We start from the raw sequence: 115,343 nt of genomic DNA on the forward strand, positions 1-115,343 counted from the left end.
CGCCACTCGCCACCCAAAGAGCAAGCTCTTCTGTGCTGCCGTTCGACTTGCATGTGTTAGGCCTGCCGCCAGCGTTCAATCTGAGCCATGATCAAACTCTTCAATTTAAAGTTTGATTTGCTGCAACAAGTGCAGCGATGCCCTGTGAATTAAACTTCGTAATGAATTACGTGTTCACTCAGCAAAGACTTGATATTTTTTAAAGCCCGTAGGCTTGTGATATCAATCCTGCGAGTGCCCACACAGATTGTCTGATAAATTGTTAAAGAGCGGTGCGACGCGGCGTTCGGCCTGCTGTCGCGAGGTGGCGTATATTACGCTTTCCTCCTTCAGAGTCAAACACTTTTTTTCAGCGTTTTTCTCCGGCGGGGTGAATCGCTTCACGCCCTGCTGAGCCGTCTGCGTTGCCGCTTTGCCGTCTCAGTGGTGGCGCATTATAGGGCGTTAATTCTGGCTGACAAGGGTTTATTGCAAAAAAATGATCGTTCGGCCTAAATTTCACCACTACGCGTTATTTTGCGGCAATTTGCCTGGTAACTGTGCGAAATCCTGGGCAAAACGCGTGACTTTCTCCCAGTCGGTGTATTCAACTTCCTTCGATGTATCCGTTTCGCCGCCGGTCATACGCATAATGAACTGAATCATGATGCGATCGAACCAGCGATAGCGTGGATAACGCAGCGCACCGGCAAATACCGCACAGCGATCCGGCTGCCACGGTGACTGCGCCAGGAACTTACGCGTATAGGCATTGGTTTCCGGCGTGCACTTATCGGCTTTGCGCGCAGTAAGATTGACGCTGAAAAAGCCGCTGACGCGCTGCTGCAGTGCCGCCTTATGTTGCGTGACGAATTTCATCAGCTCGGGCTGGAAATGACCATAGCGGATCGAGGCGCCAATCAGCACGCGATCATACTGTGCCCACTCCACCTGCGGCGCCTGTGCCAGATCCAGCACATCGCACAGCTGCTGCGGTGTCAGCGTGCGGGCAATACGCGCCGCGATTTCACGGGTTTGCCCGTCACGGCTGGAATAAAGAATTAACGCTTTCATCACTCATTCCTGTTTTATTATTCGCGCCAGAAGGTGGGCGTGAACAGCACCAGCAGCGTGAACACTTCAAGGCGTCCAAACAGCATGGTGGAGATTAAAATCCACTTGGCGACATCATTCATCGACGTGAAGTTATCTGCCACCACACCCAGACCCGGGCCAAGGTTATTCAGCGTCGCCGCCACTGCGGCGAAGGCCGAGAAGTCATCCACGCCGGTGGCGATAATCGCCAGCATGCTGACCAGAAACACCAGCGCGTAAGCCGAGAAAAAGCCCCACACCGCTTCGAGAATACGTTCCGGCAGCGCACGGTTCCCCAGCTTAATGGTATAGACCGCATTGGGATGCACCAGGCGTTTCAGTTCGCGCGACCCCTGCTTGCACAGCAGCAGAATGCGAATCACCTTCAGGCCACCGCCGGTCGAACCCGCCATACCGCCGATAAAGGCTGAACACAGCAGCAGCACCGGCAGGAACAGCGGCCAGCGCGCAATACTGTCGGTGGTAAAGCCCGCCGTCGTCGCCATCGATACCACCTGGAAAAACGCCTGATTGAGGGTTTGCCAGCCGCTGGAATAGACATTATGGAACCACAGCACCAGGGTACAAATCAGCACCAGCGTCAGCTGCACGCCAATGAACATGCGGAATTCCGGGTCGCGCCAGTAGACTTTCAGGTTTCGCCCGCTGAGCAATGAGAAGTGCAGGCCGTAGTTACAGCCGGAGATCAGCAGGAAAATCGCCACGATGGTATTAATGGTCGGGCTATTGAAGTAGCCGATGCTGGCATCATGGGTAGAAAAACCGCCGATGGCGATGGTCGAGAAGCTGTGGCCGATAGCATCAAACATCGGCATGCCCGCCAGCCACAGCGCCAGCGCACAGGCCACCGTCAGCAGCACATAAATCAGCCACAGGGTTTTAGCCGTTTCGGCAATGCGCGGGCGCATTTTGTTATCTTTCAGCGGTCCCGGCATCTCGGCGCGGTACAGCTGCATGCCGCCGACGCCAAGAATCGGCAGAATGGCCACCGCCAGCACGATGATCCCCATGCCGCCAAGCCACTGCAGCATCTGGCGATAGAACAGAATCGCTTTGGGCAGCGAGTCGAGCCCTACTAACGTAGTGGCACCGGTGGTGGTTAAGCCAGAGAACGATTCGAAGAAGGCGTCGGTCACCGACAGATGTGGCTGCTCGGCGAAGATAAACGGCATTGCCCCCACGCTGCCCAGCACGGTCCAGAACAGCACCACAATCAGAAAGCCTTCACGCGGTTTCAGCTCACTTTTTTGTTTGCGGTTGGGCCACCACAGCAGCGAACCGATGACGATCGCCATCATAAACGTCTGACTGAACGCGCGCCCGGCACCGTCGCGATAAATCAGGGCCACTAAGCCAGGCAGGATCATGGTTACCGAGAACAGAATCACCAGCAGGCCCACGATGCGGGTAATGGCGCGAAAATGCATTCAGCCGTTTCCTTTAAACAGATGCGGTTAGTTGTCCAGCGGGATCAGCGCCAAAGCGCCCCGGCTGTAATCAGAAAGGTTTTGCCTGAAGCCATCAATCTGCGGATGGGGCAACGCCAGACGTAGCGCAATGCGATCCTGATAATGGCTCTGTTCAATGCTGCCGTCAAAACGCTGCAGCAGACGCTCTATATCGCTCAGCTGCGCATAGTCACACTGCAGGGTGAAACATTGCATCGGCACTTTACGCTGGCGCGCCAGCAGCTTCAGCCCCTGCTGCACGCCGCCACCGTAGGCTTTCACCAGCCCGCCGGTGCCCAGCATGATACCGCCATAATAGCGCACCACCACGGCGGTGATCTCGCCCACGCCGCTGCCCATCAGCTGCGCCAGCATCGGCTTACCGGCCGTGCCGGAGGGTTCGCCATCGTCAGAAAACCCCAGCTGTTGTGAATCATCGGGCGCGCCCGCCACCCAGGCCCAGCAGTGATGCCGCGCGGTCGGGTGTTCGTGCTTTACCTGCTGCACAAAGGCGCGCGCAGCGGCCACCCCATCGGTATGCGCCAGCAGGGTAATAAAGCGGCTCTTTTTGATGGTCTCCTCGCTGAGACTGACGGCCTCAGCGGGAATGTCGTAAGCGTCCATCAGGCCAGATGCAAGTCACGCGTCATGTTTTCGATGCGGCTGGCGTGAATCACCACATTATCCTCAATACGAATGCCCCCGTACGGCTTCAGGGCATCAATCGCCTGCCAGTCAAAGTGCTGACTGAACTTACCGCTGCGCAGCGGCGCCAGCAGTGAATCGATAATATAGAAGCCCGGTTCAATGGTCAGCACCATGCCCGGCTGCAGCACCCGCGTACAGCGCAGATAAGGATACTGCGATGGCGCCGCCAGATGCGTGCCGCTGTCGTCCTGCATAAACCCGGCAACGTCGTGCACCTGCAGGCCCAGCGGATGGCCGAGGCCGTGCGGCATAAACGGCCCGGTGAGGTTTTCCGCCACCAGCGTCTCTTCGCTTAGCCCCTGCACCAGTTCAAACTTCAGCAGCAGACGCGCGATACGCTGATGCATTTGCAGATGGTAATCGGTATAGCGCACGCCGGCTTTCAGCGTAGCGATCAGCGCCAGCTCCTCTTTATTCATCGCGGCAACCATTTCCGCGTAGCGCGTTTTGCTCTGCGCCGCGTAGCTGCGCGTCAGGTCTGCCGCATAGCCAAGATACTCTGCGCCGGCATCAATCAGGAAGCTGTGACGTTTCGCCGGCGGCTGATGGTCAAGCCGGGTGTAGTGCAGCACCGCAGCATGTTCATTCAGCGCGATGATATTGCCATACGGTACATCAATGTCACGGTGGCCGGTGGCGGTCAGATAGGCAAGATTGATATCAAACTCGCTCATGCCGGAGAAGAACGCCTCTTTCGCTGCGCGATGGCCTGCCACCGCCAGCTTCTGCGCTTCGCGCATACAGGCCAGCTCGTAATCGGTTTTGATGCTGCGATGATAATGCAGGAAGTCGATGACGCCCTGAGGGTTGATCCCCTCGCTGCGGATGCCCAGCTGGGTGGCGCGGGACGGTACCGGCCCGATATAGGCCACATTGTCGCGCTGTGCCGGCAACAGCTGAGCGATATCGTCAGCGTTTTTCAGGCCGATGACCTCGACATCCTGGGTCCAGAAGCTGTCAGGCAGTGGCTCGACGTTGTGCCAGTAATCGACTGGCGAGTAGAACCACAGTTTGGGTTTATTCACGCCATCGATCCACAGCCAGCAGTTGGGCACCTGGGTCACTGGCACCCAGGCTTTAAACTGGGGATTCACCTTAAACGGATAGTCATGATCGTCAAGAAATACGGTCAGCAACTCGCCTGAATGAATCAGCATGGCGTCCAGCTTAAAGCGCGCCAGCACCTGTTGCGCACGCTGCTGCAGCGTTGAGATATGCGCATGATACAGGGTTTTCAGTGAATCCATGGACTTGTCTCCGATGTCGCGAAAGTGGCGGCAGTGTAGCACAGCCGCGCGGGGGATGCCGTGCTGCGCGCGCTGTGATCGCCGTATCAAATAAGCAAACTCTCGTTTGCAAAAAATTAACATGACACCCACACTCCTGATCATCTGGTATGACCAGATCACCTTTCGCGTTTCAGGAGACGGACATGCTCTACCAAGGCGATACCCTTTCAGTGCACTGGCTTGACGATGGCATCGCCGAGCTGGTTTTTGATGCGCCCGGTTCGGTGAACAAACTTGATACCAAAACCGTCGCCGCCTTAGGCGAGGCGCTGAGCGTACTGGAGCAGCAAAGCACGCTGCGCGGCCTGCTGCTCTCTTCCGCCAAACCGGCGTTTATTGTCGGGGCGGATATCACAGAATTCCTGTCGCTGTTTGATGCGCCCGCTGAGCAGCTCAGCCAGTGGCTGACATTTGCCAACAGCATCTTTAATCGTCTGGAAGATTTGCCGGTGCCAACCATCGCCGCCATTGACGGCTACGCACTGGGCGGAGGCTGCGAGTGTGTGCTGGCGACCGACTTCCGCGTGGCCACGCCCACCGCGCGCATTGGCCTGCCGGAAACCAAACTCGGCATTATGCCGGGCTTCGGCGGCAGCGTGCGTCTGCCGCGCCTGCTCGGTGCCGACAGCGCGCTGGAGATCATCGCCGCCGGTAAAGATATTGATGGCCCGGGCGCGCTGAAGCTCGGTCTGGTGGATGCGGTGGTCAGCAGCGAGAAGCTGCGCAGCGCGGCGCTGACCATGCTGCAGGATGCCATAGCCCAGGGCAGCTGGCAGGCGCGTCGCGCGCCGAAGCTGGCACCGCTTAAGCTCAGCCCGATTGAAGCTGCGATGAGTTTTACCCTCGCCAAAAGCATGGTGCAGCAAACCGCCGGTAAACACTATCCAGCGCCGATCGCCGCGGTGCGAACCATCGAAGCGGCAGCGGGCTTAGGTCGTGATGATGCGCTGAAGCTGGAAACCGCTGCCTTTGTGCCGCTGGCGCAGAGCGATGTGGCACGTGCGCTGGTCGGCATCTTCCTCAATGACCAGTACGTAAAAGGCCTGGCGAAGAAACACAGCAGCGCGGCCGGCACGCCAGAGCAGGCGGCGGTACTGGGCGCAGGGATCATGGGCGGCGGCATCGCCTGGCAGTCGGCCTGGAAAGGCGTGCCGGTGAAGATGAAAGATATTAATCCGCAGGCGCTGACGCTGGGCATGAATGAAGCCAGCAAGCTGCTTAATAAACAGCTGGAGCGCGGCAAAATCGACGGTACCAGGCTGGCGCGCGTGCTGGCGAGCATTCAGCCGACGCTGGATTACAGCGGCTTTGATCGCGCCGATGTGGTGGTCGAAGCGGTGGTCGAGAACCCGCAAATTAAAGCCAAAGTGCTGGCTGAAACCGAGCAGCAGCTGCGGGATGATGCCGTGCTGGCCTCGAATACCTCCACCATTCCAATCAGCCAGCTGGCGCAGGCGCTGCAGCGTCCGCAAAATTTCTGCGGCATGCACTTCTTCAATCCGGTGCCGCGTATGCCGCTGGTCGAAGTGATTCGCGGTACGCAAACCTCTGAAGCCACCATCAGCAAAGTGGTGGCGTGGGCCAGCAAGATGGGCAAAACACCGATTGTGGTGAATGACTGTCCCGGCTTCTTTGTGAACCGCGTGCTGTTCCCCTACTTTGCCGCCTTCAGCCTGCTACTGCGCGACGGCGCGGACTTCCGCCAGATCGATAAAGTGATGGAGAAGCAGTTTGGCTGGCCGATGGGGCCGGCGTGGCTGCTGGACGTGGTGGGCATAGATACCGCGCATCATGCGCAACAGGTGATGGCGCAGGGCTTCCCGTCGCGGATGCAGAAAGATTACCGCGATGCCATTGATGTGCTGTTTGAAGCCAAACGCTACGGCCAGAAAAATGGCCAGGGCTTTTACCGCTGGGAACAGGACAAAAAAGGCAAAGCGCAGAAGCGCGCCGATGCAGATGTCGATGCGCTGCTGGAGCCGGTATGTGAACCGAAGCGGGTATTCAGCGATGAAGAGATCGCCAACCGCATGATGCTGCCGATGCTCAACGAAGTGGTGCGCTGCCTCGAAGAAAACATCATCGCTTCCCCCGCCGAGGCGGATATGGCGCTGGTGTATGGCTTAGGCTTCCCGCCGTTCCGCGGTGGCGCGTTCCGCTATATGGACACGCTGGGCATCAGCAATGTCGTCGATCAGGCTAAACGCTACCTCGCGCTCGGCCCGCTGTACGCGCTGCCTGAGCTGCTGGTTCAGAAAGCCCACCAGCATCAGAGCTGGTATCCCGTCGCTCAACCGATTGACGCAGCGGCGCTGCAAACTGCCTGAGGTAATGAACATGGAAAACGTAGTGATTGTTGATGCCGTGCGCACGCCGATGGGCCGTTCCAAAGGCGGCGCCTTTCGCCAGGTGCGCGCCGAGGATCTCTCCGCCCATCTGATGCGCGAACTCCTCAGCCGCAATCCGGCCGTCGATGCCGCCGCGCTGGATGACATTATCTGGGGCTGCGTGCAGCAGACGCTGGAACAGGGCTTTAATATCGCCCGCAACGCCGCGCTGCTGGCGGAGATCCCGCATCGCGTGCCGGCCAGCACCGTCAATCGCCTGTGCGGCTCGTCCATGCAGGCGCTGCACGATGCGGCGCGCGCGATTATGGTCGGCGATGCCCACAGCTGTATTATTGGCGGCGTGGAACATATGGGCCACGTACCGATGAACCACGGCGTGGATTTTCATCCCGGCCTGGGGCGCACCGTGGCGAAAGCGGCGGGCATGATGGGGCTGACCGCCGAGATGCTGGCGCGCATGCACCACATCAGCCGTGAACAGCAGGATGCCTTCGCGCTGCGTTCACACCAGCGCGCTGCGGCCGCCACTCAGCGCGGTGATTTCAAACGCGAAATCGTCCCGACCTACGGCCACGATGCCGATGGCGTGCTGAAACGCTATGACAGTGATGAAGTGATTCGCGAGGACACCAGTCTTGAAGGCTTAGCCGCGCTGCGTCCGGCGTTCGATCCGGTCAACGGCACGGTTACCGCCGGCAGTTCGTCGGCGCTGTCCGACGGCGCGGCCGCCATGCTGATCATGAGCGAAAGCCGGGCGCGCGAACTGGGGCTGTCGCCGCGCGCACGCATCCGCAGCATGGCGGTGGTTGGCTGCGATCCGTCGATCATGGGTTACGGCCCGGTACCGGCCAGTAAGCTGGCGCTGAAGCGCGCCGGGCTGAGCGTGCAGGATATTGATCTGTTCGAACTCAACGAAGCCTTCGCCGCGCAGACGCTGCCGTGCCTGAAAGATTTAGGGCTGCTGGAGCAGCTGGATGAGAAAGTGAACCTTAACGGCGGCGCAATCGCACTCGGGCATCCGCTGGGATGTTCCGGCGCTCGTATCAGCACCACGTTGCTGAATCTGATGGAGCGTCGCGATGCACAGTTTGGTCTGGCAACCATGTGCATTGGCTTAGGCCAGGGCATCGCGACGGTATTTGAACGGGTTTAATACGTTGACCACTACACTTGCACGTGTTCCCGCCCAACCGGGCGGGCTTTTTTTTGCAGCGGCACGTGCATGAGCACCGTGTCACGCATCAGATAAAGGCAAACGCATCGCCATACATCTGCGCTTCTAACGCACCACGTTCGGCACAGAAGCGCTCGCGGGCAATTTTTGCCATCTCAAACCGGCCAGCAATGTAGATATCGTGTCCGCTCAGGCTGGCATAATCCTGCATCACCGCGGTCAGCACCGTGCCGCTGCGCCCCTGCCAGTCCTCCGCCGGCTGCTCCACCACCGGAATCACTTTCAGGTTCGGATGCTTCACCGCCAGCGCATTGAGTTCATCCAGATCGTACAGATGTCTCAGCTCGCGGCCGCCCCAGTAGATAGCGATATCGCGATCCGGCTGCTGCGCCAGCGCGGTCAGCAGAATCGAACGCGCATAGGAGAAGCCAGTGCCGCCGGCAATCAGCACAATCGGCCGCGCGCTGTCCTCACGCAGCCAGGCGTCGCCGTGCGGCATATCCACGGTGATCTGCCGATCGTTTTTGATGCGATCCATCACCGCCATGGCGTACAGGTTCAGTTCTGAGGCACCAATGTGCAGCTCAATGATGTCCTTTTCCATTGGCGTCGATGCCAGCGAAAACGGGCGCTTGTCGCGCTCATCCATCACCACCATCAGATACTGGCCGGCGCGGAAGCTAAAATCCGCCGCCGGAATTAACCGCACGCGGTAAACCGTGTCCGTAATTGCTTCAACCGAAGTCACTTTGCAGCTTAACGTCGTCATAGGTGCCCTTTTTTATGGTTCTCAGCCGCCATCAGCGCTGCGGCGGCTCGGCAAAGATCGCTAACTCATCCCAGATTGCATCAATACGCGCCGTAACCGCAGGATCTTTCACAATCGGCGTCCCCCATTCACGCTGGGTTTCACCCGGCCACTTGTTGGTGGCATCCAGTCCCATTTTCGAGCCAAGTCCGGAAACCGGCGAAGCGAAGTCGAGATAGTCAATCGGCGTGTTTTCTACCAGTACCGTATCGCGCGCCGGATCCATCCGCGTGGTGATGGCCCAAATCACGTCGTTCCAGTCACGCGCGTTGACGTCATCGTCACACACAATCACAAACTTGGTGTACATAAACTGGCGCAGGAACGACCACACGCCGAACATCACGCGCTTGGCGTGACCGGCATACTGTTTTTTAATCGTCACTACCGCGAGGCGATAAGAGCAGCCTTCCGGCGGCAGATAGAAATCCACAATCTCCGGGAACTGTTTGATCAGAATCGGCACCAGCACTTCGTTCAGCGCCACGCCCAGTACCGCGGGCTCATCCGGCGGACGGCCGGTGTAGGTGGAGTGGTAAATCGGGTTGCGCCGCTGGGTCACGTGCGTCACGGTAAACACCGGGAAGCTGTCTACTTCATTGTAGTAGCCGGTGTGATCGCCGTACGGCCCTTCCGGCGCCATGTCACCCGGTTCGATGTAGCCTTCCAGCACGATTTCTGCGCTGGCCGGCACTTCCAGATCGTTCGAGACGCACTTCACCACCTCGGTTTTGTTGCCGCGCAGCAGACCGGCAAACGCATATTCCGATAGCGTATCCGGCACTGGCGTCACCGCGCCAAGAATGGTGGCCGGATCGGCGCCCAGCGCCACCGCTACCGGGAAGCGTTCACCGGGATGTGCTTTGCACCACTCCTGGAAATCCAGCGCGCCACCGCGATGCGACAGCCAGCGCATAATCACCCGATTTTTACCAATCACCTGCTGACGATAAATGCCGAGATTCTGCCGCTCTTTATGCGGTCCACGCGAGACGGTTAAACCCCAGGTAATCAGCGGCGCCGCATCGCCCGGCCAGCATTTCATGACCGGGATGCGCGCCAGATCGACCTCGTCACCGCTGAAAATCTCTTCCTGACACGGCGCATTACGCAGCCGTTTGGTCGGCATGTTCAGCACCTGTTTGAACTGCGGCATCTTATCGAACAGGTCGCGGAACCCCTTCGGCGGCTCCGGCTCTTTCAGAAACGCCAGCAGCTTACCCACTTCGCGTAGCGCGCTGACCTCTTCCTGGCCCATACCCATGGCCACGCGCTTCGGCGTGCCAAACAGGTTGCACAGCACCGGCATGCTGTAGCCCTTCGGGTTTTCGAACAGCAGCGCCGGGCCACCGGCCCGCAGCGTGCGGTCGGCGATTTCGGTCATCTCGAGGACAGGATCGATCTCCTGAGTGATGCGCTTTAACTCGCCGCGCTGTTCCAGCAGCGCGAGAAAGTCTCGTAAATCCTGATATTTCATGCGGCGTTAGTCTTCCGGCCAGAGTGAAGCGTCATTATAAGTTTGTTCACGCCAGCGTGTTTGAGTTTCTGCGTCAGGCGGGCTGACAGGAAAACGGCACCAGCGACTGCAGGGCCAGCACATCGTGATAAGCGGCAATCGCTTCACCGTGACGGAACACTTTGAAATCTTCACCGCGCGCGCTGTAGTAGCGCAGACGGTTCTCACTGACGTGCAGGAAGCTGGCTTCCCGCAGCGCAATCACCGACTCCTGCGGATTCACCGCGCAGAATTCGGCCAGACGCTCATCACGGGTTTCGCCCATGTGGCCGCTGACGTGCGCATCAAGATAGTGAGGATTGATTTGCACCGGGAACAGCCCCAGCGCAGGCAGCACCACGCTGCTGCGTACCGGCATATCATTGGTGGTGCGAATCGACGGTGCCGCCACGTTGCAGCCCGCGCTCCAGCCAACGTAAGGGACGTCGCGCTCGCGCACTGCGCGCTGAATCGCCACGATCAGCCCCTGCTCGTGCAGCATCTGGTTCAGCAGCCAGGTATTGCCGCCGCTCACCAGAATCAGCTCCGCCTGCTCAATGGCCGCAACCGGTGTCTCGAACTCATGTACCGTGCGCACCGGAATGCCCAGTGACTGAGACAACGCCTGCGCACGCTGGGCGTGATCGTCACGAATAATGGCGTAGGGCACCAGCACCGCCGAGGTGATACCGCGCTGGGCAATCATCGCGTGCAGCTGCGGATGCGCATAGCTCAGCAGCGGCGCATCGTCGGCCACTTTGCCATTGCTCAGTAAAAACAGTTCCATCAGCCCGTCCTTTTTCTTCGTCTAATGGGTTGGCAGTCTGATACAGATGATCGCCAGACGTCAATTTTCTTGCTGAAAAGCGTTAGTTCGCCGCACCAATCGGAAAATTCGTAGAGATTTTTCTTCTGTGACCGGGTTTCCGGCCGCCGATGCGCTATAACTCTGACAACAGGTTTGTTATTCTTAGCGTCCATTATTTGGGAGCAGTTATGGAATCCTGGTACTTACTCTATTGCAAACGTGGTCAGCTGTTGCGCGCGAAGGAGCATCTTGAGCGGCAGGAGGTGAATTGCCTCAGCCCGATGATCGCTCTGGAGAAGATTGTGCGCGGCAAACGCACCACCGTGAGTGAGCCGCTGTTTCCCAACTATCTGTTTATCGAATTCGATCCGGAAGCGATTCACACCACCACCATCAGCAGCACGCGCGGCGTCAGCCACTTTGTGCGCTTTGGTGCCATGCCCGCGACGGTGCCGTATGAAGTGATCGAAGCGCTGCAAACTGATGCGCCGCAGATCCTGCTGGATCCGGAAACGCCGCAGGTCGGTGATGAAGTGCTGATCACCGACGGCACCTTTGAAGGGCTGCGCGCTATCTTTGCCGAGCCCGATGGTGAAACCCGCTCAATCCTGCTGCTTAACCTGCTGAATAAACAGGTGATGCGCAGCGTGGACAACAAGCAGTTCCGTAAGGTTTAAGCCAGCCTGAATAGCTGACGTGCGTTGTGGTCGACGCGTGCCGCCAGTGCGTCTGGCTGTTCACCACGCCAGTGCGCCACCTGCTGAACGATATGCGGCAGAAAGCAGGGTTCGTTACGGCGCGAGGTCGGACGCGGACGCATATCGCGCGGCAGCAGATAGGGCGCGTCCGTCTCCAGCAGCAGACGATCTGCCGGAATCAGCGGCAGCATGTCACGCAGCGCCATTCCGCGCCGTTCATCGCACACCCAGCCGGTAATGCCCACCGATAACCCCAGCGCCAGGCAGGCTTCCAGCTCGTCACGCGTGCCGGTAAAACAGTGCACCACCGCGCCCACCAATTTCGGCAGCCACGGCTGCAGCACCGCCAGAAAACGTTCATGTGCCTCACGACAGTGTAAAAACACCGGCAGCTGCAGTTCAGCCGCCAGCTGGAGCTGCGCATCAAACGCGTACTCCTGCTGCTCGTGCGCGGAAAGGTTCCGGTTGAAGTCGAGCCCGCATTCACCAATCGCGACCACCTGCTCGCTGTCAGCCAGGCGGCGCAGCGTACTGGCGGTTTCCGCCGACCACTCGCTGGCATGATGCGGGTGCACGCCGGCGGTCGACCAGCAGTAGCCCGCGTGCCGGGTCGCCAGCTGACGCGCCTGCTGGCTCTCCAGGGCATTGGTGCCGGTAATTAACAGGCCGGTGACGCCTGCTTCGCGCGCGCGTTTTACCACCTGATCGCGATCTTTTGCGAATTGCGTGCTGGTCAGGTTTACACCGATATCAAACATGTTTGCTCCCCATTCCGTCTTAAAGCGACGGATAGAAAAACCGCCCGGCAGGCGGGCGGTTAAGATTCATCATCACCCCATCAGCGGGATGCCCTGCATAAAAGACATCAGGCGTCGGGGTTCTGTTCCTCATCGTCTGCCGCCTGACGTCCTTTACCCACATAGTAGCGGGAGAAGAATACGCCGACTTCAAACAGGCAGTACATCGGAATAGCGAGCAAAGTTTGCGAGAAAACGTCCGGCGGTGTGAGCAACATCCCAACCACAAACGCGCCGACCAGAATATACGGCCGTTTCTTTTTCAGATCGTCCGGGCTGGTAATGCCGGTCCAGCACAGCAGCACGATGGCAATCGGTACCTCAAACGCCACGCCAAACGCCATGAACAGCGTCATGACAAAGTCGAGGTAGTTAGTGATGTCCGTGGCGATGGTGACGCCCTGCGGCGCGGTTTTGGCGAAGAAGCCAAATGCCAGCGGGAACACAATGAAGTAGGCAAAGGCCACGCCGACGTAAAACAGCAGCGTACTGGAGAACAGCAGCGGCATCACCAGGCGGCGCTCATGGCGATACAGCGCGGGGGCGACAAACGCCCAGACCTGATAAAGAATCACCGGCACCGCAAGAAACACCGACACAATGATGGTCAGTTTGATCGGCGTAAAGAACGGTGAGGACACGTCCGTGGCGATCATGCTGGCACCGGCGGGCATCTGGCTAATCAGCGGCGCTGCCACCGCGTGATAGATGTCGTTGGCGAAGTAAACCAGACACAGGAAGATAACAAACACCGCGATGATGCAGTTCAGCAGACGCTTGCGCAGCTCAATCAGGTGGCTGATGAGCGGTTGGGTATCTTCAACGGCCATGTTTATCGTTCATCTTTTACGGGAGGAGTGGTCGCAGGCGCGACGGAATCGGTGTGGCTGGTGGCTGGTGCAGGCTGCGGCGCCTGCGCCGGGGCGCTGGCCTGATGCGCCGCGCTGGCCGGCGTCACAACGCTGTGCGGCTCAGCGGGCTGCGGTGCGGCAGCGGGTTGTGGCGCAGCAGCGGGCGGCTGATGAATGGTGTTGGCTTCATCTTCCGCTTTTTCGATATCGATGCTCTGCTGCACCGAGCGCTTCATGGAGTCCGCGGTTTTACGCAGCTCTTCCATGGATTGCTTCAGCTCCGGCGACAGCGTGCCGCGTCCTGCCTCTTCGACCTTTTTCAGGCTGTCCTGCAGCTCCTGCAGTTTCAGCTCCTGGGCCAGTTCGTTCTGCACATTAGCAGCCAGCGAGCGAATGGCCCGGATCCAGCCAACAACGGTTTTCACCGCAACCGGTAAGCGCTGCGGGCCCAGTACAATCAGCCCGATCACGAACACCAATACCAGTTCACTAAAACCAATATCGAACACAGTTTTACCTTACTTGTCCCGGGCGTCGTCTTTGCTCGCCGGGGTGTGCTGTTTGTCTGCCAGTTTGGCGTTGAAGTCAGCGTCCTGCTCTTTCGGTTGATCCTTTTTCTCGTCTTCATCGCTCATGGCTTTTTTGAAGCCGCGAATGGAAGAGCCTAAATCCGAACCCAGGTTACGAAGCTTATTGGTACCGAACAGAAGTACAACAATGACGGCAATGATTAACAATTGCCAAATACTGATACCGCCCATGAGATATGCCTCTAATATTCTGTGAAAAACGGTTAACTGTAACGCACAGAAAGTCCGTTTTTACCCGGACTTAAGCCTGCGACATTACGCGATTTGCACCAGGCAGACAATCAGTTTGTCTTGCGCCAGCCGATGAGCCAGGTGACGATGCCGGCGGCCATTAACAGCGCCGGGAAGAAGTCCCAGTCAGGCCGGCTCAGCAGCACTGCGGTGCCACTTAATAACAGTGTAGCCCCGACGCCAAACAGATAACGTGCCTGATGATGACGGGTGCGCTGCGCGTTCAAATCGGTGACGAGTTTATCGACACTGTGCTGCAATAACTTGTGCTGGCGCATACTGTCGTAAAAAAGCTCCGGCAGCTCCGGCAGTTTCTCCGCCCAGAACGGCGCCTTCTCTTTCACCGCCCGCAGGATGGCCGGAATGCCGATCTGATCCTTAATCCAGTCCTCCAGGAACGGCTTGGCGGTTTTCCACAGATCGAGCTGCGGATAGAGCTGACGACCAATGCCCTCGATGTACAGCAGGGTTTTCTGCAACAGCACCAGCTGCGGCTGCACTTCCATATTGAAACGGCGCGCGGTGTTGAACAGATTAAGCAGCACGTGACCAAAGGAGATTTCCGCCAGCGGCTTTTCGAAAATCGGCTCGCACACGGTACGGATCGCGAACTCAAAATCTTCCACGTTGGTATCCGGCGGTACCCAGCCCGAGTCGACGTGCAGCTCGGCCACTTTGCGGTAGTCGCGGTTGAAGAAGGCGATGAAGTTTTCCGCCAGGTAGCGCTTATCTTCTTTGTTCAGCGAGCCAACAATGCCGCAGTCGATGCCAATATACTGCGGATCTTCCGGATGCTCGTAGCTGACGAAGATGTTGCCGGGATGCATATCGGCGTGGAAGAAGCTGTCGCGGAACACCTGGGTGAAGAACACCTGCACGCCGCGTTCGGCCAGCAGCTTCATGTTGACGCCGTGCTGCTCCAGCGTGGCAACGTCGGAGATAGGAATGCCGTAAATACGCTCCATCACCAGCATGGTTTCGCTGCAGTAGTCGGAGAACACTTCCGGCACGTACAGCATGCGGCTCTGGTCAAAGTTGCGGCGCAGCTGAATCGCATTGGCAGCTTCACGCAGCAGATTGAGTTCATCAATCAGCGTTTTTTCGTAGTCGCGCACCACTTCCATCGGGCGCAGACGGCGACCATCCGGCAGCAGCCGTGGCACCCAGCGCGCCAGGCGGTAAATCAGCTTCATGTCAGCTTTGATCACCGGCAGGATATCCGGGCGAATCACTTTGATCACCACTTCGCGGCCGTTGGATTTCAGCGTCGCGGTATGCACCTGGGCAATCGAAGCCGATGCCAGCGGTTTGATATCGAAGTCGTCGAACCAGGTTTCTACCGGGCCGCCAATCGAACGCTCAATCTGCGCTTTGGCTTTCACGCCGTCGAACGGCGCCACCCGGTCCTGCAGAATCGCCAGCTCATCGGCAATTTTCGGCGGGAACAGGTCGCGGCGCGTCGAGAGCATCTGACCGAACTTGATCCAAACCGGACCGAGCTGCTCCATGGCCAGACGCAGACGGATGCCCATCTCGGCTTCTTTGTGCCGGTTGGGGATCCAGAAAACACAGCGCCGCCACAGCCGCAGCGGCAGCGTAATGCGCATATGCGGAATCAGTTCATCCAGCCCGTAGGTCAGAAAAACTTTGATAATGAAGTATAAGCGCCGAATTTCTCCCAGCGTCATTTCGCCTCCAGCTGTGCCAAACGCGCCTCAAACGCATTAAGCGCACGTTCCATCGCTTCTACCTCCTCACAAAACCACGCCTGCTCCAGCGCCCCAGGCGCCACGCGCCACTCTTCGGTCAGCACCTGCCCCAGATAATCCTGACGGCGGGTGACCTGCTGTCTGAGCTGGGCCAGCGCACGCTGAGCGGCCTGGCTGATGCCCTGTGCCGCAATGTCGCCCACCCACGGCGCGAGATATTCGGCCGGGTCGAGTTCAGCCAGATCCATCAGCGCGGAGAATTGCTGTACCACCTGCAGATCGCCTTCCACGTCCAGCTCACCGCTGCGAATCAGGCTGGTCAGCTGCTGACGATCGCGCAGCTTAGGCAGCGTGCTGAAACGCAGGCTGACGTTACAGTCGCTGCGGTCCTGCCAGTCACTCAGCACATCCAGCTGGTTTTCACTGAACACCAGCACCAGCGGAAAATCCAGCTCCTGCAGGCGCAGTAGCAGGACTTTGCCGGCCAGACGCTGGCGTGCGGTTTTCAGACTGCGATCGCGGTACAACACACGGTTCAGGGCGGTCTCAAGACCGCCGGTGATGAGAGGGGTAAAAGTCATGATTAATCAGAACTTAAAGCCACGATGCAGCGCCACAATGCCGCCGGTCATGTTGTAGTAGCTGATATTTTCAAAGCCCGCGTCGTTCATCATCGCCTTCAGGGTTTCCTGATCCGGATGCATACGAATCGACTCCGCCAGGTAGCGATAGCTTTCCGCGTCTTTTGCCACCAGCTGGCCGATGCGCGGCAGAATGTGGAAAGAGTAAGTGTCGTAGGCTTTGCTGAGCGGATCGAAAACCGGTTTAGAGAACTCCAGCACCAGCAGACGGCCGCCCGGCTTGAGCACGCGGAACATCGACGCCAGCGCCTTTTCTTTTTCGGTCACGTTACGCAGGCCGAAGGAGATGGTGATGCAGTCGAAATAGTTATCCGGGAATGGCAGCGCTTCTGCGTTAGCCTGCACGTAGCTGACGTTGCCGGTTACGCCGAGATTGCGCAGCTTTTCGCGTCCCATCTTCAGCATTGAGCTGTTGATGTCCGCCAGCACCACCTGACCGGTTTCACCAACCAGGCGCGAGAATTTTGCCGTCAGATCGCCGGTACCGCCGGCCAGATCCAGGACGCGCTGACCGCGGCGCACGCCGCTGCTGTCGATGGTAAAACGCTTCCAGACGCGATGGATGCCGAACGACATCAGATCGTTCATCAGGTCATATTTCGCCGCGACGGAGTGAAACACGTCCGCGACTTTATCGGCCTTTTCACTTTTGGCGACGGTCTGAAAGCCAAAATGGGTAGTTTCCTGCTGTGATTCATCTGCCATCGGTTTTACCTGTTCCACAAACAATACTTCCCGAAGTGTATCAGAGTCGGGCGATCCGAGCACGCCACCGGCGTGTTATTCGTTGATGCGGCGCAGGGAAGCGGCGGAAGAATCTGCCGCATTTTCAGCGGGCTCGCTGTCATCGGCCCATGTATCATCCGCCGCGTCGGGCTGCGCCTGCTCTGCCAGTTGCGGGTTGATGGGCCGTTTGATCTCCACGCCAAGCGCACGAAACGACTCGCTCTGGGCGATCAGGTTGCCACGCCCATGCGCCAGCTTTTTCATCGCCAGCTGATAACTCTGCTGCGCTTTGTCGAGGCTATGCCCGATGCCGCTCATGTCATCAACAAACAGCCGCATCTTGTCGTACAAGCGCGCAGCGCGGTCGGCGATGCGCTGCGCGTTGCGGCTCTGATGCTCATAGCGCCACAGATTATTGATGGTGCGCAGCGCCACCAGCAGCGTGGTCGGGCTGACCAGCATAATGTTTTGCTGCAGCGCTTCGCTGATCAGCTCCGGCTGACGATCGATCGCCAGCAGAAACGCCGGTTCGACCGGAATAAACATCAGCACATAATCCAGCGAGCGTAAACCGGGCAATTGTTGATAATCTTTACGCCCCAGCAGCCGGATATGGCCGCGCACCGCGTTGATGTGCTCCTGAATCGCCTGCTCGCGCGTCAGCTCATCGTCGGCGTTGAAGTAGCGCTCATAGGCAATCAGCGTCATTTTGGCGTCAATTACCACATCTTTACCCTGCGGCAGACGCACAATCACATCCGGTTGCATACGGCCCTGCTGCTCCAGCTGCACACTGACCTGGGTCTGGTACTCGTAGCCTTCGCGCAGGCCTGAGGCCTCCAGCACCCGGCTAAGCACCACTTCGCCCCAGTTGCCCTGAATTTTATTGTCGCCCTTCAGCGCTTTGGTGAGGTTGATCGCTTCCTGCGCCATCTGCGCGTTGAGCTGCTGCAGCTGACGAATCTCATGCGCCAGCGTGTGGCGTTCACGCGCTTCCTGGCCGAAGCTATCGTTGACCTGGCGGCGGAAGCCGTCCAGCTGTTCGCGCAGCGGGCCGATCAGGCTGTTGAGGCTCTGCCGGTTCTGCTCGTCGACGCGTTTTCCGCTGTTTTCGAAGATTCGGTTGGCGAGGTTTTCAAACTGCGCACTCAGGCGCTGTTCGCTGTTGGTCAGCAGACGCTGCTTCTCCTCAGCGGCGAAACGCGTCTCTTCTAATCGAATGGTGACTTCCCGCAGTTCGGCTTCCTGCGCACTGTTAACTTCCAGCTGATTACGCAGCTCGCGGCTGAGCTGCTCACTCTCGGCCCGCCAGTAATCCAGCTGCTGCAGGCGCTCCTGCGCGCCGCTTAGCGTGCCGTGTAGCTGGCGCAGCTCCTGTTCGCGCTGCTGCAGTTGCTGTTGCAGCTGTTCCAGCTGCTGCTGCTGACGCTGCTGCGCCTGTTCCAGCAGGCGGCGTTCGGTGGTGAAGCTGGCGTGCTGATGGCCGGCGCGCAGCTGGGCAATAATCCAGCCAATGCCCAAACCGGCCAGCGCCAGCGCGCCGCTGATGATAAGTTGCTGATCCATAATCCCCCCGCGGATCGTCTCGCTGAGGAGAAGGTAGAGCGCCACTGTATGAATGTCCAGAACATTCATGGCAACCCGCGGATTTTATCGCGGACGCAATAGGCACCGTCCGGGTAACTACAGGGCGCGTACGGTCAGGTCGCCGGCTTTCCAGGCGTCGATCAGGAAAAACGGCATCGGCAGCACCCATTCGCTGTCGCTTTTCACCTTCGCCGGATAGCACCAGCTGTTGCCGCCGTAGGTCAGCTCCACCTGCTGCTGGCCATTTTCGGCGTTGGCCACTTTGCCGGCCATGCTGGCGAAACCGGCGTTGCTGCCGACGTGGAAGCTGTCGGTCTGCCAGCGAATCGGCGCATGCGCCGGCCACGGCTGCGCGTGGTGGAAGTGAAAAATATCGTCGTGATTGAGGATGCTGTCACGCACCGTCGGCCACAGCGCTACCTTGAGGAAGTACTGGTCGGTAAAGCGCTCGCTGCCGTCATACTGCGCGATAAAGTCGCGCATCTGCTGCTCCACGTTGTGAAACACGCCGTGACAGCCGCCCCACATGCCGGCCAGTAACAGCTCGGTGTGCGAATAATAATCGCGCATGTGGTGGAACCAGAATGGCGAAGCCAGCCAGGCGTCGACGGCCGCCACTTCGCGCTCTGACAGCAGCGAATCCGCATCGCGCACGATGTAGCGTTTTACGCTGGCATCGTCCATCACCAGAAAGCGCCACAGCGTAGGGAAAATGGTTTTCTCCTGCGACATATCCACCAGCTGGGTGTTTGGCTGGGTCAGGCGCTGCCACACGTGCTGCGGCACACTATCGTCGAGATAGATGCGGCACATCCAGTCCGGATAGAGCTCGCGCGCCACTTCAACGTTTTTAATCAGGGTTTCGCAGTAGCGCGGCTGACCGCCGTACAGGCTGAAGGAGATGATATTTTCTGCCGGATTGCTGCGGTTAATCGGCGCAGGAGCTGGTGCGGGAAAAGTCGCTTTCGCGCCCTGACTGAAGCGCACGTCGGATTGGGTGAGCGATTCCAGGCCATAACGCGCCACTTCATCTTTCTTATCCAGCCAGCCACACACTTCCGTCAGGCCATCCAGCCAGGTTTCCGACGCCTGCGCGCGCTGCGCCGCCGGTGCCTGATAGATTTTCTGGTAAATCTTGTAGGATTTTTTATGTTCGCCGACGCGCATCAGCGTCAGCGCGTAGTCGCTGAGCACCTGCATCTGGTTAGGCATGACGCGCAGCACTTCTTCGCAGCACTGGCGCGCCAGAGGATAATCTGACGCGGCCATTGCCTGACGAAAGCGCGCGGCGGCACTCTCAACGCGGGCCTGCATTGCAGCAGGGCGGCTGGTAAAACCCGGACGTGGGACAGAGATCGTTTTGCGCATAGGAAATTTCTCAGAATCGGCTGAAATTGCGCGCATTCTAATCAGGCAATTGCTGAGCTCCCTATAAGCCTGGTCTCGAAATCATTCCCTGACTGGCGCGCTAAAGTAAACGACGCGCGGCATCCACCACAATTTTCACCGCATCGCTTTCTGTCTGCTTCATAGTGGCCGCATCCGGGATCTCTTTTTGCGTGCGATTCACGATGACGCCAGCCACCATGCCGGCACGCAGTCCCTGACTGGCGCACATGGTTAACAGTGTAGCGGATTCCATCTCATAGTTAAGCACGCCCATTTGCTGCCACTCTTTCATCGAGCCCTGGAAGCGGCTCACCACGCGTCCGGAGAAGGTGTCGTAGCGCTCCTGGCCAGGATAGAAGGTGTCTGACGAGGCGGTGACACCAATATGCGTGGTCGCGCCGCAGGCTTCTGCCGCGGCCACCAGCGCGGTGGTGCAGGCGAAGTCAGCCACCGCCGGGAATTCCATCGGCGCAAAGTGCAGGCTGGCACCGTCCAGACGGACCGAGGCGGTGGTCACCAGCACATCACCCACGTTGATGTGTGGCTGAATCGCGCCGGTGGTACCCACACGCAGGAAGGTACGCACGCCCAGCTGCGCCAGCTCTTCAACGGCGATAGAGGTAGACGGACCGCCAATACCGGTGGAACAGACAACCACCGGTTTGCCGTCGATCTCCGCCAGCCAGGTGGTGAATTCACGGTGCGACGCGAGGTGCTGTGGATTCTCCATCAGCGCTGCGATTTTCTTCACGCGCTCCGGATCGCCAGGAACAATCGCCAGCGTGGCTCCTTTCAAATCGGCTTTGGTGATGCCAAGGTGGAAAACGTCAGACTGGGCCATATCAGACTCCTGGAAGATAAGGGGAATAAGCGCGCCACTTTACGTCAGCGGCCCGGATAAATATGTGACTGAATTCACTATCAATAATGAAAGTTACATTGAACTAAAGATATTGTGTGACTCCAATCACATATTAGCGGTCTGCTGCGCTGAATTGCTACAAGCGGTGCTGTGTAACCGTAAAAGGCAGTGTTAATAGAGAAGCAGATCAGGTTAACCATCCCCCGTACCCTACGCCAGCCTTGCCGTAAGGCCAGGCTATAGTTACGTGATTGCGCACTTGCTAGCACGGAGAGAACCATGAAAACCGAAGACAATATGGCACAAAAATCCGCCACCGACGGCTTTGCGCCAGCGGTGCAGCCCACCGCAGCCAGCACCATCATTACCGCCAGCGACGCCATTCACGCGGGCGAGACGTCCGTGCCGAGCCAGGGTGAGAACCTGCCGGCTTATTATGCTCGTCCGCAACAGTTTAGCGGCACGCTGCCGGTCGTGCTGGTGGTGCAGGAAATTTTCGGCGTGCACGAGCACATCCGCGATCTGTGCCGCCGTCTGGCACTGGAAGGCTATCTCGCCGTGGCGCCGGAGCTCTATTTCCGCGAAGGCGATCCCAACGATTACAACGATATCCCCACCCTGTTCAAAGAGCTGGTGAGCAAAGTGCCGGATTCGCAGGTACTGTCGGATCTCGACCACGTGGCCAACTGGGCGGCGCGCCACGGCGGCGATATCCGTCGTCTGGCGATCACCGGTTTCTGCTGGGGCGGTCGCATCAGCTGGCTGTTTGCCGCCCATAATCCGCAGGTGCGCGCCGCCGCCGCCTGGTACGGTCGCCTGGAGGGCGAGAAAACGCTGAAGCAGCAGAAACATCCAATTGATATTGCAGTGGATTTGAATGCACCGGTGCTGGGCCTGTATGGCGGCCAGGATGAAAGCATTCCTCTGGAAAGTATCGATAAGATGCGCCAGGCCCTGCACGCGGCTAATGCCAAAGCCGAGATTGTGGTGTATCCGGAAGCTGGCCACGCCTTCAACGCCGACTATCGTCCGAGCTACCACGCCGATTCCGCGCAGGATGGCTGGCAGCGCATGCTGGCGTGGTTTAAGCAGTATGGCGTCGCGCCGAACGCGGAATAAAAAAGGGGCGCCAGCGCGCCCCAACTCAACAACACAACGTATTATCCTGTCATCCAACGATTTCGGCGCGCAGCTTCTGCGCCGCTTTTACCATGTTGGCCAGCGCCTGACGCGTTTCACTCCAGCCGCGCGTTTTCAGGCCACAGTCCGGGTTCACCCACAGGCGCTGCTGCGGAATACTCTGCGCCGCTTTGCGCAGCAGATCTTCCATCCACTCCACGCTCGGTACGTTGGGTGAGTGGATGTCATATACGCCCGGCCCGATTTCATTGGGATATTCGAACGCTTTAAACGCATCAAGCAGATCCATATCAGAACGTGAGGTTTCGATAGTGATCACGTCGGCGTCCAGCGCGGCGATCGAATCCATGATGTCGTTGAACTCGCAATAACACATGTGGGTGTGAATCTGCGTCTCGTCCTGCGCCACCGCAGCGTTGAGGCGGAACGCGTCCACCGCCCAGCGCAGGTAGGCTGCCCAGTCAGACTGATGCAGCGGCAAGCCTTCACGCAGCGCCGGTTCGTCAATCTGAATGATGCCGATACCGGCTTTTTCCAGGTCCTGCACTTCGTCGCGCAGCGCCAGCGCAATCTGTTTTGCGATGGTTTCGCGCGTCACGTCTTCCCGCGGGAACGACCAGCACAGGATGGTGACCGGTCCGGTCAGCATGCCCTTCACCGGTTTGTCGGTCAGCGACTGCGCATACTTTGCCCACTCGACGGTGATCGGCTGCGGGCGGCTGACATCCCCGATGATCACCGGCGGCTTAACACAGCGCGAGCCGTAGCTTTGTACCCAGCCGTTCTGCGTGAAAACAAAGCCGTCGAGGTTTTCGCCGAAGTACTCCACCATGTCGTTACGCTCGGCTTCGCCATGCACCAGCACGTCGAGCCCCAGACGCTCCTGCTCCGCAATCGCCTGCCGGATGTGTTCCGCGATACCGGTGCGGTAGTGGCCGCCGTCAATGTTGCCTTTTTTGAAGTCAAGGCGCAGACCGCGGATCTCGGTGGTCTGCGGGAAAGAACCGATGGTGGTGGTAGGCCACGCCGGCAGGTTAAAGCGCTGACGCTGCGCCTGAGCACGCACGGTGTAGCTGCTGTTGCGCTCAGTGTCTCTGGCCTGGATTTGCGCCAGACGCTGCGCCACGGCGGGGTTATGCACGCGAGCAGAGTTTGCCCGGGCACGAATCGGCGCGCTCCAGGCGTGCAGCGCAGCGGCATCGTGCTGGTTCAGCGCCTGACTCAGCAGCGACAGCTCCGTACACTTCTGTAACGCAAAGGCGAACCAGCTTTTTACCTCGTCGTCGAGACGGGTTTCCACGCTCAGGTCAATGGGGCTGTGCAGTAGTGAACAGGAAGATCCAATCCACAGTTGCTGACGCTGGCCGATCAGCGGCTGCAGGCGCTCAAACCAGCGGGTGAGATCGGCGCGCCAGACGTTACGGCCATTGATCACCCCCAGCGACAGCAGCCAGTCCGCCGGGATCTGCTGGTTGAGTTGCTCAAGGTCATCTTTGCCGTGCACCAGGTCCACGTGCAGGCCCTGCACCGGCAGCGTTTTGATGACATCAAGATTCTGACCAATGCTGTCAAAGTAGGTGGTCAGCAGCAGTTTCACTTCGCCCTGTAGCGCGTCGTACGCCGGTTTAAACGCCTCGCGCCACGCCTGCGGCAGTTCCAGCGCCAGCGCCGGCTCATCAATCTGCACCCATTCGATGCCGCGTTGATGCAGTTCAGCCAGCACCTGACGGTACACCGGCAGAATGGCCTGCAGCAGCGACAGGCGGTCAAAGGCGTCACCTTTCACCTTACCCAGCCACAAATAGGTCACCGGCCCCAGCAGCACCGGTTTGATGGCGTGGCCGAGCGCCAGCGCTTCATCCACCTCGTCCAGCAGCTGCGTCCAGCTGAGACGGAACTGCTGACCCTGGGTAAATTCCGGCACGATATAGTGATAGTTGGTGTTAAACCATTTGGTCATCTCTGCCGCCGCCGCAGGCTCACCGCTGGGCGCCCGACCGCGGCCGATGCGGAACAGGGTGTCGAGGTCAATTGAGCCGTCTTTATTCTGGTGCCGTGCCGGTACGTTACCGAGCAGCAGGCTGGTAGTCAGTACGTGATCGTACCAGGCAAAATCGCCGACCGGCAGCAGATCAACACCGGCGTCTTTCTGCTGCTGCCAGTGACGGGCGCGCAGTTCACGACCCACCGCCAGCAGTTCGTCCTGTGAGCTGTTCCCGGCCCAGTAGCTTTCCTGCGCTTTTTTTAGTTCGCGGCGCAGTCCGACGCGAGGGAAACCGAGAGTATGGTTCAGAATGGTCATGTGAGATTCTCCAGAAGTTATTCGCTGTGCGACAGTCGCAGCAACCGATTTACGTTCATCCAGCGGGCAATCCTGCCGTGCGCTGAGCGTATTAGCTGGACAAAGGTAAAGTGGCCGTCGCGTCTGACTGAGATGTTTAGCCGTCCAGATGTTTACACCGCTATAATCTGCGGGTACTGTATGTGTCTCAAGCGCAATTTGTTCAATCTCGATGTGAAGGACTCTCATGATCGAACTCAAACACCTGCGGACGCTGCAGGCGTTACGGCACACCGGCTCGCTGGCTGCCGCCGCCGCCCAGCTTCATCAGACGCAATCGGCGTTGTCTCACCAGTTCAGCGACCTGGAACAGCGGCTGGGCTTCCGGCTGTTCGTGCGTAAGAGCCAGCCGCTCCGTTTTACGCCGCAGGGAGAGATTCTGTTACAGCTGGCGGAGCAGATTCTGCCGCAGATCCAGCAGGCGCTGCAGGCCTGTCATGAGCCGCATCAGACCACGTTGCGCATCGCTATCGAATGCCACAGCTGCATCCAGTGGCTGACGCCGGCCCTGAACAATTTCCGTCAGAGCTGGCCGCAGGTAGTGATGGACTTCAAATCCGGCGTGACCTTTGATCCGCAGCCGGCGCTTCAGCAGGGCGAACTGGACGTGGTGCTGACGTCCGATATTCTGCCGCGCAGCGGTTTGTTCTATGCGCCGATGTTTGATTTTGAGGTGCGGCTGGTGCTGGCGCCGGATCACCGCCTGGCGCAGCTGGCCCACATCACGCCGGAAGATTTGGCCGATGAGGTGCTGATGATCTATCCGGTACAGCGTCAGCGGCTGGACGTGTGGCGTAACTTCTTACAGCCAGCCGGCGTCAGCCCGGCGCTGAAGAGCGTGGATAATACACTGCTGCTGATCCAGATGGTGTCGGCCGGCATGGGCATTGCCGCGCTGCCGCACTGGGTGGTAGAGAGCTTTGAGCACCAGGGGCTGGTGGTGACGCGCACGCTGGGCGACGGATTGTGGAGCCGTTTATACGCGGCGATGCGCGACGGCGAGCAGCGGCAGCCGGTGCTGGAAGCCTTTGTGCGCTTTGCCCGTCAGCACGCCTGCGAGCACCTGCCTTACGTACGCGATGCCTCGCGCCCCGGCTCCCTGCAGCCGGTCTCGTCCTGATGCCGCGGGCGGCCAATGTCGCCCGTGCTGTTATCCCCGCCCTGCCTGCTCTATAATGCGCCGCCTTAACCGCTACCGGAGAGTTTCACCATGACCAATAACGATGTGCTGCGCAGCGTGCGCTATATGCTGGATTTGAGCGACAGCAAAGTGGTGGAGATTTTTGCGCTGGCGGGCAGTGAAGTACCGCGTGAAGATGTGCAGGCGTGGCTGAAGAAAGATGACGATGAGGCGTTTCGTAAACTGCCGGATGTGCTGATGGGTTACTTCCTCAACGGTCTGATTTTCTACCGTCGCGGCAAAAGCGAAGACGCACCGGCCCCGTCGGTTGAGCGCCGCATGAACAATAATATCTTTCTCAAGAAGTTACGCATCGCCTTCGCGCTGAAAACCACCGATATCCCGGATATCTTATTGAAGGCTAACTTCAAGGTGTCACAGGCCGAGATCGGCGCGATTTTCCGCAACCCGGATCATAAAAATTATCGCGAGTGCGGTGACCAGATTCTGCGTAACTTCCTGAAAGGTTTAACGCTGATTCAGCGGCCATCGACACCCGCGAAAAAAAGCTAAGCGCCTGAGCTGCTGCTTTTGGCCGTGTGTCCCAGTACCCAGCGTTTATGCACGTACAGGGACGCAAAAATCACTATCGCCCCGGCGATAAAGCTCGGCCAGTGCGGCTTCTCCTGCCAGATCGCCAAATTCACCAGTAATCCTGCCGGCACGTGCATGTTGTTCATAATGCCCAGCGTCCCGGCATCGACCTGGGTCGCGCCGTAGTTCCACATGAAGTAACCCAGTCCGGATGCGGCCACGCCCAGCCACACCAGCACGCCCCACTGCAGCGTGGTGGTCGGCAGCTTGTGCGGATTGCCCCAGATGCACCAGGCGATTACCGCGATCAGCACCGCGCCGAGATAGAACCACGAGAACGCGGTGTGCTGCGGCATTGGACGGACTTCCTGCAGGCGCTTATAGCCCACCATGCCAATCGCAAAGCAGATGTTAGCCGCCTGCACCAGCAGCAGTCCGAACCAGAAATCATCGCTGACTTTGTCGTAGCGGATAATGGCCGCACCGAGCACCGCCAGCAGCGCGCTAAAGGCATAGCCAATGCGCAGCGGGCGCTTGCTGAGCAGGTCATAAATCAGCGTGACATACAGCGGCGTCATCACCGTAAACAGCAGGAATTCCGGCACGCTGAGATAGAGATAAGCCTCAAAGCTGATCAGATACATGATGCCTAATTGCAGCATGCCCACCAGCATATAGAGCAGCAACGTTGAGGCGCGGTAACCGCGCCAGCGCAGAAACGGCAGAAAGACCAGCGCCGCCAGGCCTAAACGCATCAGCACCGAGAACCAGGTATCCACCTGCCCCGCCAGATACTCCCCGATTAAACTAAAAGAAAAAGCCCACAGAATGGTGGTAACGATCAGCAACAGCACGGTTATGCATCCTAAAGTTCAACACTGGCGCTAGTGTAAACAAACTACAGCGCGCTGGCGGGATAATCTGGTTGACATGTGATGAAATTAAACACGATCGCATCTTCACTGCCCGGTCAACAGGCACGCGTCCGCATGGCGGGTTGACCGGCGGACGGCAATTTTTATGAGGCAGCGCGCCGTTATTCTGGCACAAATGCGCGAAATCCAACATTTACTGGTTTATATCGCTCTTTATTGTCATAAAACTGTAACATATGTGTCACACGTCACAGTAACTGCGCGTAACCATCTCTATTCTGTGCGCGAAATGGAAAGGTTGCTTTCTGTTCGCTGTCGTACTTTTTTTACCCCAACCTGCTGGGAATCGATAACTATATTGCGCCCTGGAGGGCCATCCTGATGTTGAGTATTTTTAAACCTGCACCACACCAGCCCCAGGTGGCGGACGATCGCGTCGATCCGCTCTATCGTCGTCTGCGCTGGCAGATCTTCTTCGGCATTTTCTTTGGCTACGCCGCCTATTATCTGGTGCGCAAAAACTTTGCGCTGGCGATGCCTTACCTGGTCGAACAGGGCTTTTCCCGCGGCGACCTTGGCTTTGCCCTCTCCGGCATCTCCATCGCCTACGGTTTTTCCAAATTCATCATGGGATCGGTCTCGGATCGCTCCAACCCGCGGGTCTTTTTGCCCGCCGGCCTGATTCTCGCCGCCGCCGTGATGCTGGTGATGGGCTTCGTGCCGTGGGCAACCTCGAGCATCATGGTGATGTTTGTGCTGCTGTTTCTGTGTGGCTGGTTCCAGGGCATGGGCTGGCCACCGTGCGGACGCACCATGGTGCACTGGTGGTCGCAGAAAGAGCGCGGCGGCATTGTGTCGGTATGGAACTGCGCGCACAACGTGGGTGGCGGCATTCCTCCGCTGCTGTTCCTGCTCGGCATGGCGTGGTTTAACGACTGGAAAGCCGCGCTCTATATGCCGGCGTTTGGTGCCATCCTCGTCGCCATCATCGCTTTTGCGCTGATGCGCGATACGCCGCAGTCGTGCGGGCTACCGCCGATTGAGGCATGGAAGAATGACTATCCGCCGGATTACAGCGAGAACCACGAACAGGAGCTGACGGCGAAGCAGATTTTCATGCAGTACGTGCTGCCGAATAAGCTGCTGTGGTACATCGCGCTGGCCAACGTGTTCGTTTATCTGCTGCGCTACGGCATCCTCGACTGGTCACCAACCTATCTGAAAGAGGTGAAGCACTTCACGCTGGATAAATCCTCGTGGGCCTATTTCCTGTACGAATACGCCGGGATTCCGGGCACGCTGCTGTGCGGCTGGATGTCGGACAAGGTATTCCGCGGCAATCGCGGTGCCACCGGAGTGTTTTTCATGACGCTGGTGACCATCGCCACCATCATTTACTGGCTGAACCCGCCGGGCAATCCGGGCGTGGATATGATCTGCATGATCGTCATTGGCTTCCTGATCTACGGTCCGGTGATGCTGATTGGTCTGCACGCGCTGGAGCTGGCCCCGAAAAAAGCGGCCGGCACTGCGGCAGGCTTTACCGGTCTGTTCGGCTATCTCGGCGGATCGGTGGCAGCCAGTGCGATTGTCGGTTATACCGTGGATTTCTTCGGCTGGGACGGCGGTTTCTTAGTGATGATTGTCGGATCGGTGCTGGCGGTGGTGTTACTGCTGCTGACCATGGTCAGCGAGCATCGCCACAAGCAGCAGCAGGCATAATCTGAGCGGGCCGGTGAATACCGGCCCGTTTTATTCAGGCGAGGAACAATTTGCGCAGCGTCTGCGGCACCGCGTCATCGGCGTTGCTGCCAATCACTTCCAGCGTCGGCAGGGTATCTTTCAGGCGCTGATGGGCGTTACGCATGATGCATCCTTTGCCCGCCATACTCAGCATCTCGACATCATTCATGCCGTCGCCAAACGCGATGCACTCTTTCAGCGAATAGCCAAGCTGTTTCGCCACCGCTTCCAGCGCGTGCCCTTTCGAGACGCCGCCAGCCATCACTTCCAGACAGGTGGGCAGCGAGAAACTGACGTTAACCCGGTCACCCCAGCGCGCTTCAATCGCCTGTTCCAGCGGAACCAGATGATCCGGATCGTCGCAGGTGAAGAACACTTTGCTGATGCCGTCGGTGGCCAGCATGCCGGGCTGATACACCTGATAGGTGAACACCGATTCCTGGAAAAACTCCGCTTCCTGCGGATTATGGCGGCTGATGTGCCACTCATCGTCGCGGTAAACGTGCGTCAGGATTTTCTCATCGTGATACTTCAGGCCAAACAGCTCGCTGGCGATATCGCTGTCCAGATTGTGGCTGAACACCAGTTCGCCGTCGGCGTTATGCACGCGCGCGCCGTTTGAGGTGATCATATACGCCGGAATGCCGAGCTTATCGCGCATCTGACCGACGTCGATGTAGTGGCGTCCGGTGGCAAAGATAAAATGCACATCGCGCGCCACCAGTTCCTGCAGCGTGGTGCGGGCAAACGGCGTCAGACGATGTTGCGGAGAAAGCAGCGTGCCATCCAGGTCGGATGCAACGATGTGGTACATGTAGGCCTCTGGTATTGATGTCTAAGAATACATTAGTCACGGTGGCGCTGATAAAAGTCGACCACCGCATTGAGCGCTTCGGCGCGCATGGCGTCTGTTTCAAACAGGATCTCGTGACGCGCGCCCTGAATGATGTAAGGCGTGGTGCCTTCCACCGCATGTCCCGCTGCCGCCATGGCCTCACAGAACAGATCCTGCGCGCGGTTATCCACCACGTCGTCTTCACTGGCCTGCAGCAGCAGAATCGGTGTCGTAATCTGCGCCACCTGATTAAGGATATGGCGTCCGGCCTGAATCCCTTCCCGCACCCAGTGATAGGTAGGGCCGCCGACGCGAATCGCCGGATCGTCGGCGTAAAAGCGCAGATTGCGACGATAACGTTCGCGACTGTGCGTCAGCCGGTTAATGCCAAACGGGCTGGCGCGCCAGCGTCCGGTGCCCAGCGCGTAGCCGTCGCGCAGCGCGGGCAGCTTTTCCGCCCAGTCGAGAATGCGGTGCGCCAGAAACGGCGGCAGCGGCAGCACGATACCAAACATCGGCGCGCAAAACACCGCCGCGTGGAAGGCCTGCGGCTGACGCGCCAGAAACAGCGCCACAATTGCGCCGCCCATCGAGTGCGCCAGCACGTAGCGCTGCTGATAGTGATGGCTGACGATCTCTTTCAGATACAGCGTTTCCAGATCGTCGACATAATCGCTGAACTCCACCACGTGACCGCGATGCGAATCGGCCAGCAGCCGGTCTGAACGCCCCTGACCGCGATGGTCGATAATCACCACATCGTAGCCGCAGTGGAACAGGTCATAGGCCAGCTCGGGGTATTTGATGTAGCTTTCGATGCGTCCGGGCACAATCAGGATGACACGGCGGTGTTGCGGTGAGGTGAAGCGCACATAGCGAATGGTCAGATTGCCCACGCCGCTGAATTCACACTCTTCACGCTGACGCCAGAAGTCGAGCAGCGGACCGGTAGCAAAGGCTGAAAAAGCGTGCTCACGTCCGAGCCAACTCTGTTTATGCTGCTGCATCCGTCCCCCTGAAAAAACGTCAAACGCGGCTCTGCACTTAATAGCGCAGCGCGATTTTCTGGCGTATTGTGTCACACTTCACTCTCTTCAGGGAATGTCACCCATGACCATTGAATGGTGGTTAACCTACCTGTTAACCACGACCATCCTCAGCCTCTCGCCCGGTTCCGGCGCGATCAACACCATGAGCACCGGCATCAGCCACGGCTATCGCGGTGCGGCAGCCTCAATTACCGGATTACAGCTGGGTCTCGCCGTGCATATTGTGCTGGTGGGCGCCGGTCTGGGCGCGCTGTTTTCGCAGTCGGTGCTGGCGTTTGAGGTACTGAAATGGGCGGGCGCGGCCTATCTGGTGTGGCTTGGCATTCAGCAGTGGCGCTCAGCGGGCGGAATCGATCTCAATGCGGTGGCCAAAGCGATGCCGCGTCGTCGTCTGTTTCAGCGCGCGCTGCTGGTGAATCTCACCAATCCGAAGAGCATTGTGTTTCTCGCCGCGCTGTTTCCGCAGTTTATCGTGCCGCACCAGCCGCAGCTGATGCAGTATCTGGTGCTCGGCGTGACTACCATCGTGGTCGACATCATTGTGATGATTGGTTACGCCACGCTGGCGACGCGCATTGCCGGCTGGATCAAAGGTCCGAAGCAGATGAAGCTGCTGAACCGGGTGTTTGGTGGCTTGTTTATGGCGGTCGGCGCACTGCTGGCCAGCGCACGTAAAATGGCGTAACGATTGGCACTGATCGTAGCGGCACGCTTTATCGCGCCCAGTTGAAACGCGCAATAAATTGCGCCGCTACGGTTCGGGATCTTATCGGGAGATGATGAGGTGAATACCAAACCCGGCAAACAGCACGCCCGCCATACCGTCCACCCACTTCGCCATCCGCTGATACTTATCGCGCATCCACGGCAGGGCAAAAATCGCCGCCACCAGGGTAAACCAGGCAAAGGTTTCACCGACGATCAACAGGAACAGGCCCCAGCGCTCAATCGCGCCCACATCGTTACCCACGAACAGTGAAAACACACTGCCGAAGTAGATGATGGCTTTCGGGTTAGACAGGTTGGTGAGAAACCCTTTGAGGAAGCTCATGCCACGCTTTGGCAGCTCAACCACCGGCGCTTCCGTATGAGGTTGCTTGTGACGCTGACGCGCCGAGCGCAGCAGCTGCCAGCCCATCCACAGCAGATACAGCCCGCCACCGACCATGATGATTTCATGCAGCCACGCCATTTTCTCCAGAATCAGATGCAGGCCCATCAGCGCGACACCGGCCCAAATCACAATCCCCAGCGTAATGCCGAGCACGCCCATCATCGCCTCTTTGCGCGAGCGGCTGGCGGCGGTCTGTGAGACAAAAAAGAAGTCCGGTCCCGGACTCATCAGCGCAACCAGATGCACCAGCGCGACGGTGGCAAATAACATCAGCATGGTTTATTTCCCTTATTCTTCATCAAGATGTTCTTTGATCATCAGCAGGAACGGCTTACCGAAGCGCTCCAGTTTGCGATGACCGACCCCGTTCACGCTCAGCATCTCTGAAGCGCTGACCGGCATTTGTTCTGCCATTTCAATCAGCGTGGCGTCGTTAAACACCACGTAAGGCGGAATATTCTCTTCGTCGGCGATGGCTTTACGCAGCTTACGCAGCTTGGCGAACAGCTTGCGATCGTAATTGCCGCCGTAGACTTTTGGCGCGCTGCTGCGGCTTTTCACCGTCACGGTGCGCGGTACCGCCAGCATCAGCGGCACTTCAGCACGCAGCACCGGGCGCGCGGCCTCGGTGAGCTGCAGCGCCGAGTGCATGGCGATGTTTTGCGTCACCATGCCCAGATGGATCAGCTGGCGCAGCACGCTGACCCAGTGCTCCTGACTCTGCTCGCGCCCGAGGCCGTACACCGGCAGTTTGTCGTGGCCGTTATCACGGATGCGCTGGTTGGTTGAGCCGCGCAAAACTTCAACAATATAGCTCATCCCAAAACGCTGCCCGGTACGATAAATGCCCGACAGCGCTTTTTGCGCTTCGACCAGGCCGTCATAGCGACGCGGCGGATCGAGGCAGATATCGCAGTTGCCGCACGGCTGCTGGCGACCTTCACCAAAGTAGTTAAGCAGCACCAGACGACGGCAGGTTTGCGCCTCGGCAAACGCGCCCATGGCGTTGAGTTTGTGGCGTTCAATATCCTGCAGCGGCCCGGGCGCTTTCTCTTCCAGACACTTACGGAGCCACGCCATGTCGGCCGGGTCGTACAGCATCATCGCTTCCGCCGGCAGGCCATCACGCCCGGCGCGGCCGGTCTCCTGATAGTAGGATTCGATATTGCGCGGAATGTCGAAGTGCACCACAAAACGCACGTTGGGCTTGTTGATGCCCATGCCGAACGCCACGGTCGCGACCACGATTTGCAAATCGTCACGCTGAAACGCTTCCTGCACGCGTGCGCGCTGCTCGCTGTCGATGCCAGCATGATAAGCGCCAACGCTGATGCCGCGACTCTGCAGACGCGCAGCGGTGTCTTCCACTTTGGCGCGGCTGTTACAATAGATGATGCCGCTTTTGCCGCGCTGATCCTGCACATAGCGCAGCAGCTGCTCGGTAGGCTTGAACTTCTCCACCAGCGTGTAGCGAATGTTGGGACGGTCAAAACTGCTGATCTGAATCAGCGGATCGTGCATCTGCAGCAGATGCACGATGTCGTTACGCGTGGCTTCATCGGCGGTGGCGGTCAGCGCCATCACCGGCAGCTGCGGAATGCGCTGGCGCAGCTGACCGAGCGCGCCATATTCCGGACGAAAATCGTGGCCCCACTGCGAAATACAGTGCGCTTCATCGACGGCCAGCATCACCGGATTCCAGTGCTGCAGGGTGTCGAGGAAGTTATCCATCATCAGACGTTCCGGCGCGATGTACAGCAGCCGCAGTTTGCCGCTGCGGCAGTCCGCAAACACCTGCTGCTGCTGCTCACGCGTCTGCGTCGAGTTAAGGCACGCCGCCGCCACGCCGTTCGCCAGCAGCTGATCGACCTGATCTTTCATCAGTGAAATCAGCGGCGAAACCACCAGCGTCAACCCGTCGCGCACCAGCGCCGGGATTTGATAGCACAGCGATTTGCCGCCGCCGGTCGGCATCACCACGAGGCAGTCGCGCCCTGACAGCGCGGTTTCGATGATGGTTTGCTGACCCGGACGGAACTGCTGATAGCCGAAGGTATCCTGTAATACCTGCTGCGCCAGCATTTCCTGATTAAGCACTGCCGATGTTGCCACGGTAATCCTGTTTTGACTGGTTAGAACAGATCGTTAAGCGTTACGCCGACGCCAAGACGCGTCTGGCGATGGTTATAGTCAATAAGGGATTCACCATAACCGCTGAACAGCTGCGTGTAAAAGCGCACGTGTTCAGAAATCGGATAGCTCCAAGCGAAGGTTGCACCGCCGTAGCCGCTATTCCAGTTGTAGTTGCCTTCCACGCTGAAAATACTGTCGCCGAGCATATAGCCCAGCTTCGCGCGGTAGTAGCCCATGTATTTGGTGATGTCCGGGTTATCGTCGTTGCTGGCACTTTCCGGCAGACGATACCAGGGTTTGATTTCCGCCAGGAAGTTGCCGTTCTCCGCCATCAGACGGGCGTAAGCGCGGTTCCAGCTGCGTGACGTGGGATCGCTGCGGCCATTTGACTGATGATTCAGACCCAGCTCGACGTCGCGTAATGTCCAGCCGCCCAGCGAATAGTCGGTGGCCCAGCCGAGAAAAATCTGCGGCTCATAGTTGGTTTCACGAAACGGTGATGAAGCCCCCCGGTTCGACAACTGCCACCAGGAGCGCTGAGTATACGACGCGGCCAGCACCGAGTTGTCACCCAAAATGCCGCGCCACAGCGGAAACGCCAGGCTGAGCTGGAATTTTACTTCATCCTTTTTCGCTTTGTCTGCCCAGTTGTAAGAGGAAATCGCCTCTTTATTCATGTCGCTGGTGTAGGTGTAAAGCAGATAGTTATTTTCATAGGGATAAAGCACGAATGGGTTATCGTGTTTTTCCAGCAGGTTAGCGATAATACTGCCCTTCACTGCTGGTGCGTCATGAACCTCTTTCACGGTGGCTTCATCGGCCTGCGCCAGCGCAGGAACCATAAATGCCGCGGCCAGCAAGGCGTACTGCTTACGCATAGAATTCTCCAGAGCGCTGCAAAAGTTATCGTCGGGCGACGGTTCAAAAAGCACGCCATTCTACACGCAAACCCGGTGGTTGATTAGCGCGGATTTCTGAAACTGGAAAGCGGCGCGAACGCGGCATAATATACACAATTCTTTAACATCTTAAGGCAGGAAAAATGTCATCCCTGATGCTGACACAGCAGGAAGCGCGCCGGCTGATTGGCGAAATTTTTGTCTATCACATGCCGTTTAATCAGGCACTGGGCCTTGAGCTGGATCGCCTTGAAGCCGATTACGCCGAACTCGGCTTTGCCAATAAAACCATGCTGGTGGGCAATGCCGCGCAGCAGATTCTGCACGGTGGCGTGATTGCCTCAGTGCTGGATGTTGCCGCCGGGCTGGTGTGCGTCAGCCATGCGCTGTCGCGCCAGCAGAGCATCAGCGAAGAGGAGCTGCGTCAGCGCCTGTCACGCATGGGCACCATTGATATGCGCGTCGACTACCTGCGCCCGGGCCGCGGCGAGCGCTTTGTCGCCACCAGCAGCCTGCTGCGCGCCGGGAATAAAGTCGCGGTTGCGCGCGTCGAATTGCACAATCAGCAGGGCGATTACATCGCCACCGCGACTGCGACCTATCTTATTGGTTAACTTCGTGCGGCCTGCCACACTCGCCGCTTTTCTGGAATAGATGATGGATACGCAACAAACGCGTCAGGGCATTTTTTATGCGCTGGGCGCTTACTTTATCTGGGGCATCGCACCGGCCTATTTCAAGCTGGTCAAAGAAGTGCCACCGACGGAAATTATGACCCACCGCGTAATTTGGTCGGCCCTGTTTATGCTGGGGCTGATTACCCTGAGCCGCAGCTGGCGTCAGGTGCGCAGCGTGCTGGCGCAGCCGAAAAAAGTGCTGCTGCTGGCGCTGACCGCACTGACCATCGGCGGCAACTGGCTGCTGTTTATCTGGGCGGTGAATAATCAGCATATGCTGGAGGCCAGCCTCGGCTACTTTATCAACCCGCTGATTAACGTGGTGTTTGGCATGCTGTTTCTGCGCGAGCGTTTCCGCCGTCTGCAGTGGCTGGCGGTGCTGCTGGCGGCCACCGGCGTGCTGGTGCAGCTGTGGCAGTTCGGTTCGCTGCCGATCATCGGCCTCGGCCTGGCGCTGAGCTTCGCGCTGTACGGGCTGGTGCGCAAGAAGATTCAGGTTGATGCACAGAGCGGTATGCTGATTGAAACCGCGTGGCTGTTCCCGCTGGCGGCCATCTATCTGTTTGGCTTTGCTGACAGCGCCACCAGCCACCTCAGCGCTAATCCGCTCAGCCTGAACCTCAAGCTGATCGCCGCCGGCATCATTACCACCATTCCGCTGATGCTGTTTGCCGCCGCCTGCGCGCGCCTGCGCCTGTCGACGGTCGGTTTCTTTCAGTATCTGGGGCCGACGCTGATGTTCCTGCTGGCGGTGCTGTTTTACGGTGAGAGCCTGACGCCGGATAAAATGGTGACCTTCGGCTTCATCTGGCTGGCGCTGGCGATCTTCATTCTGGACGCGCTGCTGTTTTCAGCCCGCACGCGCGTGCGCATAGCGTGAGATAAAACGGGCCATCGCAGGGCCGGTAAGCAGAATGGTAAACAGACGCAGCGTCTGCAGCGCCATAACAAACGCAATATCGACCCGGCTGCCAGCAGCAATAATCGCCACCGTATCCAGCCCGCCCGGGCTGGTTGCCAGATAAGCGGTCATCAGATCGACGTGCAGCACGCGCGTCAGCATCCACGCCAGCCCCCCGCACAGCAGCATCAGACCGATAATCGAGGCGATCATTTGCGGCAGCGTGCGCAGCGCCAGCAAAAAGATCGGCCGGGTAAAGCGCAGGCCAACGCTCCAGCCGATCAGCGCATAGGCCAGTGCCAGCAGCCACTCCGGCACCTGCAGCGTCGCGACCCCCGTTCCGTGCAGCGTGGCACCCATCAGCGCCGGCAGCAGCAGCGCGCCGGATGGGATACGCAGTTTCTGCCCCAGCCACGCGCCCGCCACCATCACCAGCAGCGTCAGCACGAAGCCACTGTGCAGCGGCGGCAGCCAGACAATGTGGGCGGCAGCCCCGCTGCTGCCGAGGCCGATGCGGGCCACCACGGCCGCGGCGGTAGCAACAAACAGTACGCGCAGATATTGCATAAACGCCACCAGCCGCACGTCGGCACCGAAATCGCCCGCCATCGCCACCATTGCGGACGCGCCGCCCGGCGACGATCCCCACGCGCCGGTCGGTCCCGGCAGCGAGCTAAAGCGCACCAGCAGAAAACCGGACAGCCCGCTGGCCGCCAGCGTCAGCAGCAGCACCGCCAGCACCACCGGCCAGTCATCGAGCAGCGGCGAGAGGATCGCAGGCGACAGGCTCTGGCCGATCATGCAGCCCAGCACCGCCTGCGCCAGCACGAACAGCCGTTTGTCGATGCGCACGGTTGCGCCGCTCAGCCCCATAATGGTACCGACAATCATCGGACCGAGCAGCAGTGCAGCCGGCAGGTGCAATAGCTGGAGCAGGCAGCCCAGCACCAGCGAAGCCGTCAACAGCAGCGCCCACTGCTGCCGCAAAGAGAAACGCGCCATAAGGTGGAAATCAGAAAGTGAGTTGAGGCAACAGGTTAGCAGATTAGCGCTGGCGCGTCAGGGGTAAGGCGCCAGCAAAAGACCGCACGCTGTTGTAGCGGCGCAATTTATTGCGCTCAGGTTTGCGTATTAATAACGCGAATGCCACGGCGCAATATGCTGAGCATCCGTTAGACAAAGCGCGATGAATCGCGCCGCTACGGTTCTGTGCGATGATGCAATGCTGTGCGATTACAGCCAGTTCTTCCGTTTGAAATAGAGATACGGCGCCAGCCCGGCGAGAATCATCAGGCCAATCGCACCGGGATAACCAAAGCTCCACTTCAGCTCCGGCATAAACTCAAAGTTCATGCCGTAGCTGGAGGCCACCAGCGTCGGCGGCAGGAACACCACGGACACCACCGAGAAGATTTTGATAATGCGGTTCTGCTCGATGTTAATAAAGCCCATCGCCGCCTGCATCAGGAAGTTAACCTTCTGGAACAGCGATTCGTTGTGCGGCAGCAGCGATTCGATGTCGCGCAGGATCTCGCGCGCCTGCTCCAGCTGATTGCCCGGCAGCCGCGCTTTACGCACCAGGAAGTTCAGCGCACGCTGGGTATCCATCAGGCAAAGACGCACTTTCCAGCCGATATCCTCCAGCTCCGCCAGGCGCGACAGCGCGTCGTCGTACTCTTCGCCCTGTTGCCCTTCCATAATCACGCGGCTGAGTTTTTCCAGCGCGCTATAGATGTTCTCGATCTCATCCGCCAGCTGCTCGATTTTGGTTTCGAACAGATCGAGCAGCAGTTCGTAGGCGTTGCCGTCAGTCAGCTGCTGATTGCGCGCGCGCATGCGGTACAGGCGGAACGCCGGCAGCTCACGCTCGCGCAGTGTGTACAGGCGATCTTCGCGGATGGTAAACGCCACGGTGGAGTTGCCAGCGTGGTCTTCAGCATCTTCAAAAAAGAAAAAGGAGTGGATGTGCAGGCCGTCTTCGTCTTCGAAGAAACGCGCCGAGGCCTCAATGTCCTCCAGCTCGGGGCGCGTTGCCAGGCTCTGCCCCAGTTCTGACTGCACGCGCTCACGCTCGCTGTCGTCCGGCTCGATCAGATCGACCCACACCGAGGTGTTGAGTTTGTTGTTGTTGTCTTCCAGCTCGATGCGCGTCAGGCGATCGCGCTCCAGTTTAAATGCGCTCAGCATAGCAATACTCCCCATTGCAGACGACATGGGACAAGGCGGTGAACCGCAGTGCTGCTGGCACCACGGGCACGGCAAAGCCTGAACGCGGAAACTTTCGCTTCAAGGGTAAATCAGTGCTGACTCGTGCGACGGGATCAAAAAGGGAGGTCGCTGATAACCGCTAAGGCTACCCGCGTTAAAGAGGTAGCCTTAGAAATTGTCCCTGTTAACCAGGGTATAGAGCCAGCATCGACTGGGCGCGTCCAAGGCATTGTCCTCTCATGATAATAGTGCGCGCATGTTACGCTGAGACGAAAAAGTCGTCAAGGTAGCGCAACCGCGCTACACGGTTTCCAGCCGGGCGTAAGCCGCCACCAGCCACTTGATGCCCTGGCCCTGGAAGGCCACCTGCAGACGGCTGTGCTCGCCGCTGCCTTCCAGATTGATAATGGTGCCTTCACCGAACTTAGCGTGGCGCACGCGCTGCCCGAGCGCGAAGCCGCTGTCGCTCTTCGCCACCGGTGTGCCCATGCGCTGATGGCTCACCGGCCGGCTCACGCTGGCGCGCAGCCGCACCTCTTCCACGCACGCTTCCGGCAGTTCACCAATGAAACGCGATGGCCGGTGATACACTTCCTTACCATAAAGGCGACGGGTTTCGGCGTAGGTGAGCGTCAGCTTCTCCATCGCGCGCGTCACGCCGACATACGCCAGGCGACGCTCCTCCTCCAGCCGGCCGCCTTCGTCCAGCGACATCTGGCTCGGGAACATGCCCTCTTCCATGCCGACGATAAACACCTGGCTGAACTCCAGCCCTTTCGCCGAGTGCAGCGTCATCAGCTGCACCGCATCCTGCCACTTGTCCGCCTGGCCTTCACCGGCTTCCAGCGCCGCGTGCGACAGAAACGCCTGCAGCGGCATCAGATCTTCGTCTTCGTCCTGATAGCTGAACTGGCGCGTGGCGGTGACCAATTCCTCTAAGTTTTCGATACGCGCCTGGCCTTTTTCGCCCTTTTCCTGCTCGTACATCAGCCACAGGCCGGAGTCTTTAATCACCCGATCGGTCTGTACGTGCAGCGGCAGCTCAGCGGTTTCCGTCGCCAGCGCATCCACCAGCTCGCAGAAGCGCTGCAGCGCCGAGGCGGCACGGCCAGCCAGCGCTTTGGATTGCAGCAGTGCGCGCGTGGCCTGCCACAACGTCAGCTGCTGCTCACGCGCGGTCTGGCGCACCACATCGAGCGTGCGATCGCCAACGCCGCGCACCGGCGTGTTGACCACGCGCTCGAATGCCGCATCGTCATTGCGGTTGGCCAGCAGCCGCAAATAGGCCAGCGCATCTTTGATCTCCTGGCGCTCGAAGAAGCGCATGCCGCCATAAATGCGGTACGGCATGCTGCCCTGCAGCAGCGCCTCTTCCAGCACGCGCGACTGGGCGTTGCTGCGGTAGAGAATGGCGCAATCCTGCAGCGCGTTGCCGTTTTCATGCCAGGTTTTGATGCGATTGACGACAAAGCGCGCTTCATCCAGCTCGTTGAACGCGCAATACAGTGAAATCTTTTCACCGTCGCTGCCGTCGGTCCACAGCTCTTTCCCCAGACGGCCATTGTTATTGGCAATCAGGGCGTTGGCTGCTTTCAGAATGTTATTGGTGGAGCGATAGTTCTGCTCAAGACGGATGGTTTCCGCGCCTGGGAAATCCTGCAGGAAACGCTGGATGTTCTCCACCTGCGCGCCGCGCCAGCCGTAAATGGACTGATCGTCATCGCCAACGATGATGACCCGGCCGCTGTCGCCAGCCAGCATGCGAATCCACGCGTACTGAATGTTGTTGGTGTCCTGGAATTCGTCCACCAGAATATTGCTGAAGCGCTCACGGTAGTGATTGAGAATCTGCGGCTTGTTGAGCCACAGCTCATGCGCCCGCAGCAGCAGTTCGGCGAAGTCGACCAGCCCGGCGCGATCGCAGGCTTCCTGGTACGCCTGATAGATACGCAGCCACGTCTGCTCCACCGGATTGCCGTAGCTTTCGATATGCTTAGGCCGCAGCCCTTCGTCCTTTTTGCCGTTGATGTACCACATGCCCTGACGCGCCGGCCACTGTTTCTCGTCGAGGTTCATGGCTTTGATCAGGCGCTTGAGCAGACGCAGCTGATCTTCGCTGTCGAGGATCTGGAAATCCTGCGGCAGCCCGGCATCCAGGTGGTGCGCGCGCAGTAAACGGTGCGCCAGGCCGTGGAAGGTACCAATCCACATGCCGCCCTGGCTGGTGCCGATCAGCTGGTCGATACGGTGGCGCATCTCCGCCGCCGCCTTGTTGGTGAAGGTCACCGCCATGATTGAGTAAGGCGAGCAGTTCTCTACCGACAACAGCCAGGCGATGCGATGCACCAGCACGCGGGTTTTACCGCTGCCTGCTCCGGCCAGCACCAGCAGATTGTTGCGCGGCGCGGCGACCGCTTCGCGCTGTTTGTCATTCAAGCCGTTAAGCAGATCGGAAACGTCCATAAGCACCGTTTTAAGCAAGTAGGATGCGTATCCTGCACCGTTCGCGTTGCCGCCAGGCGGCAAGGGCAGATATCTGCGAGGGCGTAATCAGCTAAGCGATCAGGCTGGTGACACACAGCCTGCACGGCCGCGCGTTGCAGAATACAGAATACGACTGGATAAATTTACAGCCATTATAGCAGCGAGGTCAGCGATGCCAACTGATGAATTTCCACGTGTGGCAGCAGGCGCGCGTCATCAATCTTCATCAGATTGCCGTCACGCAGGTTGATCCAGCACGCCTGCAGACCGGCGCGCAGCGCACCGGCGACGTCGGTGGTCAGGTCATCGCCGACGTGCAGAATATGCTGCGGCGCAATGCCCAACCGTTCGGCGGCCAGATGGTACATATCCTGCCACGGCTTGGCGCGGCCGTGCGGACCGGCGCGCAGCGCGAACTGGAAGTAGTGATCAATACCGAGCTTTTGCGGGTCGGCATTGCCATTGGTGATCGCCACCAGCGGCACGCGCTCGCCGAGCCAGGCCAGCGTCTGATGCGTCTCTTCTGGCATCTCCACCGCACTGCGCCACTGGTGAAACACGCTCATCACGTCGCGGGCACCTGCGCTGGCTTGCGCGGCCGGCAGTCCGGCGTTGAGCAGCGCCAGCTCTACCGAGCGGCGACGCCACTCAGAGACATCGTGATAAATTTCCGGTTCACGCAGCAGCAGTTCATCGCGCAGCGCCTGATAATCTTCCGGCGTAAACTCGCGCAGCGCCGGGTGATACGCCTGCAGCGCAGCGTGCGATTCCGCCGTGGTTTTGCGGATCACCGGATAGTTGTCATACAGCGTATCGTCGAGATCGAAGGTGATGGCTTTGATCGGGCCCAGCGGGCGATAAAACTTCATTCAGACTTTCCTCGTTTGGCACGCGGGTGTGCCGCATCGTACACCGACGCCAGATGCTGGAAATCCAGGTGGGTATAGATTTGCGTGGTCGAGAGGTTGGCGTGGCCGAGCAGCTCCTGCACCGCGCGCAGATCGCCGCTCGATTCCAGCAGATGGGTAGCAAACGAGTGGCGCAGCTTATGCGGGTGGATATGGCTGGCGACGCCCTGCTTAATGCCCCATTCGGCGAAGCGTTTCTGCACATTGCGCGCCGAAATACGGCTGCCGCGCGTCGACACAAAAACTGCATCATCCTGCGGCGCGAAGCTGTTGCGTAGCGGCAGCCAGTGCTGCAGCCAGGTGACGGCGGTGCCGCCAATCGGCACGCGGCGCTCTTTGCTGCCTTTACCGCGCACCCAGACCTCACCGCTCTCCAGGTCCAGATGACGACAGTCGATGCCCACCAGCTCAGCGAGACGTAAACCGCCGCCGTACATGGTTTCCAGCATGGCGCGGTCGCGCACTGCCAGCGGATCGTCGAGGTCGATCTCCAGCAGCTGGCTGACTTCGTCGACATCCATATTTTTTGGCAGATGCCGTGCGTTGCGCGGCGTGGCGATGCCTTTCGCCGGATTGGCGCTCAGCATGCCCTGGCTGACCTGCCAGTCGAGAAAGCTGCGCAGCGCCGACATGCGCAGGGCCAGGCTACTGGCCCCGAGACCGCCGCGCCGGCTACGCGCCGCCAGACTGCGCACCTGAGCCGGTTCCAGCTGCGACCACGCGGTAATGTGCATGTCATCCGCCATGGCGATAAGCGCCTGCAGCTGGCGCTGGTAATTCTTTTGCGTCAGCGGGCTGAGCTGGCGTTCGACTTTCAGATAGCGCAGAAAGCCCTCAACGGCCGGCAACAGCGGGCTGGCGCTGCTCATGCGCGCTCCACCCAGCGAGACAGCAGGTCGGGCAGCATTTGTGCCAGATGCTGCAGCAGCAGCGTGCCCATACCCGCCTGATAGTGCTGGTTGTCGCGGCTGCTGAAGATCAGTACGCCGAGATCGCCCTGCTCGCCCATCAGCGACATCGCCACCGATCCGACGGCTTTTGCCTGCGGCAGCAGCAGCAGCAGCTCCGGTCCGTTCAGGCTGCCAAGGTAGTGATGCTGCTGACCAAAGCGCTGGATGCGCAGCGGCTCAAACGCCTGGCGTGACAGACCAAGCTGGGTGAAATCGGAGGGTGCGCCGATGCGCCAGCGGTCGCTGAACAGCCGCACATTAGCGCCCGCAAGGCCAAGCTCGCGCGCCCAGCGGTGCAGGCGCGTCAGCATCTCCTGCAGGCTATCGGCCGCCGCGAGATGGCTTTGCAACGCCAGCAGGCGATCGAACAGCTGATGATTGGCGGTTGCCTGCTCCATCAGCAGCGTAATCTCCTCTTCCAGCTGCTGGATGTGGTTGCGCTGACGCGCCATATGCCACTCCACCAGCGATACGCTGCCGCGCACCGGATGCGGCACCATCATTTGCTCAACCTGGCGCGCATTGCGAATAAAGAAATCGGGGTTGTGACGCAGCCAGGCGCTCACCGCCTGATCGTCCAGCAAAACCGCGCTGTCGGTCTGCTCTTCGATATTTTTCATAGATGAATAAACCCATCATAGACGTGTGTGGCTGGCCCGGTCATAAACAGCGGCTGACCGGCCCCTTTCCAGGCGATATGCAGCGTGCCGCCGGGCAGATCGACGCGCACTTTCTCCGCCAGAATGCCCTGCTGAATGCCGCAGGCCACTGCGGCGCAGGCGCCGCTGCCACACGCCTGGGTTTCGCCCGCGCCGCGTTCATACACGCGCAGACGGATGTGTTCCGGATTGACCACTTCCATAAAGCCGACGTTCACGCGCTCGGGAAAGCGCTCATGGCTCTCCAGTGCCGGACCGAGCGTCACCACCGCGGCGGTTTTCACGCTTTCAACCTGGATCACGCAGTGTGGATTGCCCATTGATACCGCGCCAAACATTACGGTCTGCTCGGCCACGCGCTGCAGATAGAGGTTTTCCGCCTTGTTAGCGCGCAGCGGCACCTGCTGCGGGTCAAAGTTGGGCTCGCCCATGTTAACGCGTACCAGCTCATCGCTGGTGACGCTCAGTACCATGCGGCCGGTCTGGGTGCTGACGCGAATGTCGCTTTTATTGGTCAGCCCTTTGAGGCGAACAAAGCGGGCAAAACAGCGCGCGCCGTTGCCGCACTGCGCCACTTCGCTGCCGTCAGCGTTGAAGATGCGGTAGTGGAAATCGAGATCCGGATCGTAAGGTGGCTCGACGATCAGCAACTGATCGAAGCCGATCCCCAGATGCCGATCCGCCAGGCGGCGAATCAGTTCCGGCGAAAAAAAGACGTTTTGCGTCACGGCATCGACGACCATAAAGTCGTTACCGAGACCGTGCATTTTCGAGAACTGCATTTTCTGCTCCGCCGGATGACTCATCGGGTTTAATTCGCCTGCACGCCAGCCGGTTTGCTGGTGACCAGCCCGCTGGTATCCGCATCCTGTGCCGCTTTCTGCTGCTGCTCAGTCACCGGCTGATTTTTCTGTTGCGGCCGATCGTTGGGCGGGAAATACAGCGGTCCTTTCAGGCCACAGCCTACCAGGCTGACCAGTGCCAGCGCCATACCCAGCTGGCTCATCACTCGTATCATTCTGTCTGCTCTTTTTATCCAAATCCCAGCTGCTTATCATCGCAGTTGACGTTGTAAAAGCAACAGGAAATATCCGGCAGAAGGTTCAGAAACGGGGGCAGGCCACTGCGTACAGCGCAGTGGCTTTAGTGCATCTGGTAGCGCGGCTGGAAGTCGCCGTTGTCGTTGTCCGGCTGGGTGGCGCACAGCTGCGTCAGCGTCTGGCTGCGGAACGGAATCACCTGGAAGCGATCGCCGGCGTGCACAATCTGATAGAACTGCGGCAGGTTGAAATTGATAAAGCTTGAGCCGTAGGTAAAGCGATCGTGCGACGACGAATAGAAGCGGCTGACGTCACGTACCAGCTCCTCTTTGCTGCCTTCGCAATGGTGATATACCTCAACCCGGTTGCTTTCATCAAGAATGTAGATATTGAAGCCGCGATCGTCACTGGTGTCTTCAAAGAAGAACTGAATGATGCCTTCGCTGGCGTAGCCGTTGACCACCGGCGGCAGCGGCGTTTGGTTCGATTCAACTTTGATCGACAAACCGTGCAGCTTGTTGTTGGAAATCGCGCCGTAAAACTCGACCGCGTTTTCCAGCTTCTGCACCGAGACGCTCATGCGTTCGAAAAACAGGCCCCAGGTCTGACCGGCCATGCGCAGCGCTTTAAAGCGGCCCGGCTCCTGACGCGTGCTCGACAGACGCAGCTCAATGCATTCCGACACCAGCTGCTGCACCCGGGTACGAATCAGGCCACGCAGATGCTGGCTGTAGCAGAATACTTCTACCGTGTCCGGCGGTGCGGCGTCCTGATGCATTTTGCCCAGAATGGTTTTCAGCGCTTCAATCATCGCCTGCTCGCCGCTGAAGTGCAGCGTACGCACTTCGTTCCACGAGTTGCGGTACAGCAGATCGATGCTGCCGATCAGGCACTGCTGCTGCTGACCAAAGCTAAACACATCCAGCTTACGGAAGTCGAAGTGCACTACCTGATTGCGGAACGCCGAGGTCGGATCGTGTTCGAGGTTAACGATGATCGCAAGATGCCGGATTTCGCACGGGCTGTAGAGCGCTTTCGGCGTCGGCGCCGGCAGACGCAGCGGGAAGTGGCTGGAGACATCGTTGACCAGCTCCTGCAGGCGCGGCAGATCGCAGAACTCATTGCCCTTAATGTGCAGACGGGTTTTGCGCGTCAGCAGTCCGTTAAACCATGCCCATGCCACTAACTTGTTGAGATAGCGGTTATATTCCAGCGGCTGATGGCTGATGATTGAGCTCATGTCCGGCGACTGGTTATACAGATACCAGCCGGCACGGTTGGCGCGCCCGGCCGGCACATGAATAAAGGTCAGGTTCTCTTCCGACAGATCGGGCGAGATTTGCGGGTTCACCAGCGTGACTTTGCCCGGCAGCGCTTCAAACGCGGCGTACAATTTACGCGTCAGCACGCCGATGTCCTGCGGGCTGGCGCTGACGCTTAAATTGTTGCGACGGGCAAAACGGATCAGGTTGCGATAGCTCTGCATCATCGCATCCAGCAGCTCGTTGTGCGCCTCGCGCACCCGTTCGATTTTCCACTGCGCGCGATTATCCAGCACCGCCAGCTTCTCATCGTCCCAGCCCCACTCTTTCACCAGCTGCGACAGGATTTCACGCCGCCAGCCCGCGCGCGGATGCTGCTCCTCGCTGGAGAGTTTTTCGCACACTTTGAGGTAAAAACAGCGGCGCACCAAATCAAGGCGCGCGGTGTCATCGACGCTGGTCAGATAGCGCGTCACGCGCTCCAGCATCATGCAGTAGGGATCGAGACCGAAGCAGACAATTTCGCCGTCGTGCAGCCGCTGTTTGATATCCATCGCCAGCAGCTGCGTGTCTGGGTATTCCCAGCTGTAAGCTTCCAGCAGCAGGGTTTTCAGCACCGCTTTGTACGGCGAATCGATACTTTTATACAGCTGCCACAGGCTGGCACCGAAATACTCTTCCGCCGACAGCGTGCCGAGACCGCCGAGATCCAGCCACTCATTCGGCGTCAGCACGCCCTGTGAATAGAGCGACATCACGTAATCGTCGTAGTGATGTTCTTCTTCGCCAGGCACCATGTTCCACAGAATGCGTTTGCCCGCCATGCGCACGGCGGTACGGTAGAACTCATCCAGCAGTAAAATATGTTGGGTAGAACCGCAGTCTTCACCGCCGAGGCTGCCGCTCTCATTATGGCGGAAACGGTTTTCGTCGATCAGGAAGAAGCTGACTTCCACACCCAGCGACACACACCATTTTTGCAGGAGCGTACACTTGCGCTGCAGATTGAGACGCTCTTCGTTATCCAGCCATGACTGATGGCATACCCAGATGTCGAGGTCGGAGACGCTGTTCTGGCCGACTGACGAGGTGCTGCCCATTGAGTAGATGCCGGTGATAGGCAGTTCGCCCTTCACCGCGCTGCTGAGGTCGAGCGGATGGTCGCCCGCTAACTGTTGCAACAGCTGCTGTTGGTTTTCATCAGGCGCAAAGAAGCTGACGCCATGGGGAACGCTACCTTCAAGGTAACCCGGCATCAGCGGATGATGATAATGCAGTAATGTTGGCAGCAGACTGTAGACGTGCTGGAAAGCAGGTCCCATGGCAGCCAGTGCGCGATCTACACGCAGCTGGTTAATCGCATCCAGTCTCTGTTTCAGTGTCTCAATGTAGAGGTACAAGACGTTTCGCCTGATTGTCCCAGTGTTAAGCACCCTGTTTCCAAAATCTGCCGCTTAATAATAAAGATGTCGGGCAAATTATTGCTGGAAACGTGATCAATCTAACACCTGGAAGATTGACCGTAAAGAAAGTTGCGCTACCTGACAGTTTAGCACGTTCCAAACGTAGCCCTGCATTTTCGGACTCCAGCCTCAGAATCTGACGCCGTAAAAAGCGGGCTCCGGTCTGAGATTGCAGCCTGGTCAATCCGTTGAAACTGACAGCATTCCCCTATCAATGATAGGATAATCGATGAACGATCAAAATGGTTAACAGCATGTTAAACAAAATTTTCAGAATTGCTACCAGGCAAAGCCCGCTTGCCTTGTGGCAGGCACAATTTGTCCAACAGCGCCTGATGGCTGCGCATCCCGGCTTGCAGGTTGAGCTGGTGCCGATGGTCACCAAAGGTGATGTCATCCTTGATACGCCGCTGGCGAAAGTGGGTGGCAAAGGACTGTTTGTCAAAGAGCTTGAACTGGCGATGCTGGAAAACCGTGCCGATATGGCGGTGCATTCCATGAAAGATGTGCCGGTCGATTTTCCCGACGGTCTGGGACTGGTGACCATCTGCGAGCGCGAAGATCCGCGCGACGCGTTCGTCTCTAATCATTATTCCTCGATTGACGCGCTGCCGCAGGGCGCGGTGGTCGGCACGTCCAGCCTGCGTCGCCAGTGCCAGATCAGCGCACGGCGCCCGGATCTGGTGATTCGCTCGCTGCGCGGTAACGTCGGTACGCGTCTCAGCAAACTGGACGCCGGCGAGTATGACGCCATCATTCTTGCTGCCGCCGGGCTGAAACGCCTTGGACTGGAAGATCGCATTCGCCAGGCGCTGCCGGCGGAGTTTTCCCTGCCGGCGGTGGGCCAGGGCGCGGTCGGCATTGAGTGCCGCCTCGACGATCAGCCGTTAATTACGCTGCTGCAGGCGCTGAACCACAGCGACACAGCCGTCTGCGTGCGCGCCGAGCGCGCCATGAATACCCGTCTCGAAGGCGGCTGTCAGGTGCCGATCGGCAGTTTTGCCGTACTGGAAGACGATCAGCTGTGGCTGCGCGGCCTGGTCGGTGCGCCGGATGGCAGCCAGATGGTGGTGGGCGAACGCCGCGGCCCGCGTGAACAGGCCGAACAGATGGGGATCTCACTGGCCGAAGAGCTGCTGGACGGCGGTGCGCGTGACATTCTGCGTGAAGTTTATCAGGGACAGCCGCCCGCATGACTATCCTCGTGACCCGTCCGGAACCCGCCGCCAGTGAACTGGTCGCGCGCCTGCGCAGCCAGGGCAAACTGGCGTGGTCGTTTCCGCTGATTGAATTCACGCCGGGTCGCGATCTCCCCCAACTGCCGCTGAAGCTGGCCGCCCTGCAGCCCGGTGACCTGGTATTTCTGCTGTCGCAGCAGGTGGTGCACTTTGCCCAGCCCGCTTTACAGCACCAACGCAGCGCGTGGCCGGCATTTCTCGACTATTATGCCATTGGTCGCAGCACCGCGCTGGCGCTGCATACCGTCAGTAATCTGAAAGTTGACTATCCGCATGCGCGGGAAACCAGCGAAGAGCTGGTGCGGCTGAATCGCCTGCAGCAGGTCAGCGGCAAGCGTGCGCTGATTCTGCGCGGCAGTCCGGGCCGTGAACTGCTGGCGGAGACGCTGATCGCCCGCGGTGCGGACGTGCAATACTGTGAGTGCTATCAGCGCTGTGAAAAGCAGTACGACGGCGCGATTGAAGGCCGTCGCTGGCGCGATCGCGGTATTACCACGCTGGTGGTGACCAGCGGTGAAATGTTACAACAACTGTTTGCGCTGTTTCCGCCAATCGATCGGCGGGAATGGCTGCTGCACTGTCGACTGCTGGTCGTCAGTGAACGTTTGGCTACCCAGGCCGCCGAATTAGGCTGGCAGGAGATTGAGGTAGCCGATGGTGCGGATAACGACGCGCTGCTGCGTGCGTTACGCTGAACTTAACATTGGGATGAGCCACAATGACGGAACAAAAAGACTCCTCCGCCATGGTTGAAGAAACCACCCCTGCGGACACTTCCCCGACGCCAGCCAGCCAGCCGCCTCGTGCGAAAAAGAGCGACGGCAAGGTGCTGAGCGCGGTGGCAATTGTCATTGCACTGGCGATTGGCGCGGGACTTTACCTGAATGGGAAACACCAGGCCGACTTACAGGCTCAGACTAACCAGAACCTGAGCGAGCAGCTGAGCGCCCTGCAGCAGCAACTGGGCAGCGATAAACAACAGCTCTCACAGCAGCTGGCAGACGCCAACACCGCGCTGCAGGAAGCGCGCAGCCAGCAGGATAACAGCGCCAAAGAGCTGGAAACGCTGCGTGAAAAAGTGGCCACTATTTCCGGCAACGATACCCGCACCTGGCTGCTGGCGCAGGCCGACTACCTCGTCAAACTGGCGGGTCGCAAACTGTGGAGCGATCAGGACGTCACCACTGCGGCAGCGCTGCTGAAAAGCGCGGACACCAGCCTGGCGGAGATGAACGATCCCAGCATCATGAACGTGCGCCGCGCGCTGACCCAGGACATCAGTTCACTGGCGGCGGTCAGCCAGGTGGACTACGACGGCATCATCCTCAAGCTGAACCAGTTGTCGAACGGCGTGGATAATCTGCGTCTGGCCGATAACGACAGCGATGAGTCGCCGATGGATGCCGACAGCGGTGAGCTCTCCAGCTCGCTGCACGAATGGCGCCAGAATCTGGTGAAGAGCTGGCACAACTTCATGGATGATTTCATCACCATCCGCCGCCGCGATAACACCGCGCAGCCGCTGCTGGCACCGAATCAGGATGTTTATCTGCGCGAAAACATCCGTTCACGTCTGCTGATTGCCGCGCAGGCGGTGCCGCGCCATCAGGATGAGATCTACAAACAGTCCATCGATGCGGTATCCACCTGGGTGCGAGCCTGGTACGACACTAACGATGCGGCGACCAAAGCCTTCCTCGCCCAGCTCGACGAGCTGAGTCAGCAAAGTATTTCGATGGACGTGCCGGACACGCTGGAGAGCCAGGCGCTGCTGGAAAAACTGATGCAAACACGCGTGCGCAATCTGCTGGCGCAGCCATCGGCTGCGGCTGATCAACAGGGAGGCTAACCATGCTGAAAGTATTGGTGCTTTTCCTGCTGCTGATTGCCGGCATTGTGCTGGGACCGATGGTTGCCGGCCATCAGGGCTACGTGCTGATCCAGACCGATAACTGGAACATTGAGACCAGCGTCACCGGTCTGGCCATCATCCTGATTCTCAGCCTGCTGGTGATTCTGCTGGTCGAATGGATTCTGCGTCGCCTGTTCCGCACCGGCGCCCGCACCCGCGGCTGGTTCACCGGGCGGAAACGTCGCAGCGCCCAGCGTCACACGCAAAGCGCGCTGATGAAGCTGGCGGAAGGTGATTACCGTCAGGTAGAAAAGCTGCTGTCAAAGAATGCCGATCACGCCGATCAGCCGGTGGCGAACTATCTGCTGGCGGCGGAAGCAGCGCAGCAGCGCGGCGATGAAATCCGTGCTAACCAGCACCTGGAGCGCGCCTCTGAGCTCTCCGAGAACGATACCATTCCGGTTGAGATCACCCGCGTGCGCCTGCAGCTGGCGCGTAACGAAGATCACGCCGCACGTCACGGTATCGATCGCCTGCTGGAAGTGGCGCCGCGCCATCCGGAAGTGCTGCGTCTGGCCGAGCAGGCTTATATCCGCACCGGCGCCTGGGGCGCACTGCTGGATATCCTGCCCTCTATGCAGAAGGCGCAGATTAACGATGAGAACCAGCGTAACGCGCTGCAGCAGCAGGCATGGCTGGGTCTGATGAATCAGGCCATGGCCGATCAGGGCAGCGAAGGCCTGAAAAAATGGTGGCAGAACCAGAGTCGCAAAACCCGCCAGGAGACCGCGCTGCAGGTGGCGATGGCTGAGCATTTGATCGAGTGCGACGATCCGGACACCGCGCAAAGCATCGTGCTGGAAGGGCTGAAGCGTCAGTATGACGATCGGCTGGTGCTGCTGATGCCGCGCATCAAAAGCGGTGACCCGCAGGCACTGGAGAAAGCGCTGCGTCAGCAGATTAAGCAGCACGGTGCCACGCCGCTGCTGCACAGCACGCTCGGCCAGCTGCTGATGCGCCACGGTGAATGGCAGCAGGCCGCAGAAGCCTTCCAGCAGGCGCTGGCACAGCGTCCGGATGGCTTTGACTATGCCTGGCTGGCGGACGTTTACGATCGCCTGCATCGCCCGGAAGACGCGGCTAAAATGCGTCGCGAAGGTCTGTTACTGACGCTGAAGAACAATCCTGGCGCCTGATTTTACAGTTGTTATTTTTGTGCACGCCGGGCCAGTCCCGGCTTTTTTTTGCCTGAAAGAGCGTGCAGGGAATATGGCATCAATCCGTGAACGGCAGATAAAAAAACACCTGCCAGAAGCAGGTGTAAGATCAGGTCGGTAAGACAACTGATGGTATCCGACTCAACGTAATGTCCTTCTTACTGCAGTAGCGCGTGCACGTTACTGCCAGCTGGACAACGGATACCGTAAGGGGCTCTGCATCATTCCCAGGTTTATGTTGCATCCGCAAACATAAGAGGTGGAATGAGCATCTACGCAGAGATTATTGCACAAAGCGTGCCAGAATGGCATGAGTCACGGGAAGTTATTTTATATCATTGATTTAGGCAATCTCTGCCCGCTGACAGCGGTTGCGATGTCGCGAAAACGCGACAGACCGGTTTAAAGCTGTCTCCGCTGAGCGACAGGCTGTGCAAGGAAAGGTAAGGCTGTTTAAAATCAGCAGGTTAGGTGTCGCGTAATAGCGACAATCGCTACGCCCGGCGCAAACCTCCTTCGGAGGTTCTCATCCTCTTTTGCTGCGAACGAAAAAAGCCCGCTTTTTGCAAAGCGGGCTTTTCGAATATGGTCGGCGAGAGAGGATTCGAACCTCCGACCCACTGGTCCCAAACCAGTTGCGCTACCAAGCTGCGCTACTCGCCGATTTTGTACTGCCTGTTACTGCTTACTTGTTTTGCCTGGTGCGAAGAGAGGGACTTGAACCCTCACGTCCGTAAGAACACTAACACCTGAAGCTAGCGCGTCTACCAATTCCGCCACCTTCGCATGTCCCAGCAAAATCTGGGGTGGCTAATGGGACTCGAACCCACGACAACTGGAATCACAATCCAGGGCTCTACCAACTGAGCTATAGCCACCATAATTCTGGTGCGTAAGCGTAACCGCTTACTTAATGCACTGCATAACGCGGTTAAACCAACCACCGAAGCTCTTGCGCACAAACTAAATGGCGCGCCCGACAGGATTCGAACCTGAGACCTCTGCCTCCGGAGGGCAGCGCTCTATCCAGCTGAGCTACGGGCGCGTAGCGCCGTTGCGGATGGGCATACTACGTATTTGACTTCAGGCTGTCCAGTGCTTTTTCATAAAAAAATCGCGTTTGCTTACGCTTTGTGCATTCCGTCGATAAATAACGCAATTTGCCTGCTTAACCTGCCGGAATTACAGCACTATTCCTGCCGCGTTACAGATCGCCGCGCCAGTGATAGCGTAAATATTTCAGCAGTTTTAACTGACGGCGCCAGCGTGATGGCTGGCGTATCAGGCGATAAAGCCACTCCAGCCCTAATTGCTGCCAGATGCGTGGCGCACGCGTGACGTGGCCGGTAAAGACATCATAGGTGCCGCCGACCCCCATATATAGCGCGTGCGGCCAGTGTTCGCGGCAGTCGCGCATCAGCAGCTCCTGGCGCGGCGATCCCTGCGCCACGGTCACAATCTGCGCCCCGCTGGCGGCAATGCGCGCAAATAGCGCCTCGCGTTCGGCTGGAGCGAAGTAGCCGTTCTGGCTGCCCACGATGTTGACGTTCCACTGACGGCGTAATTTATCGCAGGTTTCCTGCAGCACCTGCTCACGCCCGCCGATTAAAAATACCGGAATACCGCTGCGGCCCGCCTGTTCCATCAGCGCTTCCCACAGATCGGCGCCGGCGATGCGGTTCACCGTTAGCTGCGGGTATTTTTTACGCAGCGAACGCACAATGCTGATGCCGTCCGGGTACTTGATCTCCGCGGCGGCGATCAGCGCGCGCAGCTGGGCATCCTCTTCCAGCGTCAGCATCTTTTCAGCGTTGATCGCCACCAGCGTGCCGCTGCGCGGCTTGCCGTCCGGCAGCAGAAAGTGAAGAAAGCTCGCCATATCAGCGAAAGCGTGTAAATCGATGCCGCGCAGGGTATAACGCGGATGATCGGTTTCCATGGTCGGTATTTCCCGTCAGGCCCGGAGGTTAAGCAGAGCGCGATAAAACTGGCTCCGCGCGCGGGCGAATCAGCCCGGCACGCGCTAACAGCCAGAAAAGTAACTTCGCCAGCCCAACACAGGCGGCGAAAATCAGGCAAAAGAACACCACGCGCGAGCCGAAGGCATCCAGCCCTTCGCGCGCCAGCACGATCATATTGAACACCGCGCCAAAGCAGAAGCTTTGCAAAATGGCACCGCTGTAGCGGTTGCCGGCTTCGCGCCCCTGCTGGTAGAGAGAATCAAACCCTTTCATCAACAGCCCGACCGCTATCGCCCCAAGGGGAATAAAGCCTGCGCCGCCCATGATCAGCAGCGAACCGAGCAACGTGGGCGAAATCGCCAGCCCGGAGTGATTATTCAGCACTTCCCAGGTGAAATAGTTGGCGCTGTTGAGCACCATTGAGGGCCGATCCGGCCACAGCCAGCCTGGGATAAACACATAGAAATCACGCCAGATCGGGGCCAGCCCCTGAAAATCGATTTTGTCGTAATTCTGCAGCAGCAGCGCAAGGTTTTCCCACGGCGAAAAGGTGTCGCGCGTCAGATAGAGAAACGTGTAAAACGCTTCATCGCCCACCACATCCAGATTGTAACGACGCAGCGCCAGCCAGAACATGCCGCCAATCGCCATCACGCCGGCCCCCACCAGCATCCACAGCGTAATCCAGCCGCGCGTAATGCCGATGAACAGGAACAGCGCAAAGGCGATGATGATATTGGCGCGCGTCCCGCCCACCAGCGCATAGGTCAGCAGACCAAACGCCACCGTGATCAGCAAAAACAGCAGCCACTGGCGCTGGGTAGGATTAAGGAAATAGCGGATCAGCATCGCCGGAATGAAGAAGTAGAAAAAACGCTTGAGCGCCACGCCGGACACTTCGCTGGAGAAGATCTGGTTATAGGCCGACAGCCGGAACAGCAGCAGGCCGTTATGCATAAAGAACACCGTGACGGTTCCCACCGCCACCAGCGCCAGCAGCAGGCAGGTCAGATGGGTTTCCACCCGGTTCATCGTCAGCCAGGGTTTGTGCGGCGCCGCCTGCGCAGGCCGCAGCCGCACTTTGTAGCTGACGTAATAGATGGCGTAGAAACTGGTGGCGGCCAGCAGCGCCTGCAGCAGATAGTCTGCCGGCACCACGCTGACGTTAAAGCGGAATACCAGCACGCTGGTCAGCGGAAAGCCAAAGTAAAAGGTCAGTAAAAACAGCAGGGTAAAGAACAGGTGGAAATTAAAACGCACCCGTTTAAATTCGCGCCAGGTCAGCGTCAGAATGAAGCCCAGCGAAAACAGATACACCACCAGCAGACCACTAAACTGCAGCAGGCTCATGTCGACTCCCTTTCACTCTCCGCCAGGGCGTGGCGCCATCCCGCCAGATAGCCCGGGGCAAAAAAGGCGATAGCGGAACGATCGCACTGCGCCAGCTGACGCTGCGCCTCCGCCACGCGCGTGCGATCCAGCGCATCAGCGCTAAATAACACCGGCAGCCCCTGCTCGCTCAGGTCACGCCAGAACGGATTCTTACGGTTAACCACAAACGGAATGCCGGCCTGAATCAGCAGGCACAGCGTACCGATGCCCTGCTGACGCTCGAACATAAAATAACCGAGCTGACAGCGACTCAGCAATTGCAGATAGGCAGTGAAGTCGATTTTGTCGCGCAGCAGCGTCACCTGGCCGCGCGGAAACAGGCGCTGCGCGGCAGCATCAATCTCATCGATGTACTCATAGTTGCTGGCCGGATAACCGAGCGGGATCACCACGTTAACCTGCTCACCAAACTGGCGGCGAATCGCCTGCAATCCTTCAATGTGCCGGTTGCTGCGATCGCCCGAGTTGCCGAGCAGAATGGTAAAGCTGTCGCTGGCGGCAGGTGCGGGTATCGCGGCCTCCGGCATACGCGTTGGAAAATAGAGCAGCGAAGTGGGCACGCGCGGATGGCGCTGCTGGAAAAAGTGCAGATCGCCGCGCGTGGCAAACACCTGCGCCATGCGCCCCTGGGCGATACGCCGCAGCAGATAAAACAGGCGGTACTTCAGCCCGGCGCCCTCTTCATAGAGATCGGCGCCCCAGACGTGCCAGAACGCCTGCTGTCGCCGCAGCTTGCCGCTGAGCAGCGACAGCCACAGGCGCGGATTGAACTGGCCATGAAAGAAGAAGCGCTGACGGCGATCGGCGGCGCGTGCGATCACCGCCTGCGCCAGCGCGCGCTTGCTGGGATACACGTCGATCTGCAGCTGAGGATAGGCCAGCAGGGTATCCGGCGCGGCCGACACCACCATAAACTGACGCGGCGCGTCGGCTGGCGCTTCAACGCTCATGACGTCGTTAAAGAAGCGCAGCAGCGTGTGATTGTGATGCGGGATATCGGAGCCCAGCACGTGAAATAGCGTCATTTTTTCCGGCAATAAATCAAGAAAGCGCCACAGCAAAGGGCAAAGTAGAGCACGTAGGTCGCCATATAAGCCTGCGCCGCGCCCGCCGTTCCGTGCAGTGGGATCAGCCAGTGCGCAAAGGCGGTCAGCAGCACAAACTGGCTGATTTCCGTGAGAATATAAAAGCGCAGTGAGGCTTTGGCGATCACCAGGTATCCGAAAACATAGGCGCCTACTTTAAAGACGTCACCGCACAACTGCCAGACAAAAAGATCGCGCATGGCGCTGAACTGCGGGGAAAACAGCAGCCAGATGGCGACATCGCGCAGCAGCCAGACGCAAAAGCTGGCCGCCGCCACCGCCGGCAGCACAAAGCGCAGCGCACGGCCAATTTCGCGCGCGATGTCAGCTTTATGCTCCAGCCGCGCCAGCGTTGGCAGCAGCCAGACGCTGAACGTGGCGGTGATAAATTGCAGATACGCATCGGAGATGCTGGTGACGCCCTGCCACAGCCCGACCTGCGCCCAGCCCTGCTGCTGCGCCAGCAGATTACGCATCATCACCCAGGCTACCGGCAGGGTCACGGCCGTCATCAGCGCCATCAGGGTAAATTTGGCCAGATTACGCGCCAGCGCCGGCTGCCACTGCGGCATCAGCCAGCGCAGCGGCAGTTCCTCGCGGTGGCGTCGCAGCATCCACAGCGCCGGCCCGACCAGCAGCGCCGGCACCAGCGCCAGCCCGACCAGCGCACCGGCATAGCCTCCCAGCCACCAGCACAGCACATAACCCACCACGCCAATCAGGCTGCCGGCGATCAGCGCCAGCGCGTTACCGCGCGCATCGCGAAAACCTTTCAGCAACGCCAGTGTCAGGTTGGCCCAGGCAATGCCCAGCTGCAAAAAGGCGACGATACGCACCACGTTTTGCCAGGCGGCGTGACCAAACAGCGCCCGGCTGATGGGCTCCGCCGCCAGCAGGAACAGCAGCGCCAGCAGCGTGGAAAACCCCAGCACCATTGCTGACGCAGTGCCGGTCACGGCACGCAGCTGCGCCGGCTGCTGGCGGAACTGCGCGACATAGGTGGTTACGCCGTTAAAGATACCCGCGCCGGCCAGCACGCCGAGCACGGTAATCAGCTGGCGAAAGTTACCCGCCTGGCCGACGCCCTCGGGGCCGAAGCTCACCGCCAGCAGTTTCACCACCAGCAGGCCAGCGACAATTTTTACCAGCGTGGACGAGGCGGTCCACACTGAGGCTCTGGCTAACGACATCAGGCAAAGAAGCTCAGCAGCGAACTGATTACCGTACGCTGGTTGTTGTCCGACAGGTTGTAGAACAGCGGCAGCCGCAGCAGGCGCTCGCTCTCGCGCGTAGTGAACGCATCCGTGCCGTGGAAGCGGCCAAAACGCGCGCCGGCCGGTGAGGAGTGCAGCGGGATATAGTGGAACACGGTGAGGATCTCCGCTTCCTTCATCCAGTTAATCAGTGCCTGGCGATCCTCGCTGTCGCGCAATTTGAGATAGAACATGTGGGCGTTGTGACGGCAACTGGCCGGCACCGCCGGTAACGCAATGCGCCCGCTGGCCGCCAGCGGCTGCAGCGCGTCGTAATAGTTCTGCCACAGGCGCAGACGCTGCTGGTTGATGCGTTCCGCCGCTTCCAGCTGCGCCCATAGATAAGCCGCCTGCAAATCCGCCATCAGGTAGCTGGAACCAATGTCGCGCCAGGTATATTTATCCACCTGTCCGCGGAAGAACTGGCTGCGGTTGGTGCCTTTTTCGCGGATGATCTCCGCACGTTCAATCAGTTTCGCCTCGTTGATCAGCGTGGCGCCGCCTTCACCGCCGGCGGTGTAGTTTTTCGTCTCATGGAAGCTAAAGCAGCCAATATGGCCGATGGTGCCCAGCGCGCGCCCTTTGTACTGCGACATCACGCCCTGCGCCGCATCTTCAATCACATACAGCTGATGCTTCGCCGCCAGCGCCATGATGGTATCCATCTCGCACGCCACACCCGCGTAATGTACCGGCACGATGGCGCGCGTTTTCGGCGTGATTGCTGCTTCAATCTGCGTTTCGTCGATATTCAGCGTATCCGGGCGCACGTCGACGAACACAATGGTGGCACCGCGTAGCACGAAGGCGTTGGCGGTGGAGACAAAGGTGTAGCTCGGCATGATCACTTCATCGCCGGGCTGGATATCGATCAGCAGCGCGGCCATCTCCAGCGAAGCGGTGCACGAGGGCGTCAGCAGCACTTTTTTGCTGCCAAAATGCTGCTCCATCCACTGCTGACAGCGCCGGGTAAAGCCGCCGTCGCCGCACAGCTTGCCGCTGGCCATCGCCGACTGCATATAGTCAACTTCGGTGCCCACAACCGGGGGCGCATTAAATGGGATCATCAGGCTTTCCTGTAAAACCAGTAGGCGGTGCTTTCCAGCCGGGCACCGCTGCGTAAATAGAGGCGCATCGCCGTAAGATTGCTGAGCTGGGTTGCGACCCGCAGACGTTCGAGCTGGCGCACCCGGCCCCAGTCGGCTGCCGCCAGCAGCAAACGCTGACCGACGCCGTTGCCCTGCGCCGCCGGCAGCACCGCCAGCAGACCGATACGCGCGTCACCGGCGACTTCGCGCATGGAGACGAACCCCTGCAGCGCGCCCTGCTCGTCGCAGGCGATCAGACACTGGTGATCAAAAGTGCCGCGCACCGCGTTCTCAATCCACTGAGCGTAGAAGCGGCCGCTGTCTTCAGCGTCAAACCAGGGAGCACGAAAACGGCTCTGGCTAAACGCCTGGGCCGCTGCCGCGCGCAACTGCGGGATCTGCGCTTCGCGCGCGATACGCACGCCGGTCTGCCGTTCGGTGCGTTTGATATTGATCGCCAGATCCGCTTCGCCTTCCACCAGCTGAAAACCGTGCTGGCTCAGCGCATCTATCGCCGCGCTGTCCTGCGCTGGGACCTTAACCTGCCACAGCGTGTAAGGCTGCTGCAGCGCCTCGGCCAGCGGCACATCGCCGTCCAGCGTCAGCCGCGCCGTGGCGCAGCGGAAGAAGTCGCTCTCCCACGCAAGGGGATCAATACTGACGCGGACGGGCATGCAGAATATCCAGCAGATACTGGCCGTAGCCGGTTTTGGTCAACGCCTGTGCCGCTGCCAGCAGTTGCTCATCGCTCAGCCAGCCGTTGCGCCAGGCAATCTCTTCGAGGCAGGCAATTTTAAAGCCCTGGCGTTTCTCAACCGTTTGCACGAACACGCTGGCCTCAATCAGGCTGTCGTGGGTGCCGGTGTCCAGCCAGGCAAAGCCACGCCCCAGCAGTTCCACCGCCAGTTCGCCCTGCTCCAGATACATTTCGTTGATGGCGGTAATTTCCAGCTCGCCGCGCGCCGAAGGCTGCACCTGCTTCGCAAACTCCACCACGCGGTTATCGTAAAAGTAGAGGCCGGTGACTGCCCAGCGCGATTTCGGCTGCTGCGGCTTCTCTTCAATCGACAGCGCGTTGAAGTCGTCATCAAACTCCACCACGCCAAAACGTTCCGGATCCATGACCTGATAGGCAAAGACCGTGGCACCGCGGCTGCGCGCGGCCACCTTTTTCAGTTTCGGACTGAAGCCCTGGCCGAAGTAGAGATTGTCGCCCAGCACCAGACAACAGCTGTCGTCGCCAATAAAGGATTCGCCGATGATAAAGGCCTGCGCCAGGCCATCCGGGCTCGGCTGCTCGGCATACTGCAGCTGCAGGCCAAATTCACTGCCGTCACCCAGCAGCCGCTCAAAATGGGCGCGATCGTCCGGCGTGGTAATAATAAGAATGTCGCGAATCCCCGCCAGCATCAGCACCGACAGCGGATAGTAGATCATCGGTTTGTCGTACACCGGCAGCAGCTGCTTGGATATCGCCCGGGTTATCGGGTGCAGGCGCGTGCCCGAGCCACCGGCTAAGATGATACCTTTCATCGTTGCTCCTCCTGCATGCGCGCTTAACGCGGGGTGGCTAAGCCCAGCCGCTCGCCGCGATAACTGCCGTTGAGAATCGCCTGCCACCACTGCGGATTGGCCAGATACCACTGCACGGTTTTGCGGATGCCGCTGTCGAATGTTTCCTGCGGCGTCCAGCCCAGTTCACGGGCGATTTTACTGGCATCAATGGCATAGCGCAGGTCGTGGCCAGGACGATCGTGGACAAAGGTGATCAGTTCCCGGTAGCTGCTCAGCCCGGCAGCGCGCTGTTGCGGTGCCAGCTCATCCAGCAAATCACACAGTGTCTCCACCACCTCAATATTGCGCCGCTCGTTGTGGCCGCCAATGTTGTAGGTCTCGCCCACTTTGCCGCTGCTGACCACGGTGTACAGCGCGCGGGCGTGATCTTCCACATACAGCCAGTCACGAATCTGGCTGCCGTTGCCGTACACCGGCAGCGGCTTACCGGCCAGCGCATTGATAATGGTGAGGGGAATCAGTTTTTCCGGGAAATGGTAAGGGCCATAGTTGTTGGAACAGTTGGTGACCACCACAGGCAGTCCGTAGGTGCGCAGCCACGCGCGCACCAGATGGTCGCTGCTGGCTTTGGTCGCCGAATAAGGGCTGCTCGGGGCGTACGGCGTGGTTTCGGTAAAGAAATCTTCCGTGCCGTGCAGATCGCCAAACACTTCGTCAGTGGAGATGTGGTGCAGGATGAAGCCTTTCTTGCGCTCATCCGTCATGCCGTTCCAGTAATGGCGCGTCGCCTCCAGCAGCTGGTAGGTGCCGACAATGTTGGTTTCGACAAAGGCGATTGGCCCGTCAATCGAGCGGTCCACGTGACTCTCTGCCGCCAGATGCATGATGCAGTCCGGCTGGTACTGCGCCAGCACGCGATCCAGCGCGGCGCGGTCGCAGATATCGACCTGCTCAAAAGCAAAGCGCGCATCCTGCTCGACCGGTGCCAGCGATGCCAGATTGCCGGCATAGCTCAGCTTATCCACCACCACCACCCGGTGGTCGGTATTGGCAATCAGGAAGCGCACCAGCGCGGAGCCAATAAAACCGGCACCGCCGGTGACTAAAAACTGTTTCATCGCCAGACTCCTTTGGTATCCACAATCCACGGCTGCGTCACCTGTTCAGGGGTGACGGCGCGGAACTGCGCATGATCGACCAGCATCACCAGGATGTCGGCGTGTTGCAGGGCATCAGCCAGCGACACCAGCGTAGCGCGTTCGGCGAGCTGCGGCGGAATATCCGCCACATGCGGCTCGACCACCCAGGTGCGGCCGCTGTGCCAGCCCGCAATACGCTGCGCCACCGACATCGCCGGGCTTTCACGCAGGTCATCGATATTAGGTTTGAATGCCAGACCGAAGCAGGCAATGGCCACGTCCGTGGCACGCTTGCCGCTGGCCGTCAGACACTCGGCCAGCGCCCGTTTAACCTGATCCAGCACCCAGCCCGGCTTGGCATCGTTAACCTCACGCGCGGTCCGGATCAGCCGTGCCTGCTGCGGGTTTTGCGCCACGATAAACCACGGGTCGACCGCAATGCAGTGGCCGCCAACGCCCGGTCCCGGCTGCAGGATATTGACGCGCGGATGGCGGTTCGCCAGCGCAATCAGTTCCCACACGTTGATCCCCTGTTCGGCGCAGATCAGCGACAGTTCATTGGCAAAGGCGATGTTCACATCGCGGAAACTGTTTTCCGTCAGCTTGCACATCTCTGCGGTGCGCGCGTTAGTTTCCACACACTCGCCGCGCAGGAAAATGCGATAAAGCTCGCTGGCGCGCGCCGAACAGGCCGGCGTCATGCCGCCAATCACGCGGTCATTTTCCAGCAGCTCGACCATCACTTTCCCCGGCAGCACGCGCTCCGGGCAGTAAGCGATAAACACGTCAGGTTGCTCGCCGTGCTGCGGGAAGCGCAGATCCGGGCGCGCCGCCGCCAGCCATTGCGCCATCTGTTCAGTAGCGCCCACTGGCGAAGTTGATTCGAGGATTACCAGATCGCCGGCCTTCAGCACCGGCGCAATCGACAGCGCAGCCGCCTGCACGTAGCTGAGATCCGGCTGATGATCGCCGACAAACGGCGTCGGCACGGCAATCAGAAAGGCGTCGGCAGCTTCAGGCTGGGTGGTGGCGCGCAGGTTGCCGTTGTGCACCGCTGCACGTACTACGTCGCCCAGTTCAGGCTCGACGATATGAATTTCGCCGCGATTAATGGTTTCCACCGCGCGCGCATTGATATCCACGCCGATGACCTGTTTCCCGTGCGACGCAAAAACGGCTGCCGTCGGCAGCCCAATGTAGCCCAGTCCGATAACGGAAATGGTTGAAAAACGCATAGTTAAACTCTGTGTTGTTTAAGTGCCTGCAGGATGCGCGTGCAGGCATGGCCGTCGCCATACGGATTGTGCGCGCGGCTCATCGCCTGCCACGCCTCGTCGTCCTGCAATAGCAGGCTGACTTCAGCAACAATTTTATTCACGTCGGTGCCGACCAGCTTCACCGTACCGGCCGCGACCGCTTCCGGCCGCTCGGTGGTTTCGCGCATCACCAGCACCGGTTTGCCCAGCGACGGCGCCTCTTCCTGGATGCCACCGGAATCGGTAAGAATCAGCCAGGCGCGATTCATCAGCCAGACAAACGGCAGGTACTCCTGCGGCTCAATCAGAATGATGTTGTTGATACCGCTCAGAATACGGTTCACCGGCTCGCTGACGTTAGGGTTGAGGTGCACCGGATAGACAATTTGCAGCTGCGGATGCTGACGCGCCAGCTGCGCCAGCGCGCTGCAGATGCGTTCAAAGCCTTCGCCAAAGCTTTCGCGCCGATGGCCGGTAACCAGAATCAGCTTTTTACCGGCCTCAAGGAACGGGTAACGCGCCGCCAGGCGGGCATTGAGATCGGCATCATCCAGCACGCGATCGCGTACCCACAGCAGCGCGTCGATCACCGTATTGCCGGTGACGAAAATGCGCGCATCGGGCAGATTTTCGCGCAGCAGGTTTTGCCGGGAATTTTCTGTCGGCGTGAAGTGATAGCTGGCGAGATGGCCGGTCAGGGTGCGGTTGGCCTCCTCCGGCCACGGTGACATCAGGTTACCGGTCCGCAAACCCGCCTCAACGTGGCCCACCGGAATCTGATGGTAAAACGCGGCCAGGCTGGCGGCAAAGGTAGTAGTGGTATCGCCGTGCACCAGCACGACATCCGGCTGGAAGTCTGCCAGCACGGTCTTCATGCCCTGCAAAATGCGGCTGGTGATCTCGGTCAGCCCCTGTTCGGGCCGCATAATATTGAGGTCATAGTCGGGCTGCAGCCGGAACAGGCGCAGTACCTGGTCAAGCATTTCACGATGCTGTGCCGTCACGCACAGGCGCGATTCGAAGGCAGCATCCTGCGCCAGTGCCTGCACCAGCGGAGCCATTTTGATCGCTTCAGGGCGCGTGCCAAATACAGTCAGAACTTTCACGCGGATTCTCTTAGTGACGGTTGGCGAATGTTGCACGCGGACGACGCACCAGCGCTACGCCGGCACCCACCAGCGCACCGATCGCGCCCCACATCACCATCATAAACAGACGACGTGGGCTATCGCGGCTGACCGGCTCTTCCGGCGTGCGCAGGTAACGGTAGGTCTGGAACGGTTTATCCAGGCGCGGCCCGGCCTGCAGTGTGTTGAGCATCGCCCTGTTTTGATCATAGCTTAAATCGTAAGCAGGTCCGCTGGCTTGCAGGGTATCCAGTTGCGCCTGCAGCATCTGCTGCCCCAGCAGGAAGCGATCGCTGTCCGGCAGCGCTTCACCGCTGACCGGCGCGCGGTTCTCTTTAATGCCCTGCTGGCTGGCCACTTTCAGCGCCTGCTCGATGCGCTGGCGACGGCGATCAAACACCGCCTGTGCCACTTCCTGCTGACGACTGACCTGCGCCTGCAGCTGCACGCTGCGCGCCTGCCATGCACCTTTGAGCTCATCGTTGAGATGGCGCGCGGCGCGTTCGCTGGCATAGGCAATGTACTGCCGCAGCAGATTGTTGGCGTCGCCGGCGGTCTCCGCAATCAGCTTAATGTTATCCAGCGTATTGTGGGTGGCATCGGCCGGGGTGAACTGAATGTTGGTGATCAGATCGTCGAGCAGCGCGGCATCATTGTGCGCATTACCGCTTTTGCGGCTCTTATAGTAATCAGTCTGCAGCCAGAAATCGCGACGCGTATCCCACGACGCCAGCTGCATGGTGAACTCCTGATAGACCTCATCCATCACCGTCGGCGCTGGCGTATTCAGGCTGACGGTCTCGTTGCGCACATCCAGATTATTGAGGAACTGCTGCTGCACAAAGAATGCGCCCAGCATATTCACCGTCGGCCGATCGGTCACCGCCGTGGCGCTCCAGGATTGCTTCATTAACATGGAAGCCAGCCACGCCAGCAGCGCAAACAGCAGCGCCAGGCCAATAATCCAGCCTTTGCCGCGCCACAGCGTGCAGCCGAGGCCGCGTACATCCAGTTCGTTCTCCACAACGACAGAGGTCATAACAAAAGTGTCCTTATCCGGGTACTTATCTGGGTAATTATTTTTTCTCTTCGCCGCTGCTTTGCCAGCGACGTTTGATACGACGGATTTTGCGCGCGACGCGCCATGCATGTTTCAGGCAATAACCGTAAAGGAGGAAAGCAGCGAGGAACAGCGCCAGCATGACCCACTCGGGAATAAATGCCAGATATTCGCCCAGCACGCCAATCCCGGCCAGCAGCGCGGCGGCCACGGTAATCAATAAAAATGCCTGGCGGGAGGTAAAACCGGCCCGCATGATCAGGTGATGGATATGCTGACGATCGGCCGAGAACGGGCTCATGCCCTTGCGCAGGCGACGATACATGATCGCCACCATGTCCATCAGCGGAATAGCAATCAGCCACAGGGCGGTGACTGGCGTAATGGGATGGCTGAGGCCTTGTGTCGTTTCCAGCAGAATCCAGATGATGGTGAAGCCGATCATGGTACTGCCGGCATCACCCATAAAGACTTTATAACGGCGGCCTAAAAAGCCGAGATTAAGCAGAATGTAGGGAATGGTGGCGGCGATCATCGCGAAGCACCACATCGCCAGGCTGGTCTGTCCGTCAAAGTAGAGGATGATGCCCATCGCAGCGAAGGTGACGCAGGATAATCCACCCAGCAGACCATCAATACCGTCCACCATATTGAAAGCATTGATCGCTGCCCATACCGCGAACAGCGTCAGCACATAGCCGAAAGGCCCGACGATCAGCTCGACCGGACCAATGATAAACCCCAGGCTCAGTAAATAGAGTTTTGCCCCGACCATCATCACGATGGCAATCGCCGCCTGAACCACAGCACGGATTTTGACGCTGATATCAAAGCGGTCATCGAGCGCGCCGACCAGCACCAGTACCCCGGCGCAGAAGAGGTACAGTACGGCGTGCGGCAGATAATAATTTGAGATGGCAAAGGCGAAGCAAATCCCCGCATACACGGAGATACCGCCGACTAACGGAATGGCGCCATGGTGTCGTTTTCTGGAATTCGGCGTGTCCACAAGCCCAATTTTTTTAGCCGCTTTACGAGCAAAAAACAGGAACGCTAAAGAAAAAAGAAAAACTAAACCAAGCTCAGTACTCATAGTGAGTAAATTCACGTTAACGCTCTCAGCTAAAATCATGGACAACAATAAGCAATTTTCCCGCCATTGCTGTATATCCCTGGTCTGAATTCTGTCGCAGCGCGTGCGTTTGCTGAAAAAACCGCCGCTTTGCTGCCTCAGTCAATATGTCTGCTTCCTGACAGGCATAATCCTAATGCCCACAAATGAAAAACGCCACGTTAAGACGTGGCGTTAGTCATAAATCCTGGCAATTTGTGCCGTTAGCCGGCTGGCTCAGGCCGTTACCGGCGGCAACAGATTACGAGCGTTTCATCATATCGAAGAATTCGTCGTTGGTTTTGGTCATTGCCAGTTTATTGATGAGGAACTCCATCGCGTCAATTTCACCCATCGGATGGATGATTTTGCGCAGGATCCACATCTTCTGCAGCTCTTCCTGAGAGGTGAGCAGCTCTTCTTTACGCGTACCGGAACGGTTGTAATCGATAGCCGGGAACACGCGCTTCTCAGCGATTTTACGTGACAGGTGCAGTTCCATGTTACCTGTACCTTTAAACTCTTCGTAAATCACTTCGTCCATCTTCGAACCGGTATCAACCAGCGCGGTGGCGATGATGGTCAGGCTGCCGCCCTCTTCCACGTTACGTGCCGCACCGAAGAAACGCTTCGGACGATGCAGGGCGTTGGCGTCAACACCACCGGTCAGGACTTTACCCGACGCCGGTACCACGGTGTTGTAGGCGCGCGCCAGACGGGTGATGGAGTCCAGCAGGATGATAACGTCTTTTTTGTGCTCGACCAGGCGCTTAGCCTTCTCGATCACCATCTCTGCAACCTGCACGTGACGCGAGGCCGGTTCGTCAAAGGTAGACGCGATAACTTCGCCTTTCACCAGACGCTGCATTTCGGTCACTTCTTCCGGACGCTCGTCAATCAGCAGCACCATCAGCACGCAGTCAGGATAGTTGTACGCGATGCTCTGCGCGATGTTCTGCAGCAGCATGGTTTTACCGGCTTTCGGCGGTGCGACGATCAGACCACGCTGACCACGACCGATTGGCGATGCCAGATCCAGCACGCGCGCCGTCAGGTCTTCGGTCGAACCGTTACCACGCTCCATGCGCAGACGGTTGTTCGCGTGCAGCGGCGTCAGGTTTTCAAACAGAATCTTGCTACGGGCGTTTTCTGGCTTGTCGTAGTTAACTTCGTTAACTTTCAGCAGCGCAAAATAGCGTTCACCTTCTTTCGGTGGGCGGATTTTGCCAGAAATGGTGTCACCAGTGCGGAGGTTGAAGCGGCGGATTTGGCTGGGAGAAACGTAGATATCATCGGGACCGGCGAGGTAGGAGCTGTCTCCGGAGCGGAGGAAACCAAATCCATCCTGCAGTATCTCCAGCACACCATCACCGAAGATGTCTTCGCCGCTCTTCGCGTGTTGTTTCAGGATGGCGAAAATAATGTCCTGTTTGCGCATACGCGCCAGGTTTTCCAGCCCCATATTTTCGCCGAGAGTAATCAGCTCAGAAACCGGCGTATTCTTTAATTCGGTAAGATTCATAGTGATGGGTTCTTAAACTCGGGGTAATTCTCGAAATGTTTGTCGTGAATGGTATGGCAAAAATTCCATGCCTGTTAATGGCTCTTTTTCAACGCTGCTCGACGGTTATCGTCAGATGTGGCGATAGGAAGCGAGGAGACGGTCGAAAGGTGATGCCGAATGTGCTAGCCGTCAGATTGCCAAACCACGAAAACGTTCAATGCGAGCTGGGTCTGACAAGGGAAAACTTTAGATGCAAACTACAAGGTAAGTGCGTAATGCAGTGAGGTCAACTTAACACGCCTGAAGGGAGACGTCCAGCAGTGGCGAAAAAATTCACCACTGCCGAACAAACACCGCGCCGGGCTTAAGCCAGGTTAGCGTTCAGGAACTCTTTCAGCTGACCTTTAGACAGCGCACCCACTTTGGTCGCCGCCACTTCGCCGTTCTTAAACAGCAGCAGGGTCGGGATACCGCGAATACCGTATTTTGGCGCAGTACCTGGGTTTTCATCAATGTTCAGCTTGGCGATGGTAAGCTTACCGTCGTACTCTTCTGCGACTTCGTCGAGAATCGGGGCGATCATTTTGCAAGGACCACACCATTCAGCCCAGAAATCTACCAGCGTCACACCGTCGGCTTTCAGCACGTCAGTGTCGAAACTGTCATCGGTCAGGTGAACGATTTTATCGCTGCTCATGTTTAACTCCAAAGATTATGCCTGGCGAATTGGCGTAAAATATACCAACGTAGGTTGACTTTATTTCATCGGATACGCTTTCGTAAAGCGATAGTAAGCTGATATTCTACCACACTATGAGCAAAACACACTTAACAGAACAGAAGTTTTCCGACTTCGCCCTGCACCCACAGGTAGTGGAAGCCCTTGATAAGAAAGGCTTTCATAACTGCACGCCGATTCAGGCGCTCGCGTTGCCTTTTGCGCTTTCAGGGCGTGATGTCGCGGGTCAGGCGCAAACCGGTACCGGCAAAACGATGGCGTTCCTGACGTCAACGTTTCATTATCTTCTTTCTCATCCTGCTGCTGAAGGCCGCCAGGTTAATCAGCCACGCGCGCTGATCATGGCACCGACGCGTGAGCTTGCGGTGCAGATTCATGCCGATGCCGAGCCGCTGGCGCAGGCCACCGGTCTGAAGCTGGGCCTGGCCTATGGCGGCGACGGCTATGACAAGCAGCTGAAGGTGCTGGCAGACGGCGTCGATATTCTGGTGGGCACCACCGGACGCCTGATTGACTACGCCAAACAAAATCACATCAACCTCGGCGCCATTCAGGTCGTGGTACTGGATGAAGCGGATCGCATGTTCGATCTCGGCTTCATTAAAGACATTCGCTGGCTGTTCCGCCGCATGCCGCCGGCCACCCAGCGCCTGAGTATGCTGTTCTCGGCCACGCTTTCTTACCGCGTACGTGAACTGGCGTTCGAGCACATGAACAACGCCGAATACGTCGAAGTTGAGCCCGAGCAGAAAACCGGCCACCGCATTAAAGAAGAGCTGTTCTACCCTTCGAACGAAGAGAAGATGCGTCTGCTGCAGACCCTGCTGGAAGAAGAGTGGCCGGATCGCGCCATCGTCTTCGCCAACACCAAGCATCGCTGTGAAGATATCTGGGGCCACCTGGCTGCCGATGGTCACCGCGTGGGCCTGCTGACCGGCGACGTGGCGCAGAAAAAACGCCTGCGCATTCTGGACGACTTCACCAAAGGTGATGTGGATATCCTCGTTGCCACCGACGTCGCCGCGCGCGGCCTGCACATCCCGGCAGTTACGCACGTCTTCAACTACGACCTGCCGGACGATCGCGAAGATTACGTGCACCGCATTGGCCGTACCGGTCGTGCTGGCGCCAGCGGTCACTCCATCAGCCTGGCCTGTGAAGAGTACGCGCTCAACCTGCCGGCGATTGAAGAGTACATCGGTCACGGTATTCCGGTGAGCAAGTACAACAGCGACGCCCTGCTGAGCGACCTGCCGCCACCGAAACGCCTGCAGCGTAACCGCTCGGGCAACGGTCCACGTCGCGGTGGCAACAACAGCAACCGTCGCGGCGGTGCCCCGCGCAACAACAACCGTAAACGTTCGGGTTAAGCACACATGCTAAGCGCATCGTCACTTTATGCTGCGATTGATTTAGGTTCTAACAGCTTTCATATGTTGGTGGTGCGCGAAGTGTCCGGCAGTATTCAGACCGTCGCGCGAATTAAACGCAAGGTGCGTCTGGCGGCAGGTCTTGATGCGGCCAACCATCTCTCGGCTGAGGCGATGCAGCGCGGCTGGCAGTGCCTGCGTCTGTTCTCCGAGCAGTTGCAGGACATTCCCCCGGAACAAATCCGCGTGGTGGCAACCGCCACGCTGCGCATTGCCAGCAACGCGCAGGATTTCCTGACTCAGGCGGAACAGATTCTCGGCTGTGCGGTGAACGTCATCAGCGGCGAGGAAGAAGCGCGCCTGATCTATCAGGGTGTTGCCCACACCACCGGCGGCTCTGACCAGCGGCTGGTGGTCGATATCGGCGGCGGCAGCACCGAGCTGGTGACCGGCGAAGGTGCGCATGCTACTACGCTGTTTAGCCTGTCAATGGGCTGTGTGACCTGGCTGGAGCGCTTCTTCAGCGATCGTCATCTCGCCAAAGAGAACTTTGCCCAGGCCGAACAGGCCGCGCGTGAAATGATCCGTCCGATTGCGCCGGCACTGCGTGAGAAAGGCTGGCAGATTTGCGTGGGCGCGTCCGGCACCGTCCAGGCGCTGCAGGAGATCATGGTGGCGCAGGGCATGGATGAGCGCATCACCCTGAGCAAACTGCAGCAGCTTAAGCAGCGTGCCATTCAGTGCGGCAAGCTGGAGGAGCTGGAGATTGAAGGGCTGACGCTGGAGCGTGCGCTGGTGTTTCCCAGCGGCCTGTCGATTCTGATCGCCATTTTCCACGAGCTGAGCATTGAGAGCATGACGCTGGCCGGCGGCGCACTGCGCGAAGGGCTGGTGTACGGCATGCTGCATCTGCCGATTGACCGCGATATTCGCAGCCGCACGCTGCAGAACGTTCAGCGTCGTTTCGCCATTGATGTTGAGCAGGCGGGCCGCGTGCGCCAGCTGGCAGAGAGCTTTTTCCGTCAGGTGAGCAGCAGCTGGAAGCTGGATCAGCGATGTCGTGATTTACTCCTCAGCGCCTGTTCAATCCACGAAATTGGCCTGAGCGTCGATTTCCGCCAGGCACCGCAGCACGCCGCGTATCTGATTCGCCATCTCGATCTTCCTGGTTTCACCCCCGCACAGAAAAAAATGCTGGCCTGTCTGCTGCAGAACCAGAGCGGCAGCATTGATCTGGCGCTGCTGACGCAGCAAAACGCCGTGCCGCCGCGCATGGCAGAGCGGCTGAGCCGTCTGCTGCGGCTGGCAATCATCTTCTCCAGCCGGCGGCGCGACGACACGCTGCCGGCGGTGCGTCTGCAGGCGGATGATGATGCGCTGCATCTGACGCTGCCGGCAGGCTGGCTGGCTGCGCATCCGCTGCGCGCCGAGCTGCTGGAGCAGGAGAGCCATTACCAGTCGTATGTGCACTGGCTGCTGACGATTTCCTGATCGAACCTGCTGCTGCTGCATTGAAAAACGCCCGGCAACTGCGCTTTTACGCGAGTGAAGTTTGCTTTGCCGGGCGCTTTGCCTCTGCGGCGCGCGCAACGATTTTCGCCAGAGACCAGGCTTGCGGCTCTGACGAAATAATCACCCCTTCTTCGCGTTCTCCAGCATCGCACGTAAGCCGGCGACGCGCGTTTGCCCGGTTTTCACCCGCTCTTCGGCGCTGATCACCTTTTTCTCACGCTCCCACGCCACATCATCCTGGGGCAGTTCCAGCAGGAAGCGGCTTGGTTCCGGACGCACCAGCTCGCCGTACTGACGGCGCTCGCGGCACAGGGTAAAAGTCAGTTCTTTCTGCGCGCGGGTGATGCCCACGTAGGCCAGGCGACGCTCCTCTTCGATATTGTTCTCATCGATACTGCTCTGATGCGGCAGCAGCCCCTCTTCCATGCCCACCAGATAGACATAGGGGAACTCCAGGCCTTTCGAGGCGTGCAGCGTCATCAGCTGGACCTGATCGAGTTCTTCGTCACTCTCGCCGCGCTCCATCATGTCGCGCAGGGTAAAACGCGTCACCACCTGCGCCAGCGTCATCGGCTCGTTAAGTTCGTCGCCCTCCAGCATTTCGGTCATCCACTGAAACAGCGTATTGACGTTCTTCATGCGCATTTCCGCCGCTTTCGGGCTGGGGGAAGTTTCGAACAGCCAGCTTTCGTAGTCGATGCCGCGAATCAGGTCGCGCACCGCATTCACCGGTTCACGCTCGGTGAGCTGAACGATTTCATTCAGCCAGTGGGTAAAGCGCTGCAGATGCTCCAGCCCGCGCCCGGAAAGCGTCTGTTCCAGCCCCATATCAAAGCTGGCGTTAAACAGGCTTTTGTTGCGCAAATTGGCCCATTCACCCAGCTTCTGCAGCGTCGCGGGGCCGATCTCGCGGCGTGGCGTGTTCACGATGCGCAGAAACGCGCTGTCATCTTCCGGATTGGTCAGCACGCGCAGATAGGCCAGCAAGTCCTTGATTTCCGGCCGCGAGAAGAACGACGTGCCGCCGGAGATGCGATAAGGAATACGGTTCTGCATCAGCAGCTTTTCAAACACGCGCGACTGATGGTTACCGCGATAAAGAATCGCGTAATCTTTGTACTGGGTTTTATTAATAAAGTGATGGGCAATCAGCTCGCCCGCCACGCGCTCGGCTTCGTGATCTTCGTTGTTGGCGCTCAGCACTTTCAGCTCGCTGCCCTCGCCCAGTTCAGAGAACAGCCGCTTTTCAAACACGTGCGGATTGTTGGCGATGAGGATATTGGCGCATTTAAGAATACGCTGCGTCGAGCGGTAGTTCTGCTCCAGCTTCACCACTTCCAGCGCCGGGAAATCCTCTTTCAGCAGCACCAGGTTCTGCGGCCGCGCGCCGCGCCACGAGTAGATAGACTGATCGTCATCGCCGACCACGGTAAAGCGCGCCCGGGCGCCGACCAGCAACTTCACCAGCTCATACTGGCTGGTGTTGGTGTCCTGATACTCATCCACCAGCAGATAGCGGATGCGCTGTTGCCAGCGTTCGCGCACCTCCTGATTACGCTGCAGCAGCAGGGTCGGCAGCAGAATCAGATCGTCGAAATCCAGCACGTTACAGGCTTTCAGATGCTGATCGTACAGCGCGTAGCAATGGGCAAAAATCTGGTCGCGCTGTGATTTGGCGAGGCCGGCCGCGCCCTGCGGATCAACGAGGTCGTTTTTCCAGTTGGAGATGGTGGAAATCAGCTGCTGCAACAGGGTTTTATCTTCTTCCAGCCACTGTTTGGTCAGGTCCTTAAGCAGCGCCAGCTGATCCTGATCGTCGAACAGCGAGAAGGTCGATTTCATGCCCAGCGCCTTGTATTCGCGCTTGATGATCTCCAGGCCCAGGGTGTGGAAGGTTGAGATCATCAGGCCGCGCGCCTCTTTGCGTCCCAGCGTTTGCGCCACACGTTCTTTCATCTCGCGCGACGCCTTGTTGGTGAAGGTCACCGCCGCGATATGGCGCGCCTGATAGCCGCATTCACGGATCAGATGGGCGATTTTATTGGTGATCACGCGGGTTTTACCGGAACCCGCACCGGCCAGCACCAGACAGGGACCGGTGACAAATTCGACAGCACGTTGTTGGCCGGGATTAAGACGCATAACGTAATTTCACTCAACAATTCGTTTAACAGGGACGATCCCCTAAATAGTTCGAATTGCAGGAAGGCGGCAAGTGGGTGAGTCTCCGGGAGCTTACAATAGTAAGTGACCGGAGCGAACACACGCAGCCAACGCATCTGCAATTTGAAGTATGACGGGGATATAATGCGTCGCACATTATACATAACGGGAACACCATCATGGCGAAAACCGCGGCGGCTTTACATATCCTGGTGAAACAGGAAGCGCAGGCAAAAGCGCTACTGGCGCAGCTGGAAAAAGGCGCGAACTTTCAGCAACTGGCAAAAAAACACTCGACCTGCCCGTCCGGGCGTAACGGGGGCGATCTGGGAGAGTTTCGCAAAGGGCAGATGGTGCCGGCGTTTGATAAAGCGGTGTTCACCTGCCCGCTGCTGCAACCTTACGGACCGGTGAAAACCGCTTTTGGCTACCACATCATCAAAGTGCTGTGGCGTAACTGATCACTTTTTGCTTTTCATCTGCTGGAGTACGTTGCTGCACTGATTATCATCGGTGTCGCTTGGTGAAATCAACGCCAGCAGTGCGGCCGCCGGCGCGACCACTGCCCCCAGCGCGACGGCTGCGGCACCACGCGCCAGCAGCGGACCGGCTTTGACTCCGGCATCCGGGTTTTTGAAGGTGCCGCGCACATACAGCGGCGAACGCAGCGTAATGATACGAATGCCCTTGCTCTCCGGATTGATCGACAGATCCAGTCGCTCATTAGCAAAGTTAGCGTTGCCGGTAACGTTAATCACCGCGTTCTCGGTATCAAACACGAACAGCCGCGGCGTCGCCAGTCCCTGACGGATATTCAGGTCGGTCGCGGCACAGTTGATGCGCACCTCATCGTCGCCAAACAGTTTACCCACCACATAGTTACCGACGTTCAGCCCGGCAATCTCCATCAGGCTGCGGCTGATCAGGCCATCGTTCATCAACAGTTTCAGCTCGCCATTGCTGGTGCCCAGCAGGTCGGCCACCGAATTGCCGGTGCCGGTCAGGCTGGCATCCCCGTTGAGCTGGCCGAGACTACGCTGCATGGCGGTGACATCCGGGAACAGCTGACGCAGTTGCAGCTTGCGCGCATGCAGGTCGGCGCGGCCGCGCATCGGTGAGCGATCGCCCTCCAGATGGATGGTCGAATTAATGCTGCCGCCGGCCATGCCGAAGCGCAGCGGATCCAGCAGCAGGTCGCCATTTTTCAGCTGCAGATGGGTATAGAGATCGCTGAGCGGCAGCTTGCTGCTGTGCTCGATACGCTTGCCGCTGAACTTCACGTCAGCGTCCATCACATCCCAGTTTTTGGTATCGAACTTGTCATGTGGCAACACGCGATCCGCCGGCTGGGTGCTGGCCTCACCGCGCTGTGCTTTGGCCTGCGCCGTTTTTTCACTGCCCTTGCCGGAGTTAACCCCAATCAGCGGCCCAAGGTCCGCCATACGCAGCTGGTTCGACGTCAGCTCGCCGCTCAGCGTCGGACGCGGTTTGCCCTGACGGTAGCTGAGCGAACCGTGAATATCGCTGTCACCAATATGACCGTTGAATTTTTCGTAGCGGAACAGCGGCCCTTTCTCTTCGTTGAAACGCGCAATCAGGTGGCCGTCAGTTTCATACGGTGGCGTGTCCGGCAGCAGCACGCCGGTTAAGCCGTACAGATTTGCCAGCGTGTCGCCGGAGAAGCGCAGCCGCACATCCAGCCCGCCGAGATTGAGCGGATCCTGCAGGGTGCCATCCACGCGCACACGTGTGGTGCCATTGCGTACGTCGAGCTGCAACGGGAACGGCGTGGTTTTGCTGCGCAGCGACAACATACCGCCAATCTTACCGTCGCCGTCGAGTTTCTGGTTGTTGTAGGTCCCGCTCGCCTGCCAGCCAAACACAAAATCACCGGCCCCTTTTTGCTGGTCGTTACCGCCCGCGACCTGCGCGTACGGCACCGGTTTACCCAGCGGATTGATCTTCACCGTGACATCGGCTTTGTTGATGGCGTCGCGATAGCGCAGCTGTCCCTGATCGAACAGGATATTATCAAGGCGGAATGACCATGCCGAAGGCGGCGCGTTGGGGTCGCTGTTTTCGCTGCTGGCGAGGTTGAAGGTCCAGTTATTTTTCTTATCGGCGGTCTGCACCAGTCGCGCATCCGGCTGCTGCATCTTAATCCACGGCAGGTAAATCTCTTTGTGCAGCAGCGCCAGCGGCGCCAGCGTGGCTTCCACCCGCTGCAAATGCACCATTGTCACTTCCGGCACGCTGGGCGGATTACCGAGCATGACATCGTCAGCGTGCACCTGCGGCCACGGCACCCAGCTGCGCCAGCCTGGCTCTTCGCGATTGCGCACCCAGGCAACGCCAAGATCGCCGCGAATAGCGAACGGCCGGTTCAGTTCTGCCGAGACTTTCTGGTTGATGGTTGGCTTCAGGCGGTTCCAGTCAAAGGTGGCGATAATCACCACGACCACCACAACCAGCAACAATAAAATCCCGACCACCCAGCTAATTATTTTTCCTGTACGCGACATTTTGCCTCCTCCTTGCCCTTCCACGTCTCCTTAAAGATAGTCGAGACGCGGCAGAACGGAATCACGGAAGCTCAAGTACCAGGTTTTCCAGCTGATTAAACGGCAGCGGACGGGAAAAATAATAGCCCTGTGCGGCCATGGCGGGCGAGTTGCGTACCTGCTGCCACTCCTCCTCGTTTTCCACCCCTTCGACGATCACGCCGTTACAGTAACGGTTGATCAGCGCCAGCAGCATGGAGAACAGCGAGCGGCCCTCATCACTGGCGCGCAGCAGCATAAACAGCTCGCGCGAAAGCTTGATGTAGTCGTAGCGCAATTCTGTCAGCGCGGAGAAGTTGGCCATGCCGGACCCAAAGTCATCCAGCCACAGCGGGCCCAGCTCCGGCATCTGAGCCACCATCTCTTCCTGCGGCAGCGCGTGATGCTCGGTCAGTTCGAAGCGCACCCACGGCAGCTGGACGATCAGCGCGCGCACGGGCGCATGCTGCTGAATGGCCAGTAACGTGGGACCATCAATATTGACGGAGGCCACCAGCTGACGCTGGCTGAAGAAGGAAGCCCACTGTAATAACAGTTCAAGCTGCTCCTGGACGATGTCGAGACGCTGGGCAATGGTCAGCGCCTCGAAATAGTCTTCGGGTGACACGTTTTGCTCCGGTGCGGCGGGATGCACCACGGCGGTAAGCAGTTCAATAGCCAGTAAGCGGCCAGAAACCTGGTAAATCGGCTGGAAAGTGTAGCACCGTTGGCACTGCTGCCAGTAGAGACGGGTTTCCTGTTGTTGCTCAAGTTCGGGAGAAAAAGGCAGCCGATGACTCAAATTCTTCATCACCATGGTGTTTTCCTGGTTGGTATTGAGTGCCTGCAAATAGCATCTCAGTGGCAAGTATCGGCTCTCCCCTGGATAACTTTATTGGTCTGCGCAGCCACACGAGCTGTTGAGTCTAGCAGCGTGTCTGCGGCTTAATCGGCAAAACAACCCCCGGTTTGGCCGCTAAATCGGTGCAGAAGCGCGGCTTTACGCCTTAAGGCAAATTAAAACAGCGTTTTAAAAAGCATTGACGACTGCCATACCAGACGCGAGACTAGAGCGCAGCATTCACTACAGGCCAAACACCATGACGCAGAAAACCATCGCCATTATTGGCGAATGCATGATTGAGCTGTCCGAAAAAGGTGAGAACATCAAACGCGGCTTTGGCGGCGATACGCTGAATACCGCGGTCTATCTGGCACGGCAGAGCGATCCCAGCCAGCTGCGTGTGGAGTATGTCACCGCGCTGGGCACCGACAGCTTCAGCGACCAGATGATCGCGGCCTGGCAGCAGGAGCAGGTGCACACGCAGCTGGTGCAGCGCCTGCCGGACAAAATGCCCGGGCTTTACTTCATCGAAACCGATGCCCACGGCGAGCGCACCTTTTGGTACTGGCGCAGCGATGCTGCCGCGCGCTTCTGGCTGGATAGCCCGCAGGCCGGGGCCATCTGTCAGCAGCTGGCGCATTACGACTATCTCTACCTGAGCGGCATCAGCCTGGCGATCCTACCTCAGGCCAGCCGCGAAAAGCTGATGGCGCTGCTCAGTGCCTGCCGGCAAAACGGTGGCACCGTGATTTTTGACAACAACTACCGGCCGCGTCTGTGGGCGGATAGCGCCAGTGCGCAGCAGGCGTATGCGGCGATGCTACGCCACACCGATATCGCCTTCCTGACGCTGGATGATGAACACCTGCTGTGGGGCGAACAGCCGCTGGCGGACGTAATTGCGCGCACGCGCACCGCCGGCGTGCAGGAGATTGTGATCAAACGTGGTGCTAACTCCTGCCTGGTAGCGCGCGGCGACGATCCGCTGCGGGACGTTGCGGCCATCAAACTGGCTCCGGCGCAGATTGTCGATACCACCGCCGCAGGTGACTCCTTCAGCGCCGGTTATCTGGCGGTGCGCCTCGCGGGTGGCAGCGTGGAGCAGGCCGCAGCGCGCGGCCATCTCACCGCCAGTACGGTGATCCAGCATCGCGGCGCGATTATTCCGCACAGCGCGATGCCAAAAACCGTTTAACACCGCACACGATTGTCGCGTCGCGCTGCCTGCTGCGCGTCGCGACAATTTCCCCTCTGCCCTGACGGCAAATTGATTATTGCGCTGAAAAATATCACCGCGAAAATTTGGCTTAATGACGCAGATTCACCGGGCAATTTTTACTAATGACGCACGCCATCCAGCCGCCTCTCTGCCTGACGCTCACCACTTAAATGCCGCTAATCAGACTGATTTAAATTCAATGCATTACGACGATAAACCCGACCGCCAGGCATAGTCCGAAACTGGCGACGCCGGCGGTTTTCGGCTGGACGATCGCGCGAAAAAAGACCATGTTTTAATCAACCACAGCAGGAAGCTGTCAGGTCGACCGCGAACACAATAACGACAACATGACTCGCTCAGGACAGATTTATGCACACAGAAATTATCAATATCTGGCCGCACGGCGACGCGCCAGGCGCGAGTGACTCGCGCGCTCAGCCGCAGATCGTCGATTTGGCCAAAGAGTTCGAACCTTACGACCGCGCCGCCACCGGTGTGCGCTGCCCGGAGATGGCGATCTGGCACCCGGAAACCTCAAACGGTATCACCCTGCTGGTGGCACCGGGCGGCGGTTATCAGCGCGTACTGATCGACCGCGAAGGCAGCGCCCTCGCCACCTTTTTTACCTCGATGGGCTACACGCTGGCGGTAATGACCTATCGCCTGCCGTACGACGGCCATCATGAAGGGCCGGATGCGCCGCTGGCCGATGCCCAGCGTGCGGTGCGCGTGCTGCGCGAGCGCTCACAGCGCGGCCTGAACGGAAAATACATCGTGATGATGGGCTTTTCCGCCGGCGGGCACGTGGCCGCCAGTCTCGGCACCCGCTTTGGCGAAAAAATCTATCCACTGCAGCATCAGGCCGACAGCCTGTCACCGCGGCCTGATGCGATGGTGCTGCTCTATCCGGTCATCAGCATGCGCGACGGTCTGGCGCATGAAAGTTCACGCACCCGCCTGCTGGGCGCATGGCCGGATCAAAAAAGCATTGATGCTTATTCGCTGGAGACGCGCGTGCACGGCCAGACGCCGCCGACGCTGCTGATCCACGCCGCTGACGATGAGACGGTTTCCGTTAATAACAGCATGGTGTTTTTTAGTGCCCTGCGGGAGCACAAGGTGCCGGCGGAAATTCACTTTTATCAGAAAGGCGGCCACGGCTTTGGGATTCGTGGCGTGGCGGATCTGCCGCTGGCCAGCTGGCCGATGCTGGTGACCGAATGGCTGCGCGCAAAGACCTGATGCCGCTGCTACATTGAACCGCAGCGGCGCTGGCGGCGCGCGTTCATCCCGGTCACTTACATAAGCTCCTGAGGATGAACACCCGTGCCGCCTTACTGCAGCGCACCTTATTGCGGGGATTCATGCGCCCTGTGTCATGAGGAGGGTTGAGCCGGATCGGTCGCGCTCGCGCTGCCATTATTTTCGGGTTTAGCCTCATCCGGGGTAGCGGCGGCGGCGGGCGCATCCGGAACCTTCATTACCTTGTCCCAGCTGTCCTGCAGCATCCTGACGTTGGTTTCGGGCTCACCCTGCGGCTGAATCAGCACCATGGTCAGCTCCTGCGTTAACTGCTGGCGCAGCTCCTGGTTGAGCTGGTCGCGCGTTAACTCGCTGAGAAACGCCTGACGCAGTTTCTGGTACTGCTCCGGCGCGATATCCACCACGGAATTCTGCTGCGAGCGCAGACGTTGCCCCATCAGAATATCGGTGTCGGTGCGCGCGTAGGTGGCAAACAGTTTGTTCAGTTCCAGCAGCTTTTGCGCCATCAGCGCATCAAACTCCTCCTGCGGCAGACCTTTGTCACGCACGGTGGCCAGTTCACGCGCCACCTGGTTCAGGTTCTGCGCCAGCGACGCGTTAGGCGAATCCATGTTAATGGCGCACTGCGCACGCTGATACAGCACGCGACAGTCGAAGCCAACCTGCACGTTTTGCGCTTTGCTGTCGGCCAGCGCGCGCTGGACGTGCCAGAACAGCGCTTCGCGCGCCAGATCGCTCTGCCAGTAACGCTGCAGATTCTGCGAGTCGCGGATCGGCTGCCATGGCGTATCCCACACCAGCGACAGGCGATCCTGCATCATGCCGCCGTTAACCAGGTTGATTGGCTGATGCGGCAGCGGCGACAGCGTGGGCAGCGCCGCGGGCGCCACCCGTTTGCCTTGCAGTGGCGAGAACGCTTTGTTGATCTGCTCCGCCATGCTGCGGCTATCCACGTTGCCCACCACGTACAGCGTCATGCCGTCCGGCGTGTACCACTGCTGGTAAAAGGCATTAAGCTGCGCGATATCCACCGGCGCGCGCGGCTGTTCGCCCGGGTCATGCGCCAGCATGGTCGACCCTTTCAGGCGATAGCGCCACCACACATCCTGCGTATTGGGCGGCCAGGTCGCGATGGGATCGGTGGCGGTCAGCGCGGTCGACACCACCTGCTCATTGATGGTCATTTTACCGGCGGTGGCCGCCAGCCAGCTGAGCGCCTCTTTCAGCAGCTCCGGCCGGTTGTTCGGCAGGCTAAGGTTGTATTGGGTGAAATCATAAGATGAGATGGCCGGCGGCAGCGGTCGCTGCGGATCCATCGCCTGTTGCCACAATGCGCGCTGCTGATTGGTATCCAGCGCGGTGTTATGCACCATCGCCAGACGCGGTAAAAGATGGCTGAACCCGGTTTGCTGGGCGCTTTCCACCAGCGAACCGGTATTAACTATCAGGCGCAGCTCGATGCGATCGCTCGGACGTTGTGGTGTGGTCAGCAGCTGCCAGCTGAAACCATTGTCCAGTTTGCCTTCCTGCCAGGCGGGATCAGGCTGAAGTGTTTCGGCGTGGACGCCGAAGCCAGATGCCGCAAGCAGCCATCCGCCAACCAAAAGCCGAATTCTGGTGCCCTGCATGTGAACCCCTACTCAAACAGATAAACGCTCGTGCGCGCCATAGGCGGCCGCTTTTCAGCGAACCACGGCGGCAGGCTGCCGCCACGTTTATACAACGACAGACTCTTTGACCACAGGAAGGTCAGGATGTCGCGCGACGAGGAAAAAAATCGGGAAAAAAATCAATGGGGTTATTATGCAAATGCCCGCTGTCAGGGCAAGCGACAGCGGGCATTTCACGACAAATTAACGCAAATAGAGGATTACGCGCTGGTCTGTGAAGCGTTATTGACCTTTTTCGCTGAAGAAAGCGTCGCTTTCATCTGCGCTTCATCGAGCTGGCCGACCCACTTCGCCACCACCACAGTCGCCACACCGTTACCCACCAGGTTGGTGAGCGCACGGGCTTCCGACATGAAGCGGTCAATCCCGAGAATCAGCGCCAGACCGGCCACCGGCAGATGTCCCACCGCCGACAGCGTAGCCGCCAGCACGATAAAGCCACTGCCGGTCACCCCTGCCGCGCCTTTGGAGGAGAGCAGCAGCACCACTAACAGCGTGATCTGGTGGAAGACATCCATGTGGGCGTTGGTCGCCTGAGCGATAAACACCGCCGCCATGGTCAGGTAAATCGACGTGCCATCGAGGTTGAACGAGTAGCCAGTTGGAATCACCAGCCCGACCACCGATTTCTTACAGCCCAGCTTCTCCATCTTGTCCAGCATACGCGGCAGCGCCGACTCGGACGAAGACGTTCCCAGTACAATCAGCAGCTCTTCTTTGATGTAGGCAACAAACTTAAAGATGTTGAAGCCGGCCCAGCGGGCAATAATCCCCAGCACAATCACCACGAACAGTACGCAGGTGATGTAGAAGCAGATAATCAGCTGACCGAGCTGCACCAGCGATCCGACACCATATTTACCGATGGTGAACGCCATGGCGCCGAACGCACCAATCGGCGCCAGACGCATGATCATGTTGATCACGCCGAAAATCACCTTCGAGAAGCTCTCGATGACGTTGAACATCACGGTGCCGGCGTTACCGAGGCGATGCAGCGCAAAGCCAAACAGGATAGCGAACAGCAGCACCTGCAGGATGTTACCGCTGGCGAAGGCACCGACCACGCTGTTCGGGATCACGTCTAGCAGGAAGGCAATCACGCCCTGCTGCTCAGCCTGCTGCGCGTAGACCGCAACCGCTTTGGCATCCAGCGTCGCCGGATCGACGTTCATTCCCGCGCCCGGCTGGATCACATTGACCACCACCAGACCGATAATCAGCGCGATGGTGCTGACAATTTCGAAATAGAGCAGCGCTACTGCGCCGGTCCGTCCAACTGCTTTCATGCTCTCCATGCCGGCAATACCGGTCACCACCGTACAGAAAATCACGGGGGCGATGATCATCTTGATCAGCTTAACGAAGCCATCGCCAAGCGGCTTCATTTGCGCGCCTAACTCAGGGTAGTAGTGGCCTAACAGGACGCCGATGCCGATGGCAACCAGCACCTGAAAGTAGAGGCTTTTGAACAGTTTCATAACAGGTGTCCAGGTATAGACGGCATTCACCGCCATTGTTATGGAGAAACGCATGCGGCAAGCCGCCTGGAAGCGTATGACCTTACCGATGGCGAGGAAAATAACACTCTGTTAACAGGATTAGTATACCCTTACATTCCTTACAAAAGTTACAAAACTCTAACTATGAACTGAAACGCTTCAGCACCCCATAACGGTGCAATTCTGCAAGGAAAATCAATAAATAAGGTGATTATTCAGACGGTGACGAGCTGGCCAGCCAGCGCTGGTTAAACACCGATAACGGCAGGGCTTCAGCATATAAATAGCCCTGTCCTATAGTAATTCCGCGCGCCAGCAGCCAGTCGCGCTGCTCGGCGGTTTCGACGCCTTCGGCAATCACGTCGAGGTGAATGATATCGGCAATTGCCGCCACGATGCGCACCATGGTGTCATCATCCGGCAGCGCGGCGACAAAACTGCGATCCATTTTCAGCTTATTGACCGGCAGCGCTTTGAACTGATGCAGGTAGTTGAGGTTGGAGTAGCCCATACCGAAATCATCCAGCGCGACCGCCACCCCGGTTTGCTGCAGCGAGCGCAGCAGCGCCATCGCCTGTTCAGCATCGCCAATCTGCGCGGTTTCGGTGATCTCCAGCACGAAGTTACCCGGCGCAATGCGGTGGCGCTCCAGCAGCCCCTGCAGATGGCTCACCACGCTGGCATCGCGCAGCTGTACTGCGGAGATATTCACGCTGAGCGGCAGATTGATGCCGTGGCGCTGCCAGCCAGCGATAATGCGGCACGCCTCTTCAAATACCCAGCGGCCGAGCGCGGAGATGACGCCAATCTCTTCGGCGCTGGCGATGAACTCTTCGGATAAACCATAGCTGCCGTCCGGCATTCGCATGCGCAGCAGCGCTTCTGCGCCGGCCAGCTCGCCGGTGGCCATATTGATTTGCGGCTGCAGATAGAGCGCAAACTGGCCGTCCTGCAGGCCCTGCAGGATGTCGTGCTCCTGGGTTAAGCGCTTCTGCGCCCGCTCGGTCAGCGCCGGGTCAAAGAACAGAATCTGGTTTTTACCCTGATGGCGCGCCGACATCATCGCCGACGTGGCGCGCGCCAGCTGTTCGCCTGCGGACACGGTGTTGTCATCATGCAGCGCCAGGCCAATGCTGGCGTTGGGGCGCAGCTGCAGCTGATACAGGTTCACCGGCTGGTTGATGCGTAGCATCAGGTTTCGCGCCAGCCGCATGGCGCGAAACGGGTTGTGCGCACGCTTCATCAGTAGCGCAAAGTCACTCGGTCCGGTCTGTGCCAGCAGCGTATGGTCATCAATGGTACTGCGGATTTTTTCCACCAGCGTCAGCATCAGCGTATCGCGCTGCTCATCGCTCAGGACGCCATTAGCTTCCTGCAGGGTTTCGATACGGATCACCATCAGCCCCCACGGCTGCTGGCTGTGGCGATGGCGGATGTGCTGATCAAGCAGCGCCAGAAACAGCGCGCGGTTGGGCAAATCGGTCACCGCGAAATGGGTGGTCAGCCGGCTCATCTCATCGTGAATCGACTCCAGCACCTGCTGGTTGCGGTTGTAGCTGCGAATCAGCATGCCGATCTCATCGTCGCGATGATTGTGCGGCAGCGCCAGCTTATGGGTGAGAATGGCGGGCGGCGGCAGCTCCTGCAGCTCACGCGAAATATTACGCAGCGGATGCACGATCAGCCGGTTGATACACCAGCTGATCGCCACGGACAGAATCAGCGCCAGCAGCAGATAGGTGGTGATCATGGTGGACAGCGTGCTGAGCAGGAACTGATAAACGCGCGACGAATCAGCCTGCAGCACCAGATAGGCAATCGGCTTCGGCAACCCGCTGCGCTCGACCGAATAGAGCGGCAGCGTAATCTGCACCGGCAGTTCGAACAGCCGGGCGACAAAGCGCGGCACCGGCTTCTCCGGCGCGAAGTCGGCGTGCAGCGCCTGGAAGGCGTTCGGCAGCACCACATCGGCGCGCGACAGAATGCCCGCCGGCTTAAGGGTATTCAGAATGCGTTCGGCCTGCGGGATATCGGCTTTGAGCACCGCTTCGGACAGCGGCTGACGCACGGTATGCGCGACGTTCTCCATCTGCTGGGCGTAATCCACCCTGCGCTGCTGCACAAAATGGAATAACTGGATGACGATAAAAATACAGATAGTGACCAGCGCCACGGCGGACACGGTGGCCATCTGCTTTATCGTTAACGAACGACTGACGCGCAACAAAACCTCTCCTGGCCGCCGGGGGCCGTGACAGTTGCCGGAATGCGCAGCAAGTATATCCCAGGTCAGCATTTTTTTGCGCCGGGATAAAGGCGAAAATCACGCAACTGCCCCGCTTTGCGCGCGGTTTCAGCATTTTGTCAGCCATTAGCGGCGCAGAGACAAAACGGTGCGCGCCAGCCCGCACCGTTTGCCGCTCAGGTTTTACTGCGGATAGGCTACCCAGTCGCCGCCGTTAAGGCGGATCCACGGTTTGCCCTGATACATCATCACGACGGCGTTATCATTTTCCGACACCACCGGCGTCTGCGGCAGGTTATCCGCCAGCACCGACATGTTAACGTTCGGTGCGTTAAACACCTGACCGTCCACCACCCGCGACACCAGCTCGGAAATCGCCAGCAGGCTGACAGGCGTATCGATGGTCAGCGGCTGGCCCTGATGTGGCGCTTTCATGCCCACAAATTTAATGCCAACCGGCACGTGGGTGATGCCCGGGCTCGGAATGTCGCGCAGCCCGGACATCTGCATTTTATCCCCCTGCAGTGCCGCACCGTGCTCCGGCACCACCAGCACCATCACCCGGCGTCCCGACTTTTCCAGATTGGTCAGGAAGGTATCGAGCTGGTCGAACAGTACCCGTGCGCGCGGCTGCCACTCGGCGGTGCGGGTGCTGCCCAGCTCGCGCGTACCGTCGTGCAGCGGAATCAGGTTGTAGAAGGTGGCGCTGCGCGCATCGCTGCTTTTGCTGCGGTCATCAAGCCAGCGCTGCATCAGCTGCCCGTCGTTGTACACCGGCGAACCATCAAAAGACGTCAGCTCCGGCGCAATCCCGGCCTGCGACATCAGCGGCGCCTGCATGTTGCCGTCCTCGCGCAGCTCTTTCAGGTAGTTACCAAACACGCCGGTATGGTCCATCATCAGCTGCTGCTTAAAGCCCAGCTTCGCCAGATTATCAAACAGATAGCAGCGCTGGTCGGTGGCTTTATACAGGTTACTGTGTGAGGTCTGGCCGCAGCTGGCGCGCAGCAGGCGAATACCGGCCGGACCGCTGTAGCCGGTGGCGGAGTTGTAGTTGTTCAGCACGATATCAAAGTGCTTCCACAGCGGATGGTCACGCAGCTGCGCCACATCAATGTCCGACCACGCCAGCGAACAGATGTTGATCACCAGAATATCGAACGGCTGCGAATCGGCGGGCAGCGCATCCGGGAAGTGCGTGACGCGCTGGCGTTCGCTGTCGTAAAAGCGATTCAGCCACGCGGTGAGGTTGGCGCTGGTGGGCGGCGCGCTTTGATCGAGTCCCGCCGCGGCCGGGCTGGCGGCCGGTTTGTCATTCAGCGCCACCGGCGGTGCGGCGGCTTTGCTGGGCAGCAGGCTGACCGCCGGGCCAGCGAGCGTCAGCACGTTCAGCCAGATCAGCGCCAGTGACACCAGCACGGTGACGCGAATCCACTGCGCCACGAACAGGTAAATCACCAGCAGCACAAAGGCCGCGCCGATCATCTCCCAGTTAATAAAGCGCTGCAGCAAATCCAGCAGATAGGCCGGCGAGAATCCCGCCACCTGGCTGCCCTGGCTGAGCAGCGAGTTCAGACCCGGCAGCCAGGTATCGTGCCAGAACAGCGCGAAGCCAATCGGCAGCGAAATCCACTGGCGCAGACGATGCAGCCGCGCTGACGGCAGCGGAAACAGCAGCCATGCCAGAAACACCAGATTACTCAGTGCATGGAAGTTGAGATAGCCGTACCACAACAGACCAAATTTGATCAGAAAGTAAAAGTTCCAGCCGCCGAGGCCGCGCCAGCGCGCCGCGTGCAGCGTCGAAGGTGTGTTATCCATGTTTATCCGTTTTGGTCGATTGGCGTTGCCACTGCCCTTCCGATTTGAGGGCGCGGGCAGGTAACAGGCGCATCAGCAGGCTGGTGCTGCGCTGCGGCAGCCAGCGTCGCCACAGCGATTTCAGGAACAGCAAAATCAGTAACAGCAGGATCGCCACCTGCACACCATCCATCAGCGTCATACGTGCGGCTCCCCGAGGTCGATGATGATCGGCTGCGGCGTCTGAGGGCCGCGCGGCGCGGCCGCTGCCGGCGCAGCAGGTTGCGCAGCGGCCGGTACCGTGAGCGGTTCGAACTGCGACACCGGCGTCAGCTGCCGCACTTTATTCACCTCCGACAAAATCTGATTGTCGGCAAACCACACCATGCGGTTGCTGAACAGCTCGTCGTGCGGTAGGGAAAATATCGATTTCAGGGCAATGTCCAGGTCGTTAAAGCGGCAGGAAGAGAGGAATAAATAGAGCCGATCGTCAACCAGCGTCACCAAATCGCCAAAACGACGCGGTTTACACAGCGTCAGCACCTGCGGCGGCGACAGCTGCGGCACCGGGCGCAGCGCCACCATCAGCCCTTTGTCGTTTTCCGGCAGCAGCGTATTGTTCATCAACTGCTGTACCGCCGCACAGAATCGCTCCAGCGGCAAATAGCCTTTCTGCTGCAGCGGCTGTAGCGCCTGCACCAGCGCCGGCAGATCGGCCGGCACGTGGCGGGTAAACTGCTGGCCCTGCACCCCTTCCAGTGCGGTCAGCAAGCGCGACAGCGGCGCCGCCGTCGGAACAATGCTGTTAACGCCGCACGCCAGCAGCAAACGTTCATCGCTGTAGCGCAGGCTGGTGCCAAGTTCCCGCACCACGATTTTCAGCGCGTTGCCGCGCGATCGCCGCAAACCATGGACCATGCTCGCCAGAGTCGGCACATCCTGATTATGGGCCAGGCTAAAGATGACCGTGGCGGCGTTGGCCTGCTGCGCGCGCGCATACACGCTCTCGTTATCGCTGAACAGTTGCCACTGCGCGGAAAGCGGCGGCGCCCCTTCCAGCACATCCTGCTGGGCCAGAAACTGGTTTTCATCATTGAGGCTCAGCGGCTGCGACGCGGCGGCTTCAGCCTGCGCAATAAACTGATTATCAATACAGTTCAGGCGGATAGCGCGGTCGGCCAGCAATTTATCGGCGGAATACCACCAGTTAATTCGATATTGCCAGCTATCCTGCTGAAATTCTAAATGAGCGACACCATCAAGCTGACGAAAATAACGCTGCAGATGATTTCGCAGGGGAATAATTGCGGTTCCGCAGGTGATCATTAGCAGCGTCATTTGTTTTTTTAACAGAACCCGGCGCAAGCCTTTTATCCACACGGTCAGTTCATCCGGGGATAATTTGCTCCACAGCGCCGCCTGACTATAAAACATGACCAGACCGCTACGTTTATTCATTACGCGCGCCATATCGCTGGCCAGATGTTGCAGGCTGGCTTTATTGGCAGGCAGCGAAAATAAGGGAATACGTGCCGGACCGCCGGGCGGATCGGGCGTTAACAGCGCCTGCGGGGGTCCATCCGCGCTCACCAGCGTGGCCGCCTTTTGCTGGCTAACCACCTGACGTAACAGCGTTCGTGCGTCTTCGGGCCGCTGGCAGGTTATCCAGTAAAATCCCGGCGACTGCAGGGCGATTAATTCCTGTTGTACCTGCTGCAGGCCAAGCGTATAAAGATTTTTCATATTAGCGTCGCGATCTGTACAATCCAGGCTAGTTTAATATAGACGGCAACGATTGGAACTGCTGAAATAAAAAAAGCTGCGCACGCGCCAGACTGTTTGACTTTGCCGGGCCAGAAATCGCTGGCTGCGGTTTTATACGCGACAAGAAAATATCACCCCTCTTTATCCGTTGTCGTTTCTTTGGTGGCAAAAAAGTAATGAAAACTGAAAATGCTTTTTCACTGATCGCTGTCGGCAGCGAAGATCAGGATGATATTAACGCCCTGAGTGACGCCTTTTCACTGAAGGCGTTTCGCTATATTGATATTGCCCGTGAAGCGCGTCTGCAACAGTTGCTGTCGCGCTGGCCGTTGTTGCAGGAATGCACGCAGGGACCGGAGTCACCACGCTAATGCCGGTTCTCGCCTTACAGGGGCTGCGTGGCGGGTGTGGCGCGACGGCACTCAGTGCTGCGCTGGGCTGGGCGCTAAACGCGCTGCAGCAGTCGGTGCTGCTTATTGACCTTTCGCCAGCCAACCAACTGGCGGCCCACTTTAATCTGCCGCTCGACACGCCGTACGGCTGGCTGCGTGCGCAGCTGGATAACCAGCCGTGGCAGCACAGCGCGCTGCGCTATCAGCCGGGGCTGGATTTCCTGCCGTCTGGCACGCTCACGCATCAGCAGACCTTATCCTTAAACGCAGCGACAGCGGAAATTGCACAACCGCTGCTTAAGGCTTTGCCGGCGCTGAAACAGCGCTATCAGTGGATTATTTTCGACCTTCCGGCGGATCTGCTGCCGTGGCAGCAGGCGTTCATCCCGGCCGCCGATCGGCTGCTTCAGCTGTTAACGCTGGATGCCAACTGCCAGCTGCGCCTGCACCGCGCGCACTTTTCGCCGCAGACGCTGTTTCTGATTAACCAGTTCAACGCCAACAGCCAGCTGCAGCAGGATCTGCATCAGCTGTGGCTGCGCTCGCTTAAAAACCTGATTCCACAGGTAATTCATCGCGATGAAGCGCTGGCGGAAGCGCTGATGATGAAACAGCCAGTGGGCGCCTGGCGTCCGCATGCGCTGGCCAGCGAAGAGATCAATACGCTGGCCAACTGGCTGCTGCTGCATGTCGCCGGAGGTGGCGCATGAATGCGCTGCGCTGGCTGCTGGTGCCGCAGGCCTCGCAGGCATTGCAGCAGCGCGCGCACCTGGCGCGTCAGCACGGTGCCGGGCGGTTAACGGTCGCGCTGCATCTTCTGTGGTGCGTGCTCGCCTGGTCGCTGCTGCGGCTGGAAACGCCGGCGTGGCGGCGCGTGCTGCAGCAGCGTCAGCGCTACTTCCCGCATATCTCTCCGCTGCGCCCGCGTCCGCTCGATATTGTGCGCTATGCACTCCAGAGCCTGTGGCTGCTTATCATGCTGCCGCTGGACGGCAGCGCGCGCAGCGAGCGTAAACGTTTTAACGCCTTTGGCTCGCTGTTCCGCTGGCGCCAGCAGCTGTATCAATGGCTGGCGCAGCTGCCGGCGCGGCTGGAACACAGCGGCGTGCCGCAGCGCAGCGAACGCTGGCTGCAGCGCCTGCCACGGCGCGTGCGTCAGTTGCTGTTCATCGTAGTGGCGATCGCCGCCAGCCTGCTGGCGCTGCTGTGCATCTCGCAGCCGTTTGATATCACCACCCAGTTTGTGTTTGTGCTGCTGCTGTGGGCGCTGGCCATGCTGGTGCGCCGTATGCCGGGCCGGCTGGTGACCATCATGCTGATTGTGCTGTCGCTCACCATCTCCTGCCGCTATCTGTGGTGGCGCTATACGGAAACCCTTAACTGGGACGATCCGCTCAGCCTGACGTTTGGCCTGCTGCTGATTGGCGCGGAAACCTACGCGTGGACAGTACTGGTGCTGGGCTATTTCCAGACGCTGTGGCCGCTCAACCGCCAGCCGGTCTCCATGCCGCCGGAGATCGCCAGCTGGCCCAGCGTCGATATTCTGGTGCCGACCTACAACGAGCCGCTCAGCGTCGTCAAACCCACCATCTATGCTGCGCTGGGCATCGACTGGCCGCAGGATAAACTCAACATCTATATTCTTGATGACGGCACGCGCGAGGAGTTCCGCGAGTTTGCCGCCAGCGTGGGCGTCAATTACGTGGTGCGCCCCAGCCACGAACACGCCAAGGCCGGCAACATCAACCATGCGCTGAAAACCACCTGCCGCAGCGAATACGTGGCGATTTTTGACTGCGACCATGTGCCGACGCGCTCGTTCCTGCAGCTCACCATGGGCTGGTTCCTGAAAGATCACCGGCTGGGCATGCTGCAGACGCCGCACCACTTCTTCTCACCAGACCCGTTTGAACGCAACCTCGGCCGCTTCCGCCAGACGCCGAATGAAGGCTCGCTGTTTTACGGTCTGGTGCAGGATGGTAACGACACATGGGATGCCGCCTTTTTCTGCGGCTCCTGCGCAGTGCTGCGCCGCAGCGCGCTGGATGAGATTGGCGGCATCGCGGTAGAGACCGTTACCGAAGATGCGCACACCTCGCTGCGACTGCACCGCCGCGGATACACCTCGGCCTACATCCGCATTCCACAGGCCGCCGGGCTGGCGACCGAAAGTCTGTCAGCGCATATTGGCCAGCGCATCCGCTGGGCACGCGGCATGGTGCAGATCTTCCGTCTCGATAATCCGCTGTTTGGCAAAGGACTGAAGCTGGTACAGCGGCTGTGTTACGCCAACGCCATGCTGCACTTTCTTGCCGGTATCCCCCGGCTGATCTTTCTGCTGGCGCCGCTGGCGTTCCTGCTGTGCCATGCATACATCATCTATGCGCCCGCGCTGGCCATCGCCATCTACGTGCTGCCGCACATGGTACATACCAGCCTGACCAACTCGCGCATCCAGGGGCGCTGGCGCCACTCGTTCTGGAGCGAGGTGTATGAAACCGTGCTCGCCTGGTATATCGCCCGCCCCACCACCGTCGCGCTGTTTAATCCGCACAAAGGCAAATTCAACGTGACCGCCAAAGGGGGCCTGGTAGAAGAGCGCCATCTCGACTGGGTGATCACCAAACCCTATATGCTGCTGGTGCTGCTGAACATTGCCGGTATCGGCATGGGCTTCTGGCGCATGGCGCACGGCCCGGCCAATGAGCTGCTCACCATCTGGGTCAGTCTGGTGTGGGTGGTTTACAACATGATTATTCTCGGCGGCGCGGTGGCGGTGTCGGTGGAAGCGCGTCAAATCCGTGAAGCGCACCGCGTAGAGATCGCCATGCCGGCGGCGCTGGCACGCGCCGATGGTCATATGCTGCCGTGCACGCTGCGCGACTACTCTGACGGCGGCGTGGGCGTCGAACTGCGCGAGCCGGATGCACTGCGCGAGAACGAAAGCGTGTCGCTGCTGCTGCGGCGCGGACAGCAGGAGTTCAGCTTCCCATGCCAGGTACAGCGCGTATTTGGCCGCCGCGCAGGTATCCGCCTGCACCAGCTCTCCACCCGCCAGCACATCGAATTTATTCAGTGCACCTTTGCGCGCGCCGATACCTGGGCGCTGTGGCAGGACGGTTTTCCGGAGGATAAACCGGTGCAGAGCCTGGCGGACATTATGCTGCTCGGCTTCAAAGGCTATTTGCGGCTGGCGGAGTATGGTCCGGCACCGCTGCGCCGCCTGTTCCGTGGCCTGACCGCCGGACTGCACTGGCTGGCAACGCTGTTGCCGCATAACGTCCGTCCGCGACCGGCAACGCTCAACACTGATTTTACCTAAGCTGATGATATGACCATGACGAGAAAACTGAGTTGGTTCACCGCCCTGCTGCTGGGCACGGCGTCTCTGGCGCAGGCGGCACTTCCGGCGGCGCTTCCTGCTGCACCGCCTGCGGCAACCTCTGCGCCGCTGTCCGACGTGAACCAACCGCTCGATACCAGCGCCCCGCTGCGCGATAGCCAGCTGCTGTTTACCCAGGTGGCACCGCCGCCGGGTAGCATGACGCTGCGCGGCACTGTCCCCACCAGCCAGATTGAGTTCGGCGTGCGCAGCGACGAAGTGGTCACGCGCGCGCTGCTGACGCTCAACTACCGGCCTTCGCCGGCGCTGCTGCCGACGCAGTCGCAGCTCAAGGTGTATCTCAACGATGAACTGGTGGGACTGGTCACCGTCACCGCCGATCAGCTCGGCAAAGAGAACCAGACGCAGCTGGCGATCGACCCGCGCTACATTAGCGATTTCAACCGCATCCGTCTGGAACTGGTCGGCCACTACGCCAACGTGTGTGAAAACCCGGCCAACAGCACCATCTGGCTGGATATCGGTAAAGCGAGCAAACTGGACCTGACGCTGCAGAAGCTGCCGCTGAAAAACGATCTCTCCCATTTCCCGGAGCCATTCTTTGACGCGCGCGACAACCGGCCGCTGCAGCTGCCGATGGTGTTCAGCGGCCAGCCGGATGTGCAGCAACAGCATGCGGCAGGCCTGCTGGCCTCGTGGTTCGGTAGCCAGGCGCAGTGGCGCGGCCAGTCCTTCCCGGTGCTGTATAACCAGCTGCCGGAAGGACAGCATGCGGTGGTGTTCGCCACCAACGATCGCCGGCCTGACTTCCTGCAAACGCTGCCGCCGGTGGACAAACCCACCGTGGAAATGGTCAGCCAGCCGGACAATCCCTATCAGAAGATGCTGCTGATTCTCGGCCGCGACGATAATGATCTGATCACTGCAGTAGAGGGCATTGCGCAGGGTGAACTGCTACTGCGCGGCGAGCGCGCCACCATCGACAGCGTGAAACTGCTGGCCCCGCGCCAGCCGTACGATGCGCCAAACTGGGTACGCACCGATCGCCGTACCACCTTTGGTGAACTGACGCAGTATCAGAACCAGCTGCAGGCCGATGGCCTGCAACCCAACCCGATTAGCCTGACGCTCAACCTGCCGCCGGATCTGTTCCTGGTGCGTGCACGCGGCATTGATATGGACCTGATCTATCGCTACACCTCACCGGTGCAGCAGGACGGCTCACGGCTGGCGGTGCATCTCAATAACCAGTTCATGCAGGATTATCCGCTGACCAGTAAAGATGGCGCGGGTCAGCAGCTGATGCGCATTCCGCTGATGCAGGGCCTGCAGGACAACAGCCGTCAGCTGACCATTCCGGCACTGCGTCTCGGTGTGGTAAACCAGCTGCGCTTTGATTTTGACTACGCCAATACCTTTATCGGCGGCACTGCCGATGGCCGCTGTGAAACCGTCACCCCCGTCGCGCATCATGCGGTGATCGACGATCGCTCCAGCATCGATTTCTCCGGCTATCGTCACTACATCGAAATGCCCTCGCTCGGCGCGTTTGCCAGCGCTGGCTTCCCGTTCAGCCGCTTCGCCGATCTGGCGCAAACCCTGGTGCTGGTGCCGGCAAAACCGGAGAGCGGCGAAGTCAGTACGCTGCTTGACGCGCTGGGGGCGATCGGCGCCCAGACCGGCTATCCGGCACTGCGCGTGCAGATGAGCGATGACTGGCGCAACGCCAAAGACCACGATGCCGATCTGCTGTTGATCGGCAGCATTCCGCCGGATCTGCAGGCGGACACGGCGATCAATCTGCTGGTGGATCGCACGCGCAGCACCCTCAACATGCCATCGCGCCCGGGCAGCGCGCCCAACGTGCCACTGTCAGCCAGCGAGCGCACTGCCGAAAGCCAGACCGGCATCAGTTCGCGCGGTCCGATCGGCGCCCTGGTTGGCTTCCAGTCGCCGTTCCACGATCAGCGCAGCGTGGTCGCGCTGCTGGCTGACAGCCCGCGCGGCTGGGATTTGCTGAATGCAGCGCTGCGCGACAGCGGCAAACGCGCGGCGATGTTCGGTTCCGTCAGCATCGTCCGGGAGTCCGGCGTCAACAGCGTGCGCGTGGGTGATACCTACTTTGTCGGGCATCTGCCGTGGTGGGAGCGGCTGTGGAATCTGCTGGCCACCCATCCGGTATGGCTGGCGATATGTGCCGTGCTGGTGGTGATCCTGTTCGCCCTGATGGCCTGGCGCCTGATGCGCATGGTGAGCCGTCGTCGCCTGGCTGAGCTGGATGACGATGAATAAGTTACCGCTTGCGCTGCTGATCGCCAGTGCGCTGGCCGGCAGCGTGGCGGCCGCACCCGGTCCGCAGGTGGCGCCGGTGGCGTGGCTGCTGATGCAGATTCGTACCGGCGAATCCACCAACAAATACGATTTGGTGCAGCAGTCGCTGTACCGGCTGGAAAAAATCGATCCGGATAACCCGCAGGTGCTGGCGGCACGCATTCGTATGGCGCTGCGTCAGGGCGATCAGGCCAAAGCGCAGCAGCTGTTCGATGCGCTGCAAAAGGCTGCGCCGGATGACGCAGCCACACGCGAATCTGCGGCAGGTTTGCGCCTGATGAGCCCCGAAGGACGTCAGCAGCTGCAGCAGGCGCGGCTGCTGGCCACCGCAGGACGGCTGCCGGAGGCCAAAGCAGCGTGGGATGCGCTGTTTCACGGCGTCTTTCCCGATGTAAACACCGAACTGGAGTACTGGCGACTGGTGGCGCGCCTGCCGGGCCAGCAGCCGCTCGCCTGGCGTCAGTTACAGGCGCTGGAGCAGCGTTATCCGGGCAATATCGGCGTCGAGCTACAGCTGGCGCGCATGGCGTTTGATAATAATCAGCCGGATCAGGCGATGACCCAGCTGCGTCAGCTGGCCAACCGCGACGGCGGCCGCGATGCCGCGTCCGAACTGTGGCTGCAGCAGATCCAGAACCAGCCGGTAAGCGAGCGCAGCGTTGCCAGCCTGCAGCAGTATCTGCAGGTGTTCACCAGCGGCGATGCGCAACAGCGCGGAGCGGATGAGCTGGCGCGTCAGCAAAAAATGCTGGCCGATCCGGCCTTCCGCCAGCGCATGCGCGGCCTGGCGCTGGTCGAGGCTGGCGGCGGCGCGGCGGCAATCGGCGCATTACAGGCGGCGCTGAAGGCCAATCCGGACGACGCCGAACTGCTCGGTGCCATGGGCCAGGCGCAGGCGCGTGCCGGTCACCGCGCCGCCGCCATCAGCTGGCTACAGAAAGCGATTCAGGCGGGCCAGGCCAGCACGCAAATCGGCAAGTGGCAGTCCCTGTTACAGACCAATCGTTACTGGCTGGCCATCGACAGCGGCGACGCGGCGCTGAAGCAAGGGGATTTGTCCGGCGCTGAGCAGCAGTACCGCAGCGCGCAGGCTATCGACAGTAATGATAGCTGGGCGCTCATCGGCCTCGGTGATGTGGCGCAGGCGCGTAAAAACAGCGCGTTAGCCCGGCAGTACTGGCAGCAGGCGCTGCGCCTTGACCGCAGCAACGGCACGGCGCAGCAGCGCCTGAGCAATTTACGTATTGAGAGCCTGCTGGCCGACGCGGATACGCTGGCGCAGCAGCAGCAATGGCCGCAGGCGGTAGCGAAATACCGTGAGGCGGCTCAGGCGCGACCGGATGATGTCTGGCTGGCCTGGCGGCTGGCCAGTGCGCTACGCAGCAGCGGTGACAACCAGGCAGGCGCGGCGGTAATGGCCGCGATGGTGCGCCAGCAGCCGCAGCAGCCAGCCGCGCTGTATGCCACGGCACTGTGGCAGTCATCCGGCGACGACGATGCCGCCGCGCTGGCCACGCTGCACCGTTTACCCACCGCCCGCTGGGACAGCAACATGCATGAACTGGCGGATCGCCTGGCGCAAAACCAAGCGTTCGGGCGTGCCGGGGAGCTACGCGCCCGCGGTGATGAAGCCGCCGCCATCCGCTTGCTGCAACAGCAGCCGGCCTCGCCGCGCCGCGACATTACGCTGGCCGACTGGGCGCTGGAGCGGGGCGATGCCACAACAGCGCTGGCCGGTTATCAGCAGGTGCTACAGCAGGACGCCAGCAACCACGATGCCGCGCTCGGCCGCATCGAGGCGCTGCTGGCGCTGCAGCGCACCACTGAAGCGCGCGCAGCGCTGCACAGCCTGCCGGACAGCGTGGCGCAGCAGAGCGTGAACAGCGGCCGGCGCGTGGCGCTCGCCTGGCAAAACAGCGGCGATCTCCTCAAAGCGCAGCAGCTGTTCAGCGCGCTGAAAACCCGCGCCGCCGCTGTCGCGCCGTCACAGGAAAAAGCGCTGGTGCTGCGTGATGCCGCGCGGCTGGAGAGACAGCAGCGCCAGCCCGCGCTGGCACAGCAGGATTACCGCGCGGCGATGGTCGCCAGCGGCATCACCCCTGCGCTGCCAGACGATAACGCCCGCTATACCCGGCTGACGCGCACGCAGGCCCAGGACGACTGGCTGAAGCGCAGCATCCGCAGCGACGCCGCTGACCTGTATCGCCAGCAGGACACCACTGTGACGCTGGAACAGGACTACTCGCGCGATAAGGGCAACGGTGGCACCTCTGACTTTACCGCCCATACCACCATGCTGCAGGCGGAAACCCCGCTGGCCGATGGCCGCAGCTTTGTGCGCGTCGATCATGTACAGGTGTCTGCCGGAACGTTTTCCACCACTGATGGCAGCCACAGTGAACAGTTCGGCAGCTGTAACGACGCCAACGCCGGGGGCTGCCGGCGCGATTTCACCCAGCGGGACGAAGGCACCGCGCTGGGCGTCGGCTGGCACAACGATCGCTGGTCAGCCGATATCGGCACCACGCCGCTCGGTTTTACCGTCACTAACTGGGTCGGCGGCGTAAGCTGGAAAACCGACATCGACGATCTCGGGGTGACCTTTACTGCTTCACGTCGCCCGATCTCCAGTTCGCTGCTGGCTTACGCCGGCGCGCGCGATCCGGCCACTAACGGCGGCAAAAACTGGGGCGGCGTCGTCGCGACCGGTGGCGGCATCGGCCTGAGTTACGATCGGGGCGGCGCGCACGGGGTGTGGGCCGATCTCAGCGCCCATCAAATCAGCGGTGAAAACGTGGCGGATAACAGCCGCGAACGGCTGATGGCAGGCTACTACTATAAGTTGATCAATAGCGACAACCAGCGCGCCACCATCGGCCTGAACAGTATGCTGTGGCACTATCAGAAAGATTTGAGCGACTACACCTTTGGCCAGGGCGGCTATTACAGCCCGCAGCGCTACTTCTCGCTGGCGGTGCCGCTGACCTGGCGTCAGCGCACGGAAAACTGGTCGTATGAACTCGGTGGCTCGGTGTCGTGGTCACAGTCAACCACCGACGCTCAGGCGCGCTACCCGGTGAATCCCGGCTTTACGCTGGCCAGCAATCCGTCATCGGACAGCAGTTCCGGACGCGGTTTCGGCTATACCGTGCAGGCGTTGATAGAGCGGCGCATCACGCCGCACTGGTCGCTGGGTTTGGCCATGGACATTCAGCAGGCGAAAGATTACACCCCAAGCCACGGGCTGCTGTATGTGCGCTACTCAATGGCCGGCTGGAACGGCGACATGGATATGCCACCACAGCCACTGGAACCGTATGCGGATTTTAAATAAGTACACTATTTACCCTGCAGTTCTCTTAGCATCGCGGCTCGCAGGATCGCGTTGAGGCGCGTCTGGTAACCTTTGCCAGGCGCCTTCAACCACTCAAGAATATCCGCATCGATTCTGATCGAAGCCTGGGTTTTTACCGGGCGGTAAAAACGCCCCCGTTCGGCAGCCTGCCAGAAACTGTCGTCTAACGGCGCAATATCATCACACTGGATGTCGCTGTCCTGTTTCCGGCTCAAAGCATCCAGCTCCGCCTGTTGCTTATCGGTGAGCGGCGGTAATTCACTGCGTTTAAACCTGACTTTGCTCATAGCGCCTCCTCTCAATACGCGTTGCATGGCGTGCGCTGATAATCCTTATTCGCTCAACATCTGTTTCGAAGCGCACCGTATGGGCCACCAGAATGACCACATGCCCCATAACATTACCAATGGTTTGCCAGCGATATTCCCCATTTTCATAACGATCCTGCACCGACAGGTGGAAAGGATCCTCAAACACGCGGGCTGCAACTTCAAAGCGGATACCATGCTTGCGGAAATTTGTTTCCGCCTTGGTGGTATCCCACTCAAACTCCGGTTCCGTTTGCATTTATCATACACTTTTGTCTATACATTTTAGCATGACAAATTGCGTGTAGTACGCGCCGATGGTGTTGATCGGGCGCAATAGCTGCGCAGTCAGTACAGGAATGAAATGAAATACAGACAGGTCTGGAATCGTGTGAAACGCTGGAACAGGGTTTGAAGCCAGGCGGGCGGGCCTGATGGTGATCGGCCGGACGGAAGGTTAATTCCGTCCGGCACAGAGAGGCTATCGCTTCTCCTGATAAGCCAGCCAGGTCAGCAGTTGCAGGCTGGCGGAGAAATAGTTTTGCTCCGGCGCCAGGCGGTCGCTGAGGTAGCCGGTTTGGTTGAGCGTCAGGTCGCGCACCGCGGTCAGGCCACCTTCCATATTGTAAGGTGCCGGGGTATTGGCCAGCACATCAAACCACGCTGGCGTCGTGTCGCGCGCGTAGCCCTGCCAGACGCGCTGGAAGGGCACCAGCCGCAGGCTTTGCGGATCGTACCACCAGATATTCAGCGGAATACGAATCGCGTCATAGCTGAAGCGGTTGGAATAGCCGACCGCCGGCGCGACGGAGCCATCGGCGTTCAGCGCCACCCAGTCCAGCGGCAGGCCGGTTTTGCCAAACTGCATGTCGCCCAGCAGCGCAAGGCCATCATCAATCAGCGTGTTCCACACGCGCAGATGGCTGTGCTGCGCAAACTCCTGCCATGCGGCGAACAGGAAATAGGAAGGGTTAAGCACCACATAGCTGGTTTTATTGAAGCCCTGCGCGCCCGGCAGCATGACCTTGCGGCCGGCGTAGTCGATCACCGTTAGCTTGATGACCGCGCGCTGAATGCGATCCGACGCCTGCTGATAATCACCGCCCCACTTCTGTGCCGCGCGCTGCAGCGCCCAGGCGATCAGCACATCCCCGTCCGAGGCATCATTTTTATCAGCGATAGGATCGGCCGCGCCCGGCGTATAGCGCCAGTAGAACAGGTCATTCTGCGGATTGCGCAGATGGGTACGCGTCCACTGCCACAGCAAATCAAAGGTGGCGCGATCGTTATACGCCACCGCCAGCAGCATGCCGTAGCCCTGACCTTCGGTGTGGCTGACGTTGTTATTGGCCGTATCGCTGATGCGGCCGTCGCTACTCATAAAGCGGCTTTTGTAACTGCTCCAGCCATCGGCGGCCGCCTGAGCACTGAAAAATATCACCATGAAACACAGCATCCACTGACGCCAGAACCGCATCACTCTCATCACAGCTTCCTATTGGTATCGATAATGCAGCGTGCCGCCGTCGATTTTTTCCAGCGTCAGCGGTACCGCCGCGCTGCCACCCTGCGCACGTAGCCACTGCGCGTACACGCCGGCCAGCACTGCGCTCAGCGCCAGCTGCCAGCGTTCTGCATCAAGCTGGCTGTCGCCCTGCGGCAGGGCATGGTGCTCAAGCATAATCGCGTTCTGCTGCGGCTGCAGCTGAACAAAGCCCCAGTTAAAGCGCGCCAGCTGAAGATTAATTTCGCGCTCCAGATCCTGCACGGTGCGCGCCTCCGGCAAAGGATAGCGCGTTGCCAGCAATTCGCCCACGCCGTTGAGGAAGGCTTCCGCCTCCGCGCCAGCGTTATCCAGCATGCTCTCAATCATCACGCTGACCAGATCAAACCAGCCCGGCTGATACGGATGGCTGATGCGTGCGCCCGGTTGCTCACTCATTAGTTGTCTCCAAACAGATAACGGAAGTACAGATTGGCTGTGCTTTCGTTGTAATCGCCAAAGGTGTCATAGCCGAGCTGGCCGCCGATGGTGACATCTTTATTAATCTTATAATCGGCACCGGCGTGCAGGTTATAGCCGATGCCGTTTTTGCTCTCACCGCTGTAGTAGGCGCTTTTGACAAAGCCCTGATCGGCGAGGCTTTGCAGCTGGGACTGCAGCGACGGATCGTTGGGGAAATACGCGCTCTTGTCCTGGCTGTACGACTGATAGCCGACCGAACCGCCAACGTTGACTTTCAGGTCATCAAACTTGCGGCTGAAGTCGACAGGGAACGACACCGCGGCATAATTCTGCGGACTGAAATAGCCGCCCTGACCGTAGCTGAAGTAACTCAGGTTTTTGGAGAAATCCATCCACGACAGGCTCATGCCGACCTTCAGCTCGCGGTCGTCGTAGTGGTAAGGCCGCACGTAAGCGCCCGCCGTGGCCTGCACGCTGTTGTTGCTCGCCACGTTCTCGCCCAGATAGCTGTAAGCGCCGCCGCCGACGTAGAAACCCGCGTCGCCGTTATCGAAGCTCAGCATGGCGTTGCCGCCATTTTTGGTGACGCGCCCCCAGCGCTTGCCGCTGGTCTTGTCCTCCACGCCAACGTACGACAGCAGGCTGTCAGTCATGGCGCGGCGTTCACCGGTGAGGATCAGCGTCAGGAAATCGGTCAGCTTCGGCGACCACTGCACGCCGCCCACCAGCGTACTGAGATCCTGGCCGAGCGGCGTGCTGCCGAGGTCGATTTTGTAGCTGTCGCCCTTCAGCGCCATATTCAGCTCCACGCCGGTGGCCTTTTGCGAATCGGTCGACGAAGACGGCGTGTCGTCTATTTTGGCCGCGCCGGATGCCACCACATTGCCCTGCACCAGCGCGTTGCTGCCGAAGCGACGCCAAGCATCACCGGCCGCACTGCCAGCGGTGAGCGACACCGGCGTCATAGTAAAGTCGAAGCGCGACTCGCCGAACGGCACGGTCGAGAAGGTTAGCGGCGCTTTGGCTTCGGTCAGCTTGCTGAGCCCCGATTCGCCGTCGCGTCCGCGCACCTGCATCTGTCCCTGTACCCAGGTGCCGGTTTTCTCCTGCAGATTGTCCATCATTTCGTCAATCTGGCGCAGCGTCTGGCTCTGCCGGACCTCCGGCGTGGTGCTCGCCAGCGTGACGTCCTGCGCGCTGCTGCTGGTGGCCGGGGCCGTTTGCCACGGCATTACCGTGCCATAGCTGGAAGGCGAACCGGACACCGGCGAGGTGCTGCGGTTGATAAACGGATTGTCCGCCAGCGCCAGACCGCCAACGGTCGGCACGCTGCCGCTCTGTGCGCCCTGCAGACCAATCAGCTGGCCGCGCGCGCTGCGCAGGTAGCTCATCGCCTGGCTGTGCTCGCCGTTGGCTTCCGCCACGCGCGCCAGCAGTAACAGGCGATCCGGCGTCTGCTCATTGCGCAGGCCGCGGGTTAAGGTGTTCGCTTTGTCGACGTCGTTTTGCGCCAGCGCCACATCAATAGCACCGGTGCGCGCATCCTGAGTGGGCGTATCCTGCGTCAGCAGATAGTCATACACCACGCCCGCTTCTTTGTTCATCTTGCCGGACTGATACAGACGCGCCATGGCAAACATCAGATCGCGGTTCTGCGGATCGTGCTGCAGCGCGCCCACCAGCTTGTCATAGGCGGCGGCGTACTGCTTCTGCTCGCGCAGGCGATCGACTTCATTGATGAGATAACCATTGCGGATGCCGGCCAGCTGCGTGGGCGTACTGCGCGCCTGCAGCTCCGGACTGCTGAGGAAGCTCTGTGCTTCGGTCGTCAGTCCCGCCTGATTCAGTACCGCCACCTGCGCGGCGTAATCACCGGCGTTGCCCTGCACGCCGCGCTGCATGTTGCCGCGCACCACCGTCACCGCCGTGGTGAGATCGCCGGCTTTGGCCAGTTTCTGCGCCAGATTACCGGCATCGACAGGATTGGCTGGCGGCGTGGCGGCCAGCGCGCGCAGCGTATTGGCCGCCGCCGCGTCAGAGCCCTGTGCCAGATAGCGATCGGCGGTGGCCATTTGCAGATTGAAATTCACGCGCTGCGCCAGTTCGCGCATCTCGCTGTTCTTGCTGCCGTTGGGAATGCGCGCCAGCAACTGGCTGGCCTGCTGCCAGGCACCGCTCTCGCTGGCGTTGAGCGCACCGGCGTACAGCTCGCTGGTGCTGGCACCGCTGCGCAGGGTCGGCTGCATGACGTTGGCAGCCAGTAAACTATCGCCCTGCGCGCGGTAGATGCGCGCCAGATCGAGTCGCAGCCAGCCGTCGCTGGGATAGCGCTGAATGGCGCTGTTCAGCGTGGCGATGGCCGCACTGCGGTTGCCTGCCGCCAGCTCGCGTTTTGCCTGCGCACGCAGCGGATCGCTGCTGTTACCGCGCGGTGCCACGCTCTGGCGCACGCTGTCGGGCAATGATGCCAGCAGGGTATTGGCTTCGGCGCTGCGGTTTTGCTGGCGCAGCACGTAAAACAGCCCTTCTTTGGCGCTGCGGTTATCGGCATCGCTCTGCAGAATGGCCCGGTAGGTTTGCTCCGCCTGCTGCAGCTGATTGCTGCGGCGCAGCACATCAGCGTGGAACAGCTTCGCCGATATGCCTTTTTCGCCCTCAGCCTGCGTCAGCGGCTCACTCAGCGCCAGCGCCTGCGCGCTGTCACCGTTTTTCAGCGCCTGCTGGGCATTCGCCAGCTGCGCATAAAAGCGGGCGTCGGCCGCCTGCTGCTGACGCTGCTGGCTCTGATCGCCGCCCAACTGTGCGGCGCGCGTCAGATAATCGGCGGCTTCGGCGTAGCGTCCGGCGCGCTGCGCCACGTAGCCCATACCGGCCAGCGCATCGGCGTCCTGCGGGTTGGCCTGCAGCACTTTTTCAAAGTTGTTCTGCGCACCGCTGACGTCGCCGCTGTTCAGCGCGCTAAAGCCCGCGCCCTTCTCCGCGCCGCCGACATTTTTGCGGTAGTAATCCACCACTGCACTGTCCTGCGGATGGCGCTGCTGCCAGGTCTGATACAGCGTGGCGTCTGACGCCTGGGGCGCCAGCCACAGCAGCGCCTGACGCAGCGAGCGATCGGCCTCTTTATTACCGTCCGCCATGCTGGCCAGCACATCAATACCCTGGCGGCGCGTCGCTTCCTGATAGGTCAGCGCTTTGCCCAGCGCCAGCTGAGCGCCGGTATCCTGCGGATGGTCGGCGGCAAACTGCCGCAGCGCCTCCACCGCCTGGGGCAGCAGCGTGCGGTCGCCGGCCATGGTCAGATAATATTCTGCCGCCACGCTCGGTGGCGGCTCGTTGCCGCTGAAGGTATTGCGCCAGGTTTGCAGCGCGGCGGCGATGTTACCGCTGCGCGCCTGCTGACGCGCCAGCGACAGCTGCGCCTGCGGAATGCTCTGCAGCTGCCGGGCGTTGTCCAGTTCCGTCAGATGCGGATCGTTGGGCGATACCGCACTCAGGCGGGCGCGCCACTGTGCCGCATCGGCCGCGCTGCCGCTTTGCTGTGAATAGAGCGCCAGCAGATACAGCGCCTGAGTATTGTTCGGCTCCACCATCAGGATCTTTTGCAGCGAGGCTTTCGCCAGATCGTCATGCGCTTTCTGATGCCAGTAGGCCGCCTGGTCGAACAGTGCCTGTAACGCCGGATTGGTGCTCTCCGCCGCCAGCAGCGGCTGTGAGAAGGCCAGCGCGCCGCCCAGCAGCAACGCCTGACGAATACCGGCACTTATCAGCTGTTTTTTCATTATTTTTATCCTTACTTCCGGCCGGAGTGACTATCGTCTTTCGGGTGGAGACGGCGCCACGCATGACGCTTCAGCATCACCCAGGCCGCACTGCCGATCAGCGCCGACAGCAGCAGCGCCGCCAGCGCCATCAGTACCGAGTGCTGGTTGGCATACCACACCACCATCATGTACCACGGCATTTCACCGCTCGGGAACTGCGGCCCGACGCGGAAGCTGCGGATGCCATTCTCATCGGTGATGATGGCGGTATCACCGCGGATGCCGGCGTTGATGCGCGCCGAATTCAAATCATCGTGCAAACGCAGCAGCTGCTGATCGCTGGTGGCGACCGTCATCACCACCAGACGATCGGCGCTCCACGGTGAGCGATAGCTGACAAAGCCGCGCCACGCTTCATTTGAGGAGAAGTAGCGATCGGCATCCAGCTGCTGGCGAGACCAGTCACCGGTCAGCCAGCCGCGCAGCTTATCGACGGTGGTCGGCTCTTTGACGCCCAGCGTATTGCCGCTGGTCTGGTAAGCGGTGCCGGCCAGCATCTGCTGCGTGAAGGCGCTGTGCTGCATGGTGCTCACCGCCAGTACATCGCTGTGCTGCAGGCGCGTCAGATTGGTGCCGCCGTTCGGCAGACCAAACAACACCTGATTCTGCACCAGCGGCACGCCGGTGGCGTTACCGGCGCGCGCGGCCATGTCGAGCAGCGTAGCGATCTCCGCATCACCCGGTGCCTCCGGCAGCAACAGCGTGGTCTGCGAAAAATCCGCCAGCCGCGAGAACGGGAACGAGGCACCGACGAAGTACGACAGGTTCGGCAGCATGGTGAAGTGGCGCGTGTGGCTCAAATCGATCCACGAATCCTCTTCGATGCGGCTTTTGATGTTGTTGTTGAGCAGCACGCCGCACGGCGCATCCGCTTTGGGTTTGATGTTGAAATAGAGCGCCAGCTGGTTGTCGCCGTAAATCAGGTACGGCTCCAGCTTCAGCGTGTACTGCTCCTGACGCGCATCCCCGCCCAGCCGGTGCCAGGCGCTCTCCAGCAGCCCGACTTTATTCACCGTCAGGTTGCGCAGGAACGTGCCGTTCAGCGTGACGTTGAGGAACGAATTGTTTTCATCGATCCAGCTTTCCGACGGGAAGCGGTAATGCAGATTGACCGGAATGGTGTCGCCGTCCCACAGGAACAGGTCCGGCGCCGCGCGGAAGTTAACCCGCAGCGCATCATGCCAGATACCGGTGGTGGTCAGACTCTGATCTTTACGCAGCAGCTCGCTGAGGCGCACCGGGCGGCTGGTGTTGATCCAGCGCGGCGCGTCGTACGGTTTGCGCGTGCCAATCGGCTGCGGCGGTACGTTCAGGCTGCTGGCATCGGTGGCCAGCGGCTGCGTGGTCAGGCGGTTGGCCGCCTGGCGCAGCTGGGTATCATCCGCACCGACCACCAGCAGCAGTTTGTACACCGGATTGTTGGGGTTATCGATCACCTGCAGCAGCGGACCCTTCGCCGCAGGCAGCGTCACGCTGCCAATTTTGTCACCCGGATGGCCGATCAGGATACCGTTGTGCTCGGGCAGATCGCCGCGCACCACCGGGAAACGAATGCCACGGTAATCCGACTGAATGCCGAGCCAGGAAGCCACCAGCGCGGCGGCGCTGACGCTATCCGGCGAAACGTTAGCGGCAAAACCAAAGGTCACGCTGGCGGGCGTCATGCGCTGCACATCAATAAACGGACGCGGGAAGTTGCGCAGGCTGGTGCCGATGTTGAGCTGCTGGCCTTCAAGGCTCAGCGTGGTTTTCGGCAGAATAGTGACCTGATACTGCTGCGCGCTCTCTTTTTCGCACAGCAGCTTGTCGGCATCGTTGATTTTAAAGCTGAGGTTATTACTGGAAACCACCATCGCCGCCGGAATATCCAGCTGATAGTCGCTGACATCGCTGTCGCTGGCACCCAGCGGCAGGGTGCCGAGCGGCTGGCCGTTGAGCATCAGCTGCAGCGACGTGTTGCGCGCCGCCAGCGCGGCAGAGACGCGCAGCGACAGGTTGAGCCGCGCATTAGTGATCACCTCATCGCCCGGCAGGGTAAACAGAATACCGGACTGCAGCTGGCCACCGGTCAGGGTGATGCCGCGCGGCTGCCCCATCTGCGCCACCGAAATGGTGCTGCTCACCGGCTGGTTTAACAGCGCGCCAGCGGGCTCAGCGGCAGCCGGTGCCTCCGCAGCTACCGGCGGTATGACAATGTCAGGCGCAGCCGATGCTGCTGGCGGTGCTGACTCTGCCGGCTGTGCGGGTGCTGTATTTTCCTGCAGCGGCGCTGCATCGCCCGGCGTGTACGGCGTGTCGCCCGCCGCCTGCTTCAGCTGCGGATCGGCACTGCCATCCAGCCCCTGCGGCGGCGGTACGTCAGAGAGCGCGGCGCTGTCCTGGGTTACCGCCGGCGTCTCTGCCCAGGCGGGGGCGAGCAGCAGCGTGGTGGTCAGCGCGCTGGCCAGCAGCGTGTACGTCAATGTTTTCATGCTGCGCTGTCCTCTTTGGCCGTTGCCTGGCCATCACGCTTGCGCGCCTCACGGCGATCTTTCCAGCTCAGCCAGAACAGCTCAAAAACGGTACGGATGATGGTGCCGAGCGACACCAGCGGATTGTCCTGCTTATATTCCGGCTGGATCCACGCATCGGCCCGCGCCAGCACCACACGCACCAGTTCACGGCGGCGCGCCAGCGGCATCGCGCCAAAGCGCAGGCGAATGGTCTCCTCATCACCGGAGATCTTGCTCACCGGAATGGTGATGGCACCCGATTTCAGCAGCAGATCGATCTCTTCGATTTCATCGTGCTCATGCCGGTTGTCCGGCGCATCCAGCTGCGCGCCGCCCATCGATAGATCGCTGGTTTGCGTGCGCGAAGAGATGCCGCTGGCATAGTGAATCACCGCCGGGATCTGCACCTCGATACGAATGGTTTTACGCACCTGTTTGGTTTCACGCGCCACGGCAATCGCCGCCATCAGGATGATCAGGCTGAACACCGCCCAGCCGACGTTGAGCGCAATCACATACGGGTCCACCCCGAAGTAATCATGCGCCACGGCGCGCACCACGCCGGCCACGATGCCAATCGACAGCAGCGCGGCAACGATGACGTGAGGCCGCACGATGTGGAAGTCAAAGAAGCCCTGGTCCAGCAGACCGCCTTTATCCGTCACGTTGAATTTGCCGTGCTTTGGCGACAGCAGGGTCAGCAGCGTCGGAATCACCAGGTGGAAGCACATCACGGTTTCGTAGATTTCACCCCAGAAGGTGTAGCGGAATTTGCCGTTCATGCGCGAGTTGACGTACAGCGACATCACCAGATGCGGTAGCACGTAAGCGAAGATGAGTGACGCCGACGAGTGGATAATATTCAGGTTAAACAGCAGGTAAGCCAGCGGCGCAGTGAGGAACGCCACGCGCGGCAGGCCGAACTGGAAGTGCAGCATGGCGTTGAGGTAGCACAGACGCTGCTGCCACTTAAGCCCACGGCCCAGCAGCGGATTGTCGACGCGGAAAATCTGCGTCATGCCGCGCGCCCAGCGGGTACGCTGAATCACGTGCAGACCCAGACGTTCGGTCGCCAGTCCCGCCGCCAGCGGAATTGCCAGGAACGCCGAGCCCCAGCCGAGACGCTGCATTTTCAGCGCGGTATGCGCATCCTCGGTGACGGTTTCCACCGCGAAGCCGCCAATCTGTTCCAGCGCGCTGCGGCGGATCACCGCACAGGAGCCGCAGAAGAACGTGGCGTTCCAGTTGTCGTTGCCCTGCTGCACCGGGCCGTAAAACAGCGAGCCCTCATTCGGGATGCTGCGCGCAGCGCGCAGGTTACGTTCGAACGGATCCGGCGAGTAAAAGTAGTGCGGCGTCTGCAGCAGCGCCAGCTTCGGATCTTTCAGGAACGGACCGACGGTAGCCTGCAGGAACGTGCGCGTCGCCACGTGGTCGCAGTCAAACACGCAAATCAGCTCGCCTTTGGTGATTTTCATGGCGTGATTGAGGTTGCCGGCTTTGGCGTGGCGGTTATCGTCGCGGGTGATATAGCCGACGCCAACGTCGGCGGCAAATACCGCGAACTCGCTGCGTTTGCCATCATCCAGCAGGTAAACTTTGATCTTATCGCGCGGGTAGTCGATACACTGCGCCGCCAGCACGGTATCCCGCACCACGTCGAGGCTTTCGTTATAGGTCGGCACGTAGACATCGACCGTCGGCCACAAGCGGGTATCATCCGGCAGCGGTTCGATGGTGCGTTTTAATGGCCAGCTGGTTTGCAGGAAGCCGAGAATTAAGATCAGCCACACGTACAGCTCGGCCAGATATAAGCCGATACCGAGAATTGCTTCAATCTCGGAATTAAACTGCAGCGTCTCCGTGGTGCGCCACCAGATATATCGGGTCGACATCAGCGCGGAAAGAAAAACCATCACAATGGTTATTTTACGGCTTTTACTGAAGCCCAGTAAAAACATCATGCCAATACTGATCAAACCAAAAATATACTGTTTCTGGCTGTCCATAGGCGTGATGACGATTACCGCAGCGACCGGTGCAAGCACCAGCAGCAGCAGGTAAAACCCGAGTTTACTCATGATTCACCCTGAAGAAGCTGTGTTGTTATTATTTGAACCAGGCCGCTGGCGGCCGGGCTTGTTAATAATGACTGCGGATCGGTGCCTGAACTTCGCCGTTGCCTACGTTGATATTCAGGATATTCGCCACCCGTTTTGCCACCAGTTCAATATCAAACGCCGCTGCTGAAGCCGGGCTGAAATCATAGATTGACTGCTGCGAGGCATTGGCCTCAGCCACGCTTTCATCGCGGTGCACCACGCCGAGTAAATTATCGCCCAGCCGCTGCTGCATAAATGCGGTCACTTCACGGCTGATATTCCGGCGATTATCACTTTGGTTGAGCACGAAATAATGACCGTGCTGATTATTTAATGGCTGGCCAATCATGCGATGGTTTTCAATTTGCGGCAGCAGCGCCACCGAGGCGGTATCCGCCAGCATCACCACTAAATGCATATCGGCCAGCGCCTGCATGGCTTTCAGCGCCGGACCGGGCCCTGGCGGAAAATCCGCAATAATCACCAGACCCGGATAATTCAGGACGGTATCCAGGCCGCGTTTTAAGAAATGGGCATCGTGCGCCAGGTTGTGTTCGAAGCGCTCACGCTGCGCTTCAGTCACCTCACCGTAAGGCATGACAAAGATGTTGCTGCCGGTGGTGAGGATCGACTGACTCCAGTCAGCCTGCTCTTCCGAGCGCGCCACAAAGCCGCGGCTGTCGTGCAGCGGTACGCCAAAATGCAGGCGCAGCGCATTTTGTACGTCAAAATCGATCGCCAGCACTTTGCTGCCGGCACGCGCCAGACTCCAGGCCAGGTTGGCCGCCATGGTGGTTTTTCCTACTCCCCCTTTTGGCGAGCACACACAAACTAATGGCATAGCGCGATCTTCTCCAGTAACGGTTTGAGCAGTGTTTCTTTAGATAAATGAACCGGTTCCGCCGCACGCGAGCGGAACAGTGCGCCAAAGCGCGAGGGCGTAGCAGGCTCCGGCTGCACCACGGCGGGCGCAGTGGCCGGTGCTGCGGCAGCAGGGGCGACCGCCTGTTCAGCGACCGGCGCGCTGACCGGCGGCGGTGGGAACAGTGAAGTGGCCGCCTGACGCGCTACGTGCGTGGCTGCCGGTGCCAGCGACGACACGGATGCGGCAGTGGGCGCGCTGCTTGCCGGTGGAAACAGCGCGCTGCGCGGTGTTTCTGTATCGGGTGCCGGCGCGCTGGCGGCGAGGCTCTGCAGCAGCGATGCCTTTTCACTGCGGGCGACGGGCGCCGGATTAAGAGCCTGTGGCGGCGCGACAAACTCATCGCCGCGAATCGGCTGCGGCTGCGGCAGATCGACGCGCTGGCCGCTACCCAGCTCCGGCTCATCATCCGTCGCCAGCTGACGGATGATCGCCCACTGGCTGTGATCGGCTTCCAGCGATTGCCCGGACATATCCTTAAAAGCAATGTCCAGCGTTTGCGTTTTTTCCTGGAAACGCTGCAGATCGTCGTAGTTCTTCATGATCAGAGCCTGTTAAAGCGGAGGGGTAATTTCCGCGAATATAACACACACGTTAAGACACGGTGAGAGAATTCTGATTATTAAAACCGCAGATTCGACAAAAGAGTTTTATCTGAAAGATTGAAAATATACAGATGCAAAAAGCATGCACTGATTAATTGAGCAGGATTAATAAAAATCGATTAACGGAAATAGCAGCCGGGAGATAATTAAAGTAATACACTGATAATAAACAACTTACCATTGAAATGTGCAGTTATCTCTGGCCGTGACGGCGCTCACACAATGCGGCACGGATTCAGAATTTGCCTTAACCTTTTCGCTGTGGTTCAGGACCAGCGATTTAAAGATTCAGTCGCGTAATACATTTCTGCCATCGCAGGCGATTAAGACACGTCAGGTTAATTTTACTCATGTATCAGGCCACCAATAACAAAGGCTCCCGCAGGAGCCTTTCGCACTGACTGGCCGTAATTACGGCGTCGCCACCGGCTGATTCTCATCCTGGTCGACGGCGAAGCAGGCGATTTGCTGCTCACCATACTGCTTCAGTTTCGGCTGCAGCTGCACGCAGGTACCGAAACGGCGGCGGCAGCGTGCGTTGAACGCACAGCCCGGCGGCGGATTCAGCGGGCTCGGCAGCTCACCGGTCAGTTTGATGCGCTCGCGGCGTTCGTCCGGATTGAGGCGTGGCGTGGCCGACAGCAGCGCCTGAGTATACGGATGGCGCGGGTTGCTGAAGATCGCCTCTTTGCTGCCCTTTTCCACACAGCGTCCGAGGTACATCACCATGACTTCGTCGGCGATGTGCTCCACCACCGACAGGTCATGCGAGATGAACACATAGGACAGGCCGAGATCCTGCTGTAAATCCATCATCAGGTTGAGCACCTGAGCTCGCACCGATACGTCGAGCGCCGAGACCGGCTCATCGGCAATCAGCACGTCGGGATCGAGCATCAGGCCGCGCGCAATAGCGATACGCTGGCGCTGACCGCCGGAGAACATATGCGGATAGCGATCGTAGTGCTCGGTTTTCAGGCCCACTTTGGCCATCATCTCCAGCGTTTTTTCCCGCCGTTCCGCTTTGCTCAGCGCGGTATTTATCACCAGCGGCTCTTCCAGAATCTGGCTGATTTTCTTACGCGGATTGAGCGAACCATACGGGTTCTGGAACACAATCTGGATTTTCTGCCGGCGCAGCTTTTGCGCCTGCGGATCGTGTTTTAGCAGATCCTGCCCGTGCCAGTACAACTCGCCGGCGGTCGGCGTTTCAATCATCGTCAGCAGGCGTCCGAGCGTGGATTTACCGCAGCCGGATTCGCCCACCACCGCCAGCGTTTTGCCACGCTCAAGGTTAAAGGAGACGCCGTCCAGCGCCTTCACCAGGCGCTCCTGGCCGAACAGACCCTTTTTCACCGGATAGTGTTTTTTCAGGTCAATCGCCTGCAGCAGGTAATCCTGCTTCGTGTTATCAAGACTCATAAGTCGGTCTCCCGGCATCATCCAGTGGGAAGTGACATTTGGACTGGCGGCCCGGAATATCGCGCAGCTCAGGTTCTTCAGTACGGCAGCGGTCGGTCACGTACGGGCAGCGCGGATTGAGCAGACAGCCGTTAGGGCGGTCATACTTGCCCGGCACCACGCCCGGCAGCGATGCCAGCCGCGCTTTGTCGGCGGCAAACTCCGGCAGCGCACGCAGCAGCGCCTGCGTATACGGGTGACGCGGCGCTTTGAAGATATCCACCGCTTTGCCGCTCTCCACCACCTGACCGGCGTACATCACGATGATGTGCTGCGCCGCTTCGGCCACCAGCGCCAGATCGTGCGTAATCAGGATCAGCGCCATGTTCTCCTGCTTCTGTAACTCCAGCAGCAGTTCGATGATTTGCGCCTGAATGGTCACGTCGAGCGCCGTGGTAGGCTCATCGGCAATCAGCAGCTTCGGCTTACAGGCAATGGCCATGGCGATCATCACGCGCTGGCTCATGCCGCCAGACAGCTGATGCGGATAGACATCAAGCCGCGACGCCGGATCGGGAATGCCCACCTGCTCCAGCAGGTCGATGGCACGCTGACGCCGCGTGCGCTTGCTGCCGCCCTGATGCACTTTCAGCGCTTCCATGATCTGGTAGCCCACGGTATAGCACGGGTTGAGGCTGGTCATCGGGTCCTGGAAGATCATCGCCACTTCTGCGCCCACCAGCTGGCGGCGCTCTTTTTCGGAGATGCGCTGCAGGTCGCGCTGATTGAACTCCAGCTTCTCCGCTTTCACGCGGCCGGGATAGTCAATCAGCCCCATGATCGCCAGCGAGCTGACCGATTTACCGGAGCCGGACTCGCCGACAATCCCGACGACCTGGCCCTGTTCTACCTGGTAGCTGATGCGGTCAACCGCACGGAACGGTGCCTTTTCGTCGCCGAAATGCACCGACAGTTTTTCTACATTTAATAACGCCATCTCGGTGCCTCTTTACTGCTTGAGTTTCGGGTCGAGTGCATCACGCAAACCATCGCCCATGAGGTTAAAGGCCAGAACCGTCAGCAGGATGACCACTCCGGGGAAGGTCACGACCCACCAGGCACTCTGCGCATACTGCAACACGTCGGAGAGCATGGTGCCCCACTCCGGCGTCGGCGGCTGCGCCCCCATACCGAGAAAGCCCAACGCGGCCATATCCAGGATGGCGTTGGAGAAACCTAACGACGCCTGCACGATCAGCGGTGCCAGGCAGTTAGGCAGAATATTGATGAACATCTGGCGCAGCGTACCGGCACCGGCCACGCTGGAGGCGGTTACGTAGTCGCGATTGACTTCCACCAGCACCGCTGCGCGCGTCAGGCGAATGTAGTGCGGCAGTGCGACGAAGGTGATCGCCAGCGAGGCGTTGACAATCGACGGGCCAAAGATGGCCACCAGCACCAGCGCCAGCAGCAGGCTTGGCAGCGCCAGCATGATATCGACGAGGCGCATGATTACTGCATCCACCACGCCGCCGAGATAACCGGCCATCAGGCCGAAAATCACGCCCAGAATCAGCGACAGCACTACCACCATGCAGCCCACCAGCAGCGACAGGCGCGCACCAAACATCAGGCGCGACAGGATGTCACGACCGACGTCATCGGTGCCCAGAATAAATTTCCAGCTACCGCCCTCCTGCCACACCGGCGGGTGCAACAGCGCATCGCGGAACTGTTCAGCCGGGGCATGCGGCGCCAGCACATCGGCGAAGATGGCGATCAGCAGCATCAGAATGATGTAAACCAGGCCGATAACCGCGCCTTTGTTACGTTTAAAATAGTGCCAGAATTCCTGAATCGGGGTCATCGGCTTCGGTGCAGCGGTGACGCTTGCGGGATCAACAGCAGACATGATTCCCCCTTATTTCTTATGACGGATGCGCGGATTCACCACGCCGTACAACAGATCAACCAGCAGGTTGACCAGAATGATCAGGATTGCCACCAGCAGCACGCCGCCCTGCACCACCGGATAATCACGGCGCTGCAGTGCTTCGATCAGCCAGCGACCGAGTCCCGGCCAGGAGAAGATGGTTTCGGTGAGGATGGCGCCCGCCAGCAGCGTGCCCACCTGCAGCCCGATCACCGTGACCACCGGCAGCATGGCGTTACGCAGCGCGTGCACCACGATCACGCGCATGCGCGTCAGGCCTTTGGCGCGCGCGGTGCGGATGTAATCTTCACCCAGCACTTCCAGCATCGAGGAGCGCGTCATACGCACAATCACCGCCAGCGGAATGGTACCCAGCACGATGGCCGGCAGGATCATGTGCATCACCGCATCTTTGAAATCGCCCTCTTCGCCCCACAGCAGCGTATCAATCAGCATAAAGCCGGTGAGCGGATGGCTGTCGTCAAGGAAGATGGTGTCGCTGACGCGGCCGGAGACCGGCGTCAGGTTGAGCTGCACCGACACCAGCATGATCAGCATGATGCCCCACCAGAAGATCGGCATTGAGTAGCCGGTCAGCGAGATGCCCACGGCGGTGTGATCGAAAATTGAGCCGCGTTTCACCGCCGCCAGCACGCCGACCGGAATACCCACGGCAACGGCGAAGATCATGGCGCAGATGCCCAGCTCAAGCGTGGCTTTAAAGCGCGGCACGAACTCATCCCACACCGGGATGCGGCTTTTCAGCGAGATGCCGAGGTCGCCATGCAGCACGCCGTTGATGTAAGTGATGTACTGTTTCCACATCGGCTGATCGAGACCAAACTGGGCCATCAGCTGCGCATGACGTTCGGGGGAGATACCGCGTTCACCGGCCATGATCAGCACCGGGTCGCCGGGGATCAGGTGAACGAAGGCAAAGGTCAATAATGTAATACCGATGAACGTCGGGATGACAAGGCCCAGACGTCGGAGTATGAATTGCAGCATAAGCCGGATTCTCAGTCATTTTCCGTGGCGCTAACGCCATGGACTACATTGCTCACAATCCGCAGCCGGCATAGCCGGACGCGACGCAAGAAGCGCTTCAAAATCCCCGTCATACTTCACGCTGCATCAGCGCAAGGTATTGAGGGTTTATAAGAAATTAGCCGGAAATAAAGTGCGGAGTACGGGCGGCGAAGGTGCCGCCCGAGGGCCAGCCATGCTGGCCCTGACCGCGATAATCCGAAAGGTTATTCCTGGATGTCGACGTTTTCGAAGTGATGTTTACCTAATGGATCAACCACATAGCCACTCACTTTCTTGCTCACTGGCTCGTACACGGTTGAGTGCGCGATGATCAGTGCTGGCGCCTGGTCGTGCATTACCACCTGCGCCTGCTTGTAGAGCTCAATACGTTTGTTGTGATCGGCTTCAGCACGCGCTGGCTGAATCAGATCTTCAAACGGCTTGTAGCACCAGCGTGAGTAGTTGGAACCGTCTTTCGCTGCCGCGCAGCTGAACAGGGTGGCGAAGAAGTTATCCGGATCCCCGTTATCACCGGTCCAGCCCATCATCACGGTCTGGTGTTCACCGGCTTTAGCACGCTTCAGGTACTCGCCCCACTCGAAGGTAACGATTTTGGCTTTCACGCCGATTTTCGCCCAGTCAGCCTGAACCATTTCCGCCATACGACGGGCATTCGGGTTGTACGGACGCTGTACCGGCATCGCCCACAGGTCAATGCTGAAGCCATCCGGCATGCCCGCTTCTTTCAGCAGCTCTTTGGCTTTGGCCGGATCGTAAGCGTAGTCTTTGACGTCATTGTTGTAGCCCCACATGGTTGGTGGGATCAGGTTTTTCGCTGCCTGACCGGCGCCCTGATAGACCGCATCAATGATCGCTTGCTTGTTCACCGCCATGGTCAGTGCCTGACGCACTTTGACGTTATCCAGCGGTTTTTTCTCGGTGTTGAAAGACAGGTAACCGACGTTCAGCCCTGGCTGTTCCATCAGGTTGATTTTGGTGTCTTTCTTCATGCTGGCGATATCAGCCGGGTTGGGATACGGCATCACCTGACACTCGCCTTTCTGCAGTTTGGCGTAGCGCACCGAAGCATCTGGCGTGATGGAGAATACCAGACGATCGATTTTTGGCTTGGTGCCCCAGAAGTCCGGGTTGGCTTTGTACAGAATACGTGAGTCTTTCTGGTACTGCTGCAGCACGAACGGACCGGTCCCCACCGGATTGAAGTCCAGTTTTTCTGGCGTGCCGGCTTTCAGCATGTTGTC

94 protein-coding genes, 4 tRNA genes and 1 rRNA gene (1 of these 99 running past the window's edge) are annotated in these 115,343 nt (G+C 59.3%); 24 read left to right on the top strand and 75 right to left on the bottom strand.

Annotated elements, in window-relative coordinates; all coding sequences use genetic code 11:
* The 5 genes from F3I21_RS18470 to pepQ all read right to left on the bottom strand — a co-directional run.
* Positions 1 to 107, bottom strand: a 16S ribosomal RNA gene (locus tag F3I21_RS18470); the annotation flags it as partial.
* A 397-nt stretch (positions 108 to 504) separates the two neighbouring features.
* Entirely contained in the window at positions 505 to 1,053 is a 549-nt protein-coding gene (gene hemG / locus F3I21_RS18475) for a menaquinone-dependent protoporphyrinogen IX dehydrogenase (protein WP_058781596.1), read from the bottom strand.
* Between the two features lie 17 nt (positions 1,054 to 1,070).
* Complete coding sequence (trkH, locus tag F3I21_RS18480; RefSeq protein ID WP_021506935.1) at positions 1,071 to 2,522, bottom strand: Trk system potassium transporter TrkH; 1,452 nt, start codon at positions 2,520 to 2,522, stop codon at positions 1,071 to 1,073.
* A gap of 27 nt (positions 2,523 to 2,549) precedes the next feature.
* On the bottom strand, positions 2,550 to 3,167 hold the full coding sequence (locus F3I21_RS18485) for an IMPACT family protein (RefSeq protein ID WP_150059506.1): 618 nt from the start codon (positions 3,165 to 3,167) through the stop codon (positions 2,550 to 2,552).
* On the bottom strand, positions 3,167 to 4,498 hold the full coding sequence (gene pepQ, locus F3I21_RS18490) for a Xaa-Pro dipeptidase (protein WP_058758128.1): 1,332 nt from the start codon (positions 4,496 to 4,498) through the stop codon (positions 3,167 to 3,169). The genes F3I21_RS18485 and pepQ overlap by 1 nt, the downstream gene beginning before the upstream one ends.
* A 185-nt stretch (positions 4,499 to 4,683) precedes the next feature.
* On the opposite strand from pepQ, the gene fadB reads away from it, so the two are divergent.
* Both fadB and fadA read left to right on the top strand, forming a co-directional pair.
* The gene (fadB, locus tag F3I21_RS18495; RefSeq protein WP_150059507.1) at positions 4,684 to 6,867 is read left to right on the top strand and encodes a fatty acid oxidation complex subunit alpha FadB; all 2,184 of its coding nucleotides are present in this window, start codon (positions 4,684 to 4,686) and stop codon (positions 6,865 to 6,867) included.
* Between the two features lie 10 nt (positions 6,868 to 6,877).
* Entirely contained in the window at positions 6,878 to 8,041 is a 1,164-nt protein-coding gene (gene fadA / locus F3I21_RS18500; RefSeq protein WP_141497098.1) for an acetyl-CoA C-acyltransferase FadA, read from the top strand.
* Positions 8,042 to 8,129: 88 nt separating this feature from the next.
* On the opposite strand, the gene fre is transcribed toward fadA, so the two are convergent.
* The 3 genes from fre to pepE form a co-directional block, all read right to left on the bottom strand.
* Positions 8,130 to 8,831, bottom strand: coding sequence for an NAD(P)H-flavin reductase (gene fre / locus F3I21_RS18505; RefSeq protein ID WP_021506940.1), 702 nt, complete (start codon positions 8,829 to 8,831; stop codon positions 8,130 to 8,132).
* A gap of 31 nt (positions 8,832 to 8,862) precedes the next feature.
* On the bottom strand, positions 8,863 to 10,347 hold the full coding sequence (ubiD, locus tag F3I21_RS18510) for a 4-hydroxy-3-polyprenylbenzoate decarboxylase (protein ID WP_021506941.1): 1,485 nt from the start codon (positions 10,345 to 10,347) through the stop codon (positions 8,863 to 8,865).
* Positions 10,348 to 10,420: 73 nt separating this feature from the next.
* A complete protein-coding gene (gene pepE / locus F3I21_RS18515) occupies positions 10,421 to 11,152 on the bottom strand; it encodes a dipeptidase PepE (protein WP_058775526.1) in 732 nt (243 codons plus the stop codon).
* A gap of 209 nt (positions 11,153 to 11,361) precedes the next feature.
* Between pepE and rfaH the strand changes: the two genes are divergently transcribed.
* Positions 11,362 to 11,850 (top strand): transcription/translation regulatory transformer protein RfaH, encoded by a 489-nt coding sequence (rfaH, locus tag F3I21_RS18520; RefSeq protein ID WP_031279607.1) that lies wholly within the window; start codon positions 11,362 to 11,364, stop codon positions 11,848 to 11,850.
* Here the strand turns inward: rfaH and tatD are convergent.
* The 10 genes from tatD to udp all read right to left on the bottom strand — a co-directional run bounded on the left by tatD (position 11,847) and on the right by udp (position 21,233).
* Positions 11,847 to 12,629 carry a 3'-5' ssDNA/RNA exonuclease TatD gene (gene tatD / locus F3I21_RS18525; RefSeq protein ID WP_058758125.1) on the bottom strand — a complete coding sequence of 261 codons (783 nt, stop codon included), beginning with the start codon at positions 12,627 to 12,629 and terminating at the stop codon, positions 11,847 to 11,849. The genes rfaH and tatD overlap by 4 nt on opposite strands.
* A 107-nt stretch (positions 12,630 to 12,736) precedes the next feature.
* Positions 12,737 to 13,498: a Sec-independent protein translocase subunit TatC gene (tatC, locus tag F3I21_RS18530; RefSeq protein WP_150059508.1), complete on the bottom strand. Its 762-nt coding sequence runs from the start codon at positions 13,496 to 13,498 to the stop codon at positions 12,737 to 12,739.
* Positions 13,499 to 13,500: 2 nt separating this feature from the next.
* Complete coding sequence (gene tatB / locus F3I21_RS18535; protein ID WP_021506946.1) at positions 13,501 to 14,028, bottom strand: Sec-independent protein translocase protein TatB; 528 nt, start codon at positions 14,026 to 14,028, stop codon at positions 13,501 to 13,503.
* Between the two features lie 9 nt (positions 14,029 to 14,037).
* Positions 14,038 to 14,280 (bottom strand): Sec-independent protein translocase subunit TatA, encoded by a 243-nt coding sequence (tatA, locus tag F3I21_RS18540; protein WP_010618194.1) that lies wholly within the window; start codon positions 14,278 to 14,280, stop codon positions 14,038 to 14,040.
* A gap of 110 nt (positions 14,281 to 14,390) precedes the next feature.
* Entirely contained in the window at positions 14,391 to 16,028 is a 1,638-nt protein-coding gene (ubiB, locus tag F3I21_RS18545; RefSeq protein ID WP_021506947.1) for a ubiquinone biosynthesis regulatory protein kinase UbiB, read from the bottom strand.
* Positions 16,025 to 16,630 carry an SCP2 domain-containing protein gene (locus tag F3I21_RS18550; protein ID WP_021506948.1) on the bottom strand — a complete coding sequence of 202 codons (606 nt, stop codon included), beginning with the start codon at positions 16,628 to 16,630 and terminating at the stop codon, positions 16,025 to 16,027. The genes ubiB and F3I21_RS18550 overlap by 4 nt, the downstream gene beginning before the upstream one ends.
* Positions 16,631 to 16,636: 6 nt before the next feature.
* On the bottom strand, positions 16,637 to 17,395 hold the full coding sequence (gene ubiE, locus F3I21_RS18555; RefSeq protein ID WP_150059509.1) for a bifunctional demethylmenaquinone methyltransferase/2-methoxy-6-polyprenyl-1,4-benzoquinol methylase UbiE: 759 nt from the start codon (positions 17,393 to 17,395) through the stop codon (positions 16,637 to 16,639).
* A gap of 75 nt (positions 17,396 to 17,470) precedes the next feature.
* A complete protein-coding gene (gene rmuC, locus F3I21_RS18560; RefSeq protein WP_150059510.1) occupies positions 17,471 to 18,982 on the bottom strand; it encodes a DNA recombination protein RmuC in 1,512 nt (503 codons plus the stop codon).
* Between the two features lie 117 nt (positions 18,983 to 19,099).
* Positions 19,100 to 20,371 carry a tetratricopeptide repeat protein gene (locus tag F3I21_RS18565; RefSeq protein WP_150059511.1) on the bottom strand — a complete coding sequence of 424 codons (1,272 nt, stop codon included), beginning with the start codon at positions 20,369 to 20,371 and terminating at the stop codon, positions 19,100 to 19,102.
* 100 nt (positions 20,372 to 20,471) lie between these two features.
* Positions 20,472 to 21,233 carry a uridine phosphorylase gene (gene udp, locus F3I21_RS18570; protein ID WP_021506952.1) on the bottom strand — a complete coding sequence of 254 codons (762 nt, stop codon included), beginning with the start codon at positions 21,231 to 21,233 and terminating at the stop codon, positions 20,472 to 20,474.
* Between the two features lie 300 nt (positions 21,234 to 21,533).
* Here udp and F3I21_RS18575 point away from each other — a divergent pair, with 300 nt between their 5' ends.
* Positions 21,534 to 22,373 carry a dienelactone hydrolase family protein gene (locus F3I21_RS18575; protein ID WP_021506953.1) on the top strand — a complete coding sequence of 280 codons (840 nt, stop codon included), beginning with the start codon at positions 21,534 to 21,536 and terminating at the stop codon, positions 22,371 to 22,373.
* A gap of 49 nt (positions 22,374 to 22,422) precedes the next feature.
* On the opposite strand, the gene metE is transcribed toward F3I21_RS18575, so the two are convergent.
* On the bottom strand, positions 22,423 to 24,696 hold the full coding sequence (gene metE / locus F3I21_RS18580) for a 5-methyltetrahydropteroyltriglutamate--homocysteine S-methyltransferase (RefSeq protein ID WP_150059512.1): 2,274 nt from the start codon (positions 24,694 to 24,696) through the stop codon (positions 22,423 to 22,425).
* A gap of 226 nt (positions 24,697 to 24,922) precedes the next feature.
* On the opposite strand from metE, the gene metR reads away from it, so the two are divergent.
* Both metR and F3I21_RS18590 read left to right on the top strand, forming a co-directional pair.
* Positions 24,923 to 25,855: an HTH-type transcriptional regulator MetR gene (gene metR / locus F3I21_RS18585; RefSeq protein WP_021506955.1), complete on the top strand. Its 933-nt coding sequence runs from the start codon at positions 24,923 to 24,925 to the stop codon at positions 25,853 to 25,855.
* A 90-nt stretch (positions 25,856 to 25,945) separates the two neighbouring features.
* The gene (locus F3I21_RS18590) at positions 25,946 to 26,428 is read left to right on the top strand and encodes a DUF1456 family protein (RefSeq protein WP_021506956.1); all 483 of its coding nucleotides are present in this window, start codon (positions 25,946 to 25,948) and stop codon (positions 26,426 to 26,428) included.
* On the opposite strand, the gene F3I21_RS18595 is transcribed toward F3I21_RS18590, so the two are convergent.
* Entirely contained in the window at positions 26,425 to 27,303 is an 879-nt protein-coding gene (locus F3I21_RS18595; protein ID WP_058771072.1) for a carboxylate/amino acid/amine transporter, read from the bottom strand. The genes F3I21_RS18590 and F3I21_RS18595 overlap by 4 nt on opposite strands.
* A gap of 402 nt (positions 27,304 to 27,705) precedes the next feature.
* Between F3I21_RS18595 and glpT the strand changes: the two genes are divergently transcribed.
* The gene (glpT, locus tag F3I21_RS18605; RefSeq protein ID WP_058758118.1) at positions 27,706 to 29,046 is read left to right on the top strand and encodes a glycerol-3-phosphate transporter; all 1,341 of its coding nucleotides are present in this window, start codon (positions 27,706 to 27,708) and stop codon (positions 29,044 to 29,046) included.
* A 34-nt stretch (positions 29,047 to 29,080) separates the two neighbouring features.
* Here glpT and yigL read toward each other — a convergent pair whose 3' ends face one another.
* Complete coding sequence (gene yigL / locus F3I21_RS18610; protein WP_150059513.1) at positions 29,081 to 29,881, bottom strand: sugar/pyridoxal phosphate phosphatase YigL; 801 nt, start codon at positions 29,879 to 29,881, stop codon at positions 29,081 to 29,083.
* 32 nt (positions 29,882 to 29,913) lie between these two features.
* On the bottom strand, positions 29,914 to 30,909 hold the full coding sequence (gene pldB, locus F3I21_RS18615; protein ID WP_058775518.1) for a lysophospholipase L2: 996 nt from the start codon (positions 30,907 to 30,909) through the stop codon (positions 29,914 to 29,916).
* A gap of 103 nt (positions 30,910 to 31,012) precedes the next feature.
* On the opposite strand from pldB, the gene rhtB reads away from it, so the two are divergent.
* A complete protein-coding gene (rhtB, locus tag F3I21_RS18620) occupies positions 31,013 to 31,636 on the top strand; it encodes a homoserine/homoserine lactone efflux protein (RefSeq protein ID WP_021506962.1) in 624 nt (207 codons plus the stop codon).
* Positions 31,637 to 31,717: 81 nt separating this feature from the next.
* Here the strand turns inward: rhtB and rhtC are convergent, their stop codons facing one another.
* From rhtC to pldA, 3 genes are read right to left on the bottom strand one after another with little or no spacing between them, the layout of a single operon-like run.
* The gene (gene rhtC / locus F3I21_RS18625) at positions 31,718 to 32,341 is read right to left on the bottom strand and encodes a threonine export protein RhtC (protein ID WP_021506963.1); all 624 of its coding nucleotides are present in this window, start codon (positions 32,339 to 32,341) and stop codon (positions 31,718 to 31,720) included.
* Positions 32,342 to 32,353: 12 nt separating this feature from the next.
* Positions 32,354 to 34,177, bottom strand: coding sequence for an ATP-dependent DNA helicase RecQ (gene recQ, locus F3I21_RS18630; protein WP_104189194.1), 1,824 nt, complete (start codon positions 34,175 to 34,177; stop codon positions 32,354 to 32,356).
* Positions 34,178 to 34,197: 20 nt separating this feature from the next.
* Positions 34,198 to 35,076: a phospholipase A gene (gene pldA / locus F3I21_RS18635; RefSeq protein WP_021506965.1), complete on the bottom strand. Its 879-nt coding sequence runs from the start codon at positions 35,074 to 35,076 to the stop codon at positions 34,198 to 34,200.
* A gap of 164 nt (positions 35,077 to 35,240) precedes the next feature.
* Here pldA and F3I21_RS18640 point away from each other — a divergent pair, with 164 nt between their 5' ends.
* Positions 35,241 to 35,711 carry a thioesterase family protein gene (locus F3I21_RS18640; RefSeq protein ID WP_058781585.1) on the top strand — a complete coding sequence of 157 codons (471 nt, stop codon included), beginning with the start codon at positions 35,241 to 35,243 and terminating at the stop codon, positions 35,709 to 35,711.
* Positions 35,712 to 35,754: 43 nt separating this feature from the next.
* Entirely contained in the window at positions 35,755 to 36,654 is a 900-nt protein-coding gene (gene rarD / locus F3I21_RS18645) for an EamA family transporter RarD (RefSeq protein ID WP_058771068.1), read from the top strand.
* Here the strand turns inward: rarD and F3I21_RS18650 are convergent.
* The 9 genes from F3I21_RS18650 to F3I21_RS18690 all read right to left on the bottom strand — a co-directional run bounded on the left by F3I21_RS18650 (position 36,625) and on the right by F3I21_RS18690 (position 47,586).
* Positions 36,625 to 37,677: an AbrB family transcriptional regulator gene (locus F3I21_RS18650; RefSeq protein ID WP_058775517.1), complete on the bottom strand. Its 1,053-nt coding sequence runs from the start codon at positions 37,675 to 37,677 to the stop codon at positions 36,625 to 36,627. The genes rarD and F3I21_RS18650 overlap by 30 nt on opposite strands.
* A 231-nt stretch (positions 37,678 to 37,908) precedes the next feature.
* The gene (corA, locus tag F3I21_RS18655; protein ID WP_150059514.1) at positions 37,909 to 38,862 is read right to left on the bottom strand and encodes a magnesium/cobalt transporter CorA; all 954 of its coding nucleotides are present in this window, start codon (positions 38,860 to 38,862) and stop codon (positions 37,909 to 37,911) included.
* A gap of 321 nt (positions 38,863 to 39,183) precedes the next feature.
* Positions 39,184 to 41,346, bottom strand: a complete 2,163-nt coding sequence (gene uvrD / locus F3I21_RS18660) for a DNA helicase II (RefSeq protein WP_150059515.1) — start codon at positions 41,344 to 41,346, stop codon at positions 39,184 to 39,186.
* Between the two features lie 173 nt (positions 41,347 to 41,519).
* The gene (gene yigB / locus F3I21_RS18665; protein WP_021506970.1) at positions 41,520 to 42,236 is read right to left on the bottom strand and encodes a 5-amino-6-(5-phospho-D-ribitylamino)uracil phosphatase YigB; all 717 of its coding nucleotides are present in this window, start codon (positions 42,234 to 42,236) and stop codon (positions 41,520 to 41,522) included.
* Positions 42,233 to 43,144, bottom strand: a complete 912-nt coding sequence (gene xerC / locus F3I21_RS18670) for a tyrosine recombinase XerC (protein ID WP_021506971.1) — start codon at positions 43,142 to 43,144, stop codon at positions 42,233 to 42,235. The genes yigB and xerC overlap by 4 nt, the downstream gene beginning before the upstream one ends.
* The gene (locus F3I21_RS18675; protein WP_021506972.1) at positions 43,141 to 43,845 is read right to left on the bottom strand and encodes a DUF484 domain-containing protein; all 705 of its coding nucleotides are present in this window, start codon (positions 43,843 to 43,845) and stop codon (positions 43,141 to 43,143) included. Before F3I21_RS18675 ends, xerC begins: the two co-directional genes overlap by 4 nt.
* Positions 43,842 to 44,666: a diaminopimelate epimerase gene (gene dapF / locus F3I21_RS18680; RefSeq protein WP_088516584.1), complete on the bottom strand. Its 825-nt coding sequence runs from the start codon at positions 44,664 to 44,666 to the stop codon at positions 43,842 to 43,844. Before dapF ends, F3I21_RS18675 begins: the two co-directional genes overlap by 4 nt.
* Before the next feature lie 29 nt (positions 44,667 to 44,695).
* Positions 44,696 to 44,902: a lipoprotein gene (locus tag F3I21_RS18685; RefSeq protein ID WP_022548017.1), complete on the bottom strand. Its 207-nt coding sequence runs from the start codon at positions 44,900 to 44,902 to the stop codon at positions 44,696 to 44,698.
* Between the two features lie 125 nt (positions 44,903 to 45,027).
* The gene (locus tag F3I21_RS18690; RefSeq protein WP_058771065.1) at positions 45,028 to 47,586 is read right to left on the bottom strand and encodes a class I adenylate cyclase; all 2,559 of its coding nucleotides are present in this window, start codon (positions 47,584 to 47,586) and stop codon (positions 45,028 to 45,030) included.
* Positions 47,587 to 47,903: 317 nt separating this feature from the next.
* Between F3I21_RS18690 and hemC the strand changes: the two genes are divergently transcribed.
* Genes hemC through hemY form a run of 4 tightly spaced genes read left to right on the top strand, consistent with a single transcriptional unit; the run spans position 47,904 to position 51,935 of the window.
* Positions 47,904 to 48,845, top strand: a complete 942-nt coding sequence (gene hemC / locus F3I21_RS18695; protein WP_150059516.1) for a hydroxymethylbilane synthase — start codon at positions 47,904 to 47,906, stop codon at positions 48,843 to 48,845.
* Positions 48,842 to 49,582: a uroporphyrinogen-III synthase gene (gene hemD / locus F3I21_RS18700; protein WP_058781632.1), complete on the top strand. Its 741-nt coding sequence runs from the start codon at positions 48,842 to 48,844 to the stop codon at positions 49,580 to 49,582. Before hemC ends, hemD begins: the two co-directional genes overlap by 4 nt.
* A 23-nt stretch (positions 49,583 to 49,605) precedes the next feature.
* Positions 49,606 to 50,736 carry a uroporphyrinogen-III C-methyltransferase gene (hemX, locus tag F3I21_RS18705; protein WP_058758109.1) on the top strand — a complete coding sequence of 377 codons (1,131 nt, stop codon included), beginning with the start codon at positions 49,606 to 49,608 and terminating at the stop codon, positions 50,734 to 50,736.
* 2 nt (positions 50,737 to 50,738) lie between these two features.
* Complete coding sequence (gene hemY / locus F3I21_RS18710) at positions 50,739 to 51,935, top strand: protoheme IX biogenesis protein HemY (protein ID WP_058775512.1); 1,197 nt, start codon at positions 50,739 to 50,741, stop codon at positions 51,933 to 51,935.
* Positions 51,936 to 52,542: 607 nt separating this feature from the next.
* Here hemY and F3I21_RS18715 read toward each other — a convergent pair.
* The 18 genes from F3I21_RS18715 to trxA all read right to left on the bottom strand — a co-directional run bounded on the left by F3I21_RS18715 (position 52,543) and on the right by trxA (position 68,144).
* Positions 52,543 to 52,619, bottom strand: a tRNA-Pro gene (locus tag F3I21_RS18715).
* Positions 52,620 to 52,655: 36 nt separating this feature from the next.
* Positions 52,656 to 52,742 (bottom strand) — tRNA-Leu (locus tag F3I21_RS18720).
* A gap of 16 nt (positions 52,743 to 52,758) precedes the next feature.
* Positions 52,759 to 52,834, bottom strand: a tRNA-His gene (locus F3I21_RS18725).
* A 90-nt stretch (positions 52,835 to 52,924) separates the two neighbouring features.
* Positions 52,925 to 53,001: transfer RNA gene (locus tag F3I21_RS18730), tRNA-Arg, on the bottom strand.
* Between the two features lie 159 nt (positions 53,002 to 53,160).
* Entirely contained in the window at positions 53,161 to 53,895 is a 735-nt protein-coding gene (gene wecG, locus F3I21_RS18735; protein ID WP_021506979.1) for a lipopolysaccharide N-acetylmannosaminouronosyltransferase, read from the bottom strand.
* Between the two features lie 28 nt (positions 53,896 to 53,923).
* On the bottom strand, positions 53,924 to 55,267 hold the full coding sequence (gene wzyE, locus F3I21_RS18740) for an ECA oligosaccharide polymerase (protein WP_150059517.1): 1,344 nt from the start codon (positions 55,265 to 55,267) through the stop codon (positions 53,924 to 53,926).
* A complete protein-coding gene (locus F3I21_RS18745; protein WP_150059518.1) occupies positions 55,264 to 56,334 on the bottom strand; it encodes a TDP-N-acetylfucosamine:lipid II N-acetylfucosaminyltransferase in 1,071 nt (356 codons plus the stop codon). Before F3I21_RS18745 ends, wzyE begins: the two co-directional genes overlap by 4 nt.
* Positions 56,331 to 57,584, bottom strand: coding sequence for a lipid III flippase WzxE (wzxE, locus tag F3I21_RS18750; RefSeq protein ID WP_058758104.1), 1,254 nt, complete (start codon positions 57,582 to 57,584; stop codon positions 56,331 to 56,333). The genes F3I21_RS18745 and wzxE overlap by 4 nt, the downstream gene beginning before the upstream one ends.
* A complete protein-coding gene (gene rffA, locus F3I21_RS18755) occupies positions 57,584 to 58,714 on the bottom strand; it encodes a dTDP-4-amino-4,6-dideoxygalactose transaminase (RefSeq protein WP_058771059.1) in 1,131 nt (376 codons plus the stop codon). Before rffA ends, wzxE begins: the two co-directional genes overlap by 1 nt.
* The gene (gene rffC, locus F3I21_RS18760) at positions 58,714 to 59,409 is read right to left on the bottom strand and encodes a dTDP-4-amino-4,6-dideoxy-D-galactose acyltransferase (RefSeq protein WP_058758102.1); all 696 of its coding nucleotides are present in this window, start codon (positions 59,407 to 59,409) and stop codon (positions 58,714 to 58,716) included. Before rffC ends, rffA begins: the two co-directional genes overlap by 1 nt.
* A complete protein-coding gene (gene rfbA / locus F3I21_RS18765) occupies positions 59,387 to 60,268 on the bottom strand; it encodes a glucose-1-phosphate thymidylyltransferase RfbA (protein WP_150059519.1) in 882 nt (293 codons plus the stop codon). Before rfbA ends, rffC begins: the two co-directional genes overlap by 23 nt.
* A gap of 23 nt (positions 60,269 to 60,291) precedes the next feature.
* Positions 60,292 to 61,368, bottom strand: a complete 1,077-nt coding sequence (gene rffG / locus F3I21_RS18770; RefSeq protein WP_021506986.1) for a dTDP-glucose 4,6-dehydratase — start codon at positions 61,366 to 61,368, stop codon at positions 60,292 to 60,294.
* The gene (wecC, locus tag F3I21_RS18775; RefSeq protein ID WP_150059520.1) at positions 61,365 to 62,624 is read right to left on the bottom strand and encodes a UDP-N-acetyl-D-mannosamine dehydrogenase; all 1,260 of its coding nucleotides are present in this window, start codon (positions 62,622 to 62,624) and stop codon (positions 61,365 to 61,367) included. The genes rffG and wecC overlap by 4 nt, the downstream gene beginning before the upstream one ends.
* A 2-nt stretch (positions 62,625 to 62,626) precedes the next feature.
* Positions 62,627 to 63,751, bottom strand: coding sequence for a non-hydrolyzing UDP-N-acetylglucosamine 2-epimerase (gene wecB, locus F3I21_RS18780; RefSeq protein ID WP_150059521.1), 1,125 nt, complete (start codon positions 63,749 to 63,751; stop codon positions 62,627 to 62,629).
* Positions 63,752 to 63,761: 10 nt separating this feature from the next.
* Positions 63,762 to 64,811, bottom strand: coding sequence for an ECA polysaccharide chain length modulation protein (gene wzzE, locus F3I21_RS18785; protein WP_021506989.1), 1,050 nt, complete (start codon positions 64,809 to 64,811; stop codon positions 63,762 to 63,764).
* Between the two features lie 37 nt (positions 64,812 to 64,848).
* Positions 64,849 to 65,925 carry a UDP-N-acetylglucosamine--undecaprenyl-phosphate N-acetylglucosaminephosphotransferase gene (gene wecA / locus F3I21_RS18790; protein ID WP_021506990.1) on the bottom strand — a complete coding sequence of 359 codons (1,077 nt, stop codon included), beginning with the start codon at positions 65,923 to 65,925 and terminating at the stop codon, positions 64,849 to 64,851.
* A 280-nt stretch (positions 65,926 to 66,205) separates the two neighbouring features.
* Positions 66,206 to 67,465 carry a transcription termination factor Rho gene (gene rho / locus F3I21_RS18795; RefSeq protein WP_021506991.1) on the bottom strand — a complete coding sequence of 420 codons (1,260 nt, stop codon included), beginning with the start codon at positions 67,463 to 67,465 and terminating at the stop codon, positions 66,206 to 66,208.
* 346 nt (positions 67,466 to 67,811) lie between these two features.
* Complete coding sequence (gene trxA, locus F3I21_RS18800) at positions 67,812 to 68,144, bottom strand: thioredoxin TrxA (RefSeq protein ID WP_021313352.1); 333 nt, start codon at positions 68,142 to 68,144, stop codon at positions 67,812 to 67,814.
* A gap of 116 nt (positions 68,145 to 68,260) precedes the next feature.
* Here trxA and rhlB point away from each other — a divergent pair, with 116 nt between their 5' ends.
* A complete protein-coding gene (rhlB, locus tag F3I21_RS18805) occupies positions 68,261 to 69,556 on the top strand; it encodes an ATP-dependent RNA helicase RhlB (RefSeq protein ID WP_031279615.1) in 1,296 nt (431 codons plus the stop codon).
* 6 nt (positions 69,557 to 69,562) lie between these two features.
* Positions 69,563 to 71,047 (top strand): exopolyphosphatase, encoded by a 1,485-nt coding sequence (gene ppx / locus F3I21_RS18810; RefSeq protein WP_031279616.1) that lies wholly within the window; start codon positions 69,563 to 69,565, stop codon positions 71,045 to 71,047.
* 141 nt (positions 71,048 to 71,188) lie between these two features.
* On the opposite strand, the gene rep is transcribed toward ppx, so the two are convergent.
* On the bottom strand, positions 71,189 to 73,210 hold the full coding sequence (gene rep, locus F3I21_RS18815) for a DNA helicase Rep (RefSeq protein ID WP_058758096.1): 2,022 nt from the start codon (positions 73,208 to 73,210) through the stop codon (positions 71,189 to 71,191).
* Positions 73,211 to 73,410: 200 nt separating this feature from the next.
* Here rep and ppiC point away from each other — a divergent pair, with 200 nt between their 5' ends.
* Entirely contained in the window at positions 73,411 to 73,692 is a 282-nt protein-coding gene (ppiC, locus tag F3I21_RS18820) for a peptidylprolyl isomerase PpiC (protein WP_058758095.1), read from the top strand.
* Here ppiC and F3I21_RS18825 read toward each other — a convergent pair whose 3' ends face one another.
* Together F3I21_RS18825 and pdeH are read right to left on the bottom strand one after the other, a co-directional pair.
* Positions 73,693 to 75,753, bottom strand: a complete 2,061-nt coding sequence (locus tag F3I21_RS18825) for an AsmA family protein (RefSeq protein WP_058775505.1) — start codon at positions 75,751 to 75,753, stop codon at positions 73,693 to 73,695.
* Between the two features lie 61 nt (positions 75,754 to 75,814).
* On the bottom strand, positions 75,815 to 76,588 hold the full coding sequence (pdeH, locus tag F3I21_RS18830) for a cyclic-guanylate-specific phosphodiesterase (protein WP_021506997.1): 774 nt from the start codon (positions 76,586 to 76,588) through the stop codon (positions 75,815 to 75,817).
* 283 nt (positions 76,589 to 76,871) lie between these two features.
* On the opposite strand from pdeH, the gene F3I21_RS18835 reads away from it, so the two are divergent.
* Both F3I21_RS18835 and F3I21_RS18840 read left to right on the top strand, forming a co-directional pair.
* The gene (locus F3I21_RS18835) at positions 76,872 to 77,810 is read left to right on the top strand and encodes a sugar kinase (protein ID WP_150059522.1); all 939 of its coding nucleotides are present in this window, start codon (positions 76,872 to 76,874) and stop codon (positions 77,808 to 77,810) included.
* Between the two features lie 396 nt (positions 77,811 to 78,206).
* Positions 78,207 to 79,079, top strand: coding sequence for an alpha/beta hydrolase (locus F3I21_RS18840; RefSeq protein ID WP_150059523.1), 873 nt, complete (start codon positions 78,207 to 78,209; stop codon positions 79,077 to 79,079).
* A gap of 134 nt (positions 79,080 to 79,213) precedes the next feature.
* Here the strand turns inward: F3I21_RS18840 and F3I21_RS18845 are convergent, their stop codons facing one another.
* The 6 genes from F3I21_RS18845 to bcsE form a co-directional block, all read right to left on the bottom strand.
* A complete protein-coding gene (locus F3I21_RS18845; RefSeq protein ID WP_058771050.1) occupies positions 79,214 to 80,728 on the bottom strand; it encodes a pitrilysin family protein in 1,515 nt (504 codons plus the stop codon).
* A 242-nt stretch (positions 80,729 to 80,970) separates the two neighbouring features.
* Positions 80,971 to 82,251 (bottom strand): dicarboxylate/amino acid:cation symporter, encoded by a 1,281-nt coding sequence (locus tag F3I21_RS18850; protein WP_031279619.1) that lies wholly within the window; start codon positions 82,249 to 82,251, stop codon positions 80,971 to 80,973.
* Positions 82,252 to 82,483: 232 nt separating this feature from the next.
* Complete coding sequence (gene hmsP / locus F3I21_RS18855) at positions 82,484 to 84,496, bottom strand: biofilm formation regulator HmsP (protein WP_021507002.1); 2,013 nt, start codon at positions 84,494 to 84,496, stop codon at positions 82,484 to 82,486.
* Positions 84,497 to 84,700: 204 nt separating this feature from the next.
* Positions 84,701 to 86,338, bottom strand: coding sequence for a cellulose biosynthesis protein BcsG (gene bcsG / locus F3I21_RS18860; protein WP_150059524.1), 1,638 nt, complete (start codon positions 86,336 to 86,338; stop codon positions 84,701 to 84,703).
* Entirely contained in the window at positions 86,331 to 86,519 is a 189-nt protein-coding gene (gene bcsF / locus F3I21_RS18865) for a cellulose biosynthesis protein BcsF (protein WP_010617915.1), read from the bottom strand. The genes bcsG and bcsF overlap by 8 nt, the downstream gene beginning before the upstream one ends.
* Positions 86,516 to 88,060 (bottom strand): cellulose biosynthesis protein BcsE, encoded by a 1,545-nt coding sequence (bcsE, locus tag F3I21_RS18870; protein ID WP_150059525.1) that lies wholly within the window; start codon positions 88,058 to 88,060, stop codon positions 86,516 to 86,518. Before bcsE ends, bcsF begins: the two co-directional genes overlap by 4 nt.
* 197 nt (positions 88,061 to 88,257) lie before the next feature.
* Between bcsE and bcsR the strand changes: the two genes are divergently transcribed.
* Genes bcsR through bcsC form a run of 5 tightly spaced genes read left to right on the top strand, consistent with a single transcriptional unit; the run spans position 88,258 to position 97,481 of the window.
* Positions 88,258 to 88,452, top strand: coding sequence for a cellulose biosynthesis protein BcsR (bcsR, locus tag F3I21_RS18875; RefSeq protein ID WP_021507005.1), 195 nt, complete (start codon positions 88,258 to 88,260; stop codon positions 88,450 to 88,452).
* On the top strand, positions 88,452 to 89,183 hold the full coding sequence (bcsQ, locus tag F3I21_RS18880) for a cellulose biosynthesis protein BcsQ (protein WP_058758088.1): 732 nt from the start codon (positions 88,452 to 88,454) through the stop codon (positions 89,181 to 89,183). The genes bcsR and bcsQ (F3I21_RS18880) overlap by 1 nt, the downstream gene beginning before the upstream one ends.
* The gene (gene bcsA / locus F3I21_RS18885; protein ID WP_058758087.1) at positions 89,180 to 91,795 is read left to right on the top strand and encodes a UDP-forming cellulose synthase catalytic subunit; all 2,616 of its coding nucleotides are present in this window, start codon (positions 89,180 to 89,182) and stop codon (positions 91,793 to 91,795) included. The genes bcsQ (F3I21_RS18880) and bcsA (F3I21_RS18885) overlap by 4 nt, the downstream gene beginning before the upstream one ends.
* Before the next feature lie 15 nt (positions 91,796 to 91,810).
* Positions 91,811 to 94,108 (top strand): cellulose biosynthesis cyclic di-GMP-binding regulatory protein BcsB, encoded by a 2,298-nt coding sequence (bcsB, locus tag F3I21_RS18890; RefSeq protein ID WP_370515558.1) that lies wholly within the window; start codon positions 91,811 to 91,813, stop codon positions 94,106 to 94,108.
* On the top strand, positions 94,101 to 97,481 hold the full coding sequence (gene bcsC / locus F3I21_RS18895; protein ID WP_150059527.1) for a cellulose synthase complex outer membrane protein BcsC: 3,381 nt from the start codon (positions 94,101 to 94,103) through the stop codon (positions 97,479 to 97,481). The genes bcsB (F3I21_RS18890) and bcsC overlap by 8 nt, the downstream gene beginning before the upstream one ends.
* A 5-nt stretch (positions 97,482 to 97,486) precedes the next feature.
* Here the strand turns inward: bcsC and F3I21_RS18900 are convergent, their stop codons facing one another.
* From F3I21_RS18900 to dppA, 14 genes are all read right to left on the bottom strand, one after another.
* A complete protein-coding gene (locus F3I21_RS18900) occupies positions 97,487 to 97,789 on the bottom strand; it encodes a BrnA antitoxin family protein (RefSeq protein ID WP_058775497.1) in 303 nt (100 codons plus the stop codon).
* A complete protein-coding gene (locus tag F3I21_RS18905) occupies positions 97,770 to 98,069 on the bottom strand; it encodes a BrnT family toxin (protein WP_058771045.1) in 300 nt (99 codons plus the stop codon). Before F3I21_RS18905 ends, F3I21_RS18900 begins: the two co-directional genes overlap by 20 nt.
* Before the next feature lie 222 nt (positions 98,070 to 98,291).
* Positions 98,292 to 99,296 carry a glycosyl hydrolase family 8 gene (locus F3I21_RS18910; RefSeq protein WP_031279620.1) on the bottom strand — a complete coding sequence of 335 codons (1,005 nt, stop codon included), beginning with the start codon at positions 99,294 to 99,296 and terminating at the stop codon, positions 98,292 to 98,294.
* Positions 99,297 to 99,305: 9 nt separating this feature from the next.
* Entirely contained in the window at positions 99,306 to 99,752 is a 447-nt protein-coding gene (gene bcsD / locus F3I21_RS18915) for a cellulose biosynthesis protein BcsD (RefSeq protein ID WP_058758083.1), read from the bottom strand.
* Positions 99,752 to 103,555, bottom strand: a complete 3,804-nt coding sequence (locus F3I21_RS18920; protein ID WP_150059528.1) for a cellulose biosynthesis protein BcsC — start codon at positions 103,553 to 103,555, stop codon at positions 99,752 to 99,754. The genes bcsD and F3I21_RS18920 overlap by 1 nt, the downstream gene beginning before the upstream one ends.
* Before the next feature lie 11 nt (positions 103,556 to 103,566).
* Complete coding sequence (gene bcsB / locus F3I21_RS18925) at positions 103,567 to 106,068, bottom strand: cellulose biosynthesis cyclic di-GMP-binding regulatory protein BcsB (protein ID WP_150059529.1); 2,502 nt, start codon at positions 106,066 to 106,068, stop codon at positions 103,567 to 103,569.
* Positions 106,065 to 108,170, bottom strand: coding sequence for a UDP-forming cellulose synthase catalytic subunit (gene bcsA / locus F3I21_RS18930; RefSeq protein WP_021507015.1), 2,106 nt, complete (start codon positions 108,168 to 108,170; stop codon positions 106,065 to 106,067). The genes bcsB (F3I21_RS18925) and bcsA (F3I21_RS18930) overlap by 4 nt, the downstream gene beginning before the upstream one ends.
* Before the next feature lie 61 nt (positions 108,171 to 108,231).
* A complete protein-coding gene (gene bcsQ, locus F3I21_RS18935) occupies positions 108,232 to 109,032 on the bottom strand; it encodes a cellulose biosynthesis protein BcsQ (RefSeq protein ID WP_031279622.1) in 801 nt (266 codons plus the stop codon).
* Positions 109,023 to 109,655: a cellulose biosynthesis protein BcsO gene (gene bcsO / locus F3I21_RS18940; RefSeq protein WP_150059530.1), complete on the bottom strand. Its 633-nt coding sequence runs from the start codon at positions 109,653 to 109,655 to the stop codon at positions 109,023 to 109,025. Before bcsO ends, bcsQ (F3I21_RS18935) begins: the two co-directional genes overlap by 10 nt.
* 474 nt (positions 109,656 to 110,129) lie before the next feature.
* Complete coding sequence (dppF, locus tag F3I21_RS18945) at positions 110,130 to 111,140, bottom strand: dipeptide ABC transporter ATP-binding subunit DppF (RefSeq protein ID WP_021507018.1); 1,011 nt, start codon at positions 111,138 to 111,140, stop codon at positions 110,130 to 110,132.
* On the bottom strand, positions 111,130 to 112,116 hold the full coding sequence (gene dppD / locus F3I21_RS18950; RefSeq protein WP_021507019.1) for a dipeptide ABC transporter ATP-binding protein: 987 nt from the start codon (positions 112,114 to 112,116) through the stop codon (positions 111,130 to 111,132). The genes dppF and dppD overlap by 11 nt, the downstream gene beginning before the upstream one ends.
* Before the next feature lie 12 nt (positions 112,117 to 112,128).
* Positions 112,129 to 113,031, bottom strand: a complete 903-nt coding sequence (dppC, locus tag F3I21_RS18955) for a dipeptide ABC transporter permease DppC (RefSeq protein ID WP_021507020.1) — start codon at positions 113,029 to 113,031, stop codon at positions 112,129 to 112,131.
* Between the two features lie 9 nt (positions 113,032 to 113,040).
* A complete protein-coding gene (gene dppB / locus F3I21_RS18960) occupies positions 113,041 to 114,060 on the bottom strand; it encodes a dipeptide ABC transporter permease DppB (protein ID WP_021507021.1) in 1,020 nt (339 codons plus the stop codon).
* Positions 114,061 to 114,305: 245 nt separating this feature from the next.
* Positions 114,306 to 115,343, bottom strand: partial view of a dipeptide ABC transporter periplasmic-binding protein DppA gene (gene dppA, locus F3I21_RS18965; protein WP_150059531.1) — the 3' portion only. It continues 573 nt past the right edge of the window; 1,038 of the gene's 1,611 nt are visible here — the last part of the coding sequence; the start codon falls outside the window, past its right edge; it ends in the stop codon at positions 114,306 to 114,308.

Source organism: Pantoea sp. B_9 (assembly GCF_008632015.1).
Lineage (GTDB): Bacteria > Pseudomonadota > Gammaproteobacteria > Enterobacterales > Enterobacteriaceae > Pantoea > Pantoea dispersa.

Bases quoted from the DNA above. Each gene is read 5' to 3' on its own strand.
- hemG (WP_058781596.1), bottom strand. From the start codon at position 1,053: ATGAAAGCGTTAATTCTTTATTCCAGCCGTGACGGGCAAACCCGTGAA.
- trkH (WP_021506935.1), bottom strand. From the start codon at position 2,522: ATGCATTTTCGCGCCATTACCCGCATCGTGGGCCTGCTGGTGATTCTG.
- F3I21_RS18485 (WP_150059506.1), bottom strand. From the start codon at position 3,167: ATGGACGCTTACGACATTCCCGCTGAGGCCGTCAGTCTCAGCGAGGAG.
- pepQ (WP_058758128.1), bottom strand. From the start codon at position 4,498: ATGGATTCACTGAAAACCCTGTATCATGCGCATATCTCAACGCTGCAG.
- fadB (WP_150059507.1), top strand. From the start codon at position 4,684: ATGCTCTACCAAGGCGATACCCTTTCAGTGCACTGGCTTGACGATGGC.
- fadA (WP_141497098.1), top strand. From the start codon at position 6,878: ATGGAAAACGTAGTGATTGTTGATGCCGTGCGCACGCCGATGGGCCGT.
- fre (WP_021506940.1), bottom strand. From the start codon at position 8,831: ATGACGACGTTAAGCTGCAAAGTGACTTCGGTTGAAGCAATTACGGAC.
- ubiD (WP_021506941.1), bottom strand. From the start codon at position 10,347: ATGAAATATCAGGATTTACGAGACTTTCTCGCGCTGCTGGAACAGCGC.
- pepE (WP_058775526.1), bottom strand. From the start codon at position 11,152: ATGGAACTGTTTTTACTGAGCAATGGCAAAGTGGCCGACGATGCGCCG.
- rfaH (WP_031279607.1), top strand. From the start codon at position 11,362: ATGGAATCCTGGTACTTACTCTATTGCAAACGTGGTCAGCTGTTGCGC.
- tatD (WP_058758125.1), bottom strand. From the start codon at position 12,629: ATGTTTGATATCGGTGTAAACCTGACCAGCACGCAATTCGCAAAAGAT.
- tatC (WP_150059508.1), bottom strand. From the start codon at position 13,498: ATGGCCGTTGAAGATACCCAACCGCTCATCAGCCACCTGATTGAGCTG.
- tatA (WP_010618194.1), bottom strand. From the start codon at position 14,280: ATGGGCGGTATCAGTATTTGGCAATTGTTAATCATTGCCGTCATTGTT.
- ubiB (WP_021506947.1), bottom strand. From the start codon at position 16,028: ATGACGCTGGGAGAAATTCGGCGCTTATACTTCATTATCAAAGTTTTT.
- F3I21_RS18550 (WP_021506948.1), bottom strand. From the start codon at position 16,630: ATGACTTTTACCCCTCTCATCACCGGCGGTCTTGAGACCGCCCTGAAC.
- ubiE (WP_150059509.1), bottom strand. From the start codon at position 17,395: ATGGCAGATGAATCACAGCAGGAAACTACCCATTTTGGCTTTCAGACC.
- rmuC (WP_150059510.1), bottom strand. From the start codon at position 18,982: ATGGATCAGCAACTTATCATCAGCGGCGCGCTGGCGCTGGCCGGTTTG.
- F3I21_RS18565 (WP_150059511.1), bottom strand. From the start codon at position 20,371: ATGCGCAAAACGATCTCTGTCCCACGTCCGGGTTTTACCAGCCGCCCT.
- udp (WP_021506952.1), bottom strand. From the start codon at position 21,233: ATGGCCCAGTCTGACGTTTTCCACCTTGGCATCACCAAAGCCGATTTG.
- F3I21_RS18575 (WP_021506953.1), top strand. From the start codon at position 21,534: ATGAAAACCGAAGACAATATGGCACAAAAATCCGCCACCGACGGCTTT.
- metE (WP_150059512.1), bottom strand. From the start codon at position 24,696: ATGACCATTCTGAACCATACTCTCGGTTTCCCTCGCGTCGGACTGCGC.
- metR (WP_021506955.1), top strand. From the start codon at position 24,923: ATGATCGAACTCAAACACCTGCGGACGCTGCAGGCGTTACGGCACACC.
- F3I21_RS18590 (WP_021506956.1), top strand. From the start codon at position 25,946: ATGACCAATAACGATGTGCTGCGCAGCGTGCGCTATATGCTGGATTTG.
- glpT (WP_058758118.1), top strand. From the start codon at position 27,706: ATGTTGAGTATTTTTAAACCTGCACCACACCAGCCCCAGGTGGCGGAC.
- yigL (WP_150059513.1), bottom strand. From the start codon at position 29,881: ATGTACCACATCGTTGCATCCGACCTGGATGGCACGCTGCTTTCTCCG.
- pldB (WP_058775518.1), bottom strand. From the start codon at position 30,909: ATGCAGCAGCATAAACAGAGTTGGCTCGGACGTGAGCACGCTTTTTCA.
- rhtB (WP_021506962.1), top strand. From the start codon at position 31,013: ATGACCATTGAATGGTGGTTAACCTACCTGTTAACCACGACCATCCTC.
- rhtC (WP_021506963.1), bottom strand. From the start codon at position 32,341: ATGCTGATGTTATTTGCCACCGTCGCGCTGGTGCATCTGGTTGCGCTG.
- pldA (WP_021506965.1), bottom strand. From the start codon at position 35,076: ATGCGTAAGCAGTACGCCTTGCTGGCCGCGGCATTTATGGTTCCTGCG.
- F3I21_RS18640 (WP_058781585.1), top strand. From the start codon at position 35,241: ATGTCATCCCTGATGCTGACACAGCAGGAAGCGCGCCGGCTGATTGGC.
- rarD (WP_058771068.1), top strand. From the start codon at position 35,755: ATGGATACGCAACAAACGCGTCAGGGCATTTTTTATGCGCTGGGCGCT.
- F3I21_RS18650 (WP_058775517.1), bottom strand. From the start codon at position 37,677: ATGGCGCGTTTCTCTTTGCGGCAGCAGTGGGCGCTGCTGTTGACGGCT.
- corA (WP_150059514.1), bottom strand. From the start codon at position 38,862: ATGCTGAGCGCATTTAAACTGGAGCGCGATCGCCTGACGCGCATCGAG.
- uvrD (WP_150059515.1), bottom strand. From the start codon at position 41,346: ATGGACGTTTCCGATCTGCTTAACGGCTTGAATGACAAACAGCGCGAA.
- yigB (WP_021506970.1), bottom strand. From the start codon at position 42,236: ATGAAGTTTTATCGCCCGCTGGGCCCGATCAAAGCCATCACCTTCGAT.
- xerC (WP_021506971.1), bottom strand. From the start codon at position 43,144: ATGAGCAGCGCCAGCCCGCTGTTGCCGGCCGTTGAGGGCTTTCTGCGC.
- F3I21_RS18675 (WP_021506972.1), bottom strand. From the start codon at position 43,845: ATGAAAAATATCGAAGAGCAGACCGACAGCGCGGTTTTGCTGGACGAT.
- dapF (WP_088516584.1), bottom strand. From the start codon at position 44,666: ATGCAGTTCTCGAAAATGCACGGTCTCGGTAACGACTTTATGGTCGTC.
- F3I21_RS18685 (WP_022548017.1), bottom strand. From the start codon at position 44,902: ATGATACGAGTGATGAGCCAGCTGGGTATGGCGCTGGCACTGGTCAGC.
- hemC (WP_150059516.1), top strand. From the start codon at position 47,904: ATGTTAAACAAAATTTTCAGAATTGCTACCAGGCAAAGCCCGCTTGCC.
- hemD (WP_058781632.1), top strand. From the start codon at position 48,842: ATGACTATCCTCGTGACCCGTCCGGAACCCGCCGCCAGTGAACTGGTC.
- hemX (WP_058758109.1), top strand. From the start codon at position 49,606: ATGACGGAACAAAAAGACTCCTCCGCCATGGTTGAAGAAACCACCCCT.
- hemY (WP_058775512.1), top strand. From the start codon at position 50,739: ATGCTGAAAGTATTGGTGCTTTTCCTGCTGCTGATTGCCGGCATTGTG.
- wecG (WP_021506979.1), bottom strand. From the start codon at position 53,895: ATGGAAACCGATCATCCGCGTTATACCCTGCGCGGCATCGATTTACAC.
- wzyE (WP_150059517.1), bottom strand. From the start codon at position 55,267: ATGAGCCTGCTGCAGTTTAGTGGTCTGCTGGTGGTGTATCTGTTTTCG.
- F3I21_RS18745 (WP_150059518.1), bottom strand. From the start codon at position 56,334: ATGACGCTATTTCACGTGCTGGGCTCCGATATCCCGCATCACAATCAC.
- wzxE (WP_058758104.1), bottom strand. From the start codon at position 57,584: ATGTCGTTAGCCAGAGCCTCAGTGTGGACCGCCTCGTCCACGCTGGTA.
- rffA (WP_058771059.1), bottom strand. From the start codon at position 58,714: ATGATCCCATTTAATGCGCCCCCGGTTGTGGGCACCGAAGTTGACTAT.
- rffC (WP_058758102.1), bottom strand. From the start codon at position 59,409: ATGCCCGTCCGCGTCAGTATTGATCCCCTTGCGTGGGAGAGCGACTTC.
- rfbA (WP_150059519.1), bottom strand. From the start codon at position 60,268: ATGAAAGGTATCATCTTAGCCGGTGGCTCGGGCACGCGCCTGCACCCG.
- rffG (WP_021506986.1), bottom strand. From the start codon at position 61,368: ATGAAACAGTTTTTAGTCACCGGCGGTGCCGGTTTTATTGGCTCCGCG.
- wecC (WP_150059520.1), bottom strand. From the start codon at position 62,624: ATGCGTTTTTCAACCATTTCCGTTATCGGACTGGGCTACATTGGGCTG.
- wzzE (WP_021506989.1), bottom strand. From the start codon at position 64,811: ATGACCTCTGTCGTTGTGGAGAACGAACTGGATGTACGCGGCCTCGGC.
- wecA (WP_021506990.1), bottom strand. From the start codon at position 65,925: ATGAGTACTGAGCTTGGTTTAGTTTTTCTTTTTTCTTTAGCGTTCCTG.
- rho (WP_021506991.1), bottom strand. From the start codon at position 67,465: ATGAATCTTACCGAATTAAAGAATACGCCGGTTTCTGAGCTGATTACT.
- trxA (WP_021313352.1), bottom strand. From the start codon at position 68,144: ATGAGCAGCGATAAAATCGTTCACCTGACCGATGACAGTTTCGACACT.
- rhlB (WP_031279615.1), top strand. From the start codon at position 68,261: ATGAGCAAAACACACTTAACAGAACAGAAGTTTTCCGACTTCGCCCTG.
- ppx (WP_031279616.1), top strand. From the start codon at position 69,563: ATGCTAAGCGCATCGTCACTTTATGCTGCGATTGATTTAGGTTCTAAC.
- rep (WP_058758096.1), bottom strand. From the start codon at position 73,210: ATGCGTCTTAATCCCGGCCAACAACGTGCTGTCGAATTTGTCACCGGT.
- ppiC (WP_058758095.1), top strand. From the start codon at position 73,411: ATGGCGAAAACCGCGGCGGCTTTACATATCCTGGTGAAACAGGAAGCG.
- F3I21_RS18825 (WP_058775505.1), bottom strand. From the start codon at position 75,753: ATGTCGCGTACAGGAAAAATAATTAGCTGGGTGGTCGGGATTTTATTG.
- pdeH (WP_021506997.1), bottom strand. From the start codon at position 76,588: ATGGTGATGAAGAATTTGAGTCATCGGCTGCCTTTTTCTCCCGAACTT.
- F3I21_RS18835 (WP_150059522.1), top strand. From the start codon at position 76,872: ATGACGCAGAAAACCATCGCCATTATTGGCGAATGCATGATTGAGCTG.
- F3I21_RS18840 (WP_150059523.1), top strand. From the start codon at position 78,207: ATGCACACAGAAATTATCAATATCTGGCCGCACGGCGACGCGCCAGGC.
- F3I21_RS18845 (WP_058771050.1), bottom strand. From the start codon at position 80,728: ATGCAGGGCACCAGAATTCGGCTTTTGGTTGGCGGATGGCTGCTTGCG.
- F3I21_RS18850 (WP_031279619.1), bottom strand. From the start codon at position 82,251: ATGAAACTGTTCAAAAGCCTCTACTTTCAGGTGCTGGTTGCCATCGGC.
- bcsG (WP_150059524.1), bottom strand. From the start codon at position 86,338: ATGGATAACACACCTTCGACGCTGCACGCGGCGCGCTGGCGCGGCCTC.
- bcsF (WP_010617915.1), bottom strand. From the start codon at position 86,519: ATGACGCTGATGGATGGTGTGCAGGTGGCGATCCTGCTGTTACTGATT.
- bcsE (WP_150059525.1), bottom strand. From the start codon at position 88,060: ATGAAAAATCTTTATACGCTTGGCCTGCAGCAGGTACAACAGGAATTA.
- bcsR (WP_021507005.1), top strand. From the start codon at position 88,258: ATGAAAACTGAAAATGCTTTTTCACTGATCGCTGTCGGCAGCGAAGAT.
- bcsQ (WP_058758088.1), top strand. From the start codon at position 88,452: ATGCCGGTTCTCGCCTTACAGGGGCTGCGTGGCGGGTGTGGCGCGACG.
- bcsA (WP_058758087.1), top strand. From the start codon at position 89,180: ATGAATGCGCTGCGCTGGCTGCTGGTGCCGCAGGCCTCGCAGGCATTG.
- bcsB (WP_370515558.1), top strand. From the start codon at position 91,811: ATGACGAGAAAACTGAGTTGGTTCACCGCCCTGCTGCTGGGCACGGCG.
- bcsC (WP_150059527.1), top strand. From the start codon at position 94,101: ATGAATAAGTTACCGCTTGCGCTGCTGATCGCCAGTGCGCTGGCCGGC.
- F3I21_RS18900 (WP_058775497.1), bottom strand. From the start codon at position 97,789: ATGAGCAAAGTCAGGTTTAAACGCAGTGAATTACCGCCGCTCACCGAT.
- F3I21_RS18905 (WP_058771045.1), bottom strand. From the start codon at position 98,069: ATGCAAACGGAACCGGAGTTTGAGTGGGATACCACCAAGGCGGAAACA.
- F3I21_RS18910 (WP_031279620.1), bottom strand. From the start codon at position 99,296: ATGAGAGTGATGCGGTTCTGGCGTCAGTGGATGCTGTGTTTCATGGTG.
- bcsD (WP_058758083.1), bottom strand. From the start codon at position 99,752: ATGAGTGAGCAACCGGGCGCACGCATCAGCCATCCGTATCAGCCGGGC.
- F3I21_RS18920 (WP_150059528.1), bottom strand. From the start codon at position 103,555: ATGAAAAAACAGCTGATAAGTGCCGGTATTCGTCAGGCGTTGCTGCTG.
- bcsB (WP_150059529.1), bottom strand. From the start codon at position 106,068: ATGAAAACATTGACGTACACGCTGCTGGCCAGCGCGCTGACCACCACG.
- bcsA (WP_021507015.1), bottom strand. From the start codon at position 108,170: ATGAGTAAACTCGGGTTTTACCTGCTGCTGCTGGTGCTTGCACCGGTC.
- bcsQ (WP_031279622.1), bottom strand. From the start codon at position 109,032: ATGCCATTAGTTTGTGTGTGCTCGCCAAAAGGGGGAGTAGGAAAAACC.
- bcsO (WP_150059530.1), bottom strand. From the start codon at position 109,655: ATGAAGAACTACGACGATCTGCAGCGTTTCCAGGAAAAAACGCAAACG.
- dppF (WP_021507018.1), bottom strand. From the start codon at position 111,140: ATGAGTCTTGATAACACGAAGCAGGATTACCTGCTGCAGGCGATTGAC.
- dppD (WP_021507019.1), bottom strand. From the start codon at position 112,116: ATGGCGTTATTAAATGTAGAAAAACTGTCGGTGCATTTCGGCGACGAA.
- dppC (WP_021507020.1), bottom strand. From the start codon at position 113,031: ATGTCTGCTGTTGATCCCGCAAGCGTCACCGCTGCACCGAAGCCGATG.
- dppB (WP_021507021.1), bottom strand. From the start codon at position 114,060: ATGCTGCAATTCATACTCCGACGTCTGGGCCTTGTCATCCCGACGTTC.